Raw genomic sequence first — 115343 nt, forward strand, 5'->3', positions numbered from 1 at the left:
ATCAATCTCTTTTTGTAATAGTTGAACACGGCTTAATGCTCTAGCTAGGCGTTTGTTTGTTCGTACAATGCCAACATAATCCCACATAAATAAACGTAATTCATGCCAGTTATGTTGAATGACGACAACTTCATCAGAATCTTCTACTTGGCTGTCATCCCATTCGGGAATCTTCGTGAATTTTTGATCTTTGTAGAAGGGGAGTTGGTTAATGATATGTTTTGCACAAGAGTGAGCATAAACAATACATTCTAATAATGAATTTGATGCCATGCGATTCGCACCATGTAATCCGGTATAAGAGACTTCGCCTATCGCGTATAAACCATCGATATCGGTTTTACCATTGCTATCAATCATCACGCCACCACAACTATAATGAGCTGCTGGTACGATTGGAATTGGTTGCTTCGCCATATCAATGCCTAATGATAGGCAGCGTTTATAAATAGTCGGGAAATGTTTAGTAATAAATTCCTGCGGTTTATGACTGATATCGAGATACATGCAGTCCACCCCGAGTCGTTTCATCTCATAGTCAATGGCACGTGCGACAATGTCACGCGGGGCAAGCTCACCACGTTCATCAAAGTCGGGCATAAAACGTGTTCCATCAGGGCGTAATAAATAAGCACCTTCTCCGCGTAATGCTTCTGTTAGCAGAAATGCACGTGCGTCGGGGTGATATAAACAAGTTGGATGAAATTGATTGAATTCCATATTAGCAATACGGCAACCGCTACGCCATGCTAAAGCGACACCGTCTCCACTGGATATGTCTGGGTTGCTGGTGTATTGGTAAACTTTACTTGCTCCGCCAGTCGCAAGCGTTACAAAATGAGCCTTGATGGTTTCGACTCGTTCTGATTTTCGACTCCAGACATAGGCACCTAAGATGCGGTTGGAAGGTAAGTTTAATTTGCGCGTCGTGATTAAATCGACTGCGTTATATTCTTCCATCAATGTTATATTTTTATGTTTTTTGACCGCTTTAAGTAAACTTATTTCAATTTCTTTACCGGTGGCATCTGCCGCATGTAAAATTCGGCGATGAGAATGTCCACCTTCGCGCGTTAAATGATAATGTTCTTGGCCGTTTTCACAGGTTTCAGTATCAAAATCAACACCAGTATCGATTAACCACTCCATACTTTCTTTTGCATTACTGACCGTAAAACGAACGGCTTCTTCATCACATAAACCCGCGCCTGCAACTAGGGTGTCCTTTACATGTGACTCTATGCTGTCGGTATCAGAAAAAACAGCAGCAACACCACCTTGCGCATAAAACGTAGAACCTTCAGATAATTTACCCTTGCTTAAAACATTGACTTTTGCATGAGGAGCAAGTTTTAAAGCAAGTGAAAGCCCGGCTGCACCTGCACCAATGATAAGGACATCACAGGTATGGTGATCTTCAGTTAATGATTTACTTTTTGTCATGGCACTATATGCTCTGTTATTTAATGTATTTATTTTATTGGGGATTTATTATATACCCAACAGCGCAGAGAGGAAGTGTGAAATACATCCTAAAAATAATTTCTTTTGTCGTTTTTGGGAACTTTCTTTTTTATTCAAAGTCATAACTGTGAATGCCAATTAAGGCTCACCATAATTATAGGTAGACAAGCTCAATGAGTGAGCGTGATTTAGATTTTCAATTAGTGAAGCGTATTCAGAATGGGGAGCAACAAGCTTTTACATTATTGGTAAGAAAATACCAAAACAGAGTCGCAAATATATTGACACGGTATGTGCGTAATAGTGGTGATATCGCTGACATTACTCAGGAAGTGTTTATAAAGGTGTATAATTCATTATCTTCTTTTCGAGGAGATAGTGCATTTTATACTTGGTTATATCGCATTGCGGTTAATACGGCAAAGAACTATTTAACCAGCCAGAGTCGTCGGCCTCCGTCGTCGGATATCGATGCCTCGGAAGCTGATAGTTATGATGGTAGTGATGCGTTAAAAGAAACTGATAATCCCGAAGCTGTATTGCATTCTTATGATATTCAGAATGTTATCCACAAAGCTATCGAGCAGTTACCGGCTGAGTTAAAGTCAGCAATAACGTTAAGAGAACTCGAAGGCATGAGTTATGAAGAGATTGCAAGCATAGAAGGTTGTCCGATTGGTACAGTACGCTCACGTATTTTTAGAGCGCGAGATGCTATTGATAAACAATTGAAACCTTTGTTAGAAAATTAGTGGGAAAAGACAATGAAATCAAATGATGAGCAATTATCAGCCTTTATCGATAATGAAATGATTAATGATGCGTTATTAGATGAGTTAATCATAAATGAACAACAGCAAGAGCAATTTTCTCGCTATCATCTGATCGGTGATGCTATGCGTGGTGAGATTAATGAACCAGTTTTTGATATTAGCCAAAATGTAATGGATAAAATTGCAGCGCAATCGTCTACTCAAAATACGAATAACGTTGAAACATTCATTCCCAATAAAAGAGTAGAAAAGAAGAATAATGTTGTTTCGTTTGTCAGACGTTTTGGACAATATGCAATTGCGGCATCGGTTGCGGGTGTTGTTGTAGTAACAAGTTTAGTCACTTCGCCATCGGGTGTTGAAAATGGTAATCAAAGTATAGAAGTACTTAATACTGTGCCATTTGGTGGAGGGGCTGCACCAGTTAGTCTTCAAGCGACGCCAACGCTTTCAAAAGAAGCAATTCAAGCACGCAATGAACGTTTAGAAGCATTATTAAAAGATCATCAATTACAATTACAGACGCAACCATAGTCATAGCACCGAAATGATCAATGAGTATTATGGTAGTTATAGTGAGTGATTTGATCATTTTTCAATTTATTGGCTGTTGCAAGCGTTATGTGTTCTTAAGGTATATGAATGAAACCCAGACTGTTCTGTACAATACTAATAGCCACATTTTACTTTATTAGTAGTCAACTTGTATTTGCGGTTGAAACAGAAAATTCGAGTAAAATCGATGTTGAAAAAAAACAACCAACCCTATCGGCTGTTGAATATCTACAGCGAATGCAGAAATCTTATAAAGAGTTAAACTATGAACTTATCTATTTGAATAGTCTGCAAAACCAAGTCGATCCGAAACAACTTATTCATGGCGTGGTAAACAAACAAGAAATTGCTTACTTTCGCTATTTAAATGGGTCAATGAGGGAATCTTTACAATTTGATGGGAAAATAAGTTATTTTGAGCAAGGGATGCAATCTTATTCCCTCGAGTCGACGCATGATCGTAGTGTGTTCGCAAATATTGCAAATTTTGACTTTATTAATGGCAAAAACAGTTACGAATACATTATCTTAGGTAAAGGTCGGATTGCAGGTAAAAAGGCAATTGCTGTCCGTATGGTAAGTAAAGATGAATATCGTTACAGTTATATCGTGTGGCTGGATGTCGATTCTTATCTACCACTCAGATTAGATACGCTTAATAAATCAAATCTAATTTTAGATCAGGTGATGGTTGTTTCTCTACATATAACCGACTCCGTCAATCCTTGGTTAGTAAAATTGACTCAACAGGAATTACCTCAACTGGTTCATCTCCCCGAGCCTTCTCATCAGAATGCATCTAAATGGAAAGTTAATTGGTTACCAACGGGCTTTGATGTTGTTAAAGACGATCAGCATAAGTTGGTTATGTATGAGAATGAACCAGTTTCATATCTTATGTTAAATGATGGTATAGTGAGCGTATCCATTTATATATCAACCAAAAAAATCTCGTTAGAAAATAAGCAGAAAATAATTCAACGAGGATCGACTGTGCTTTATACCTATCAAAAAGGTGATGTTGAATTAAATGTCGTAGGTGATATTCCTGTCGCTACAGCGAAGAGGTTGATTGAGTCTGTTACTAAGGTCGATGAATGATTAAAGAAACCGGAAAGATAATTTCAATAAAAGAGTTACAGGGTGAAAAAATAGCGGTTATTGAGTGTATCTCTAAATCAGCTTGTTCGGGTTGTCATAATCAAAATAGCTGTGGTGTAGGAACAGTTTCAAAGTCCCATTCAGATAAAACGCATCATTTTGAAGTTCCATTTAAAGAATGGATGCATGTTGATGAGGCAATTGAACTACAAATAACAAATCGTGATTTAATCAGCAGTGCGATCATCGCATATCTTGTACCGCTAGTATTTTTTATTGGTGGTGCTGTGCTTACCAAAGAATTTACATCCTTAAGTGAAGGGCAAATGATAATTGTTGCAGTTATCTCTGCGATAGTTGGTTTTTTATTTGCCCGAGTGCTTAGTCATAAATACTTCCCTCAGAAAGAATCAAACAACATTATTAGTGCAAAAGCGCGAAATAACGCTCAATAATTCGCTTGTTTGGTTGTTAACTGACCATTCGGTTATTTATTTCAAATTATTGTAAATAAACGCTTGCCAATGTGATTCGGATCTCTATAATGCGCATCCACGGAAACGGGAACGACGCAAGTCAAAGCAGTTACTGAGAGCATCACAAACGCTTCAAATTTCGATTTGAAATTAAGTTTGCCGATAGGCTTTTTTCATGTTTTAAAAGATTTAGTATCTTTTATAAAACATTAAATATAAGACCTTGACATTGTTCGAAAGGCGCGTAATATACGCCGCCTAGCCGAAAGGCTAGCTCTTTAACAATTTAATCAAACAATCTGTGTGCGCATTGATAGTCGATTTCAAAATAGTCCTTCGGGACAAAAATCAATATCAGTGACACACGAATTAATTCATTAATTCAGAATAACAAGAAACGTAAGTTTCTAGTTTTAGTCAGTAATATTGAGTCGCAGCGAAAGCTGCAAATTAAACTTTAAATTGAAGAGTTTGATCATGGCTCAGATTGAACGCTGGCGGCAGGCTTAACACATGCAAGTCGAACGGTAACATAACTAGCTTGCTAGTTGATGACGAGTGGCGGACGGGTGAGTAATGCTTGGGTATATGCCAATAGGTGGGGGACAACAGTTGGAAACGACTGCTAATACCGCATAATCTCTTCGGAGCAAAGTAGGGGACCTTCGGGCCTTACGCCTATTGATTAGCCCAAGTGGGATTAGCTAGTTGGTAAGGTAATGGCTTACCAAGGCGACGATCCCTAGCTGGTCTTAGAGGATGACCAGCCACACTGGAACTGAGACACGGTCCAGACTCCTACGGGAGGCAGCAGTGGGGAATATTGCACAATGGGGGAAACCCTGATGCAGCCATGCCGCGTGTGTGAAGAAGGCTTTCGGGTTGTAAAGCACTTTCAGCGAGGAGGAAAGGGATGTAGTTAATAACTGCATTCTGTGACGTTACTCGCAGAAGAAGCACCGGCTAACTCCGTGCCAGCAGCCGCGGTAATACGGAGGGTGCGAGCGTTAATCGGAATTACTGGGCGTAAAGCGCGTGTAGGTGGTTAATTAAGTCAGATGTGAAAGCCCAGGGCTCAACCCTGGAACTGCATTTGAAACTGGTTAACTAGAGTTTTGTAGAGGGTGGTAGAATTTCAGGTGTAGCGGTGAAATGCGTAGAGATCTGAAGGAATACCAGTGGCGAAGGCGGCCACCTGGACAGTAACTGACACTGAGACGCGAAGGCGTGGGGAGCAAACGGGATTAGATACCCCGGTAGTCCACGCAGTAAACGATGTCTATTAGAAGTTTGTGGCTATATGCCGTGGGTTTCAAAGCTAACGCATTAAATAGACCGCCTGGGGAGTACGGCCGCAAGGTTAAAACTCAAATGAATTGACGGGGGCCCGCACAAGCGGTGGAGCATGTGGTTTAATTCGATGCAACGCGAAGAACCTTACCATCCCTTGACATCCAGAGAATCTGTTAGAGATAGTAGAGTGCCTTCGGGAACTCTGAGACAGGTGCTGCATGGCTGTCGTCAGCTCGTGTTGTGAAATGTTGGGTTAAGTCCCGCAACGAGCGCAACCCTTATCCTTAGTTGCCAGCACGTAATGGTGGGAACTCTAGGGAGACTGCCGGTGATAAACCGGAGGAAGGTGGGGACGACGTCAAGTCATCATGGCCCTTACGGGATGGGCTACACACGTGCTACAATGGCAAATACAAAGGGTTGCTAACCTGCGAGGGTATGCGAATCTCATAAAGTTTGTCGTAGTCCGGATCGGAGTCTGCAACTCGACTCCGTGAAGTTGGAATCGCTAGTAATCGTGGATCAGAATGCCACGGTGAATACGTTCCCGGGCCTTGTACACACCGCCCGTCACACCATGGGAGTGGGCTGCACCAGAAGTCATTAGCTTAACCTTTCGGGGATGGCGATGACCACGGTGTGGTTCATGACTGGGGTGAAGTCGTAACAAGGTAGCCCTAGGGGAACCTGGGGCTGGATCACCTCCTTACGTATCGAGACGACTATTAGTGCCCACACAGATTGTTTGATTAGAATGATAAAGTGCAAAAGTTCCGGGTCCCCATCGTCTAGAGGCCTAGGACACCGCCCTTTCACGGCGGTAACAGGGGTTCAAATCCCCTTGGGGATACCACTACCATACGAAAAGATACTTAATCTTTTCTTATATTCTTTGTAAACCCAATGAAAAGTACTCTATAAGCAGAAAAGCTTATAAAGTGTTTTTTAACACTGCTCTTTAACAATTAGGAAAGCTGATAAAGTTCTTATTTATCAACCACATTACAATTTATTGTGATGTATAGATAAATATAAACGAAATTGTTCTCAATTATTAAAACTTAGGTTTTAGTAATTGTAATCAAGCAAAAATAAATGTTATTCAAATTGATACTTTGAGTAACGTACGTATCTACGAGTTAATTTGATTAACTCTAGGTGCACGAAAAACGCATTTGCGTTTTTCATATGTAAAATATGAGAAATCGCAAGCGTCTTGGAAACAACATACAATGTCTTTAGATATTGTATGGTTAAGTGAATAAGCGTGCACGGTGGATGCCTAGGCAATTAGAGGCGATGAAGGACGTGGTAATCTGCGATAAGTCCAGGGGAGTTGATAACAAACGTTATATCCTGGAATCTCCGAATGGGGCAACCCGGCACTTCGGTGTCATCGCTTAGTGAATACATAGCTAAGCGAAGCGAACGAGGGGAACTGAAACATCTAAGTACCCTTAGGAAAAGAAATCAACCGAGATCCCGAAAGTAGCGGCGAGCGAAATTGGGTCAGCCCTTAAGCTTATTAAAAGTTAGTGGAATGCTCTGGAAAGTGCAACGGTACAAGGTGATAGTCCTGTACACCAAAACTTCTTCTAAGTGAAATCGAGTAGGTCGGAGCACGAGAAATTCTGACTGAATATGGGGGGACCATCCTCCAAGGCTAAATACTCCTAATTGACCGATAGTGAACCAGTACCGTGAGGGAAAGGCGAAAAGAACCCCTGTGAGGGGAGTGAAATAGAACCTGAAACCGTGTACGTACAAGCAGTAGGAGCGGATTTATTCCGTGACTGCGTACCTTTTGTATAATGGGTCAACGACTTAATTTCAGTAGCAAGGTTAACCATCTAGGGTAGCCGTAGGGAAACCGAGTCTTAACTGGGCGATTAGTTGCTGGGATTAGACCCGAAACTTGGTGATCTAGCCATGAGCAGGTTGAAGGTTGAGTAACATCAACTGGAGGACCGAACCCACTAATGTTGAAAAATTAGGGGATGACTTGTGGCTGGGGGTGAAAGGCCAATCAAACCAAGAGATAGCTGGTTCTCCTCGAAAGCTATTTAGGTAGCGCCTCGTGTATCACTGTTGGGGGTAGAGCACTGTTTGGGCTAGGGGGTCATCCCGACTTACCAACCCCATGCAAACTCCGAATACCAACAAGTGCAATCACGGGAGACACACGGCGGGTGCTAACGTCCGTCGTGGAAAGGGAAACAACCCAGACCGCCAGCTAAGGTCCCAAAGTATATGTTAAGTGGGAAACGATGTGGAAAGGCTCAGACAGCCAGGAGGTTGGCTTAGAAGCAGCCATCCTTTAAAGAAAGCGTAATAGCTCACTGGTCGAGTCGGTCTGCGCGGAAGATTTAACGGGGCTAAACATATCACCGAAGCTGCGGACGCATATTTATATGCGTGGTAGAGGAGCGTTCTGTAAGCCGTCGAAGGGAAAGGTGTAAACCATCCTGGAGGTATCAGAAGTGCGAATGTTGACATGAGTAACGATAAGGGGGGTGAAAAACCTCCCCGCCGGAAGACCAAGGGTTCCTGTCCAACGTTAATCGGGGCAGGGTGAGTCGACCCCTAAGGCGAGGCCGAAAGGCGTAGTCGATGGGAAACGGGTTAATATTCCCGTACCCTTATATTTTGCGATGGGAGGACGGAGAAGGCTAGGTGGGCCTGGCGATGGTTGTCCAGGTTCAAGTGCGTAGGCAGGTGTTTTAGGTAAATCCGGAACACTATATGCTGAGACACGATGTCGAGTCACTACGGTGATGAAGTCATTGATGCCATACTTCCAGGAAAAGTCTCTAAGCTTCAGGAATATAAGGATCGTACCCCAAACCGACACAGGTGGTCAGGTAGAGAATACCAAGGCGCTTGAGAGAACTCGGGTGAAGGAACTAGGCAAAATGGTACCGTAACTTCGGGAGAAGGTACGCCGATGGAGGTGATGAGATTTACTCTCTAAGCCCCTGTCGGCCGAAGATACCAGATGGCTGCAACTGTTTATTAAAAACACAGCACTGTGCAAAATCGCAAGATGACGTATACGGTGTGACGCCTGCCCGGTGCCGGAAGGTTAATTGATGGGGTTAGACTTAGGTCGAAGCTCTTGATCGAAGCCCCGGTAAACGGCGGCCGTAACTATAACGGTCCTAAGGTAGCGAAATTCCTTGTCGGGTAAGTTCCGACCTGCACGAATGGCGTAATGATGGCCATGCTGTCTCCACCCGAGACTCAGTGAAGTTGAAATCGCTGTGAAGATGCAGTGTACCCGCGGCTAGACGGAAAGACCCCGTGAACCTTTACTACAGCTTAGCAGTGAACTTAGAGCCTACATGTGTAGGATAGGTGGGAGGCTTTGAAACGTTGTCGCCAGATGACGTGGAGCCAACCTTGAAATACCACCCTTGTATGTTTTGAGTTCTAACCATGGCCCCTGAATCGGGGTTTGGGACACTGTTTGGTGGGTAGTTTGACTGGGGCGGTCTCCTCCCAAAGAGTAACGGAGGAGTACGAAGGTTGGCTAATCACGGTCGGACATCGTGAGGTTAGTACAATGGTATAAGCCAGCTTAACTGCGAGACAGACACGTCGAGCAGGTACGAAAGTAGGTCATAGTGATCCGGTGGTTCTGAATGGAAGGGCCATCGCTCAACGGATAAAAGGTACTCCGGGGATAACAGGCTGATACCGCCCAAGAGTTCATATCGACGGCGGTGTTTGGCACCTCGATGTCGGCTCATCACATCCTGGGGCTGAAGTCGGTCCCAAGGGTATGGCTGTTCGCCATTTAAAGTGGTACGCGAGCTGGGTTTAGAACGTCGTGAGACAGTTCGGTCCCTATCTGCCGTGGGCGTTTGAGAATTGAGAGGAGCTGCTCCTAGTACGAGAGGACCGGAGTGGACGAACCGCTGGTGTTTGGGTTGTCATGCCAATGGCATTGCCCAGTAGCTACGTTCGGAATCGATAACCGCTGAAAGCATCTAAGCGGGAAGCGAGCCTCAAGATGAGTTCTCACTGGAGATTTAATCTCCCTAAAGGGCCGTTGAAGACTACAACGTTGATAGGCAAGGTGTGTAAGTACGGTAACGTATTGAGCTAACTTGTACTAATTACCCGTGAGGCTTAACCATACAATGTCTAAGTACATTGGTTGGACCAAGTCAACTTAAGAAATAAGCTTGCGAAGCGTATTTTACGAATGCAAAGATTAGATAAATAAAGAACAAGAATCAAACAGCTTTTCTAATTACTTTTTATGCTTGGCGACACTAGCGCTGTGGTCCCACCTGATTCCATGCCGAACTCAGAAGTGAAACGCAGTTGCGCCGATGGTAGTGTGGGGTTTCCCCATGTGAGAGTAGGGCATCGCCAAGCGCCTAATTAAACAAACCCTGTTGACTGATGTTGACAGGGTTTTTTTATGTCTCATGATTGATGAATTTATATGGATTTGTTTTGCTACATTCTATAAACACCACCATTGATATCAATTGTTGCACCAGAAATAAATCCATCATATTCAGATGCTAGGAACTTAATAGTTCTTGCTACATCGTCAGAATTCCCGGCTCTTTTAAGTGGTATACCTTTTATTGTATCTTGAGCTGATTCTTTCGTTGTATGTTGGTTATGGAAACGTGTGCCTAAGATTAAACCAGGTGCAACTGCATTTACCCGGACACCAAATTCACCTAATTCTGCAGCTAGTGAGCGAGTCCATGTTAGTACTGCACCTTTTGTCATGGAATATACTAATGAACCAGAGTGCCCGCCTGAACGTCCTGCAAGTGACGCTAAATTTATAATACTTGAACCCTCTTCTGCCTGCTTAAGATATGGTAATGCCGCTTGTGTAACATTAAGCATGGTTGTCATATTGATATCTATAACGGTTTGCCAGTATTTGTTATCAATATCTCCTAACCATTTGCGAGCAACAATGCCACCAACATTATTTATTAATATATCAATACCATCTAAGAAATCTGCTGCCTCATTAACACAATGCTTCGTTGCTTCTTCATTTCTTAGGTCAGCAAAATTATACATGGCCTTTTGGCCGAGTGAGTTGGCCAATGCGACTAATTCCTCAGGTCCTTCAGTTCCATTGAAATAGTGTATATAGATATCACAACCTGCTTCAATTAATTGTTTTGCAGAGTGAAATCCAATCCCTTGCTCTGCACCTGTAATAAAGACTTTTTTATTTTTTAAGCATCCCATTTAAATATTCCCTTAGTAGTATTAACCGGAGTGATAAATAATGTTTTATTGCTATTATACCAATCGTAATAATTAGCTGATCTATTTTGCTGGTTAAAATAGTTTATTTCTTTGTTGAAAGTTTCGTTAAGGAAACAACCATTTATATCAATTTTCGTCTCAAACTAAACCATTTTTCCAGCGCAAAATTTAGATCATATATTTAATACAATTGGTATTATTTTTTATTTTCTTGGTTACTGGTAACATCACTGCATAATAAAATTTATTTATAGTGTTTACTAATTGTTTAATTAATTGATCAGGTATATCTCACTATATTATTAATTAATGGGATGTGTTTTGCCTGTTAATAGAAACGTTTACGTTATTCCTATACTATATGTTACCGTAACATTTAATTTTAAATTATGAGTAAATATCTATTATGGCTTCTAATAAGAAAAATATCCGACCATCTCTTAAGGATATTGCAGATCGTGTTGGTGTAACAAAAATGACGGTTAGTCGTTTTCTTCGCAATCCTGAGCTGGTTTCAGAGAAAACTCGAGTGAAAATTGCTGAAGCTGTAGAGGAAACTGGTTACATCCATAATAGAGCACCATCCATGCTTTCTAAGTCATCGAGTAAATCGATTGGTATTTTACTTCCTTCTTTATCAAATCAAGTCTTTGCCAATTTTACACAGGGAATTGAGTCTATTACTAATGAAAGAGGCTACGAAGTATTAATTTCGCATTTTGGTTACGATTCAAAGGTCGAAGAAAGAAAAATTGCGAGTTTACTTTCTTATAATGTTGATGGACTAATTTTAACAGATACAAACCATACACCACGCACATTAAAAATGTTGAAAACAGTTGGTATTCCTATCGTCGAAGCAATGGAGCTATGCGATGAACCAATTGATATGAATGTCGGGTTAGATCATGAATTTGCTTCTTATTCAGCCGTGATGGACATGATTCGAAGTGGCAAGCGTCATATTGGTTACTTTGGCGCGCGTTTAGATAATCGAACAAAATTAAGAATGCAGGGTTATGATCGAGCGATTATTGAAATGGGGTTACAAAAATACCATTTCCTGACTAATAAACATTCTAGCTTTACGCTTGGTCGAGAATTATTAGCATGTGCTCTCGAGGAGTGCCCTGAGTTAGATGGCATACTTTGTACAAATGATGATATTGCAGTTGGAACCATACTTGCCTGTAATGAACTAAAAATTAGTATTCCTGAAAAAATTTCGATCATTGGCTATAACGCTTTAGATATTGGTCAAGCTATTAGTCCTAAGCTGACGAGTATATACACGCCTCGTTATGAGATAGGTGAAATGAGTGCTAGCATCTTACTTGATACTATTGAGGGGATAAATAACGAAAAAATCAAATATGACTTTGGTTTCAATATGACCGAAGGAGAGTCTTTTTAATTTACAGGCTAAGTGTTATTTTATATATCTTTACTCTAAAAATAGTTACGGGTAACATATTGAGGGTAGCTAATCATCAGATATTATGTCGTTTCATCTACTCGTGCATAATCTTTACTCACCATAGGTTAAGCATATGAACTCAAATAGAATAAGTGTAGAAAAAAAAGGACATGTATTTATTATTATGGGAGTTTCTTCTACCGGAAAGTCTACGATTGGTGCTAGTTTAGCTAAGAGTATCAATGCGAAATTTATTGATGGAGATGATCTTCATCCCAAAGCAAACATTCTAAAGATGTCTTCTGGATTGCCACTTGTAGATGAAGATCGCATTCCATGGTTAGAGCGAATTCGTGATGCTGCTTTCAGTATTGAAAAAAAGAATGAAACTGCAGTTATTGTTTGCTCTGCATTAAAGAAGAAATATAGACAACAAATTTGTGATGGTAATGAACATATAACCTTCCTGTTTTTACATGGGGACTTTGAACTCGTAAAAAATAGAATGATTGATAGAAAAGATCATTTTATGCCCATTACCTTACTCCGTAATCAGTTTTTAACTTTAGAAGTCCCTCAAAGTGATGAAATGAATGTGATTCCTATTGATATTGATGGAAGTCGTGAACAAGTTATTGAGCGCTGTGTTATCGAAGCGAAAAATGTGATTAATGGATTATTTTGCTAGTTTTATAAATACACATTCAAGCGAAAACCCTAAGGCGAGCATTGAGTAGATTTAAGCGTAAAATTTATAAGTTAATTTATACTTTATAACCACGAAGATGTTCGTTTGAACTTTGCTTCAAAGTTAATTTTTTTAAATACCAATTTCGCATCTTAAAATCAGATAAGAGCAGAGCCAGATACCACACTACACCTTGATCTACTATTTATGAAAGTGACAGATAAATACAGGCAAAGGCAGATTATGAATAAAATCATTGAACAAGTTACTAAAAATATTGCGCAACGGAGTTGTAAATTACGAGGTGATTATTTATCTCGTATTCGGCAACAAGCTTCAACGGGCAAAGATCGCGCAATGCTTGCCTGTGGAAACCTAGCCCATACGGTGGCTTCTTGTGGTGCGGGACAAAAATCAACAATTTTGGATTTTACTCGATCAAATGTTGCGATTGTGACAGCCTACAATGATATGTTAAGTGCGCATCAACCCTATCAAGATTATCCAGATAAAATTAAAAATGCATTAAAAAATGTGGGTCATAGTGCACAGGTTGCCGGTGGTGTACCTGCAATGTGTGATGGTGTGACACAAGGGCAAACGGGAATGGATTTATCATTATTTTCTCGTGATTTAATTGCGCAAGCAACTGCAATTGCGTTGAGTCATAATACCTTTGATGCAACGTTATTACTTGGTGTATGTGACAAAATTGCACCAGGACAAATTATCGGTGCACTGTCATTTGGCCACCTTCCTAGCGCATTTGTGCCTTCTGGTCCTATGCCAACGGGGATAACCAACGAAGAGAAAGTAAAAATACGTCAGCAATATGCAGCTGGTGAAATAGATAAAACAGCATTACAAGATATGGAAAATAGTGCTTATCATTCACCTGGTACTTGTACTTTCTATGGAACAGCGAATACTAATCAACTTGTTTTTGAAGCGATGGGGTTAATGCTTCCTGGCTCTGCATTTTTACCACCCAATTCCAGTTTACGTCATGCATTGACGGATAAAGTTGCGAAGCATATGGCGACGATTACACACGGTTGCAGCGATTATCGCCCACTTGCTGAAGTGGTTGATGAAAGAACTATCGTTAATGGCTTAGTGGCATTACTCGCATCCGGTGGGAGCACTAACCATACTATTCACATGATCGCTATTGCAAGGGCTTCCGGATTGATTGTTACTTGGGATGATTTTGATCAACTATCTAAAGTTGTGCCATCTTTAACCTTGATGTATCCGAATGGCCCAGCAGATATCAACGCTTTTCAAGCAGCAGGAGGAGTGCCTACATTAATGAAAATGTTGGCAGATCGAGACTTACTTAATATGGATGCAATGCCTATTTTTGGTACTATGCAGGATTACTTAAAACAACCTGTATTAGTTGATGGTGAGGTTCAATTTATTACTGCGACGGATTCATTGAATACCGATGTGATAGCTGCACCATCGAAACAATTCAGCCAGCAAGGAGGATTGAGAGTACTGGATGGTAATATTGGTCGTGGTGTTATAAAAATAAGTGCAGTTGCTGAAGAAAACCGTTTTGTAGAAGCACCTGCCATGGTGTTTGAATCTCAGCATGATGTAGAGACTGCTTATAAAGCAGGTCAATTAAATAAAGATGTCATTATTGTTGTTCGTCATAATGGGCCCTCAGCAAACGGGATGCCTGAATTACATAAATTAATGCCTATACTCGGTAATGTAATGAAAGCTGGTTTTAAAACGGCTTTAGTGACAGATGGGCGTTTATCGGGGGCATCGGGTAAAGTGCCTGCTGCTATTCATATAACGCCTGAAGCATTGTGCGGAGGCGTATTAAGTAAATTGCAAGATGGAGATATTATTTGTTTAGATGCTAATAATGGAAATATTACCGTTAAAGCTGATTTAGCGATGCGACCAGAATATCATCCTGACTTAGCCTATGAACATATTGGTGCGGGGCGTGAATTATTCTCTATGTTTCGTAAAATAGTCTCTAGTGCAGAAACAGGCGCGAGTATTTTCAATATATAACCAATAAATGCGGTTTAAAAAACCTGTGAAACGTTGATCAACAGGTTTTTTAATTGTGTTTCAGTTTATGACGCAAATTGATAGTTTTCTGGTACGACAACAATGCCATTCTCTGAAAGGGTAAAATACTTTTTATCTTCCTGTGGATTAACGCCAATTTCAGTACCTGCCGGTATTTTAACATGCTTATCAATAATACAATTTTGTAAGTTGCAATTTTCTCCAACTTGGACATTATCAAAAAGAATACTGTGGGATATTGTTGAGTCTGCATGAATATGGACATTCGATGAAATGATGGAGTTAGTAACCGTTGAATCGATGATGACAGCCCCATTAGAAATCATGGAATTAATCGTTGTCACGTGTTTATTGACGGCTGTGGAAATTGTTTTTGCTGGCGGCAATTGCGGTGCTGATGTGCGAATTCCCCAATCACGCTGATATAAATTGATCGGTGGTTCGGGTTGTAGAAGATCCATGTTTGCTTGATAAAATGAATCAATACTGCCTACATCCCGCCAATATGCATCTTGAGTTACTCGACCTGTTTGATCACCAAAGCGATAAGCGTAAGCCGTCTGTTTATCAAGAAATGTTGGTATAATATTATAGCCAAAATCATGTTTTGAGCTTTCATTAAGGGCATCTTCTTCTAATGCTTTTATAAGTGCTTCTGTGGTAAAAATATAAATGCCCATTGAGGTGAGGCTTTTGTTAGGATTATTCGGAATAGTTGCAGGGGATTGCGGTTTTTCACTAAATTCGAGAATTTTTTTATCTTCATTTATACTCATCACTCCAAAGGAACTTGCCTCCTCAACGGGCACTTCCATACAAGCAACGGTTAAATCTGCTTTATTTAAACGATGCTGTTCAAGCATCGGGGAGTAATCCATTCTATATATATGATCACCTGATAACACCACCACATACTTCGCTTCACTACGAGAAAGTAGCCAAAGATTTTGGTGAATCGCATCGGCAGTTCCACTGTACCATTTTTCTCCTTTGCGCATTTGTGGAGGAACAACAGTAATGTATTCACCTAGTTCTGGATTGAATACAGACCATCCATCGCGTAAATGTTTTTGCAATGAATGTGATTTATATTGTGTTAAAACAAGTATTCGCCTTAAACCAGAATGCAAACAATTAGTGAGTGTGAAGTCGATAATTCGGTATTTTCCTCCAAAAGGAACTGCTGGTTTTGCTCTATCATTGGTTAACGGTGATAATCGAGAGCCAGTTCCGCCGGCTAGTACAATTGCTAATGTGTTGTGCATCCTTTACTCCATAGTTGTTATAACAAAAGATTTATTTTCATGGTTGAATGATGGTGTTAAAGAAAATATGCCCGTAGAAAACTGCATGTTTTTAATTAATCATGCAGTACTCGCTAACCATCTATTTCCTTTTTTGATGCAATATCACGTTATTTCACGATTGTTTTTCATATCAATTTAAGTATTGAAGGAAAAAGTTAATTTTGCCACTGATATTTTTGTTTTAATTGATTTTTATTTTGTTTTTATAAAATCAATTCCCTTTTGAATATCTGCATGTAGTATTTTTATCATATCTTGTTTTGTTTTCTCCTCGAATGGACTTAATTCTCCAAAAGGTAAAACCCGTTCAATACCATGCACGCCTAATAATAAAGGTTGAGTAAAAAAAGGAGAGCAGGGGTTACCACCATCAACATATGCATTTTCAATAATACCTTGTTTCCCTAATAGGGCTTTGACAAGGCTAACGCAGAAAATGGAGGCTGCATGTGCCATTGATAGGGTTGCGGAGCCACTACCTGCTTTGGCTTCTATGACTTCTGTGCCGGCATTTTGAATACGTTTGGTTAGTTCAATCACTTCTTCTTCCGTGAATTTAACCCCTTGTACTTGTGAAAGAACTGGTAATATTGTTTTACCACTGTGGCCTCCAATTACACTGATATGAACATATTCAGCGGGAATACCTTTTTCTTCGGCAATAAAATCTTCTGCACGAATAATATCAAGAGTCGTTATACCAAACAGTTTGCGTTTATCGTAAATATTGGCTTTTTTTAATACTTCCGCTGCAAGTGCAACGAGTGTGTTAATCGGATTCGTAATTATCCCAATACATGCGTTGGGTGAAATTTCAGCTATATTTTCAATAATGTATTTAACGGTATTTGCATTGTTATTGAATAAATCGGCTCTATCCATACCCGGTTTTCTAGCGATACCTGCACAAATAATAATAACGTTGGCATCTTTGATTGTATTCTTAAGTCCATCGTCTCCGCTATAGCCTTCAACTTGAATACTTGTTGGTATATGGCTTAAATCTTTAGCGACTCCCGGTGTCATTGGATTGGTATCGTATAGTGATAAAATAGAATTTTCTGGTAAATTAATTTTTAATAATAAAGATAATGCTTGACCAATTCCGCCTGCTGCCCCTATTACTGCTACTTTTATGCTACCCATAGAAACCTCCAAAAGTGATCATAACTTTAAATAGATTAGTCTTCTTTTTTTTAAAAAGTAGAGATTTCGTTGAGATGATTGTTTGAATGTGATCAATACAAGTAAATCGGGTGAATAATGCACAATTTAGAGAGGTGATAGTGGTCGAACCTTTTCATATTTGAATGCGCTTTATGGCATTTAAAATTTCTTATTGTATTGACGATTTATTTCTCATTGGTGATTGGCATAGCATGATGATGGAAATAAAGGTACAATTCACCAAAATAAATATGAATATTTATGCATATTTATTAACGATTTATTTATTGATAATTGTTTTTATCTTACAGTTATTTCCCTAGAAATTTGTTTTAGAGTTATTCAATATGAAGCACACGATCGAATTAATGGACTTTTTTAGAGATTTGTTAAAAAAAGAACGATTGAGTTCACAGGGTGAAATTGTAGACGCTTTATTACAAGCGGGTTTTCATAATATTAATCAATCTAAAGTTTCTCGCATGTTGAGTAAATCGGGTGCCGTGCGTACACGCAATGCTAAAGGTGAGATGGTATATTGTTTGCCTGCTGAGTTAGGCATTCCGATGACCACGAGTCCACTTAAGAACTTAGTGCTTGATATTGATCATAACGAAAGCCTTATTATTATTCATACAAGCCCCGGTGCAGCTCAACTTATTGCGCGTTTACTTGATTCTATTGGTAAAGCAGAAGGTATTCTTGGGACGATTGCCGGTGATGATACCGTCTTTATTACGCCCGTGAGTTGCAAAGATATGAAAGTCACACTTGAGGTTATTAAAAAACTATTTGCTTAGCCGTTAAACATGAATAATTAATAAATCCCATTTTTGCAATCCGGTCGATTACTTTCTACACTGATATTAGTTATCTCAATATCATCTGTTATTTTAAGAACTGAAGCTGAGGAGAGTGGTCGTTTCATTGATGGAAAGTAAATCTGGATTTACGTTAATTGAGTTATTAATTGTAATTGCCATTGTGGCCATTCTATCTTCGCTTGCCTACCCATCCTACCAATCTCATATCATACAAAGCCGACGAACTGATGCGCAAACTGAATTATTGAAGGCACAATTGAAGCAAACTAATTTATATATTTTAAGTAGTTATTCAAATTTAGCAGCCAGTGTTGGTTTACCAACAGATCACGATTATTATAACTTTAGTGTTGTTTCTGCGGGGGTAAAAACCTATTTGATGAAAGCTGAAGCTAAAATGGATGCGTCACAGTATCGAGATGTGGTCGATTGCCGGACTTTGTTTATTGATCAAAACAGCCATCATACAAGTGATGGCAGCACTGATAATAATCAGTGCTGGTAGATGTTATATATTTAAAAGTGTGTATTAATTTCTTGGTTGGTTAAAAACTCAAGCGGTTTATCTAAGATATGTTGATAAATAACATTATAAGCGAGTACATTTTTCACATAACGTCGGGTTTCATTATAGGGAATGCTTTCGACCCAACTATCCATTGATAAATTGTTCTTTTGTGCATTAGCAAGCCAGCGATCAACTCGGTTAGGTCCTGCATTATAGGCGGCTGTAGCGAGGACTCGGTTACCTTGATAACGCTCTAAAAGCATATTCAGATAAGCACCTCCAAGTTGTAAATTGATTTCACCTTCCGATAATTGCGCAGTGCTTTTATAATCAGTTAAACCAATTTTACGTGCAGTTTCCTTCGCAGTACCTGGCATTAATTGCATATAACCTTTTGCACCAGCGGGGGAATTAGCATATTCATCAAAAGAACTTTCCTGACGTGTAATGGCATAGATATAACTTGAAGCTATTTTGTATTTATCTGCCGTGTAATTAAATATATCAGGTTTTACTTCTGGGAAACGGATATTTAATGCATCCCAACTTTTAGATCGGATGCTTGCAACAACAGAAAGATGGGACCATCCGTTTTGTTTTGCATATAAACCCAATTGTCTTTGTTGATCAATATTTTTTCCTTGAAGTAATCCTTCCCATTCACGTTTTAATAATGTGATGTGTTTTTGAAAAAATAATTCACCTATATGCGCAAGTGCTGTCTCATAAGGACTTAAGCTTTTGAGATTGTTAGGTACAACAAGGGCATTAAATTGATAGGTTAGCCCTAATTTCTGAGCCGCTAAAAAACCGTAATAAGTACGGGTGTTAGCAAGCTTTTTATATAATAAATCTGCCTTTTGCGATGCATTATTATTTTCAAAAACACGGGCTTGCCAATATTGCCATTTACTGTTTAATTTTTGGGATGCGGATAATTGTTGTATCCAAAATTCAATATCAGCCCAGTTATTATGTTTGATGGCATAACGGATGCGTCGCTCGACCAGTGAATCGTCATGTAAACTGGGGAGTTCTTTATCTAGCCATGGAAATAAAGCGCTTCTTTCGTGGATCAGAATACGATTTACCAAGTATTTTTTTAGTGTGTTTTTTTCGGATGCATTAAACCCTATTCTTTTATTATAAAGTGCGTAAGCGTCCATCCCGAGATTAATATTTTTTCTCGCTAATCTTTGAATAGTGGGAATTAATAAGTCGTATTGGCTGTCTTTACGCTGTTTAAATAAATCATTGGTTAATATTTTTTCTGGCGCTTGATTTACATCGAGTAATTCTTGTGCGAGAGATTGATTCGACGTATTTATCAATTTACTGAGATAACGGAGTAAAGACGTTTGGTTACTTTGATATGCTAATTTAAATCGTTCCCAAATTAATGGTTGGGTGATTTTTTTATTGGCAAAGTAATAAGCTAAAACAGGATCACAAGCGTTTGGTAATGAATATCCAGTTAACCATGTTTTTTCGACATCAGGCCATATTTTTTGTGCTTTATTTAAGGCTATTTTTGCTTGGAATTGATAACACTTTAAATCTCTTGATTTTGGCAGCGCAGGGTAAAATGTAAGATATTCTGACCAATATCTATTTTTAGCTAAGTAATATAAATAACTACGTTGTAAATCATTACTGATTTTATGTTCTGAATTTTTTTTAATAAACGCTTGAATGGTTGGTAAATTTGCCGGACTAAAGTTTTCCTTAAGGTATGCATAATCAAGCAAGTAGCGTAAAGGGTAATCACCTAATACTTGAGATTGCTGTTGTGCTTCAAGCCATAATCCCTGTTCCTGGAGTTTAACCGTATTGGCATAGAGAGTCCGTTGCTCGTCTAATGTCAGTGCTTGGGTTAAGCTCGACTGAAGTAACAAACTAAAGAACAGACAAGATATTTTTTTAATCGGAGTTAATGTACTAATAATTTTATATCCCATTGGTTATACCATCGCAGATGACAATAATAATTGTGTATATTCATGTTTTGGCCGACTAAAAATCGCATCGGTTTCGCCTTGTTCTACTATCTTACCTGTTTGCATGACTAAAACGCGATGACTAATTGATTTAATAACAGATAAATCATGGCTAATGAAAAGATAGCTTAAACTAAACTCTTTTTGTAGATCTATTAACAATTTTAATATTTGTTTTTGTACACTACGGTCTAGGGCTGAAGTTGGTTCATCTAATACGATTAATTGTGGTTGTAAAATTAATGCACGTGCAATGGATATTCTTTGTCGTTGTCCGCCTGAAAATTGATGTGGATAACGTGATGCAGTGTCTTTATCAAGTCCGACTTTAATGAGTGTTGCTTCAACCTTATTATTAACATCTTGAGTACTTAATTGAGGTTGATGAACTTCCAAGCCTTCGGCAATAATATCGCGAACCGATAAACGTGGGCTTAAGCTTGCGAAGGGGTCTTGGAATACAATTTGAAGTTCAGCCCGTAATGCTTGTAGATCAGAATGGCCTATTGCATCAATTTGTTTACCCATGTAAACAATCTTTCCAGTACTTTTATTAAGTTGGAGTATCGCTTGCGCAAGGGTGCTCTTACCTGAACCACTCTCACCAACAATGGCGACGGTCTCACCTTGATGTATATCGAGACTGACATCATCGACGGCCTGTAAACTGTTTATTGTTTTACCCCAAAAATTCTTTTTGAGTGGGTACGCAACATTAATATTTTTTGCACTGAGTATAAGTTTAGGGTGTTGCAATGGAGGAAGTGAACCCGATGGCATCGCATCTAATAATACTTTGGTATAGGGGTGTTGCGGGTTGTTAAAAATAATATCTGTTTTACTATACTCAATTTTTTCTCCGTCGCGCATAACAAGTACTGAATCTGCTATTGAGCGAACAACTTGAAGATCATGACTGATGATCAATATTCCCATATTGAGTCGTTGTTGTAATGATTTGAGCAGATCTAAAATCTGTTTTTGAATCGTAACATCTAGTGCCGTAGTGGGTTCGTCAGCGATTAGTAAATCAGGTTCATTCGCTAGAGCCATTGCAATCATTACCCGTTGACGTTGGCCTCCTGATAACTCATGAGGATAGGAATTTAATCGTTCTTCTGGGGAATTAATGCCAACCAGATCTAACAATTCAAGCACGCGCTTTTTGGCCTGTTTTCCAGTAATTCCTTTATGAATTAATAGGGTTTCTGAGACTTGTTTGTAAATAGTATGAAGCGGATTAAGCGACGTCATTGGCTCTTGAAAAATCATGCCAACTTTGTTGCCACGAATTGCTTCTAGTACCGCTTTATCTTCGCCAACTAATTGTTGTCCAGATAGGTAAATCTGTCCAGATGGGTGGTGTGCTTGTGGGTAGGGGAGTAATTGCAAAATAGAAAGGCCAAGCAATGATTTCCCTGCGCCACTTTCGCCAACAATCGCTAAGGTTTCACCTTTATTGAGACAAAAGCTAACATGTTTCACAATGGCTTGATGGCCAAAATTAATTGATAGATTATCTACTTTCAATAATTCATTGTTCGATTTATTAATGGTCATAGTGATTTCCTCGGATCAAAAGCATCACGTGCAGCTTCGCCGATAAAGACCAATAGAACTAATATGGTCGACAAAGAAATAAAAGCAGTAATTGCTAGCCAAGGCGCTTGTAAGTTGTCTTTTCCTTGTGCCACCATTTCGCCTAGTGATGCAGAGCCTAGCGGTAAACCAAATCCGAGAAAATCAAGGGAGGTTAATGTGGTGAGTGCACCGGTAAATAAATACGGCATAAAAGTCAGTGTCGCGATCATTGCATTTGGAAGAATATGCTTAAACATAATTTTTCGATCGCTAACACCCAAAGCGGTGGCTGCTTTTACATATTCCAAATGACGTCCACGTAAAAACTCTGCGCGGACGACACTAACCAAGCTTGGCCAACTGAATAAAATCATTAACCCGAGTAACCAGAAGAAAGTGGGCTCGACAAAACTCGCTAAAATAATCAGCATAAATAACATCGGTAGACCTTCCCAAATTTCTAACAGTCGTTGTCCAAATAAGTCAATTCGGCCGCCGTAATACCCTTGGATGGCGCCAAGGGCAATGCCGATAACAGAGCTAAAAAAAGTAAGGGTGAGTGCGAATAATGTTGAAATCCTAAAACCATAAACAAGCCGAGCCAGTAAATCTCGTCCCTGATCATCGGTGCCTAAATAATTAATATTACTCGGTGGAGAAGGTGCAGGTTCGGTAAGCTCAAAGTTAATACTGTCATAATAAAAGGGCACTAATGGCCACAGGATCCAACCGTTTTTTTCAATCTGCTCAATCATATACGGGTCGCTATAATCCGTGGTGATATCAAAATCGCCGCCTAATTGCGTTTCTGGGACATCTTCAACAATTGGGAAGTACCATTTCTGTTGATAGGAAACCATAATAGGTTTGTCATTTATCCATAGTTCGGCTACTAAACTAAGCGAGAATAAGATTAAAAAAATCCATAGTGACCAATAGCCACGTTTATTATTTTTAAATTGAGCCCATCGATTGGTATTAACGGGATTATTTTTTATTTTTAGCCAAGTCGTTACTAATGACATATTAACGCCCCTCAAAGGTAATACGTGGATCGATTAAGGTATAAGTAACGTCGCTGATCAATTTAAGTATTAATCCTACTAGAGTAAAAATATAGAGGGATGCAAAAATCACCGGATAGTCGCGATTAATCACCGATTCAAAACCGAGCAAGCCTAACCCATCTAAGGAGAAGATAACTTCGATTAGCATCGAGCCGGTAAAAAATATACCAATAAGTGCGGCAGGCAAACCCGCCAGTACAAGTAGCATGGCATTGCGAAAGATATGGCCGTATAAAATTCTATTTTGTGAACAACCTTTGGCACGCGCAGTGATCACATACTGTTTATGGATCTCATCGAGAAAAGAGTTTTTTGTTAACATGGTGAGTGTTGCAAAGCTTGCTAATACAGATGCTAAAATGGGGAGCGTTAAATGCCAAAAATAATCTTTGATTTGTGCAAATAGGCTTAGCTGATCAAAATTATCCGAGGTTAAGCCTCGCAGCGGGAACCAGTCGTAGTATGAACCGCCAGCAAAGAGAACAATCAGCATAATGGCTAAGATAAAAGCGGGTATCGCATAGGCAATCGTGACAATGGTACTACTCCAAATATCGAAACGACTACCGTGTGCCACCGCTTTTTTTATACCTAATGGTATTGATATTAAGTAGGCAAGTAAGGTTGTCCACAATCCTAGTGAAATAGAAACAGGCATTTTATCTATAATTAAATCCGTTACTTTTCTATCGCGATAAAAACTTTCACCAAAATCAAATTTAGCATAACGCCACAACATGGAGATATAACGCTCGCCAAGCGGCTTATCAAATCCATACAGCTTCTCTAATTCTTTTATATATTCTGGAGCGACACCTTGCGCCCCACGATACTGACTCGTGTTAGTTTTTTTTATTTCACTCTGTGTACCTGATGCAATACGTTCTGAATTTGCATCTCCGATACCTTGGTATTTAGCTATCGCTTGCTCAACGGGACCCCCCGGAGCGATTTGTACAATAAAAAAATTAAGCGTCATAATACCAATCAAGGTTGGAATGATAAGCAAAAGCCGGCGAAATATATAATTACGCATTAATTAGCATCTCCATTATTTTCTGCGGCAGATTTACTCCACCAAGTTGAGACCCCAAGATCGTAAATAGGTGCAGTTTTTGGATGAGAAAATTTATTCCAGTAAGCAATTCGATAGGCGGGCAAGTACCATTGAGGGATAACAATATGCTCAGTCAGTAAAACACGATCCAGTGCTTTGACGGTATTGACTAATTCTTCTCGTGTACTTGCTATGTTGATTTGTTTAGCTAATTTATCAATAGCAGGATTACATAACCCAGTCCAGTTTGAAGTACCGATTTGCATGCTACTGTCACAACCCCAATAGGCGATTTGTTCATTTCCTGGTGAAATAGATTGCCCTTTAGGGAGTGAGACAATATCAAAATCAAAGTTATTTAATCGATTGATAAATTGTGAAATATCGACCAAGCGAATTGATGTATTAATCCCAATACGTTGTAAGTTGCGTCGAAATGGCTGCACGATTCGTTCAAAACTTTTACTGTATAACAAAAATTCAAAACTTAGCTGGTGGCCATCTTGATCCTGCATTTTGCTATCTTTTAATTGATAGCCTGCCTTGGCGAGTAACTTCACTGCTTCGCGCATTTGCGGGCGAACATTGCCATCTGCGTTCGTCTGACTTAATTTTATTGGAGAGAAGACATCATTCGGTAAAGATGATTTATAAGGTGATAATATTTTTTTTTCAGGTTCTGATATATTAATGCCAGTAGCTAATTCTGAACCTGCAAAAAAACTATTAGTACGAGTATAGGCGCCATAAAAGAGGGTTTTGTTGGACCATTCAAAATCAAATAGAAGTCCTATTGCTTTGCGGACGTTCACATCCTTAAACTTATCTTTTCGTATATTAAACCAAAATCCTTGCATTCCCTGAGGGGTTCTATCGGGAATCGTTTCCACTAGAATGTTGCCCGAGGCAAAATTTCCTCCTTGGTACCCCGTTGCCCAACGTTTAGAAGAACTTTCTAGGCGATAATCAAAGGCACCTGATTTAAAAGCTTCAAAGGCAACGCCATCATCTCTATAGTAATCAAAAATGAGTGAATCAAAATTATCTATGCCCTTATTGACGGGAAGATCCTTAGCCCAGTAATCTTTTACTCTTTGGTAGGTAATTCGTTTTCCTGCTTCAAAGCTGCCAACTTGATAAGCACCAGAACCAAGAGGAATATCTAAACTGCTCTTAGTAAAATCCTTATCGGTCCAATAATGCTCAGGAAGAATAGCGAGCTGCCCAATAATAAGGGGTAACTCACGATTACCTTTTTCATTAAAGAAAAAAGTCACCTGTTGCGGGTTATCAACGACCACCTTTTTTACACTGGAGTAGTATGACTTGTACAGCGGTGCGCCTTTTTCAATTAATAGATTAAAGGTAAATTTAACATCGTTTGCTGTTATAGGATGACCGTCATGAAATCGTGCTTTTTTATTAATTAAAAAAGAAACTGAGGAGTAATCGTCTGCAACGTTAATTTTTTCAGCGATTAATCCATAGTTGCTAAAGGGTTCGTCGTTTGATTGTTTTAATAACGTATCGTAAATCATACTAATCCCTGTTGCGGGCGTACCTTTTACAATATATGGATTTAATGAGTCAAAACTACCTATTGATGCACGTTTAAATATTCCCCCCTTTGGCGCATCAGGATTAACATAATCGAAATGGGTAAAATCAGAAGGGTATTTTAAATCACCATACATGCTAAGTGCATATTGCCAGGAACTTGCAACAGCAACATGGTTGCAAATAAACAAGTAGCAAAATAGTAAAACACGTATACACTTAATATTAATGAGTCGTGACATATATTAGTTCAACTGTAGCTGATAAAAGAATAACGATAGCAAAACAACAGATGAAAAAAAGGATTTTTAAGAAAAAAATGAATGGAGCAAGGAACTTATTCATTCAAGAGTGCACTAACTTAATGTATTCAACAAGTGTTTTTTGTTATTTGTTTTAATAAAACGAGCATGGCTCAAGAAAAAATTCATTCACCAAAATAAGGAAAATTAACGAGATAAATATCACATTTTAAAAGATTCAAAAAGCATAATCTATTTACAACACAATACGTGTACAACATAAAGGTGTCTTCTATGAGAATTGAAATTACTAGCAAACAAATTACTATCACTGACACAATGCGCACTAAAGTAGAGGAACGTTTTGAAAAATTAGAAAAATTACAGGTTCCCTTGATTAAACCACACTGCATTATTACGAAAGAACCTAAAGGTGTAAAAATTGAAGCAAATATCGGAGTCCCTAGCGATAAAATATTTGCCAGCGCTGAACACGAAGATCTGTATACCGCAATTGGACAATTATTCCAGAAAATCGAACGTCAATTAAATAAATATATCCACAAATCAGAAGCAGCCCGTGCTAAAAATCACGGTAAGGATATGTGCCGCAATGGTGAAATTTCAGGAGAGATAGTTGAAGAGGCAGAAGTTGAAGTAGAATCTGATGCTGAAATAAAGTTAAATAAAGAATTTGTTGCATAAATCGATAACGAGTTCTTAACAATACCTAGGATATTTCAAGGTAGATAAATAAAGGAGGTCATTAACCTCCTTTTTATTTGCCTAAAGAAAAGTACTTACAAACTATTTATTTCTCTTCGTATTGGCGGTTATCATGAGCTTGCTGAAGTAGAGAGCGACTTTCATTAAGAAATAACGAAGAATAGTCCCCCATCCAGTCTGTTACTGACTTGAAGCGGTCGATAAAGGCTTCTCGGTCACCATTCTCTAATAACTCAATCGCATCGGCAAACTGCTTATGGTAGCGCTTAATCATGGTCAAATTATTTTTCTGCGACATGATTATATCGGCGTAAAGCGTTGGCTCCTGAGCAAATAAGCGTCCAACCATGGCTAATTCTAAGCGGTAGATAGGAGAACTTAAATCTAATAATTGTTTTAAGTCCGCATCCACTTCTTTGAGATGAACACCATATACAAAACTTGTAAAGTGACGTAGTGCTTGAATCAACGTCATTGACTCATCGTGTGTTTTCGCTTCTACGTTATAAACATGTGCGCCCCAAATTTTCATTTGTTCGATTAACCACATGTAATTATCTTTACCACGTCCATCACAATAAACAATAACCTGTTTAGCAAAGCTGGATATATCCGGACCGAACATTGGGTGTAAACCGACAACAGGCCCTTTATGAACTTTCATCATTGCCTGTAAAGGTGCATCTTTTACACTGGTGATATCGGCAAGAATACAATCTTCTGGTAGATAAGAGAGTTGTTCAATCACTGATATTGTCACGTCAATCGGAGAACCAACAATGACCAAACCAGCTTGACTGCAGATTTGTTTTGCCTGATCCCAATTACCGCGTCCCAATACATCAACCTGATAACCCGATAGTGTAAACATTTCAACAAAGCGTTTACCAAGCAATCCATTGCCGCCGATAATAACGATACGTTTCATATTCGGATTAACCGTTTTAAAACCTGTCTCATTTTCACTAGCATAGGATTCACGCATCGTTCTACGTAAAATATCTTCAATTAAATTAGCAGGTACGCCTTTTTTTTCAGCTTCTGCGCGCCGTTTGCTTAGCATTTCTGCTTCGCGTTCAGGTACATAAATTGGTAATCCATGCTCAGTTTTTACTTCACCAACCTTCCCGACCAAGCGTAAGCGCTCAGCGAGTAAATCAATTAACTGCTGATCAACAGCATCAATTTGATCTCTTAATTTAGTTAAAGGCATACATTTCTTCTTATCTAGTTTTTAAAACGTCTTTTAATAGGCTAGCTGCTTCTGCAAGTAGCTGGCTAGTTGAAGGCCAATTAATACAAGCATCCGTAACAGAGACACCATATTGTAATTCATCTTTTGGTAAATCAGCGGATTGGTTACCTTCATTTATATTGCTTTCCAACATAATACCGATAATAGATTTATTACCTTTGATTATTTGATGGAAGACATCCTTCGCCACTAATGGCTGTAATGAGTAATCTTTATTTGAATTCGCATGGCTACAGTCAACAATTAAAATTTCAGCAACACCGGCTTTAGTTAACGCTTGTTCTGCAAGTGAAACATTTAGTGAATCGTAGTTTGGTTTACCGCCACCGCCTCGTAAAATAACGTGACCGTCTTTATTACCACTTGTATGTAGTAAAGCACTTTGACCTTTTTGATTGATACCCATAAAACGATGACCAGAAGAGGCTGCTTGCATTGCATTAACCGCAGTCGATAAGCTTCCGTCTGTGCCATTTTTAAAGCCAACAGGCATTGACAGGCCACTTGCCATTTCACGGTGAGTTTGAGATTCTGTTGTGCGTGCACCAATCGCCGCCCAACTGAATAAGTCGCCAATGTATTGTGGGCTAATTGGATCGAGTGCTTCAGTGGCAATCGGTAGACCTAATTCTGCAATCCATAACATGAGTTCACGCGCTTGTTTTAGACCAAACTCAATATCAAATGAGTCATCCATATGCGGGTCATTGATAAGTCCTTTCCAACCGACTGTCGTACGTGGCTTTTCAAAATAAACACGCATAACAATATAGAGCGTATCTTTAAACTGCTCATGTAACTCTTTTAATTTAATCGCATATTCTTTGGCTGCTTTAATATCGTGAATAGAACAAGGTCCACATACAACTAGTAAGCGTGGATCTTTTTTATGCACAATATTCGAGACAATTTGGCGTGACTCAGAAATAAAATGATTAACTTCTTGTGACGCGGGTATCTCGTTTTTTAATTCTTCAGGTGTAATTAATACGGTTTCAGATTGAATGTAAATATTTTCATTTTGAGGCATAGTTGCTTTCTTCTCGTTGGAATTGAATTATAAAAATCAAAGTATCATATCATAGCAAGGAAATAGATCATGTGAATAAGAGGAGTAAAAGTGGTGAAATGTTATACGTCACCTATTGAACTAAAGCATTGCGAATTCTTTAATTCAATAGGGCAATGATTAATTAAAAACTATAGCGCACACCGAGAGAGAACTGGGCATCGAATTTCGCTTCGCTATCACCGTCCACGCCCATACTTGGTGCTATTTGAGTATAAGCATTCCAATTTTGTTGGTTGTTTTGAAAGTTAATATTTAGGCCGAGTGGTAAACGCGCACCAAAACCATCATCCCATTTATGGTAACCGCCTCCTGCTATATACCAAGTAAAAGGAACGTCTGCATTAAATGTTCCTTTTTGCAGGTGATAATCAGCAGCAATGCCTTTTTTACCTATCATTAAATTGACTTGGTCGTTAACTAATGCTGTTAGACCAAATCCCATATCATAAGCAATACCGGCATCTATTTTGACGTCGTCAGAAGCGCTGACAGTTAATGGTAAAATGATGGCGCAAAAACTAGTAATAAGTATGTGTGATTTTTTCATTAATGCTCTACCTAGTGATTAATTGTTTATCATGGCTTATTTGATTCATTATTTTGAATTCGGCGCATAAATTCAAGTACTTTGTTTAATGCTGGTATGCGGTAGCGATCTTGTTCTATTAAAATCTCATGCTTTGCGGAGGCAATAACCATGAATTCATTATCAATATATTTTGTCAGATTAGCAAAGAAGCGTTCTTGTCCGATATTCGAGACAATGGTATCTGCACCTGCTTGTATTGCTAAGACTGGAATATCAATTTTATTAGCATGTTTGATTGCTTGGCGAGTTGCGTAAATGCTTTCATTGACCCAATGCATCGTTGGTGAGCCAAGCTGTACTTCTGGATGATCAATAAAAATGCGATTTGATAATTGAAAACGTAATTCACTTGAGGTTAATTGGTTATTTTCAAAATGCCTTGTGTGATACCCCTGACCATGAAAAATATAACTAGGATTTTTAACAAACCAACGGTCAATGAGTGAATAGCTACAGGTGATAAGTTTTGCTAATACGGTAGGCATCCCTAAGTTGAGAGAGAACATGGGGCTGAATAAAATACATGCATTAAAGGGATGTTTGTATTGTTCTAGATATAGCGCACTAATGGTTGCTCCCATTGAATGGGCCAAAAGGAAAGCGTGTTGATAATGAATGTTAAAGTTGAGTGATTCAACATAAGTATGGAGGTCGCTCATATAATCTTGGAAATGTTTGATGTGGGCGCGATGTTTATCGCCCCCTAAACGTTGAGATAATCCTTGCCCTCTATGATCAATTAAAAAGAGATCATAACCTTGTCGATTTAAATCAAAGGCGAGTTCTTTATACTTTAATGCGCTTTCATTGCGTCCCTGACAAATTAGGATTGCTTTATTGTTTCCTGTTCGAATATTTACGGTATGTACTTTTTTATCATCAACACCATTAAAACTATTTGACTGCGCATGTTGCTCCCAGAATGGAAGAATAGCAGTGTCATAATTGTTATTCAGTTGCTTTTCAGTATTGAAGTGAAAGTCGTTAGTAAACATGTATACCTATGTTTTATATTCGGAATGTTCAAATACAGATTACATTCAAACGGTGTTAATATCTAGATTCATCAACTTAGATATATTTGAAGGGAATTTAATTAATGAAGAAAAAGTTCACGCTGCATTTGGATGCTATTTTGGTAATAGCCTTACTATTTTTCGTTTCTATGGGATTAAATGCTTTTTTATATACCCAAGTGGATGTATTAACAGAAGAAAATAAGACATTACAGTGGCAAGGGGTTGAAGATAGCTTTAACCTTTCTTCTCAAGGAACCTATATTAAGAAACTTGAAGCAGACCTTGAGCAATTAAAACAAGATTAAGTGATTATACAAAACGATAAAACCAGTACACAGGCTGATTTTATCGTTAATTTCTTGATTTAAGCTAATTGCGCTTTAATAAAATCAATCATTTCATCGACTTTAATTTCTTGTTTTTCACCGGTTTTACGATCTTTATATTCAACAACACCGTTATCAAGGCTACGATCACCAATGATCAGTGTATGCGGAATACCAATCAATTCAGCATCGGCAAACATAATACCAGGGCGTTCTTTACGATCATCGAATAATACATCAATACCAGCCGCTTGAAGCTCAGCGTAATATTTTTCAGCAAGTTCAGCGACGCGTTTTGATTTTTTCATATTCATTGGTACGATAACAACATTGAATGGAGCCAGTGCATCATTCCAAATAATACCGTTTTTATCGCTATTTTGTTCAATGGCTGCCGCAACAATTCGAGAAATACCAATACCGTAACAACCCATTTTTAAAATTTGATTTTTACCGTTTTGGTTTAAAACGCCAGCATTCATTGCTTCAGTGTACGTTTCTCCTAGTTGGAAAATATGTCCAACCTCAATACCACGAACAATAGAAAGCGTACCCGTACCACAAGGACTTGGATCTCCTTCAACTACATTACGTAGATCTTCAACTTGTCCCAGCTCAAGATCGCGGTGCCAGTTAATATTGAAGTAGTGTTTACCGTCAATGTTAGCGCCTGCGCCAAAATCACTCATTACTGCAACGCTACGATCAACAATAATAGGCATAGGTAGTTTTACAGGACCTAAAGAACCGGGGCCTGCATTAACCAGTGCGCGGATTTCAGCTTCATGGGCAAATTCTAATGGAGAAGCAACTTCTTTTAAATGTTCTGCTTTAATTTCATTAAGTTCATGATCGCCACGTATTAGCAGGGCAACCAAATCAGCATCGATTTCATCGGACGCTTTAACAATTAATGTTTTGACTGTTTTTTCGATAGCAAGGCCATGTTGTGCAACTAGCTCATCAATGGTTTTAGCATTGGGTGTCTCTACTAGTTCCATTTCTGCCGTTGGCGTGGCAAGTTCAACTGTTGGTGCGAGTGCTTCTGCCTTTTCAACATTCGCAGCATAATCACCTTCGCTTGAAAATACGATTGCATCTTCACCACTTTGGGCAAGTACATGAAATTCATGGGATGCATTACCACCAATGCTGCCGGTATCTGCAATTACAGGACGATATTCAAGACCTAAACGTTCAAAGATTCGGCAATACGCGTTAAACATATCTTGATAGGTTTTTTCAAGGCTTTCTTGTTCCATATGGAAAGAGTAAGCGTCTTTCATGGTAAATTCACGAGAGCGCATAACACCAAAGCGAGGACGTGTTTCATCACGGAATTTGGTTTGGATTTGGAAAAGGTTAAGTGGTAGTTGTTTGTAACTATTTACTTCTTTACGAACAAGTTCAGTAATAACTTCTTCATGAGTTGGACCTAAGACGAAATCACGATCATGGCGATCTTTTACACGTAATAATTCGCCGCCGTATTTATCCCAACGACCTGTTTCCATCCAAAGATCGGCTGGCTGTACAACAGGCATTAATACTTCAACTGCGCCTGCTCGCTCCATTTCTTCACGGACGACTTTTTCAACTTTACGAAGCACACGTAAACCTGACGGCAACCAAGTATACAAACCTGATGCTAATTTGCGGATCATGCCTGCACGTAGCATTAGCTGGTGGCTAACAATAACCGCATCACTTGGTGCTTCTTTTTGGGTTGAAAGTAAATAGTTGGTGGTACGCATAAATATCCTTAATAGATAACATCAGTATAGAAAGTCCCGTGATTTTAACAGCGGAATTAATAGGACTAAAGGTTTGTTCTTGTATTTGTAAAATATAATTGAATATTCAAGTGAGTTTCAGGTATTTTGTATGTTTTTAGATAAATTTAGAGGGGTAAGAATGAAACGTTATATACGCGCAGGAAAATATAGCTTAATAATTATGCTGATATGCACGACCGTTTTAATCTTAAATACTGTCTTACCGCTGCATTTAAATCAATGGGGGATTCTTCCTCGTGCTACATCGCATCTTTCTGGCATTTTATTCTCGCCATTTCTACATGAAAATTGGGCTCATTTATTGAGTAATTTTATTCCCTTTGTCGTATTTGGCATGTTAGTGGGAGAACAGGGACCAAAACGGTTTTTGTCACTTTTTGTGTTTTTTACATTAGCTACTGGGACATTAGTCTGGCTGTTTGCACGCGGTAATAGCGTTCATATTGGAATGAGTGGTGTTATCTACGCTTTTTGGGGGTATTTAGTCGTATATGGTTTAGCTAAACGACAGATTATTCCCTTAATCATTTCTCTGCTAACGTTATTTTTTTATGGTGGATTAATCATTGGCGTGTTTCCAACATCGGTTCACATTTCTTTTGAAAGTCATCTATTAGGTGCGGTTGTTGGTGGTTTTACTGGCTATTACCTCACTAAACGATAGTATCAATGCTAATAACGGTTGTTATCATGCCGATATTTTTCCAGCAAACATTAAAATCAGATAAATGAACGGCATAAGTTTTTGGATCTGGTTTATCTTTTTTATAAGCAGGACGTGGGTCTTGCTGTAGTACTTCAATAATTAATTGTTGTAGATCGGGATAATATTGTTTTGTTTTCGATAACTGCTGTATGGCTTGTTTGGAAAATTCAACTTCCATGAGGGCTTCGGGACTATATTGAGCAAAGCCTGCTAATGCTTCTGGTTTTGAATCTGCATAGGGAATATAAGGTTTAATATCGATAATAGGTGTTTCATCTACAAGATCAATGTTTCCTAACTGGAGAAATATCTTGCCATTTTGTTGTTTAATACCATGAAATTCAACCAGTGATAGACCAATTGGATTCGGCCGGCTTGGTGAGCGGGTTGCAAAAACGCCTAGACGTTTATTACCACCGAGTCGTGGTGGACGAACAGTAGGGCTAAATTTCTCTTGTTGGCGATTTTTATGGAAAACAAAAACTAGCCATAAGTGACTAAAAGCATCTAACCCTGAAAATGCATTAATATCATTATAAGGTGATAAGATTTCGAGTTCAGCTTTCGCATTGGGAACTAATCCTGGTTGACGAGGAACCGCAAATTTTTCTTTATAAGGTGAATGAATAATGGCAATTGGATCAAACACGCGCTTAATCCTTACTTGTTGGCGTAATATCTAAAGCACGCCCGTAGCAAATTATATTACTTAAACAGACGCTATCGGGTTCGAAAGTAATACATGATTGAAAGGATATTCCATTCGCATGTAAAGCTGCTGCATTAATACGCGCTTGAGTGCGTGCTTCTCTGATATCAGCAGGAAGATCATTTTCTTTGATTTGACAACTACTGCCTTCAACTGCGCCAAGTACTTCATAATCTAGTTTTAGTAGTTCATTTTTTTCATAGATAGGCACTTGGGAGGGGATAAAGTATTCATCGAAATTTTGTTTATCCACATTAGAAGTAGATTGAAAGTTACTGCAGGCACTAAGAAATAAGCCACAACAGCTCAGTAACAATAAACGATGCATAGAATACTCTTTATAAATAGAAGCAGATAATGATGAATGGCATAATAGCATTAATTAAAACCCTATAAATAGAAAAGGAACCAATATGACAACAGGTAATGGAAAACGTGCAGTTTTTCTTGATAGAGATGGCGTTGTAAATGTTGACAACGGTTATGTATCTGAAGTTGACGATTTTGAATTTATTGAAGGCGTCATCGAAGCCTGTAAAACACTAAAAGCAAAAGGTTACTTATTAGTCCTGATCACCAACCAATCGGGTATTGCAAGAGGTTACTTTACTGAAGATCAATTCCATACATTAACAGAATGGATGGATTGGTCATTAGCAGACCGTGGCGTTGATTTAGATGGAATATATTATTGTCCGCATCATAGTGAAAAAGGAATTGGTGAATATAAAGTCGATTGTGATTGCAGAAAACCCAAACCCGGTATGCTAATAAGCGCAATTAAAGAGTTAAATATTGATGTGAGTCGTTCTATATTAGTGGGCGATAAGGTTTCTGATATAAAAGCAGGCCTAGCTGCAGGCGTAAAAACAAACTATTTAGTAAGAACAGGTAAAGCAATTACCGCAGAAGGAGAAAAACTAGCGACCGCTGTATTTAATGATTTAGAGAGTATTGCTACACAATTATAATAAAATAGTGGATAAGTTAGCTAATTGTGTGGATAACTTGTTAGTCATTTGGGTGTAAAAATTAATTTTAAAAATATCGCATTTTTATTGAAATAAACGCTTGCCAACCTGTAACGGATCTCTATAATGCGCATCCACGGAAACGGGAACGACGCAAGTCAAACCAGTTACTGAGAGCATCACAAACGGTTCAAATTTCGATTTGAAATTAAGTTTGCCGATAGGCTTTTTTCATGTTTTAAAAGATTTAGTATCTTTTATAAAACATTAAATATAAGACCTTGACATTGTTCGAAAGGCGCGTAATATACGCCGCCTAGCCGAAAGGCTCGCTCTTTAACAATTTAATCAAACAATCTGTGTGCGCATTGATAGTCGATTTCAAAATAGTCCTTCGGGACAAAAAATCAATATCAGTGACACACGAATTAATTCATTAATTCAGAATAACAAAAGAACGTAAGTTCTTTAGTTTTAGTCAGTAATATTGAGTCGCAACTTAGGTTGCAAATTAAACTTTAAATTGAAGAGTTTGATCATGGCTCAGATTGAACGCTGGCGGCAGGCTTAACACATGCAAGTCGAACGGTAACATAACTAGCTTGCTAGTTGATGACGAGTGGCGGACGGGTGAGTAATGCTTGGGTATATGCCAATAGGTGGGGGACAACAGTTGGAAACGACTGCTAATACCGCATAATCTCTTCGGAGCAAAGTAGGGGACCTTCGGGCCTTACGCCTATTGATTAGCCCAAGTGGGATTAGCTAGTTGGTAAGGTAATGGCTTACCAAGGCGACGATCCCTAGCTGGTCTTAGAGGATGACCAGCCACACTGGAACTGAGACACGGTCCAGACTCCTACGGGAGGCAGCAGTGGGGAATATTGCACAATGGGGGAAACCCTGATGCAGCCATGCCGCGTGTGTGAAGAAGGCTTTCGGGTTGTAAAGCACTTTCAGCGAGGAGGAAAGGGTAGTAGTTAATAACTGCTATCTGTGACGTTACTCGCAGAAGAAGCACCGGCTAACTCCGTGCCAGCAGCCGCGGTAATACGGAGGGTGCGAGCGTTAATCGGAATTACTGGGCGTAAAGCGCGTGTAGGTGGTTAATTAAGTCAGATGTGAAAGCCCAGGGCTCAACCCTGGAACTGCATTTGAAACTGGTTAACTAGAGTTTTGTAGAGGGTGGTAGAATTTCAGGTGTAGCGGTGAAATGCGTAGAGATCTGAAGGAATACCAGTGGCGAAGGCGGCCACCTGGACAGTAACTGACACTGAGACGCGAAGGCGTGGGGAGCAAACGGGATTAGATACCCCGGTAGTCCACGCAGTAAACGATGTCTATTAGAAGTTTGTGGCTATATGCCGTGGGTTTCAAAGCTAACGCATTAAATAGACCGCCTGGGGAGTACGGCCGCAAGGTTAAAACTCAAATGAATTGACGGGGGCCCGCACAAGCGGTGGAGCATGTGGTTTAATTCGATGCAACGCGAAGAACCTTACCATCCCTTGACATCCAGAGAATCTGTTAGAGATAGTAGAGTGCCTTCGGGAACTCTGAGACAGGTGCTGCATGGCTGTCGTCAGCTCGTGTTGTGAAATGTTGGGTTAAGTCCCGCAACGAGCGCAACCCTTATCCTTAGTTGCCAGCACGTAATGGTGGGAACTCTAGGGAGACTGCCGGTGATAAACCGGAGGAAGGTGGGGACGACGTCAAGTCATCATGGCCCTTACGGGATGGGCTACACACGTGCTACAATGGCAAATACAAAGGGTTGCTAACCTGCGAGGGTATGCGAATCTCATAAAGTTTGTCGTAGTCCGGATCGGAGTCTGCAACTCGACTCCGTGAAGTTGGAATCGCTAGTAATCGTGGATCAGAATGCCACGGTGAATACGTTCCCGGGCCTTGTACACACCGCCCGTCACACCATGGGAGTGGGCTGCACCAGAAGTCATTAGCTTAACCTTTCGGGGATGGCGATGACCACGGTGTGGTTCATGACTGGGGTGAAGTCGTAACAAGGTAGCCCTAGGGGAACCTGGGGCTGGATCACCTCCTTACGTAACGAAACGGCTATTAGTGCCCACACAGATTGTTTGATTGAAAGTAAAAGAGACTTAGATAGACCTAAATTGGGTCTGTAGCTCAGTTGGTTAGAGCGCACCCCTGATAAGGGTGAGGTCGGTAGTTCAAATCTACTCAGACCCACCAATCTTTTGGATTGGTAATAGATAATCTATCTAGACCATGTTGGGGCTATAGCTCAGCTGGGAGAGCGCCTGCCTTGCACGCAGGAGGTCTGCGGTTCGATCCCGCATAGCTCCACCACTTCATTTTAAATGAAATGAAACGGTGCCCAACTTGGATAGAAGCCTTAGATAAATAACACATTTATCTAAGGCTTTTTTTAACGAAAAAGTCTGCTCTTTAACAATTAGGAAAGCTGATAAAGTTCTTATTTATCAACTACATTACAATTTATTGTGATGTGTAGATAAGTATAAACGAAATTGTTCTCAATTATTAAAACTTAGGTTTTAGTAATTGTAATCAAGCAAAAATAAATGTTATTCAAATTGATACTTTGAGTAACGTACGTATCTACGAGTTAATTTAATTAACTCTAGGTGCACGAAAAGCGCAAATGCGTTTTTCATATGTAAAATATGAGAAATCGCAAGCGTCTTGGAAACAACATGCAATGTCTTTAGATATTGTATGGTTAAGTGAATAAGCGTGCACGGTGGATGCCTAGGCAATTAGAGGCGATGAAGGACGTGGTAATCTGCGATAAGTCCAGGGGAGTTGATAACAAACGTTATATCCTGGAATCTCCGAATGGGGCAACCCGGCACTTCGGTGTCATCGCTTAGTGAATACATAGCTAAGCGAAGCGAACGAGGGGAACTGAAACATCTAAGTACCCTTAGGAAAAGAAATCAACCGAGATCCCGAAAGTAGCGGCGAGCGAAATTGGGTCAGCCCTTAAGCTTAGTAAAAGTTAGTGGAATGCTCTGGAAAGTGCAACGGTACAAGGTGATAGTCCTGTACACCAAAACTTCTTCTAAGTGAAATCGAGTAGGTCGGAGCACGAGAAATTCTGACTGAATATGGGGGGACCATCCTCCAAGGCTAAATACTCCTAATTGACCGATAGTGAACCAGTACCGTGAGGGAAAGGCGAAAAGAACCCCTGTGAGGGGAGTGAAATAGAACCTGAAACCGTGTACGTACAAGCAGTAGGAGCGGATTTATTCCGTGACTGCGTACCTTTTGTATAATGGGTCAACGACTTAATTTCAGTAGCAAGGTTAACCATATAGGGTAGCCGTAGGGAAACCGAGTCTTAACTGGGCGATTAGTTGCTGGGATTAGACCCGAAACTTGGTGATCTAGCCATGAGCAGGTTGAAGGTTGAGTAACATCAACTGGAGGACCGAACCCACTAATGTTGAAAAATTAGGGGATGACTTGTGGCTGGGGGTGAAAGGCCAATCAAACCAAGAGATAGCTGGTTCTCCTCGAAAGCTATTTAGGTAGCGCCTCGTGTATCACTGTTGGGGGTAGAGCACTGTTTGGGCTAGGGGGTCATCCCGACTTACCAACCCCATGCAAACTCCGAATACCAACAAGTGCAATCACGGGAGACACACGGCGGGTGCTAACGTCCGTCGTGGAAAGGGAAACAACCCAGACCGCCAGCTAAGGTCCCAAAGTATATGTTAAGTGGGAAACGATGTGGAAAGGCTCAGACAGCCAGGAGGTTGGCTTAGAAGCAGCCATCCTTTAAAGAAAGCGTAATAGCTCACTGGTCGAGTCGGTCTGCGCGGAAGATTTAACGGGGCTAAACATATCACCGAAGCTGCGGACGCGTATTTATACGCGTGGTAGAGGAGCGTTCTGTAAGCCGTCGAAGGGAAAGGTGCAAACCATCCTGGAGGTATCAGAAGTGCGAATGTTGACATGAGTAACGATAGGGGGGTGAAAAACCTCCCCGCCGGAAGACCAAGGGTTCCTGTCCAACGTTAATCGGGGCAGGGTGAGTCGACCCCTAAGGCGAGGCCGAAAGGCGTAGTCGATGGGAAACGGGTTAATATTCCCGTACCCTTATATTTTGCGATGGGAGGACGGAGAAGGCTAGGTGGGCCTGGCGATGGTTGTCCAGGTTCAAGTGCGTAGGCAGGTGTTTTAGGTAAATCCGGAACACTATATGCTGAGACACGATGTCGAGTCACTATGGTGATGAAGTCATTGATGCCATACTTCCAGGAAAAGTCTCTAAGCTTCAGAAATATAAGGATCGTACCCCAAACCGACACAGGTGGTCAGGTAGAGAATACCAAGGCGCTTGAGAGAACTCGGGTGAAGGAACTAGGCAAAATGGTACCGTAACTTCGGGAGAAGGTACGCCGATGGAGGTGATGAGATTTGCTCTCTAAGCCCCTGTCGGCCGAAGATACCAGATGGCTGCAACTGTTTATTAAAAACACAGCACTGTGCAAAATCGCAAGATGACGTATACGGTGTGACGCCTGCCCGGTGCCGGAAGGTTAATTGATGGGGTTAGACTTAGGTCGAAGCTCTTGATCGAAGCCCCGGTAAACGGCGGCCGTAACTATAACGGTCCTAAGGTAGCGAAATTCCTTGTCGGGTAAGTTCCGACCTGCACGAATGGCGTAATGATGGCCATGCTGTCTCCACCCGAGACTCAGTGAAGTTGAAATCGCTGTGAAGATGCAGTGTACCCGCGGCTAGACGGAAAGACCCCGTGAACCTTTACTACAGCTTAGCAGTGAACTTAGAGCCTACATGTGTAGGATAGGTGGGAGGCTTTGAAACGTTGTCGCCAGATGACGTGGAGCCAACCTTGAAATACCACCCTTGTATGTTTTGAGTTCTAACCATGGCCCCTGAATCGGGGTTTGGGACACTGTTTGGTGGGTAGTTTGACTGGGGCGGTCTCCTCCCAAAGAGTAACGGAGGAGTACGAAGGTTGGCTAATCACGGTCGGACATCGTGAGGTTAGTACAATGGTATAAGCCAGCTTAACTGCGAGACAGACACGTCGAGCAGGTACGAAAGTAGGTCATAGTGATCCGGTGGTTCTGAATGGAAGGGCCATCGCTCAACGGATAAAAGGTACTCCGGGGATAACAGGCTGATACCGCCCAAGAGTTCATATCGACGGCGGTGTTTGGCACCTCGATGTCGGCTCATCACATCCTGGGGCTGAAGTCGGTCCCAAGGGTATGGCTGTTCGCCATTTAAAGTGGTACGCGAGCTGGGTTTAGAACGTCGTGAGACAGTTCGGTCCCTATCTGCCGTGGGCGTTTGAGAATTGAGAGGAGCTGCTCCTAGTACGAGAGGACCGGAGTGGACGAACCGCTGGTGTTTGGGTTGTCATGCCAATGGCATTGCCCAGTAGCTACGTTCGGAATCGATAACCGCTGAAAGCATCTAAGCGGGAAGCGAGCCTCAAGATGAGTTCTCACTGGAGATTTAATCTCCCTAAAGGGCCGTTGAAGACTACAACGTTGATAGGCAAGGTGTGTAAGTACGGTAACGTATTGAGCTAACTTGTACTAATTACCCGTGAGGCTTAACCATACAATGTCTAAGTACATTGGTTAGACCAAGACAACTTAAGAAATAAGCTTGCGAAGCGTATTTTACGAATGCAAAGATTAGATAAATAAAAGAACAAGAATCAAACAGCTTTTCTAATTACTTTTTATGCTTGGCGACACTAGCGCTGTGGTCCCACCTGACTCCATGCCGAACTCAGAAGTGAAACGCAGTTGCGCCGATGGTAGTGTGGGGTTTCCCCATGTGAGAGTAGGGCATCGCCAAGCGCCTAATTTAAAACCCCGATTCAAGTGAGTCGGGGTTTTCTATATTAATAATTATAATAATTTTTAACGATTTTTTCTGATAATAATAGCACTGTGGTACCACCTGACTCCATGCCGAACTCAGAAGTGAAACGCAGTTGCGCCGATGGTAGTGTGGGGTTTCCCCATGTGAGAGTAGGTCATTGTCAGATCCCCTTTTGCTGATATGGCTCAGTTGGTAGAGCGCACCCTTGGTAAGGGTGAGGTCGGCGGTTCGAATCCGCCTATCAGCACCACGACCTCTTCCTAGAATATCTTTTTAAGTCCAAAAACCTAATAAAACCTAGACTTTTTCAATAAGTTAGCCTCTTGATCAGTCTTTTAGCGTTTTTTAACGTCTTGCACAATCCTATCTTTTAAGTAACACTGTTAGTAACAATGCGAATGTTACTAAAGGTGATGTTACCAATATGGCAAAAACAACCCCCCTGACAGCTACACAGATCAAACAAGCAAAGCCCAAAGATAAAGAATACAACCTTAACGATGGCAATGGCTTAGCTCTTAGAATTAAACCAAATGGCTCTAAATTATGGCTTTTTAATTATACCAGTTCCGTTAATTAAGTTTCCAGATTAACCCAGTCTCTGTAACACAGTGATATGATACCAGTTCCGTTAATTAAGTTTCCAGATTAACCCAGTCTCTGTAACACAGTGATATGACTTCATTTGTATCCTCGCAGAAGCAATTCCAAGCCCTACAACACTGCTCAACAATATCGTTATAATACCAATTCCGTTAAATATATGATCTAATAACAACACTGTTAAAAGAGTTTATATGGAACACGATTTTTCTGTACTAATCAATGCTACGTCTAATGCTAGACAACGATTAAAAATACTTGCTGTTACACACTTTATCGAGGGGGATTTTTTTTTATAAATTTAATTTGATGTGAGGTAATATCTAATTATTTATTCATGCCTTTATCGATTCTACTGTCGTTAATTTTCCAGAAACTTCAATTATTTTTTACTATAAATAAATGAGGCTCTATAACTCAATTATTAGTAGTTGGTGCCGATAACTTCTATCTAAAGTTTACTAGGCTTATAAGTAAATCTTTTCCCTTTAATTTTTAAAATTTATCAGGTACTAAATATATGAATTCAATTTCCATTCGTAATAAATTAACAATGGCAATACTTGTTACTGTTATTACTTCTATTGGTATTGTTGCCTATGTGGCTCAATCTAAGACGCAAGAAATGTTGCTATCAAGGCTCCAAACTTCGGAGTTACCTAATCTCGTTAAACGCATAGAAGAATCGGTCAGCGCTGAAATATCTCAGATGAAAGCATTGGCTAACTCTATTGCTAATAACCCGTTTATTTTAGATTGGGTTGTTAATGGAGGGGATCAAGGTGAAGAGGATAAATTAACGGAATATTTAGCCAATATTGTTGAAGAAAATGATCTTAGTAATGCTTCTTTTATTGATCGACAAAATAATCGATATTGGAATCAGGGTGGTTTTTTAAAAGTACTGGATGCTGAAAGTTGGTTTAATGGATTTAAAGCAAGTGGTGTTAAAGAGTCTGCAAGTACTTATACTAATCCGAATGGTACCGTTGATGTATTTGTTAACTTTCAACAATTAAATGGCCGAGGTGCGTCCGGCGTATCAAAATCATTTGAGGATATCGCTAATTTTTTACGTTCTTTTAAGTTGGAGAAAACAGGCTTTGTTTTTTTAGCTGATTCCAAGGGGCTTATTAAAGTTCATCAAAATAGAAAATATACAGATAAGAAAAATATTAAAGAAATTTACCCTGATGTTGATTTTTCAGCGTTATTTTCTAAACAAGAATTCGATTTTCAGAGTCTTGAAGATAAAGTGATAGCATCAAGCTATATTGAGAGTCTCGGTTGGTATGTTGTCGCTGATATACCTAAAAAAGAACTGTATGCGAGTCTTGATGAGTCAAATAATTATATGCTTATGTTATTTGGTATTGTAACAGTAGTATTTACTGGTGTTAGTCTAGTATTGTCGAGTAAATTAGTCTTACCACTTAAAGAAATGGCGACTTCCTTTCAAGAACTTGGCAAAGGTGAAGGAGATTTAACATGTCGAGTTAGTGAGGATGAAGCAGCTGAAATCAGAAATCTTGCAATGGGGTTTAATGCTTTTGTGGCTAATATCCGTCATGTTGTACAAGATGTTGCCAGTACTTCAGAAAAGGTACGTAGGGCCGCTGAAAATGTTCACCAAGAAGCTTCGCTTTCTAAGTCTACATCAGAAAAACAACGAGATGAGACACATCAAGTCTCTGTTGCTATCAATGAAATGGGGAGTACTATTGCCGAGATCGCTAATAGTGCTAATGTTGCTGCACAAACGACTAACGATGCAACTGAAATGGCTAGTAAAGCAAAAAGCGTTGTTGGTGATTCAACGGTTGCAATTAATTTAATGGCTGCAGAGATGACAACTGTTTCTTCAAATATTGAGTCGCTTGCCGATAAAGCACGTAATATTACTTCAGTATTAGAGGTTATTAGTGGGATTTCAGATCAAACTAATTTGTTGGCTTTAAATGCGGCTATAGAAGCGGCGAGAGCAGGTGAGCATGGGCGAGGTTTTGCGGTCGTTGCTGATGAAGTTCGTAGTCTTGCACAGCGGACTAATGAGTCAGCAGATGAGATACGTAAAATGATTTCTGATTTGCAAGATGGGGCAACGGTTGCAGTTGAGTCAGTACATCAAAGTAGTGTACAAGCGGAGAAAAGTGTCGAAGCAGCAAAAACAACTAATGATGCTTTAGAAGAGATTGTTGCTAATGTTATGCATATTTCCGATCTAAATGCACAAATTGCTACAGCGACTGAAGAACAATCTGCGGTAATTAAAGAAATAAATATCCATGTTGTGAATATTAATGACAGTACTGAACAAAATGCGCAAACAATTACAAGTATTGAGTCTTCTAGTGAGGCTATGAGTACTGTGGCTGTTCACCTTGACAGCTTAGTCGGGCGTTTTAAAGTGTAAATGTAGTCATTATTATTGTTTATTCTTTTATGTGACATTTTTTCGACTGGTGAGATCTGGCTTAATAGTCTGTTAAAGCTAAAGCCAGATCTTTATCAGATCAAGTAACGTAATATTGATATTTGAATGAGTGTCTTATGGTTTATTTGAGAGGTTATTCTACTTTTGTATATTGAACAGTAATTAAAGGTATTTTCCAAATGTTCGCGTTGTGATAACAAAATTGAACTTTTAATCTTACTATGCCATTTCCTCATACCCCTAAAATTTATCTCCTTTGTAAAATTAATAAAAATCACTGAATATGCAGATTCATCTATTTCATATTGTAAGGTTTTTAAATGAGTCATGTATTTCATCGTCAATGCCACGTTCAATTGCCAATTATTGCATCAGGAGAAGGTATTTATTTGTTCGATACGAATGGTAAAAAATATCTTGATGGGTGTGGTGGCGCTGCTGTTTCTAATTTAGGACACAGTCATCCGGCCGTTAAAGCTGCAATTAAACAGCAATTAGATACAATTCCCTTTGCACATACTGCTTTTTTTACAAATAAAAATTGTGAACAACTTGCTGATTTATTGATAGATTTAGCGCCTGAACCGCTTAATCATGTCTATTTTGTGAGTGGTGGTTCAGAAGCTGTTGAATCTGCATTGAAAATGGCGCGACAGTATTTTGTTGAAATAGGTAAACCTCAGAAAACTAAATATATTGCAAGGCGACAAAGCTACCATGGAAATACATTAGGTGCACTGGCTGTTGGTGGTAATGAATGGCGTAAGGAAAAGTTTAAACCTTTATTGGCTACTATAGAACATATTGCCCCCTGTAATGCTTATCGCGATCAGAAGGAAGGAGAAACTGAATTAGATTATTCTTTTCGTGTTGCCAATGAACTGGAAACGAGGATCCTTGAGTTAGGGGCCGAAAATGTGATGGCATTTGTAGCAGAGCCTGTAGTTGGCGCAACGTCGGGGGCGGTTCCCGCAACTAAAGGTTATCTAAAACGCATTCGTGAAATTTGTGACCAATATGATGTCCTATTAATTCTTGATGAAGTGATGTGTGGTATTGGTCGAACTGGGACTTTTTATGCTTTTGAACAAGATGAAATTGTACCCGATTTAGTGACTATCGCGAAAGGACTTGGCGCAGGTTATATTCCTATTGGTGCTGTAGTAGCGAGCAGTAAAATATTTGATGGAATAGCTCATGGCAGTGGCTTTTTTCAACATGGACATACTTTTATGGCACATCCTATGGCAACCGCCGCTGCATTAGCAACGGTTAAAACGATTATTAATGATGGTCTATTGGATAAAGTTAAAGTTCGAGGTATTAAATTGCGTGACAAACTGATTGCAGACATTCTTCCATTACCTTATGTCGGAGATGTGCGTGGCCGAGGGCTTTTTTTAGGAATTGAATTAGTTGTAGACAAAGTGACAAAAACGCCATTATCTACATCAACAGAAGCACATAAGACAGTCAAAAAATTTGCTATGGAAAATGGGCTAATGTGTTATCCAATGGGGGGGACTATTAATGGTGTTGATGGGCACCATATTTTAATTGCGCCACCGTTTATTATTGATGATATACAAATACATGAGCTTGTAAGTAAACTTAAGGCTTCTTTAATACAAGCGTCTGAGAGATGGTCATAAATATGCAAGATGCTCAGGAGAAGGTCGCTATTATCGTTGCACCAAACGGTGCGAGAAAAACAAAACTTGATCACTCAGCTTTACCTATTTCTAAATCCGATATTGTATCTGAGGTGCTGGCATGTCGTGATGCAGGTGCAGCAATGGTGCATTTGCATGCGAGGGATAAGAATGGGCTTCATTCTTTAGACATTAAGGATAATTTGGCCGTACTTGAAGCCGTTAAGATTGCTGTTGGTGATAGTCTTATTATTCAGCTAACAACAGAAGCTGTTGGACAATATCAGCCTATTGAACAGATGGCTTTGATTCGAGAAACATTACCTGAAGCCGCGTCATTCGCGATTAAAGAGTTAGTACCTGATAATGCCTCGATTGCTGAAGTGGGGAAATTTTTCCATTGGGTTTGTGAAAGAGGGATTATCGCGCAATATATTATTTATTCTATCGAAGATTTTCACCGTTATATGTGGTTAGTGAAGGAGGGGGTTTTGCCTGATAAACACCACCATATTCTATTAGTGCTTGGACGGTATCATAATGAGTTACTGTCTACTCCAACTGATTTACTCCCATTTTTCGGGGATCTTGATTATAGTCAGTTTATACTAACTAACCGTGTTCGATGGGCAAGTTGTGCCTTTGGCGTCAGTGAACAAAAATGCTTATTGAGTGGTATGCTAATGGGGGGAGATGTTCGTGTCGGCTTTGAAAATAATCATTTCACTAATACCGGGGGGAAAGCGTTAAGTAATGCACATCAGGTGGCAGATATTAAAATAATTACCGATACATTGAATATACCATTGCATAATGCGGCGAGTTTCCGACAAATACTTCTCGAAGGGTAGCGTTAATTGCTTTACTGTTCCTTACCGAGCATTGCTGTTATCCACTGACTAAATTGATAAATTTTTCTTGAAGAGAGTCGATAGCTTGGTACAAAAAGATAGTAGCCGTAACTGGTATTCATGGATATATTAAGCGGGTTTATTAATCTGCCTTCTGCTAGGGTTTCTTCTAGCATAAAATCAGGTATTAATGCTAAACCTAGATTATCTTTGACGGCTTCAAGCGACATGTAGAAGTGTTCAAACCCTGTACTGCTATACAAACTATCATACCTCAGTTCATTTTGTCTTTTGAATTGTTCCCATAGATGCGGACGTGTGATATGAGGGATGAATGTTTGTTTTTCAATATCTTTTATTTTATTAATGGGGTTATGTTGCAGTAGTTCAGTCGATGCGATTAGCATTAAGTTTTCTTGGCGTAAGAGAGTCGCATTTTCATAGTGTTTAGAAATAGGTAAACAACGAATTGTAATATCGCTATCGCCATGGGTTCTTTTGATCATACCATCACCTGTTTTTATTCTGATGTGAATATTCTCATTTAAATGATGGAAAGTTTCAATGCGAGGAATTAGCCATAGACTTGCAAAAGAGGGAGTTACATTGACAGTAAGTACTTCCTCTTCATGATCAATTTGAGTGAGGTTTTCCGTAGCGTATTGAATAATTTCTAGGGCTTCAGATACTTTCGGGAGATATTGTTCACCGGCCGCAGATAATTCAATGCCGCTTAAATGACGATTAAATAATGGTTGCCCTAATTGTTGTTCGAGTAATGCGATGTTTTTACTGACCGCACTTTGAGTGACAAAAAGTTGTTTCGCAGCTTTGGAGAAACTAAGATTGTTTGCTACTGCGAGGAAGGTGCGTAATGCTTTAATCGAGGGTAAGTTAGTTTCATTTAGCATGGTTTGTTGTTATCTCAATTACTTTATTATTACGCTTCCAGTAATTATTGCAGATTGAACGAGTAATAAATGGAATTATATTTAAACGTTAATCTGCATTGTGATGATTAGAATAGTTCATCGTCATGGCCAAATTGTCCAGTACCGCTGCCATCATCATTATAATTATCATAAGGGCTATATTCTGTTGGTGTGGTACCTACTTTAAAATACTCAAAACGTGTTGTGTAGTCTTTTTTCCTAGTTAATAAACCCGTGCTGAGATCGATTCTTGCCGTTGCGATACCTGATGGTCTAGGAGTATTGTCTACCGGTTCTGTAAGTGCAATGGTTTTCATAAACGAAATCCATGCGGGTTGGGCTGTTTGAGCCCCAAATTCGCCGCCGGTTTGTTGTTTTTTACCTAGGTTGCTATTGAAAGATGTTCTACCGAGATCTCGACTAAAGTCATCAAAGCCGACCCACGATGTCGCCACAGTATTACCTAGAAAACCAGAGAACCAGGTATCTTTTGAATCGTTGGTTGTCCCTGTTTTTCCACCCATATCCTGACGCTTTATTGCACGAGCAGCACGCCAACCTGTGCCATTCCAATTTGTTTTATGCTGCCAACTACCTCCTCCAAAAATACCACTATGCAGTAACTGTCTTGTCAAAAATGCTGTTTCTTCGCTGACAGCGCTTTCGGCAATCTGTGCTTCGCTTATAGGTGCGATAGGGCAAATTTCATTGGATAATGGATCATCATTGCCTCCTACAATTAAAAGAGAGTCTGAGATGTCCTGATTGTCATATAAACGCTGGCAATCTTTACAAACCGTTTTCGGGCTAGCTTGATATAAAATATTGCCGTAGCCATCTTCGATGCGTTCGATAATGTAAGGTTCAACTTTATAACCGCCGTTTGCGATAATGGCATAACCCGTTGCTAATTCGAGTGGCGAAATGGACGCAGATCCAAGTGCAATCGATAAACTTTCAGGTAATTCTTTTTTATTGAAACCAAATTTTTCTAATTGCTCGATAACTTTAGGTATACCTAAGTCTTGTACTAGTCGAACAGAAACAACGTTCTTAGATTGGCCAAGTGCTCGGCGCAAACGGATTGGACCATTGTATACGGCTGGTGAGTTTTTAGGTCGCCAAGCTTGATTGCCATCCCACTCGTTAATTGGGGTGTCATAAACAAGCGTTGCAAGTGTATAACCGTTATCTAGTGCTGCGGAGTATATAAAAGGCTTAATATTTGAGCCCACTTGTCGTTTTGCCTGGGTGACACGATTAAATTTACTTTTAGCGAAACTAAAACCTCCAACCATTGAGGTAATAGCGCCATCATCGGGGTTTAAAGAGACAAATGCGGCACTTACGTCCGGATACTGTGATAGCTCCCAAGCCTCATCTTTTTTTCTAATCCATATTTGTTCGCCGGAGGCTAATATATCAGCGGCTTTTTTAGGAGGTGTACCTTGGTACCGATCACTTTTGAATCGACGAGCCCATTTTAATCCATCCCAGTCGATGACTTGAATATTATCGGCTGTATTTTTGCTTAATAATTTGACGGACTTGTCTTCAACTTCAATAACAACGGCAGGGATTAAATCTTCATAAATTGGCTGATTTTTTAAATATGCGGTAATTTTCTCTGCTGTCCAAGGTTGATCGGTTTTTTCCCATAATGTTTGTTCACTGCCACGATAACCATGACGCATGTCATAATCATGAACATTCTGCATGACGGCTTTATTTGCTGCTTGTTGATTCACTTTACTAATTGTCGTGAATACATTGAAACCTTCATTATAACTGCGGTCTGCTCCGTACAATTCAATTAATTTATTTCGTGCAATTTCTGCCACATAATGCGCAGATAACGTTATTTCAGCACCATGATATTTTGAAGTGACAGGGGTTTTAATTGCGTCATCGTATTCTGATTGGGTAATATATGATTCATCTAGCATTCTCAATAATACGATATTACGACGGTTTTTTGCATTTTCTGGTGAGTAAACTGGATTTAGGCGAGATGGTGCCTTGGGTAACCCAGCTAATACTGCCATTTCTGGTAATGTTAAGTCGGATACATTTTTGCCATAATACACTTGCGCAGCTGCGCCAATACCATAGGATCGTTGTCCTAATGAAATTTTATTTAAATAGAGCATTAAAATTTCATCTTTAGTTAACAATTGCTCTAGTCGAATAGCGATAAAAACTTCTTTTATTTTACGTATAAACGTTTTTTCTCGCGATAAGAAAAAGTTTCGTGCAACCTGTTGGGTGATTGTACTAGCGCCTTGCTTTGCCGAACCCGTGGATGCATATACAAGCGCCGCACGAACAATACCGATAGGATCGATACCGGGGTGTTGATAATAACGACTGTCTTCTGTTGCAATAAAGGCTTGAATCAGTTTTTTCGGGACTTCATCAATCGTCAATGGAATACGTCTTTTTTCACCGAATTGTGAAATCAATTCACCATCGATGCTAAATACTTTCATTGGGACTTGAAGTTGGATATCTTGAATGGAAGCAACATCGGGAAGATCCGCTTTAACCATGTAGTAGATAGAAACTATTCCAGCTATTCCTATTAAGCAGAAAATAATAGAAACGAAGAAAATACGTTTAATCCATTTGAGCATTTTATAGGTACCTTTGGCGTTACTTGTTATTAAATCAAGACTTTTTTTAGAGGCTGTGCACAGTATATAGTTATATAGCGTGAGTTAAAGAGAATAATTATTTATATTCTTGGAAACTAACACTTTTCATCATATGATAAACAGATTATGGAAAATTAGATTATCACTTTAAAAAATATGGCAGTATGGATATGTTTAAAAAGATAAATAAAGTAAAATCAACTGCTTTAATTGGAATTGACTTTGGTTCAAGTTCAATAAAAGCAATTGCGATGTCGAAAGGAAAGGGAACGTTCCAGATTGATGCAGTGGCTGAAGTACAAATTGCTAAAGGCTTGATCGTTGACAATCACTTTGAAGACATTATCAAATTAACCGAAATTATTAAGCAACTTCGTAAAAACTTCCCGGCAAGTTACAAAAATGCCGCAATCGCCGTAACGGGTACTGATGTCATTACTAAAGTGATATCAATGAGTGCAGAGTTAAGCGAACTAGATTTAGAAACGCAAGTCGAGATTGAAGCTGAAAATAGCATTCCTTTCCCACTAGATGAAATTTTCTTAGATTTTGAGGTACTTGGGCCTAACCCTAATAACCCTGAATTAAATAATGTTTTAATTAGTGCTGCGCGTAAAGAGACGGTATTATCTCAAGCGGATTGTGTTAATTCGGCAGGATTAAAAACAAAAGTTGTCGATATTGCTAGTCATGCATTAGCAAGAGCTTGCCAACTTGTATTATTGAGAGAAGATTACGATAAAGGGATTGCTGTTATTGATATTGGCGCCTCATCAATGACGCTTAATGTTATGTATCAAGGTGAGGTTATTTTCTCTCGTTCTAAAAATCATGGCGGCGATGTATGTACTCAGATGATGGTCGACCATTATGGTTTTAAATTTGCAGAGGCGGAAAAATTAAAAATTGAGAAAAGTTGGCCTGTTGATTGTGATATTGATGTAATGGCCCCCTTTATTAATATGACCATTAATCATTTGCGATTCGATTTACGCATGTTTACCAATGCGCCGGACAATATTAATATTGATAAGGTAATATTAACGGGTGGTTGTCAATTGTTACCCGATTTACCTATCCAATTAGCGGATGAGTTAGCCTTGAAAGTTGAAATAGCAGATCCTTTTATTGGCTTTGAGTATAAAAATAGTTCCGATAGGGTGCTACTGAAGGAAGTGGGTGCTAAATATATGAAAGCACTTGGGTTAGCACTGAGAGGAGTTCAATAATGTCGAATATTAATTTATTGCCCTGGAGAGAAGAATATAAAAAGCAAAAGAAAATCACCTTTTTTATTGTTTTGGCATTGAGTGCGCTGGTTGTATTGGGGTTATCTCATGTAGGTAAAATGTATGTTGATTCTTTAATTGCAGCACAGCAACAACGTAATGAGTTTCTACAACAGCAAACATTGCAGTTAGATCGTCGAATTGCAGAAATTAAAGACATAAAAAAAGAAAAAAAAGAGCTAGAGCGTCGCATAAACTTAATACAAAAACTCGAAGAAAAGCGTAATTATGCAACTCACTTATTTAATACCTTAGTGGACGTTGTACCAACAGGTATTTATTTAGATAATATTACTTTCGCGAATGAACGAGTTGATGCGAGGGGCATGAGTGAGTCAAATAATCGTTTAGCAAGAATGATGCGAAATGTTGATGGTTCAGGGTGGCTTGGAGGATCTGAAATTAGCTCAATTATTGCAGGGCCTTCAGAGCCGATTAATTTAAGTAAATTTGCAATGAAATTTACCGTTGTCCCTGAGCAAAAGGAGAGTAAATAAATGGATTTAGATGAATTAGATTTTAATGATGTTGGGGGGTGGCCTGCACATTATCGCGTTATTTTTATTGCGATCGTCTGTGCTATTTTAAGTGGCGCGTATTTTTATTATGTAACGTATCCACAATTTGACAAGAAAGAGCGTGCTGAGCAAGAAGAAGTCACACTTAAAAAACAATTTACTACCAAAGCCGCCTTATCCTCTAATTTAGAAACCTACCGTGCTCAAATGGTAGAAATAAATATTATTCTTGATGGGCTAATTAATAAATTACCGACTAATAAAGAAATTGCAAGTTTACTTGATGATATTAGTTTTATTGGTGCGAATAATGGGCTGGAGTTTAAAAGTATTAACTGGGGGGTTCAAAAGAATCAAGATCTCTCTATTGAAGTACCTATTAGTTTACAGGTAGTGGGGACGTATCAAGAACTTGGTAAATTTGCCGCTGATATTGCAGCATTACCGCGAATTGTGATTTTAGATAATTTAAGATTAACAAAAGCGAAAGGGAAAGACTTATTGACCTTGAATGTTGTCGCTAAAACCTACCGTTACAAAGAAAAGAGAGGTAAGAAATGAGAATTTTACCTCTTTTATTAATGACATTACCTTTATATTCATGTGTAGAAGTTAAAGTCGATGATCTCGAAGAGTTTGTAGTTAAAACAAAGTCTCAGGTTTACCCTATCAACGACAAAGTGCCGACATTAAAGAAAATAGAAGCTCTTTCTTTTGATAAAGCCGAAGGACGGAATCCATTTTCAGAACCTAAAGCTGAAGTCCCCGTTGCTGTTGCGAATACACCGAAGAGTTGTCCTCAGCCAAACTTTGATCGTAAAAAGCATCCATTAGAGACCTATTCTCTTGATAATCTAAGTATGCGTGGAACGTTAACGATTGATAATAAGTTATGGGCGTTGGTGAAAGTGTCTGGTGGGGAATTGTATAAAGTTAAGCCAGGGGATTATTTGGGCTTAAATTATGGCAAGGTATTAAAAATAACGACAAGTAAAGTTGAAATATTAGAGCTAGCAGCAGATAAAGATGGTTGTTGGCAAGAGCGTATTACGCAAATTATGTTAAAATCTCAATGATATTAGAGCAGGGATGATAAGAATCATGAAAATTATAAATATAACACAAGTGCGACATCTTTTTTTGTTGGTCAGTTTTTTGTTTTCCTCGGCAGTTTTTGCCGAATCTCAACTTACTGACTTAAATGTAAATCCTTTAACGGGTGAAAAAGTTGAATTGCTTTTTGAATTTAATGAAGACATTGCCAGTTACACGGATAAGTTACATTACCGTCCAAATAAACTTGTTATCGATGTAGATAATGCGAGTTCAGTTTTAAAACTAAATCCAGTTAAAATCGATCAAAGTGGTATTGATAGCGTTGAAACTGAAAGAACAAGTGATGGTCTACGTATGACTATTTCTCTTGATTCTTTAATGCCTTACCGAATTGAGAATCAAGGTAAACGCTTGTTGGTTCGTTTTGGTGATCTTGGTGAGAAAGAGCAACCAGAAGATGGTACTGTCGCGGCTTTAATTAGTGCGGTATCTCAAGATCCTGCTGATCAAGCGACTTCAGTTGCAGAAGGATTGATTGGTCAAACCGGCGCAGCTAAAACCTTAGCACCGACTCCTGAAGGCTATGTTAATAACATTGACTCAATTGATTTTAAACGTGGCTCTGAAGGGCAAGGTAAATTACTTGTATACCTTGGTAATTCAAGTGTTGCCGTCGATATTCGTCGTCGCGACCAGCAGTTGATTGTTGAATTCCAGAGTACATATATTCCTGATGATCTTTTATACATTATGGATGTTGTCGATTTTGCAACGGTTGTGGAAAAAATCGAAACATTTAAAGAAGATGGTAAAACACGTTTGGTGTTTAATATTAAAGGTGAATATAACTACCGTTATGATCAACTTGATACCTTATTTATGGTTGAAGTGACTGAAAAACCAAAAGATGAGAAAGAAAGTGCATACCAAGGTAAAGCTATCTCACTGAACTTCCAAGATATTCCTGTTCGTACCGTGTTACAGTTAATCGCTGATTTTAATGGTTTTAACTTAGTTATTACCGATTCAGTGAGCGGTAACATTACGTTGCGTTTAGATGATGTGCCATGGGAACAAGCACTGGATATTATCCTGAAAGTTAAAGGCTTAGGTAAGCGTCTTGATGGTAATGTTCTTATGATTGCCCCAGCAACAGAATTAGCAAATAGTGAACGAGAGCAGCTTGAGTCAGAACAAAAAGTAGCCGAACTATCAACGCTTTACTCTGAATATATCCAAATTAATTATGCTAAAGCAAAAAGTATTGTTGCATTACTATCGGGAGAGAAAACCAGTTTATTATCATCTCGTGGTTCAGTTAGTCTTGATGAAAGAACTAATACACTCTTAATCAAAGATACTGCAGCGGTTATTGATTCAGTTAAAGAGATGCTAGAAGTGCTTGATGTACCTGTTCGTCAGGTAGTTATCGAAGCTCGTATGGTGACAGTAAGTGAATCAGTAGGCGAAGAGCTTGGTGTTGAATGGTCTAGCTTGAGTTCATCGGACGATGATGATTTAAATATCGATCTTGGCTTTAACTCCGATGGTAATAGTATTGGTTTCCAAATTGCTAATATTGATGGTGATTTATTGGACCTTGAATTGTCTGCTATAGAGAGTGAAAGTAGAGGTGAGGTTATCGCAAGTCCACGTATTACGACGGCCGATCAACAAACCGCTTATATTGAGTCTGGTACTGAGATCCCTTATCAAGAATCATCTTCTTCAGGCGCAACAACAATTAGCTTTGAAAAAGCGGTATTGAGCCTAGAAGTTACGCCACAGATTACACCTGATAATAAAATCATTTTAGACCTTACTATTACTCAAGATTCAGTGGGTGAAATTGTGACAAATAGTGATGGAACTGAATCAGTTGCAATCGATACACAAGAAATTAGTACGCAAGTGTTAGCGGATAATGGTGAAACAATTGTGCTAGGTGGTATCTATCAACAGTCAGTGACAACCTCTGAAACGAAAGTTCCTTACTTAGGTGATATTCCTTTCCTAGGCGCGCTGTTTAGACAAACAAGTGATTCATCAAGTAAAGACGAAGTACTTATTTTTGTTACACCTCGTATCATAATGGAAAGTAAATATTAATTTATTTAAGCCATTTACATGATTTTGTTATAAGCCTGAAGTGATCTTCAGGCTTATTTTTTTTATATGCTTGCAATAAGTTATCAACAATTGCGATAATGTAATGCACTTCTTTTTTATAAAGGACTTCCCTGTAATTAATCATTGAGTAATAATCCAACATGGCAGAACAACGTAATATTTTCTTAATTGGTCCTATGGGGGCTGGTAAAAGCACAATCGGTCGTCATCTAGCACAGATGCTGCACCTTCATTTTTACGATTCAGATGCTGAAATCGAGAAAAAAACCGGAGCTGATATTGCTTGGGTCTTTGATGTCGAAGGTGAAGAAGGGTTCCGCAATCGAGAACGCGATATGATTGATGAATTAACAAAAGAGCATGGCATTGTTCTCGCAACAGGTGGTGGTGCAGTAGTTCGCTCTGAAAATCGTACTCACCTATCGGCTCGAGGTATTGTTGTTTATTTAAAAACGAGTGTTAATAAACAATTAGCACGTACTTTAAAAGATAAGCGTCGTCCTTTATTACAGACGGACGATCCGCGTGTTGTACTTGAATCATTGGCTGAAAAACGCAATGCTCTATACGATGAAGTAGCTGATTACACCATTGAAACTGATGACCAGAGTGCTAAGGTTGTCGCGAGTCAAATTATTTCATTGTTGGATTTTTAATGGATAAATTAATTGTAGATTTAGCGGATCGTAGTTACCCAATCACTATTGGTGAGGGTTTACTTCGTCAGAGTGATTTATTTACGAGTGCAATAAACGGTAAAAAAGTCATGATTGTTACGAATGATGTGGTCGCGCCACTTTATTTACAATCCTGCAAGGAAACATTAAAAGCATTCGAAATTGATGAAGTTATTTTACCTGATGGTGAACAACATAAAAACTTATCTACATTTGAAACAATATTAACGGCATTATTAGCGAATAAACATGCACGTGATACCACTATTATTGCATTAGGTGGCGGTGTAATTGGAGATATGGCTGGTTTTGCTGCCGCTTGTTATCAGCGTGGTATTGCATTTATTCAGGTACCAACAACGGTGTTATCTCAAGTAGATTCTTCCGTTGGTGGTAAAACTGCTGTAAATCATCCATTAGGTAAAAATATGATTGGGGCTTTTTATCAACCACAATCAGTGATTATCGATATTGATTGCCTTAAAACATTACCTCCCCGTGAATTTTCTGCTGGGATGGCAGAGGTGATTAAGTACGGTATTATTTATGATGCAGACTTTTTCATTTGGCTAGAAAATAATGTTGATGCAATAAATGCATTACAAGCGGATGCGATCACTTATATGATAAAACGCTGTTGTGCAATAAAAGCGGACGTTGTTGCCCAAGATGAAAAAGAACAAGGTATTCGTGCATTGTTAAATCTTGGCCATACATTTGGTCATGCGATTGAAGCTGAGCAAGGGTATGGGAATTGGCTTCATGGTGAAGCAGTTGCTGTCGGTATGATACAAGCCGCACAAACATCTCGTTATTTAGGGCTGATTAACGACGAGCAAGTTAACCGAATTATCTCGTTAATTAGACAATTTGATTTACCGTTAATGCCACCTGAAAATATGGATTATGCAAGTTATGCTGAACATATGCAGTTGGATAAAAAAGTACTTAATGGTAAGTTGCGATTAGTTTTGCCTACATCTATCGGTACAAGTGATTTATTCGATAATGTAAGTGAAACGATATTGCGTCGCGTTATTGAACAATAAGTTCGATGGTTGTTCGTCAATTAATCGCGCTCCCATCACAAATGCAGCTGATCGATCGGCTGCAACACCACATCTATTTATCATCCTCTCTTATTTTTCTATCTAGCCAAGCTGGGGCAGGAAAGAGCAGTTTAATTGAACAGCTGAGTAATAAGTTACAGGCAAACACCAAAGAAGCTTATATTAAGCTTAATAGTCAACTTTCTGATGCCCAAATTAGGCAGCAAGTATTAGTTCAACTATACGATAATCCACTTTTTGATGCACAGGACAGTTTGCTTTCTTCGTTATGGTTATTACAAGAAAAGCACAACATTTCAGCTCCTCGGTTAATTATTTTTGATAATGCTCATTTATTATCCGATGTTTTACTGAAGGAGTTAGCTGAATTAATTGCTCATAAAGGTGACTTTGGTGAGCATGAAATTAATATTTTATTGCTTGCTGAAGATGTGAAAAGCTTAGAAATGTTTTTGTCTACGAATCAACTATGTCATTGTTTAGAATTCAAACTAGAACCGCTCAGCCAAAAAGAATCGGAACAATTACTTAAGTACTTATTTAATCAGGTTGGTTACCAGCATCAAGTTCAGCATCAAGATGCAGTAGTTAAAAAATTAATGGCTTGTCAGGGAAATCCTCGAAAAATAATTACGTTAGCTGAGAAAATTATTGCCGGTAAATTGGTTTATAACGAATTATCATGGGTAAAAACACGCTTACCGGCTATTTTAGTGATGTTGCTTTTGCTCTTAATTGCAGGTGGTCTTGGCCGTTACCTTTATCCACTATTAGTTGCACCTAAAGAAGTATCGTTAGTTATTCAAGAACCCTCAGAAATAAAAAATGAGCCATTAGAGTCTGAACAACCGGAGATTCTTGTGAGCGATAGTTTATTACCTGAAAAGCCAGAGATACCGATGGCAGAGCAGCTTGCTGGCAATTGGAATAAAGTGTCGGATGCAGAGGTAGAACCTAATCACTTGATGGTTGGAATAAGTGATCCAGTGAGCACCGAAAATAACCCTAAAATTTTGGTGCCAATTGATGTTCAAATTAGCGAACAAATACCAGTGATTATAGAAGAGCAAAAATCAGAAGCAGTTGATACCGTTGAACAGGTTGTTGTCGAAGCAAAAGTAGACGAGCTAACTAATCAACCAGTTAAAAAAGAGCAGCCAGATTCTATTTTTACAGCCGAATCAGTGTTGCTATCAATTACTCCTTCACATTATACAATTCAGCTATCGGCCTTAACGACTAAAGCATCATTACAGCGTTTTATTGTTCAACATAAAGATGTGAGTGATAATATTCAGATTTATGAAACGGTATACAATAATAAACCTCGATACATTGTAATTTTTGGCGATTACGATACCCTGTCTGACGCTAATAAAGCTGCAAAAAGTTTACCTGGGTCGTTGCTCAATTTAGATACTTGGGTAAAAAAATATCAACTTGTTCATCAGGATTTACAATTAAATAAATGAAGAGTAAAAACAGAGCTTTTTTAAAGTGGGCAGGAGGAAAATACTCACTGACTGAACAAATTAATCAACGACTGCCGGAAGGTAAACGTCTTATTGAGCCTTTTGTTGGTGCAGGATCGGTATTTTTGAACAGTGACTTTGATGAATATCTTCTTAATGATATTAATCCAGATCTGATTGAAATGTACAAAATAATAAAGCGTAAGCCTAAACAATTTATTATTGATGCAAAGCATTATTTTCAAGATAAATTTAATGATGAAGCGACTTATTATCAACTACGTAAAGAATTTAACTTATCTCAGGATCCCTATCAGCGTTCATTATTGTTTTTGTACATGAATAGACATGGATATAATGGGTTGTGCCGATACAATAAAAGCGGTGGATTTAATGTGCCGTTTGGGCGTTATAAAAAACCTTATTTTCCTGAAAAAGAGTTATTATTTTTTTCTGAAAAAAGTAAATCAGCGACATTTACCTGCAAGCCATACCATAAACTATTTCATTATTTGCGTGATGACGACGTACTGTATTGTGATCCACCCTATGTACCACTGAGTAAAAGTGCTTCATTTACGAGCTATGCCAGTGCTGGTTTTAGCTTGGACGATCAGGCAAATCTGGCTCGTCTCGCAAGAGAATCTAAATGCAATGTATTGTTGAGTAATCACGATACAACATTAACTCAAGAGCTTTATCGTGATGCTCTTTGTGACAAAATTCAGGTGTCACGTACAATAAGCAGTCATTCAACGACAAGACAACCAGTCGGTGAACTATTTGCTTTGTTTTCTGCACAATCAAACAAGCTAAATAAATAATAGTTTGTTGGTATCTGCTTCGGTAGAATAAGTGCTCCATTTTGATACGGGAAAAAGACCATGACCGACTATTTAATTGCTCCTTCCATCCTTTCTGCTGATTTCGCTCGTTTGGGAGAAGACGTTGAAAAAGTAATAACCGACGGTGCCGATGTGGTGCATTTTGATGTAATGGACAATCATTACGTGCCAAATTTAACAATTGGGCCAATGGTTTGCAAAGCGTTGCGTGATTACGGTATTAAAGCGCCGATTGATGTGCATTTAATGGTTAAACCTGTTGATACAATGATTGTTGAATTTGCTAAAGCGGGCGCATCTATTATTACCTTCCATCCGGAAGCATCTGAACATGTTGATCGCAGTTTACAGCTAATTAAAGACCATGGTTGTAAAGCGGGGCTTGTCTTAAATCCTGCAACGTCATTAGAAGTATTAACTCACGTAATGGATAAATTAGACGTGGTGTTATTAATGTCGGTTAATCCAGGTTTTGGTGGGCAATCATTTATCCCACATACGTTAGAAAAGCTGCGTCAAGTTAAATCATTAATCCAAGCGAGTGGGCGAGATATTCGACTACAAGTGGATGGTGGAGTTAAGACCGATAACATTAAAGAAATAGCTGAAGCGGGTGCGGATATGTTTGTTGCGGGCTCTGCAATTTTTAATGAACCTGATTACAAAGCAGTAATTGATAAAATGCGCGATGAATTAGCAAGCGTATAAGCGTATATCCGTTGCCATTCAATTGCATGGTTGGCAACGTAAATATGGTGGTATGTCTAATTGAATCTTTTGATTAGATATCCCCGAAATTGAATGAATAATTAATACTGTGAATTAAACAGTGTAAGGAAAGTAAAATGACTAAACCAGTAGTATTAAGCGGTTGCCAACCATCGGGTGCATTAACCATTGGTAATTATATGGGCGCCTTGCGTCAGTGGGTTGAAATGCAGGAAACTCATGACTGTCTTTACTGTTTAGTTGATTTACATGCCATTACTGTTCGTCAAGATCCGCAAGCATTACGCCATGCTATATACGATGGTTTAGCGATGTATCAAGCCGTTGGTATTGACCCAAATAAGAGTACGATGTTTATTCAATCACAAGTGCCAGAGCATGCCGAGCTTTCATGGATCTTGAATTGTTATACGCAAATGGGTGAGTTAAATCGTATGACTCAGTTTAAAGACAAATCGCAAAAGAATGTCACTAATATCAATGTGGGGCTGTTTAGTTACCCGGTTTTAATGGCTGCTGATATTTTACTTTATAATCCGAAAGAAGTGCCTGTTGGTAGCGATCAAAAGCAACATCTTGAATTAGCACGTGATATTGCGAGCCGTTTTAACAATGCTTACGGTGATACCTTTGTTGTGCCAGAACCTTATATCCCTGAGCATGGCGCGCGGATTATGAGTTTGCAAGAGCCGACTAAGAAAATGTCTAAATCCGATGATAATGCGAAGAACTTTATTGGATTATTAGAAGATCCAAAGGTGATTATTAAGAAAATTAAAAGTGCAGAAACAGATTCCGATGAAAAAGCTCGTATTTATTTTGATGTAGAAAATAAGCCGGGTGTCTCGAATCTACTTAGCTTACTTTCATGTTCAACGGGTAAATCCATCGACAGTTTAATACCTGAATATGATGGTAAAATGTATGGTCATTTAAAAGTGGATACTGCCGATGCTGTTGTTAGCTTATTAGAGCCCATTCAAGCCCGTTTTAAAGCATTACGTCAAGATGAGCCTGCATTGCAAGCGATTGCGCGTGTTGGTGCTGAAAAAGCCCGTGAACGTGCGGCTGCGACTTTGGCCGATGTTTATGAGAAAGTAGGTTTCTTGCCAAAATAGCCTGTTGGTTTATAGCGCAGATGAATTAAATTATTCGCAATAAAAAACCTCTCCACGAGAGGTTTTTTATTATCAAAATAAGTGCGTTACATCCGGTGGAAGAGTTTATACCGATTGTTATAATGGCAAAACCAATAACGAAGCTAGTATTCATTTTTCTTAAGAAAAATTTAGAGCATATATTGAATACAATGGCTCTTAAACAGTCTCACCTAGTCCTTTACCTGCATCTTTTTTATTAATTAACTCAATCATATAACCATCGGGATCTTTAACAAATGCAATCACTGTGGTGCCGCCTTTAACTGGACCTGCTTCACGAGTAATCACTCCTCCCATTTTCTTTATTTTTTCACAGGTTGCATAGATATCATTCGTTTCAATCGCAATATGTCCGTAAGCATTGCCTAGATCATATTCAGTAGTTCCCCAATTGTAAGTTAGTTCAAGTACCGTTGTGTCCGTTTCATCACCATAGCCAATAAACGCTAAAGTATATTTATATTCTTCATTTTCAGATTGACGTAATAATTTCATTTCTAAAATTTGAGTATAAAAATCAATCGATTTTTGTAAATCAGTCACACGTAACATGGTATGTAAAATGCGCATATTAACTCCTCTTGATATGCTAATTAATATTCGAAAGAATTATTGTTTCCAGTTTAATATTTTTTTCTCTTTTCCTGCCAGTAGGCGACGTATATTGCTACCATGACGTAGGGTAATTAATATCGATAACATACTTACGGGAACAATATACTCAGGCTTGATATAAGCGACAAAGAAAGGGGCTGCGATTGCAGTAATAATTGCGGCAAGCGAAGCATAACCACTTACGGCAATTGTTAATAACCAAGTTAATACTAATAACCCCGTCATATCCATACCTAATGGTAGTAATGTTCCCAAGCCAGTTGCCACGCCTTTACCGCCTTTAAAATTAAAATAAGGAGGGTAAATATGACCTAAGCAAGCTGCTATTCCAATAAAACCAATTTCTACTGGAGCGAAATGTAAGAAATAAGCAAGGTAAACGGGTATGGTACCCTTAATAAGGTCAAAAATAAGTACCGCACTAGCCGCTTGAGCATGATGTAAGCGAAGCATGTTAGTTGCACCTGGGTTTTTAGAGCCCAATGAACGCGGATCAGCCCAGCCTTTTAGCTTCGATAATAGGATTGCGCCATTTAGGCCACCAACCAGGTAGGCACAAAAAATAAATATTAAGTTGCTTAGGATAATCATTTGTACTTATTTCTTCTCGTTCAGGTAAAATACATCATTTTTATAGTTCATTTATCTGTGTTTTGATATTACGTGGATTTTTGGTTAAGTGATAGTGTTAAAGGTTTTAGATGGATATTGTTTTTATTAATCAGTTAGAAGTCATTACGACAATTGGTGTTTATGATTGGGAAAAATCCTTACAGCAAAAGCTTTATTTCGATTTAGAAATGGCCTTTGATAATAAACCTGCAGCGGCAAGTGATGATATTAACTTAGCGTTGAATTATTTTAGTGTCTCGGAAAAAGTGAGTCAGTTTGCACAAAATCATCAATTTGAATTAATTGAAACGATGGCCGAATCGGTGGCTGCACTGATTATGAAAGAATTTTCAGTGCCGTGGATTAAAGTCACCTTACATAAACCCGGTGCGTTGCCGAAAGCACAAAGCTTGGGTGTACAAATTGAGCGTGGTCATCGCTAGTGACACAGGTATTTATTGGCATTGGCTCAAGCCTTAATAAATTTGAAAGTATTAAAGCGGGCATCGCTTCCTTACAATTGGAATTCGGCAAACTAAAGCAATCTTTAATTTATGAAAGTGAATCCGTGGGGTTTGTTGGTGGTAATTTTTATAATTTAGTCATTGAACTTAATACTAATTTACCCATCGATAGGCTGATTCGAAAGTTAAAAGAGATTGAAATAAAACATGGGCGAGTTAATAATGCTAAAAAATTTGCACCCAGAACGTTAGATCTTGATTTGTTGTTATATGGGCAGGTGGTCGATAAAAAAAATAATTTACCACGTGCTGAAATTACCAAAAATGCGTTTGTTTTAAAACCATTATCAGAATTAGCGCCGCAATTAAAACATCCCATATTAAATGAGACATACCAAAATTTATGGGAAAATTACCCAAAAGATAAACAGAAATTATGGAAAATTTAACGTTACTTTTAACTTTTACTTATTAGGGATAGAGAATCTACATGTCTTTACTACAAATTATTGTTTTAGCCTTAATTCAAGGTCTTACTGAGTTTTTACCCATTTCTAGCTCGGCGCATTTGATTTTACCATCGCAGTTATTAGATTGGCCGGATCAAGGATTAGCCTTTGATTTAATACTCAATATTGGTACTTTGGCAGCAGTATTAATCTATTTCCGAGCTGAAGTCATTAATATGTCAAAAGCTTGGGTAGGCTCTTTGCGTGGTCAAGAAAAGACGCAGGATAGTCGTCTTGCTTGGTGGATTGTATGGGCAACAATTCCAGCTGCTTTAATTGGTTTCTTTGGAAAACCGATTGTTGAAACTTATTTACGCAGTGGTTATGTTATTGCCGTGACAACCATTGTTTTTGGGTTATTACTCTGGTGGGCCGATGCAAAAGCGAAACAAATTAAAGGGGAATATCAAACAGGCCTTAAAGGTGCGATTATTATTGGTTTCGCACAGGCGCTTGCATTAATTCCGGGTACTTCTCGATCAGGTATCACGATAACCGCAGGTTTAATGCTTGGGTTGACGCGTAATGCCGCTGCTAGATTTTCTTTTCTAATGTCTATTCCTATTATTGGAATGGCTTCAGGCTATGATTTATTAAAATTTATTCTTTCCGACGGTTATGTTGATTGGAGTACATTATTTTTGGGCGCTGGTGTTTCGTTTATCAGTGCGATTTTATGTATTCATGTGTTTTTAATATTACTGAATAAAGTTGGCATGTTGCCATTTGTTATTTACAGATTAATACTTGGTGCTGCGTTGTTTTATATTTTAGCTGGCGCCTGAATTCAAGGCTATTATTGAGCTAAAAAAGCCAGTGTCTTGTCTTTATATGCTTGTACTTTTTCAGTACGAGCATTCTGCAGCGCTTCTTTAATTTCAGACCCCATAAAGCCTTGTTTGATAATATCCTGCACATTAACTGATTGCGCAACTTGAAAGGCTTGCCATACGTAATCAGCTGTTGGGTAGTCTTTATTTTCAAATCCCGCTCTGCCCTTTGAATCGGCGACGCAGCATTGCAGCATTTGTTGGAATCGTTGAGGTTTACGCCAAGCATCATTTTTATCCATTAATTTAATTAAAGTTGATGCGCGTAACTCAAAGGCACTGTGGATAACGGTATGGTGCTCACTAACGAGCAGAGCTAAATCTCGACACTCATTTGGCACGCGTAATCGGGCACAGAATTTTTTAATTACTTTTAAACCAAGAAAACCATGGCCTTTGTGGCTTGGCCATTTATCTTTTGGTGTTAATGCTTTCCCCAAATCGTGTACTAAACATGCAAACCGAAAAGCGAGTGCATCTGATAGTTTGACTGATTGTTCGACGACCATCAGTGTGTGGATACCAGTATCGATTTCAGGATGCCATTTTTTGGGGCCTGGTACACCAAAGAGGGCATCAATTTCAGGAAAAAGGGCGGCCAATGCACCGCAATCTCGCAATACTTGAAAGTAAATATGTGGGCTTTCTGTCATTAACGCTTTTGCAGTCTCTTGCCAAACGCGTTCAGCCGTTAAGTGGCTTAATTCACCTTGTTCTGTCAATTGAGTCATTAATGCCAAGGTTTCTGGCGCTATCGTAAAGCCGAGTTTATAAAACCTTGCGGCAAAGCGGGCGACACGTAATACGCGTAAAGGATCTTCGCTAAATGCGGGGGAGATATGCCTTAACAATTTATTGTTAATGTCATCGACGCCATTATAGGGATCAATGAGTTCATCCTGCGCCGATAAAGCAATGGCATTGATAGTTAAATCGCGGCGGATTAAATCATCTTTTAATGTGACGTCCTTGCCTGCATAACAGCTGAACCCTGTGTAACCTGAGCCTTGTTTACGTTCGGTACGAGCAAGCGCATATTCTTCGCCGGTTTTCGGATGCAAAAATACAGGGAAATCTTTCCCTACTTGTTGATAACCTAACTGCAATAGTTCTTCTGGAGAACTGTTGATTACAACATGATCGCGATCTTTCACCTCAAGTTGTAAAAGTTGATCTCGCACTGCACCGCCGACTAAAAATACCTGCATTACTTCCCCTTTCTCAAACGTCTTCGCTTATTATAAAATAAAAAAAGAAAAAGGTCTTACGAGGTAAGCAAATGTGCTGAAAATTTTATTAAATCGACGGATATACTTATTACCAATCAATATGCTTATCGTATGTCTTGAATGGTAATGGGTATAACGGTACTCTTTGTTGTTGTGTTATTACCTGTTTAATAAGGTAAACTATGGATTATTAGCAGGAGGCGATTAATGTACCAAGATTTTTTTTCTTTAAAGCATTTACCTTTTTCTATTTCCCCTGACCCTGATTTTTTATTTCTAAGTGATCGCCATCAAGAAGCATTAGCGCACCTTAAGTACGGTTTACAAAGTAATGGTGGTTTTGTCTTGCTGACCGGGGAAGTAGGCACAGGAAAGACAACCATTTGTCGTTTGTTATTGCAACAACTACCGGCAGGGTTAGATGTGGCTTTTATTCTTAATCCGGCACTTAATGAAGTTGAGTTATTAGCGACTATTTGTGATGAATTTAATATTGATTATCCAAAGGAGAATATTAGTTTAAAAGTGCTATTTGATAGCTTAACGACTTGGATGAGTGATAACCAACACCAAGGAAGAGGGGCGGTTGTACTGATTGATGAAGCGCAACATTTGAGTTTTGCTGTGCTTGAACAATTGCGCCTCCTGACCAACATAGAATCAAATAATAAAAAAGCATTACAGGTTATTTTAATTGGTCAGACAGAACTGCAGGAGAAGTTAAAGGAAAGAGAGCTACGCCAATTAGCACAACGAATTACGGCGCGTTATCACTTATTGACGTTGACAGAAAAAGAAACACACTATTATATCCAGCATCGATTAAATATTGCAGGTGCAAGTTACCCTATCTTTGATTCAAAGACGCAGCAACGTATCTTTAAATACAGCCATGGTGTCCCGCGAATTATTAATTTAATTTGCGATCGTTGTTTACTTGCTGCCTATAGTGAAAATAGCCATAAGGTGTCAGTCAAAATATTAGCCACGGTTATTAAAGAGCTTGATGTGGATCATCGGCTTTATAATGACCCCTCACAGTTAAAGCATTGGTCACGATTTATATTATTGGTTCTTTTAATTTTATTTACAGGAATGCAATTATCTAAAGTATCAATTCAACCTTTATTTTTATCATTGTTCGATAATATTTCAGCAGCACTACGTTCTTCTCCTGCATCTGTACAAACTCTTGTTCCTGTAGAATCAAACCTTGATACAGAATTATCTGATAATTTCGAGCCGATCCCTGAAACTGAAAGTATTCCATTAGAAACAAATATTGAAACGAATACTCCGGAGGTTATTAGCACTACTTCTCCTACGGTCAATTATGCCCCAACTCAATCCGTGCCTGATGAAGCAGAGGCTAATTGGTTTGATGATTATCCATTACTCGATCTTAACCAAGGGGAATTCGCCTATGCATTGAGAAGTTTATATGCAATTTGGGGCTATCAGGTCGATTTGCTTGATATAAGCTGTGAGCAAGGCGCTGTTGCGTCATTATTATGTTTTTCTGAGGCAAGTAATATTGAAAAGTTAGATCAATTAAATTATCCCGCCATTATTAAATTGAGCAATGGAGAACAGGATATATATGCCGTCGTTTATAAAGCATCAGAGACTTACCAATTATTAATTGGAGAACAAAGTATCGATGTTTCAGTTGAATGGTTAGTTCGTTATTGGCATGGCGGTTTGACTTTGTTATGGAAAACACCATTTATATCACAACGTAAGATAAAATTAGGTGATCAAGGTGAGCGTGCGCTTTGGTTATCGCAGCAATTAAATTTAATTTATTCGTTACCTGCTAGTAACAAAGCTATTTTTGATATCGACCTTCAGGAAGAAGTAAAACAATTTCAACGTGACCATGGTTTAATTGATGATGGTATTGTTGGACCTCGTACTATGTTGTTGATTATGCAGCAAATGCATCCTGAATTTCCGCGCTTAACTGAAGAGAAGTAATAATGTCCATTATTGCAAACGCATTACAGAAACAAAATCAACAACAGTCTGAAATATCCTCGGAGGGGAGCAATAATACTATTTGGAAAGCACTTCTATTATCGGCGTTAATGGTTATTATTTTATTATTATGCGTATTAATTTGGATGCTAAACAGGCCTGCTATTATGGTCGCACCAGTAATGGCTTCTGTACAAGAAAAAGTGGTTGTTACACCGTTAAAAAATATTCAACCACAACGTGATGCGACACCATCAGTGCCAGAAATTGTTGAGCCAAAAATAGTTAACACTCCTAATAAGCCTAAAGGCAAAATAATTGAAACAGTTTCTTTTGAGACTAAACCATTGCCGTTAATTAATCTTAATGAGATGAATGCCGCATTAAAAGAAGAGCAAAAAGAGGTGGCTTCAGAGCAAATTTTAGAACAGAAAAAGACAAATGAGTCGATAGAGGTTGTGGATACCTCTACAGAAAGCATAACAGATAACATACCTGAAGAATTAGCCTACAGTGATGTTTCAGATAATCTAAAGGAACATTTTCAAGAAGCACTTACTAACAGTCAGGATGATCGCAATGATGAGAGTGAGAGCAGCGCATTAAATATTTATAAAATGGGGATCCGTTTTCAGCAACAGGTACCCACAATTCGCTATGACTTTCATGTGTATTCATCCAATCAAAGTGATCGTTGGATCCGTATTAATGGGGAAGATTTAAAGGAAGGGGATGTTGATAGTTCAGGAAAAATACAAGTGGTAACTATTTTGCCAAATCAAACCGATTTTCGCGTTGACGGGCAAGTTTTTTACTTAAAATCATTAACTGATTGGTTATCTTTATAATATTGCGACCTCAATAGAGGCCGCGAGATATGAATCATTAGGTCTGATTATTTAATGATTACCAGTTATCACGGCGTTTTTTACGGCGTGGTAGGAAGGGAATAATTAAACCTATCAATAGACCAAAAACAAGCACACTACCGCCATACATCATCCATTCCATTTTTACCCGTTCATCTTTGGTATCTTGTAATAAATCGAGTTCTAAATTTTTTGCTTTAAGCTTTTCCATATTTTCTTCAAGGAATTTTTTTTCACTTTGTAGCTTTGCAATTAAATTTTCTTTATCAGTAATTGATTGAATATTTTCTTGTTGGGTTCGTGCATTTTCACTGTCGATATTTTTTAATCTTGTTTGTGCTTCTAATAGCTCTTTTTGCACTTGAGGCAATAAAGCTGCTGAAGGAAGCTCTTCCTGTAATTCAGAATTTTTTACCCAACCGGTTTTGCCTTTATCGGTGCGGACCTGCATAAACTTAGTGTTGCTATCATATTTTAAAGTGGTGAGTTTTGAACCTACTTTGACGGTGCCAATGATCCGATAATCTAAGCTAGGCCCAGAATGCAGGTAAGTGTATATATCTTCACTAACGTAGCGAGTGGCGGCAAAAGCATTAACACAAAATATGAGTGTTAATGTGCTGAGAATATAGTTAAATAATTTCAAAGGACATCCTGTTACGACGTTGATTAAAGTTGTATTTTATACCTAAGCCACCTTATTATGCAAAAATCGGTCAGTCGATAAATAATAAGGTTTTAAATATAAAGTTAACGGGTTAATTGTTATAAATTGAACATTCTAACAATGTATTCACAATAATGATGATTGCCAGATATAAAAAAAGAGAGCCTAGGCTCTCTTTTTATTCTGTTTCGATACTTAACTGCAAATTGCTTTTAAGATAAAGAAGAATAAAATCGAAAGCCCGGCACCAATCGGTAATGTAATTATCCATGAGATAACAATATTACGTACGATACTTAAATTAAGTGCGGCAATCCCTCGAGCCATACCCACTCCTAATACAGCACCCACCAATGTTTGTGTTGTAGAAATAGGTAAACCTGTTCCCGATGCAATTACGACAGTCGAAGCCGCTGCAAGTTCCGCTGCAAAACCACGACTTGGTGTTAAATGAGTAATACCATGGCCAATTGTTGCCATAACACGCTTACCGAAAATGGCTAGACCAAGAATAATACCCACACCACCTAGGGGTAAAATCCACCAAGCTAATTCTGATTTAGCTGCAATTTGACCATCATGTTCAACAATATTAACAACAGCAGCTAATGGACCAATTGCATTTGCCACGTCGTTTGAACCATGTGCAAATGCCATCGCACAAGCAGTCACAACCATTAATACGGCAAAGATTTTTTCAACGTTAGCAAAATGCATTTTTTTATCGGCTTTTGCTTCTATTTTGATGCGGTTAATAAAGATTTTACCGACAATCGCAATACAAACACCGATAGCCGCCGCAATTAATAGAGAGTCTACAGAACTAAAATGTACGCCAATGTGTTTTAACCCTTTTTTTATTGTCACTAAAGACAAAATAAAACCAGCTAAAAACATGTAGATAGGTACATACCGTTTTGCATTCTCAATAGGGTGCTTAGTATTGAAAATTAGCTTTTGGGAACTCATAAATATCAGATAAGCAATGACTCCGGCAATAAACGGTGTTACCACCCAGCTCCCGACAATACCAACAACTTTGCTCCAGGTTACACTGTCAACACCTACGCCAACCGCAGAGAAGCCAACAATGGCACCAACAATTGAATGGGTTGTTGAAACGGGCCATCCGAAATAAGAGGCAATAATGAGCCATAACCCAGCTGCTAATAAAGCTGCCGTCATACCAAAGACAAGTAATTCAGGTGAATCAATATAATAGGTAGCATCAATAATTCCTTTACGAATTGTTGATGTTACTTCTCCACCGGCCAAATATGCACCAGCGAATTCAAAAATCATCGCGATAATAATCGCTTGTTTGATAGTAAGAGCTTTAGACCCAACTGAAGTCCCCATTGCATTTGCAACATCATTTGCCCCAATACCCCAAGCCATTAGAAAACCGACTGTTCCGGCGAAAATAACAAGCGTTTCGCCATATGTAGCAAGAATATCCATAAGTAGTCCTATTTTTCGCTATGAACGCGCTAGAATTAATTCTAATTGCGTGCCGATATGTTCGGAATGATCGGCAAGTTGTCCGACCCACTCAAGAATCTGATAAAGAAACATAATATCTACGGGATTATGGTGTTCTTCAATTTTTAACAGATCACGACGAAGTTTAATTTGTAAGGAATCAGTGTCATCTTCAATGGACTCAAGCTCACTGATCATTTTAGTGACAATATCAACCTCTCGACCTCTAAAGCCTGTTTCTAGTAATTCATCAAGCTCATTGATTGCTTTTTTAGCCTGTTGGATAGCATCTAAGCAACGTTGCAAATAGGTAATAAAGTCCTTTGTTATTGAATCTGGCATTTCTAATTTTCGGCCGTATACACGACCTGCAATATCCTTCGCGGTATTTGCAATTTTATCTTGGCGATTTACAAGTTCGATTAAATCACTGCGAGAAATTGGCATAAATAACCCTTTAGGTAGGGTTAAGCGAAGTTCACGTTTTAATTCATCTGCTTGTTTTTCCATTTTCGATATTTTTTTTCTAATATCGTTAGCCTTAACCCATTCTCGGTCATGGCTTGCTTTAAAAAACGGTATCAATAGTTCACAGCAAGCTGCTACTTTATCAATGTGCAATTGAATTGGTCTAATGGGAGATTTTGCAAACATCCCAAATATTGAATTAACTGGCATGGTTTATCCTATTATGTTGGTTATTTAACCGTATAAGGGGGCCGTCGAATAACAAATATGCGGCGCATGTTATCTTTCTTTTCCACACAATTGAACCTGAATTTAGTATAATTGATAAATTAGTGCGATTTTATTGGGCTGATTTGTTCTATATCAAAGGGTTATTTGGTAAATATTATGGAAACAGAAATAGAAATTAAGTTCCTTTTCAATTCACAATTTGAGTCTGAACTGTATCACACGGTCAATACTCAAGGTTTTATCTCTAACAAAACGCAAACACTACAGAATGTTTACTTTGATACAGACAATCGTTTATTGCGCGAAATGGATATGGGATTAAGGGTTCGAAGTTGTGATGGACGTTCGGTGCAAACTATCAAAACAGCAGGGCGAGTGATTGGTGGCTTACATCAACGCCCTGAATATAATGAACCAATAGAAAGCGCTATTCCAGAGTTAGCCCGATTTAATCAAAAAATTTGGCCAGATGGATGTGATATTAAACAATTAGAAGAAGCGCTTTTACCCATTTTCAGCACGGATTTTGTACGTCAAACTTGGCTCGTGGAAATGAGTGATGATACGTTAATTGAAGTGGCCTATGATCGTGGTTTTATTGAGACGACCCAAGGAAAAGTTGATATTAGTGAAGTTGAGCTTGAGCTGATTAAAGGTGATGAAAAAAAACTGTTTATTTTCGGCAATAAAATCGCCGAATTACCTGAGGTTCGCTTAGGAAATGTAAGTAAAGCTCAGCGTGGGTATATGCTACTGAATAATGCTTCTTTTGCTGTTAAGCCGCTTGAACCCTCGCCAATCACAGCAAGCATGTCTATTCAGCAGGCATTATTGACGAATATTCAGCACGGTTTAAAACATATTCAATACCATGAGAATTGTTATACCGAATCAGGTAAAAATGCGGCACTTAGAGAATTGTTTGTGGGTATTAAATTTATCCATCAAAATTTAATGTTATTTAAGCAACAATTTCCTGATTTGCATGACCAAGAGTGGGTCGATGATTTACATTGGCTTGCACGCTCTTTTTCCTGGGTTGATATGCGCCAAATTTATAGTAAGTTATTAAAAAATAAGGGCTATTACTTAAGGAAGTTACCTAATCTTAAAAACTTGCTAGACAATTTAAAAGCCCGTGATAATGCGTTGCCTGATCAGGAAAAAGTATTGGAATTACTTCATTCCACTCGTTATTGTCAGTTTGTTTTAAAGCTAACCGAGTGGTTGATATTTTTTGAAAAAAGTACTTTTTCTAGTGAGAAAAACAATGCGATTGAGTCCTTTTCTGAGCAATGTTTAAATGCATCGTGGGATGAGTTAATTAACGCTCTGAAGCCTAAATCCGTTGAGCATTTACTTTCCCATCAAGGCGCACTTGAGAATAACTTACTAATGGGCATGAGTTTAGGTCATTTGTTCTCACCACAACGACAAGAGGTCTTCAATTCTCCTTGGTTAGATATTAAAAGTGGTATGAAAAAACTAGCGATGTTAGATGCTGTGTTTGATCTTGCTGAGCACGAAGATGATTCGGTACTTAAAAAAGAATATTCTAAATGGCTAACTCGTAAAAAAGAGTCGTTATTAGAGGCTTTAGCATTATCAAAAGAGCAGGCATTATTAAAGTTACCCTACTGGGAGAAGCAAATAGATTAGTCAGTTTTGATATAAAAATAACAATAAAAAATCAACCAGTTAGTATATCTTCACAATTTCTGACCTATTTAATATATTGTATTGAATAATTATTGTAATAAGCTAATTTTGGGCTATAAATATGGATGATATTATTCATATTATCCGTTGGCTTATTACCCTTTATTTATTGCAGGTACAGATATGGCTCAATTCCAAATACCTTTTATTCAAAAATTTTTATTTAACCTTTCTTTCATTCAAAAGTGGATGCTTGTATCAGTGATTGGCGCTGCTATGCTTATCATTAAAATAGCAGCAACATCTGGCAGCAATTCCTTTGGTGCAGATATTATTTTTTATATCTTGTTTATTGCCGTTTTATACCTTGTATTTTGGGCGATGAAAGTACAAATAAAAACAGTTGAGCATCAACTATCTAATGCAATAAATAATGGAGCATTAGAAAATACCCCATTTTCTAATCAAGATGAGATCGGTAGCCTTGCAAATAGGGTTTGTCGCGAAACAAGTCATCTAGCGCAAAACCTGAAATTTCAGAATAATGGTGTAGCTGAGCTTGAAGGGCATATAGAGCCGCTAATGACTTGCATGGAAATCGTTAATGATTCTATTCAAGAGGAATTTGGACAGGTTGAAATGCTTGCCACAGCTATGAATGAAATGACGGCAACGGTGAGAGAAATTGCGAATAATGCAAGTAGTGCATCGACTTCAACAACGGAAGCTTCTGATGTTGCGCAGGAGGGAAGCCAGTTTATAGAAGCGACAATAACAACGATTAATGCCTTATCAAGTAATATTGGTGTTTCAGCCGAAGCGGTAAGCAGTGTTGAAACAAAAGTGGAAGGTATCGGCAGTGTGGTTGATACAATTCGTAGTATTTCAGATCAAACCAATCTACTTGCTTTAAATGCTGCAATTGAAGCGGCGCGCGCTGGTGAAGCTGGACGCGGGTTTGCTGTTGTTGCAGATGAAGTACGTAACCTAGCAAAACGTACTCAAGAGTCGACTGTTGAAATTCAAGGAATGATTGAACAGTTACAGGCAAGTGCTGAAGATGTTGTATCTTTAATGGGTAAAAGCGTTAATCAAGCAGATATTGGTGTTGAACAAGTGACGAAAGCGGGCGCTCAGTTAGCTGGTATTGTCGAAAAAGTAGATCATATCTCTGATATGAATTATCAAATTGCTTCTTCTGCAGATGAACAAACTACCGTTGCAGGTGAAATCAATAGCAATTTGGATCAAGTTAAAGAGTTAGTTGAAGGTTCCGTCGTGGTGATTAAAGAAATATCCGAAATGGCTGAATTAATGAACACACAAATTTTAGCGATGAAAAAAGAATAAACGGTTAAGTTAGATTCAAAGAAATGAAAAAACGCTTCAATATTGAAGCGTTTTTTATTATTTCAGTAGGTCACTTGATGAAGCAAATTGTGTTAACTCTTCAATAACTGCCTTTTTTATTTCTAGTTGTTCTTCTGCAGGAATCTGATAGCGTTCACCAAGTTGTTGGTAATCTTCTGGGCTTAAACTAACCGTCAAACGAGGGCGTTTAGGCTTTTTGTTCGTAGTTAAACCGAGCAGATGACGAATCTGCTCAGATGGGCTGATGCCTTTATCAAGCGCGCTACGTCGAATGCTATATTGAAGTTTAGTGTCCATATCAAATGCAATTTGTACTGCTTTTACGACTTTTACGGATTGTTGCCACTTTTCAGGTAATTCTCTCTGACTCATTGGTTATTCTCCTTTCATCCATAATTCAGTAATTTCATTCGCAGGCCTTAAAAAAGACAAGTAGACATCGGTATCACCATTCTCAAAAATAAATATATCAACGGAACGTTCACCTGCACCACCTTCTAAGCAATGATATTCAAATTCGCGGCCATGTTGGTCTTCGGTATATTGGGGAGGTTGCGTACCGCGATAATCTTGCTGGTGGCTATAACCGCTGATCATAAATTCTTCTTGAATATATTCATCGGCAATCATATCTGCATAAATATGTTGTTTGGTTAGTGGCCTTAAGCGTGCATTACCTGGCTCTTCGAAAATCTCAGAAAATGCATCTAAATCAAATAATGCTTCTACTTCATTGCGTGATAATAATAGACTGAGCTTAATAAGCTTTTTCGGGTTATTTGGAAAACTTACATATACAAGTTGTTGGCCACTTCCCTGACCAACTATTTGTGCGTAATGTTGGTGTTGAAATTCTAGCGTATTGATATCAACGACTTGAAGTTGTTGTTTTCGCATTGCTTCAGGGAGTGCAAAACTATCACCAAAGGTAAAAATATCATTAAGTTGTAGTTCACTAGGATGATTTAATTTAGGCCTAGCGGTAGGCTGTTTTTTACTAAATAGTGATTTAAAAAAACTCATGATATTTCCTTTTCTTTAACGCAAATAACCCAGTACTTATATGCGCCGACGATTAATATTCTTTTCGTGGTGGCGTTATATAAAATGTACCGGGCTACAAAGTAAAATGTAGTTTAACTATTATTACTTATTTTTAAGGCGATCTAAAACTGATTGCGCACTTGATTGTTGAGCGCCGATACCAGCTTGTTTCAGTTTATTCTGAAGTGAATCACCACTTGTTTCCGAATCTAGCTGTTCAGCTGCTTTCATTTTATCATCAAACATCGCTTGTTTTTGTTTAATGCGTTCTAATGAATCCTTTGCATTTAACAATTTAGAATTACTCGCAACAAAGTTATCGGTAATTGCTGAGGTTGCTTTTTGTACGCTCTCAGTTGTTTTTACCATGCTAAGTTGACGTTTGTAATCAGTTAGTTGACGTTCGCTTTTCTTGATTAGATCTTTTAATCGTTCAGCACTTTTTAGGTAACTTTCGTTTGCCTGTTGTTGATCTAATGCACTACTTTCAAGTTCTGCGATTTTTTCTGCAACTTCAATAGCAAGTGCTTCATTATTTTGCTCAAGTGCTTGAACGGCATAACCTTCATGTTCTTTAATGCTCGCTTGCAATTGATTTAACTCGCGTGCTGATTGCATCTGTTTGGCCATGACTTCGGTTAAGTCTCGTTTAGCAATCGTAATATGTTGTTCTGAGTCACGAATTTCTTGTTCAAAAATGCGTGTCGAGTTAGCATCTACAATCGCTTCGCCTGCTTCACGTGCGCCGCCACGAACTGCGGTAATAATTTTTTTAAATATACTCATATTTAACTCCTGATTAACTTAAGTAGCTGTCCATTTCGGCAATAACTTCAAGGCTGTTATCACTTAATGTGACGATCTCTAGCTCAATGTCATCCAGATTTGAATTCACCGAGAGGGCACCAAAGACCACGTATTTATCTTCTATTTTTGCAAATGAAGAAAGCGGCATCGGAATATTCATTTCCAGCATTGCTTCCATCATATTGGCTTTTAAGTCTGCTTTAATCTCATCTTCACCCCAGAGATAAGCGATACATAAAATTTGATTATCACTAATAGATAAGAAAATTGGGATTTCTTCTCTTCCTATCACTTCAACTTGTAATACATCGATGTCGCCTTTAATCGGCGTACAATCAAAACTAAACCCGGTTTCTGCACTGTCATGATGTTGGTTTAAATGAGTGGCAATTTTATGAATATTCATAATACTCCTTAGTGATGAGGACATTTAATGTCTCAATAGTAGTTAATTTAGAGTGCTTGGCATTATATGTCAAGAATTTTGATCTGTTTATTCGTTAATTTTTCGATTGAAAATATAATTCTATACAATAATCTTTAAATCTTGGTGATAATATAGAGCGTCGTTAGGATTGTTGTAAATTGTGACTTTGTCCCTGCAATTTAATGATAAGTAACGTTTATTTACATTAAATTACAGGGTTACTTATGGATATTAATAGAAAGACTTTTCCCCTTTCGGGCGTGTTTTAAATCGTCGATGCATCCACATATATTGATCATCGCATTCGGCGATCATTTTTTCTATTTCTTGATTAGTTGTACGTGCATCGGCTTGGATATCTTGAGTTGGGAAATTTTGTAATGCGGGATAAAACACTAATTCATAGCCTTCACAACGTGGTAAGCGTTTTAAAAATACTGGGATTACACAGCTATTCTTTACTCGTGCTAATGTACTTGTACCAGCCACTGTATTTGCATTTTCTACCGTTAAAAAGCGTGCAAAGACACTGCTTTTGTGACGGCCATAGTCATGATCCGGTGCATACCAAAGTGCGTGCCCATTTTTTAAGGTACGAAGCATAGATTTTAGATCTTTGCGGTCTAACATGGCATTGTGCTCACGCATACGACCCCAATAAAACCAATAATCTAAGACCGGATTTTTTTGTTTACGATAAACCGCAGAGCAAGGTTGTACAATGCCTAGTGCGCGTGCACCCATTTCTAAAGTGAGGAAATGTGCGCCAAGAAAAATGATGCCTTGATTGGCTTCTTTTGCTGTCTCAATATGTTCGATACCGGTTACTTTTAGTAATTTGTTAACACGCCAACGAGGCCAAAACCAAGCCATTGCCATTTCAAGCATTGCGATACCAACATTTTCAAAATTTTTATGGACCTTTTTATTCACTTGTTTAGGCGATAGTGCTGGAAAGCATATTTCGATATTACGTTGGGCGATTTTACGGCGTGATTTAGCAAGGTAAAAAGCAAGTTTGCCCAAGGCTTTGCCAATAAGAAGTAACACATTATAGGGTAAGAATGAGGTGATAAATAATAGCAGAATACCTGACCAAGCCAGCCAGTATCTAGGGTGGCAGAAACCTATTTTTAATTCATATTGCGCCATAAAAAAGTGCTCTAATTAATAATAATGGAATATTCTACCTAATTCTTTAATAAAAACCTATTCTGTAAAGATAGCCTTTAATTTACAAGTATTTTGGCCTGTTTTGCTAATGCTGATAATGAGACTTTTAGGCTTGACTGGCTAGGCAGAGGGAAGTAGTGAGAAGGGCACTTTAGGGGCGAGAGTTTAAGACGCATATGTTTATTGATTTGTTCATCGCTCAATGGGGTGTTTTTCCAGTCAATAAATGCAATGGGACGATGTCCAAGTAAAGGATCTGCTATCGGTACAATGTAAGCTTGTTTTATATTATCTAATGTGATTAACCTCGCTTCTATCTCTTCGGGTTGAATATTTTCACCTGCACAAACAAATTGACGGTCTTTTCTGCCCATAATTTTTAGTTGGTTACCCACTTTAATACCAATATCCTTACTGGCAAGCCATTGTTCAGCGGGAATAAAGTGATTAGGTTGTTGATGATTAAAATAGCCAACGAAACGAGTTTTACCGCGCAATAATATTTCACCATCAACTATTTTAACGTCTCTATCCGGCAAAATTAATAGGGTTTGGCTGTCGCAGGATGTTGCAACTTGAGAGCTCATTTCAGTGAGTCCATAACTGAGATGGTAGTGCAATCCTCGTTGTGAGGTTTGATTGAGTAACGATTCAGCAAAAGCACTCCCGCCAAGCAATAAATGCTTAATGTCTAAGTTACGTTGATTGAACTGTGGATCTTCTAGTAAACGGTAAAGTTGTGTTACGACTAGAGAAAGATGTGTAATGCTGTAAGTTTGCAATAAATTTGTTGTGAGTGATTGTTCGGTAAAAACTAAACTTGCGCCAGCAAGCATGGTGCGGAAGACCGCGGCATACCCACTAATATGGTAAAGAGGGAGTGATAATAAATTACGATCACCTTCAATTAAAGGGATAAGTTTTTGTGATCCAATTGCACTGTAAAAGTGATTACGCATATTATGCATCACCGCTTTTGGTTTTCCACTACTGCCAGAGGTAAATATAATATTAATAACCCGTTGTGAGTCGATAGGTAATAGTGCTTTTGATAGTTGCTCTGTTTCAGTTGCAATGAAATCGAGTGCCAATGATTTTGTTGGTAAAATACAGTGACATTGTTCATGCCAAATAAATTGGCTGTTTAATACTGTTAATCGTATCTCTATTTCATGTTGGCTAAAACGGGCATTGATCGGGCAAAAAATAATGCCTGTACGCATACAGCTTAATTGTAATAGAACTAGTTTAATTGAATTGGGCGCAATACAGACGAGTCGATCGCCTTTTTGCAAGCCTTTATCGAATAACTGTTTTGTTAAATGATTGAGCGCTAAATCAAGCTGTTGATAGGTGAAAGCTTGTTGTTCTGATTGTATCGCAATATTTGTGGGCGTGTGCATGGCATGGTATCGGATAGGGCATTGATTTAATAGGACTTCCATATGCACTCCAACTTTTTAATATCCTGTGTAATATGTAAGGGATTGGTTAACAGATTTGTTTGGAAGTATTTTAATGTATCGATACCGAGTGATAGCGAGCATCTCCTTTGATAAATATTAGTGAGTGCGATAAGTTGTTGTAACCCGACAACTGACTCAAAGGATGAACTAATATGCACCTGAAGTTTATGTTGAATCGCTAATTCTATAAACCTTTCGACTCGGTTCAATGAGCCAATTAAAGTAGGTTTTAACACAAGCGCTTTGATACAACCGTGTGCTTGATAATTAAAATCTAAATCTTGCAGGGTTTCATCTAGCCCTAAATATATTTTATTTTTCTCTGCTAATTGTATATTTATTTTATGATTTTCGGTTGGTTCTTCAACATATTCAAGGTGTTCGCGATTGATACTATTGAAAAAAAATTCCGCTTGTTGATATGACCATTGTTGATTCGCATCACAGCGGATCATAATTTTGGGATTTAGGCTCACTAGTTGATTAAATAAATAAATATCGTTTTCAATAAGTTGTCTGGCAACTTTAAGTTTGACTTGTGCTGGGTGATTGAGCTTTTTATATTGCTCGATTAATGCAATGTTATCACCTTGAAGTAATGGTATAGGATCCATATTTTGGGACGATTCATGGGTTGAAAGTCGCTGTAAAGCGCTATCTAAGCCAAAATTGACGCTGGCATATAAATTTTCTCTAGCAGATAAATCAGAGACTCCTTTATTAAGACAGGAAATAATCTGTTGTTTTGCTTGGGAAAACGTTTCACGACTAAAGCCTGGTAAAGGTGCTATTTCACCATAATGACAATCACCGTGATTGTTTTGTAGTTGCAGTATTAAGCCGTGGCGATGCTTTAAGAGATGACCGTTAAAGTTGATCGCCTTTACAAAGGGGATTTGATAATTAAAAAGGGCCGCTTTGGTTATTACTTTCATGCCTAATTATTCAACATGGTTTACTCATCGCCGTCATAGGCGGCACCAGTATAGTCATCAAATCGAGAGTAACGTCCTTGGAAGGTTAAGCGTACTTTACCGATTGGACCATTACGTTGTTTACCGATAATGATTTCGGCAATGCCTTTGTCATTACTGTCCTCGTGATAGACCTCATCACGGTATATAAACATAATTAAATCAGCATCCTGCTCAATCGCACCCGATTCACGTAAATCTGAGTTGATGGGGCGTTTGTCGGCACGTTGCTCTAGACCACGGTTTAGCTGAGAAAGTGCAATAACAGGGCAACGAAGCTCTTTAGCTAATGCTTTTAATGAGCGTGAAATTTCAGAGATCTCTAGGGTACGGTTTTCGCTTAAAGAGGGGACACGCATTAATTGCAGATAATCGACCATGATCATGCTGATACCGCCGTGATCACGTGCAATACGTCGTGCTCGAGAACGTAATTCAGTTGGTGTCAGGCCTGAACTGTCATCGATAAACATTTTACTTTGATTTAATAAAATCGACATTGTAGATGACAGTGATGCCCAATCATTTTCGTCGAGTTGACCGGTACGAATTTTACCCTGATCAATACGCCCAAGTGAGGCTAGCATACGATTCATAATTTGGTCTGCAGGCATTTCTAAGGAGAAAATAAGCGTTGGTTTGTCAGAGTTTAATGCGGCGTGTTCAGCCAAGTTCATCGCAAATGTTGTTTTCCCCATGGATGGACGAGCCGCGACAATAATTAAATCGCCGGGTTGGAATCCCGTGGTCATTTGATCTAAGTCGTTATAGCCTGAGGACAATCCGGTAATACCATCGCGCGGGTTTTTACATAGATCATCAATTTTTGCGACGGTCTCTTTTAAAATATCTTTTATCGCCTGTGGGCCTTCGTTTTTATTGCTTCTTGCTTCGGCTATTTGGAATACTTTTGTTTCTGCAAAATCAAGTAGTTCGGAACTATCTCGGCCCTCTGTCTCATAGCCGGCTTCAGCAATTTCATTCGCAACGCCAATTAATTCGCGAACAATGGCGCGTTCGCGTACTATATCGGAATAATTGTTAATATTTGCCGCACTGGGCGTATTTTGTAATAACTCGGCGAGATAGGCGATGCCACCAACGCCTTCGAGTTCTTGCTTATTATCGAGGTGCTCTGAAAGTGTGACTAAATCAACCGGGACATCTTCACTACTAAGTTGCTCAATGGTGGAAAATATTTGACGGTGAGCTCGATGATAAAAGTCACGGTCAACGACGCGTTCAGCCACGTCATTCCATGCATCATTGTTTAATAGTAGCCCACCGATAATTGCTTGTTCTGCTTCAAAAGAATGCGGAACGGTTTTAATCGGAGAGAGTGTTTTATTTTGTTTTGCTGAATAGGGTGGTTTGTCAGCCATTTAAAATCCTAGTGTGTTAAAGCGTTTAGAAAAAAAGGATTTCAATCCAAATATATGCGGTCAAAATCAAAGCAATAAAAACAGCGGCTGAACCCATGTCTTTAGCCCGTCCGGCTAGTTTATGTTGTTCATAACTGATTCGGTCAACGACAGCTTCAATCGCTGAGTTAATTATTTCTAGTATCATTACTAATACAAAAGGAATAATTAATAAAATTCGTTCTACCTGACTGACATCTAAAAAAAAGGCCAGTGGAATAAAAATCGCAGCGAGTATGCTTTCTTGGCGGAACGCAGCTTCATGCTTGAAGGCGCTTTTGATGCCTTTTATGGAATAACCGGTAGCAAGGAGTACGCGCTTAAATCCAGTATTTTTGTTCATGGGTAAATCGCCTGTTAATATTTAGTGAGAGTTTACTTTAGCAAAAGGTGAAAGCAACCTTAACGCATTAATGAATAGCTTACTTTGATCGCGTTTATTATAAACCGCTATGATACTTTAAGCTGAACAGTCAGCAAGGAAAAAAATGTTGATTTGCTAGACGTGAATTAATCGTCTATTTTTTGGAGTTTAATATTGACCACGGAACCTTATTTAATTTTACAGGGAGAGCTTTCTTTTCAAGAGGTGATCAAGAAAAGTCGATTTATTACTTATCTTGCTCATATCGAAGGAAAGCAGCAGGCTTTTGATTATATAGAGTCTATTAAGAATTTGCATAAAGAAGCTCGACACCATTGTTGGGCATATATTGCTGCAAGTCCCAAGGATAGTGTACAAATGGGTTGTAGTGATGATGGGGAGCCTAAGGGAACAGCGGGCAAGCCAATGATGAGTTTGTTGCAGGGCACTGATGTTGGTGAAATGGTGGCCGTAGTGGTACGTTATTCTGGCGGTATCAAATTAGGAACAGGCGGATTAGTGCGTGCGTATTCTAATGGCATTCAACAATTAATACCGGAAATGAATACAATTGAAAAACGCTTTTACCAAGGTTATAAAATTGAGTGTGATTATGCACAATTATCATTATTGGAAACTATACTAGAATCAGTATCTGGGCGACTTGTTTCAGTTGAATATTTAGCATCTATTACCGCTTTGATTGAAGTTGATCAAGCATTTACCGATCAATTTATTGAACGTCTTACGGCTATAACACAGGGAAAAGTTGTTGCGAAAAAACTATCTAATCAGGTTACAAAGAATGAAGTATCCTCGTGATTTTTAGATCTATTATTCGAATTGTGGGCATTTTAATCGGCTTATTTAGTCTGACAATGTTACCACCGATATTAATTGCTTCTATTTATAAAGACGGCGGTGGCGGTGATTTTTTTGCCGCATTTACGGTGACCTTGCTGATCGGTATTAGTTTATGGATGCCAAACCGACGAGTTAAAAGAGAGCTCAAAGTCCGTGAAGGGTTTTTAATTGTGGTGTTGTTTTGGGTCACACTTGGCAGTGTTGGTGCTATTCCGTTTATGATGAGTAGTAGTATTGATATGAGTGTCGCCTCGGCATTTTTCGAGTCTTTTTCTGGATTAACCACAACGGGAGCAACGGTGATTGAGCAAATTAGCTCGTTGCCTAAATCAATTGTTTTTTATCGTCAAATGTTACAATGGTTCGGTGGGATGGGAATCATTGTACTTGCCGTTGCTGTTTTACCGATGCTTGGTATTGGTGGCATGCAGTTGTATCGCGCGGAAATGCCGGGCCCGGTTAAAGATTCTAAAGTGACCCCGCGTATTGCTGAAACAGCTAAAGCACTTTGGTATGTGTATCTATGCTTAACCCTTGCTTGTATGTTGGCATTTTGGCTTGCTGGCATGAGTCTTTTTGACGCCCTTTGCCATAGCTTCTCAACGGTATCTATTGGTGGGTTTTCAACACATGATGCGAGCATTGGCTATTTTAATAGTGATTTGATTAATTTTATCACCGTGGCTTTTTTGTTAATTTCAGGGGTTAATTATACGCTGCATTTTAGTGTTTTCTCAGCGAAAAAGTTATCGTTAAAAACCTATGTATACGATCCTGAAGTACGTGCATTTATCTTTATTCAGGCGTTATTAACCGCTATTTGTTTTACAACGTTAATGAACCATGGGATCTATGACTCAATCGAGACGAGTTTTTCACAATCATTATTTCAAGCCGTTTCCATTTCAACCACGGCGGGTTTTACGACAACTACTTTTTCCGATTGGCCTTTATTTTTACCCGTCTTATTAGTTATTTCTAGTTTTATTGGTGGGTGTTCTGGCTCGACAGGCGGTGGTTTAAAAGTTATTCGTGTATTATTACTCAATATACAAGGGCTAAGGGAATTAAAGCGACTGATTCACCCTAAGGCAATCTATCGGATTAAGCTTGGTAATAAAGCCTTGCCCGATCGGGTAATTGATGCTATTTGGGGATTCTTTTCTACCTATGCGCTGGTGTTTATCGTTTGTATGCTTGCGTTATTAATGGCTGGGTTAGATGAACTTAGTGCATTTTCTGCGACGGCGGCGATGTTGAACAATTTAGGGCCCGGATTAGGTTCCGTTGCACTTCATTTTAACGATGTTAACGATGCATCAAAATGGATTATGATTTTAGCTATGTTATTCGGGCGATTAGAAATATTTACTTTATTGGTGCTCTTTACACCTGCATTTTGGAAAAACTAGTATGACCTCAAAAACACTCGTTATATATTCATCGGTAGATGGACAAACCTTAAAAATCATCAACAAAATAACCTCGTTAATTGACGGGGAGTTCACTGTGATGAATATCGATAAGCAGCAGGAATGCGATTTTAGTCAATACAATAAAGTCTTAATTGGGGCTTCTGTTCGGTATGGAAATTTCCGTAAGAATATTCTTACATTCGTTCAGAAACATAAAGCACAACTTGACACGATGCCGAATGCTTTGTTTGTGGTTTGTTTAACCGCGCGTAAGCCTGAAAAAGCAATTCCAGAGAATAATGTTTATATGACCAAGTTCCTTCGTTTATCACAATGGCAGCCGAGGTTTAAAGGCGTCTTTGCTGGTTCCTTGATGTATTCTCGTTATAATTGGTGGCAGACCTTAATTATTCAATTAATAATGAAAATAACCGGCGGTAGCACGGATAAAAGTATTGATATGGAATTAACAGATTGGGATGAAGTTGAGCGGTTTAGTAAAGATTTTTCGCTTTTATAATATAACGAGAAGATTAATGAGTTTTAAACAACGCATGTTAATGGCGATAAGCTCTCTGATTATTTTAGGCTTTTTAATCAGTGCGATATTTAGTTTTAAAATATCCCAACAACAGGCATTAAATTCTTTAATTAATCATGAAATGCCCCTTACATTAGATAATGTTTATTCTGATATACAACGCGATTTGTTAATGCCGCAACTAGTTTCTTCGCTAATGGCGAATGATACTTTCTTACACAGTTGGGTTGAAAGTGAAAGCAATGACGTTGATGAAATCACCCAATATTTGAACCATATAAAAGAAGAATATGGTTTATTCACTGCATTTTTTGTTTCTGAAACGAGCAAACAATATTTTTATGCTGGTGGTTTATTAAAAAAAATTTCAGGGAATAATCCCGTCGATGATTGGTATTTTAATTTTCGAGATACCGATGCTGAATCTGAATTAAATATTGACCCTGATATGTCAAACGCCAATCAATTAGCTATTTTTATTAATGTGAAAGTTCGCGATAAAAATAATAATATTATGGGGGTGACTGGGGTTGGTTTAAATATTAATAATGTTAAGAACCAGTTTGACCTATATTATGAAAAATATGGGAAAAGTGTTTTCCTTATTAATAAATATGGCGATATTTTATTGTTTGGTAATGAGCATGCTGAGACTAATAATATACATAGAAAAGTCGGTATAGAGGACTTCGCTGATAATATATTAACCCATAAAGAAGGTACTTTTGCTTATCAAAATGACGGTAAGAGTTATTTACTGATTACACGTTATGTTGAAGAATTAGATCTTGTTTTATGTGTTGAAGCTGAAACGGGTAACATTAATCCGGCTGTTTTTAAGCCACTTATCATTAATATTGTGATTAGCCTGATTTTGTTATCTGTTGTGTTGTTGTTGATTTTTAAAACAATTTCTAGATATCAGGAGCGATTAGAAAAAGTCGCTTGGAATGATCACCTAACGGGCTTATCTAATCGTGCTTCTTTTACCATTCAATATCAAAAAGAAGCATCGCGTTGTACTCGTCTTGGACGTGAAATGGCTGTGTTAATGCTCGATATCGATTTTTTTAAAGAGGTCAATGACACTATTGGCCATGTTCAAGGGGATAAAGTGTTAGCCCGTTGTGCGGAAATATTACAAAATAGCTTACGTTTACCTGATATCATCGCGCGCTGGGGAGGTGAAGAGTTTGTTATATTGTTACCTGATATCACCCTGCAAGAAGCCTATAAATTGGCAGAGCGACTACGTATTAAAATAGCAAATGATGACGTTTTACATCAAATAACTAATCGTGGTATCACGATAAGCGCTGGATTATCCCGCTTTGATGTAAAACAGGATATGGATTGGCATATCAGTGAGGCCGATAAGCAACTTTATCGCGCAAAACATAATGGTCGAAATTGTGTTGTTTATTAAGCTGATTTTTGTTGCTGTCTGAATTACAATGACCCTTTTACTTTAAGCTCAGGTTACGCATGAACGATCAACAACCTTCCTCTAATGCACAGCAAATTTTGTTTGATGTATTTGGGTATACCGACTTTAGGGAAGGCCAAGAGCAGATTATTAATCAGTTATATAACGGTAACGATGCGCTGGTTGTTATGCCAACAGGGGGTGGTAAAAGTTTATGTTTTCAAATACCTGCACTTATGCGCCCTGGTATTTGTTTTGTTATCTCACCATTAATTTCTTTGATGAAAGACCAAGTTGATACACTACGAGCATGTGGTGTCGCAGCAGCGTACCTTAACTCCAGTTTATCCTATCAAGAACAAAATCAAATTCTTAATGAGATGTACCAGGGTAAGTTGAAATTGGTGTATATTGCGCCTGAGCGTCTGTTAAGAGCCGATTTTACTGAGCGTTTATCTCATCTACCCGTAAATTTGTTTGCCATTGATGAAGCACATTGTATTTCTCAGTGGGGACATGACTTTCGTCCTGAATATGCATTATTGGGTCAACTAAAGGAACGTTTTCCAGAGGTTCCTTTGGTCGCGTTAACCGCAACGGCAGACCATGCCACACAACAGGATATTTTAGCTCGCTTAAAGCTCGATAATCCCTTTGTTGCTATTCATAGTTTTGATCGTCCCAATATTGAATATCTGTTGATTGAAAAATACCGGCCTTTAATTCAATTATTTAATTATATGGCAGAACATAAGCAAGAAAGCGGTATTATTTATTGTACTAGTCGGCGACGCACCGAAGAGTTAAGCCAAAAGCTGATTGCAAAGGGGCTGAATGCGCGTTGTTACCATGCTGGGTTACCGCTAGAAGAGCGTCAAAAAGTACAAGATCTGTTTATTAAAGATGAAGTCGATATTGTTGTCGCTACGGTGGCTTTTGGTATGGGTATCGATAAACCTAATGTTCGTTTTGTCGTGCACTATGAAATCCCTAAAAATATCGAATCCTATTATCAAGAAACCGGCCGAGCTGGGCGTGATGGCTTACCCGCGCAGGCAATGTTATTTTATGATCCAGCAGATTCTGCACGCGTGCGAGGTTTGCTTGAGAAAAATGAAAATGAAGAGCAATTACGTATAGAGCTTCATAAACTCAATACGATGGTGGCTTTTGCTGAAGCACAAACTTGCCGCCGCCAAGTTTTACTGAATTATTTCGGTGAATATAGTAATAAGGCCTGTGGTAACTGTGATGTCTGCTTAGATCCACCTAAAAGTTACGATGCGACACAGGATGCTCAAAAAATTCTGTCTTGCGTTTATCGTACAGGACAACACTATGGCATGGGATATGTGGTTGAAGTGTTGCGTGGCGCACAGACTGCACGTGTTAAAAGTTTGGGTCATGATAAGTTATCAACCTTTGGCATCGGTAATGATTTACCCGTGGAGCATTGGTTAGGTATTTTAAGACAGTTAATTCATCGTGGTTTATTGATGCAGAATTTAACTCGAGGCTCTGCTCTACAGTTAACGCAAGCTGCGCGTCCCGTATTGAAAGGGGAGGTTGCATTACAACTTGCTGTACCAAGATTACAGATGGTGAAAACGAAGAAAAAACGAGGTATGGGTGTAAATGGAGCGGGCAATAAGCTCTTTGCTCGCTTGCGGATGCTACGTAAGCAGATTGCTGATCGGGAAGATTTACCGCCGTATATTATTTTTAGTGACGTTTCATTATCTGAAATGAGTGAACTGATGCCACTGACGGGAAGTGAGTTCCTTAATGTTAGTGGCGTTGGACATATCAAATTAGATAAGTACGGCAGTGAGTTTTTAGCGGTGATTAATGAATATGCCCAGTCTCAATAATTTATTCGTTTAATTGATAGGTTAATTGATGTGAGGCACCGACTAAGGTGAGTGTTTTATCTAAGATAGCAACCTCAGACCAATCGGTTAATACACTCGTGATACTTGATTCGATTTGCATTGCCTGAGTTTGGCACATTTTTCGTGTGCTCCCCATTTTGGCTATTTTCAGTTTATTATCCTGTACTGAGACCTCACCAAAAAAAAGATTACAAGCTAGGTTTCCCGATGCTTTATTTTCAGTCGATATGTTGAAAGTACTGTTGATTGCAGGATCTATTACCTGGTCATCCACCTTAGTTAATACCCATTGATGCTGGATTTTATCTAACGTGATCGGTTGTGTACCTGCAGTTGAAGTGGTCTCACAAGCAAATAAAAAGAGTGATGAAAGTAATATTATTATAAGTTTATTCGATTTCACTGATGATATCTCGCTTATCTATTTTTTTATTATTGCTACGTCGAATGCTTCTTACACTCGGCAATTTCTTCAGTTGACGCATAACACGTGATAAATGAATACGGTTAATGACGGTTAAAGTAATATTAATCGCATAAAGGTCATCTGCGAGTTCTGTTGTTTTAAGGTCTGTAATATTGGCGTTACTCTTACCTATTATGGTAAATAGTTTAGCTAATCGTGCCTTATGGTTAACCATCGTAATATCAAGGTCTGCCGAATACTCATATTGATCCATAAAGTTCATATCCCACTCAACAGAGATATATTTATCAGGCTCTTTTTTAAAGTTATTCACATTGTGGCAATTTTGAAGGTGCACGACTAACCCTCGGCCCGGGCTGGTATACGCTACAATCGGATCACCGGGTAATGGTTTACAGCAATTAGCATAGGAAACCATCATATCTTCCGTGCCTTTAATTGCACTTTGTCGCGAAGCTTGTTTAGTCGGTGACTCTGTTAGTTCATCGGCATTACCACGTAAGCGACGCGCAATCACTTTGCTTAATAATTTGCCACTGCCTATTTCCTCTAAAAGCGCATTAAAGTCTTTCAGATGATGGTCGGCGATCACCTTGTTAATATTATCTTGGTGAATATCAGTTAAGTTAGTTTTATTTAACGCTTGTTTTAGTAATTTACGTCCCTTAGGAATCGTTACTTCACTGGGTTGCTGTCTTAGGTATTGGCGAATATTGTTACGCGCTTTATGGGTCGCTACAAAATTTAACCATTCCGCTTGTGGATTCGGTTCTGCAGATGTGATGATACGAATTGTTTGACCACTTTCAAGTTTTTCACTTAGTAGTGCATATTCATTATCAACCATTGCACCTTTGCAGCGATGGCCTAGTTTTGTATGTAGGGCATAGGCAAAATCAACGGGTGTTGCAAGTGCGGGTAAAACGAGTACTTTTCCCTGAGGGGTTAATACATGAATTTCATTATTACCCAGCTCTTTTTTGATGTTTTCTAATAAAGTAAGAGAGTTTGTTGTATTGTCTTCAGATTCAGAGAGTCCTTGGAACCAATTGCGCGTTTGTAGTTGCGCGGTGAGGTTAGAATTACCTTTTCCTTCTTTATAACTCCAATGCGCAGCAATCCCTTGGTTTGCAACAACATCCATATCTTCGGTGCGGATTTGCACTTCAATATTCACGCCATGATGGGTGACAAGTGTAGTATGCAAAGACTGGTAACTATTAGACTTTGGAATAGCGATATAATCTTTAAAGTGTTCTAGCTTAGGTTGATAAAGGTGATGCATTTGGCCAAGTACGCGATAACAGGTATCGAGATCCTTAACAATAATACGGAATGCATAAACATCCATCACATCGTGGAATTGGCAGCCTTTTTTACGCATTTTTTGATATAAACTGTAAAGGTGTTTTTCACGTCCAAAGACATTCGCATCGATGCCTTTTTTGTTCAATTTATTCGATATTTCATCACAAATACCTTGAATAAAGTTTTTGCGATTGCCGCGTGCTTTTTTAATGGCTTCATCTAATACCATATAGCGTGCGGGGCTTTGTGCTTTAAAGGCTAATTTTTCTAATTCATTTTTAATATTATGTAAACCTAAGCGCTCTGCAATAGGTGTGAAAATTTCAAAGGTTTCTCGGGCAATTCGACGGCGTTTATCAAGGCGTAAAGAGCCTAATGTACGCATATTATGAACACGATCGGCAAGTTTAATGAGCATTACGCGGAAGTCTTTCGACATAGCAATAAGCATTTTTCGAATATTCTCTGCTTGTGCTTGTTCCCTATTTTCAAAGTTAAATTTGTCTAATTTTGTGACGCCTTCAACTAATTCTGCCACACCTGGGTTGAAGTCTTTAGCCATTTGTTCATGCGTGATATCAGTATCTTCAAGGACATCGTGCATTAACGCAGCAGCAATTGCTTCGTGGTCTAATTTCATATCAGCAAGAATTTCGGCAACAGCAACAGGATGCGTGATGTAAGGTTCACCACTAGCACGCGTTACTCCACTATGAGCCGCATTCGCATATTTGTAGGCCCGTTCAATGAACAAGCACTGCTCTGGTGTGAGGTAGGTTTGTATCGCATCATTAAGTGCTTGAAATATAGACATCGTTGCCTCTGTTTTTAAATGGGTATTCATACTATCATGTTTTATCTCAGAATGACTTGAAGATAATAGTATTGTAAAACGCGAATAATTCTTATTCTAACGTTAATTATTGGGACATTAAAAATTAAATTTTTTTGATAGCGACCTTGGTACTAATATTGACCAAGGAAAATCGTGTATTTGTGATATTCGCTTACCTTTGCTTTTATGTTGCCCAACTGTTTAATTGTTGTATCTCAAAAGGCCATCGGGATTGGTCTGTTGTTTCAAGTACCATGGGAATTTCGTCAAACCGATTATCTTCCATAATATATTGAAAACAATCCCAGCCTATTTCTCCTAAGCCTAATGGTGCGTGTCGATCAACACGGCTTCCGAGTGGTACTTTACTATCGTTTAAATGCATCGCACTCAAGTATTCAAATCCAACAATGTCTGAAAAAGCGTTGAATGTCTGTTCACAATCTTCAGTTGTGCGCAAATCATAGCCGGAAACAAAGGTGTGGCAGGTATCGATACACACTCCTACACGTTTTTTATTGTCTATATTTTCGATAATCGTTGCTAATTGTTCAAATCGGTAACCTAAATTTGAACCTTGCCCTGCGGTATTTTCAATGACCGCTTTTACTGTTTCGGTTTGTGCTAATGCTTGATTGATCGAGTCCGCAACACGCAGCAAACTATCCTTTTCGCTTATTTTATTAAGATGACTACCAGGATGAAAATTGAGTAACGTTAATCCTAATTGTTGGCAGCGATGCATTTCATCTAAAAATGCATGTTTAGATTTATCTAACGCCTGTTTTTCTGGATGACCAAGATTGATGAGATAAGAGTCATGTGGCAAAATTTGTGCTGCATTAAAACGGTAATGCTGGCAGGCAGTTTTAAACCTGTTGATCGTTTGTTCATCTAACGGTTTAGCTTCCCAGCGCCGTTGGTTTTTGGTGAAAAGTGCAAAAGCGGTAGCACCGATGTCATGTGCATTTTTAGGTGCATTAAAAACACCACCACTAGCACTTACATGTGCACCAATAAATTTCATCTTTTTTCCAATCAATTAACGTTATAAATTAAGAAAATAAATGATTTTGCGATCAGTATCAAATGAAATAATGGTGTTGGATAAAATAATGGTATTGAATGGTAATGGAGAGCGTGATCGAGATGGTTTGTAAATCATGTAGAGATAATATTTTTAGAGAGAAATTAGGGCGTTGTCGGCGGTGTATGTGGATAAATGTGCTATTGCTAATGGGGAGCGCTTTGGGATTGGTTTTTAGCTTTCAATCTGCTCCTGAGCATGTTGCAACTATTGCTTTATTATTAACGTTTGTTGCAAGTGGCGTATTAATGGCTTTTCATGCAATGTTTTACCTTTACTACCGGAGTAAAGGTATTAGGTATCCTACGGAAGATAAACAGCACCTAAAATAGCATCTTGATGAGCCCCTGTTACTGCTTTAAGAGGAATTGGATTTTCTAATATCCGTTGCTCTGCTAACCAAGCGAAGGCAATCGCTTCGACATACATCGGGTCAATATTCAGTATACTTGTATCTCTGACGGTATGCTCAGGCATTAAACGTTGTAAACGAGTCATTAAAAATGCGTTCAGTGCACCACCGCCACAAACAAATACATCGCAATGCGTACTAAAGTGATTGATTTGTTCACTGATTGTTATAGCGGTAAATTCGAGTAGTGTTCGTTGGATATCTGCTGCAGTGAAATTGCTATCTACTAATTGTTGTTCTAGCCAATTAATATTAAATTTTTCTCGACCTGTACTTTTGGGGGGAAGCTGAGCAAAATAGGGTTCTGCTAATAGTTTTTCAAGTAATGTTATTTGTAAGTTGCCTTGTTTCGCAAATTGTCCGTCTTGATCGAAGAATTTCCCCTGAATTTTGTTTATCCACGCATCCATCAACATATTTCCTGGGCCTGTGTCATATCCAAGCACCTTGTTGGTGGACGTTAGTAGGCTGACGTTAGCAATGCCTCCAATATTAAGAATAACGCGTTTTTCATTGGCTTTTGCGAATAATGCTTGATGAAATGCTGGCACGAGTGGAGCACCTTGCCCGCCGTAGGCCATATCCATTCTTCGAAAGTCGGCTACGCAAGAAATTCCTGTTTTAGCTGCAATAAGATTGGCATCACCAATTTGCTGAGTAAAAGGATATTGACCAAGGGGGCTATGAAAAATGGTTTGACCGTGGCTACCGATTGCTGATATTTGCTGAGCTGAAAAGTTAGCAGAACGAAGGAGTTGATTGATGCCTTTTGTACAGATCAAAGCGAAAAGATGATCGACTTCACCTAGGGTTAGTAGGTCGACATGCTTATCAATGCATATTGTTAATAACTGATGACGTAATTTATCTGGAAGAGGGTAAGCAATTCCTGCTACTTGTTGGAAACCTTGACTTGTACGTTGTGCGATGACCAAGTCGATGGCATCTAAACTCGTACCCGACATGATACCAATATAATAGCGTCCTATTTTTGGTGTTGTTGTAATCATTTATATTACTCGAGAAAATTGTTGCTGACGTACTTTTTGACGTAAATAGACATCAAAGCACATGCAAATATTTCGAATTAATAGGCGTCCTTTTGGTTGTACATTAATATCAGTCTTAGTTTTTTCAACTAATTGGTCGTCGATAAAGCACTGTAGTAGTGTTATGTCTTCAGCAAAATATTCATTAAAGATTAAATCAAACTTATCTTCAATTTGTTTTATATTTAAAGTGAAATTACAAATTAATTTTTTGATCACTTCTCGGCGAATTAAATCATCTTGATTCAATGAAACACCACGCCATTGCGCATGGCCAAATTCGTCTATTTGGGTGTAATAATTATTCAGTTTTTTCTGGTTTTGCGAATAGGTTTTGCCAATTTGACTGATTGCTGAAACACCAAGTCCAAGCAGATCGGCTTCCCCTTGAGTTGTGTAGCCTTGGAAGTTGCGATGCAAGACGCCTTGCTGTTGTGCAATGGCTAACTCATCATCAGGTTTGGCAAAATGATCCATACCAATGAACTGATAACCCGCTTCGGTTAAATATTCAATAGTATGCTGTAACATCGCCAGTTTTTCCGCAGGTTTAGGCATATCATCTTCATTGATTTTACGTTGTGCAGCAAATAGAGTCGGCATATGGGCGTAATTAAAAATTGATAAACGTGCGGGAGCTAATGCGGTCACTTTCTTGAGTGTATCTGTAAATGTTTGTTTTGTTTGTAAGGGTAAACCATAAATCATATCTAGATTTGTAGATTGAAAACCTTGTTGTTTCGCGCGCGCTAATATTTGGCCAATAAAATCTTCATCCTGCTCGCGATTAATGGCTTTTTGTACCTCTTTATTAAAATCTTGTACCCCTAAGCTAAGGCGATTAAAACCTTCCTTTGCAAGGTGATCAATCGTGCTTAACTCAAATTCCCTTGGATCAACTTCAATACTTAATTCTGCATTGTCTTGGAAGTTGAAATTGTTTCGTAATAGCGTCATTAAACGAGTGATTTGTGCAGGCAGTAAAAAAGTAGGTGTGCCACCGCCCCAATGTAATTGTGTGACTTGGCGATTGGTAAAATGTGGCGCTTGAGCATTGATTTCTAGTTCAAGATAGTCGAGGTATTTATCGGCTTTATTTTGGTGACGAGTGATGACTTTATTACAACCACAGAAATAACAAAGTTTATGACAAAACGGAATATGTACATACAGAGAAAGAGGGCGCTTAGGGTAATCATTTTCGGCAGCGATAAGCTGTGAATACTTAAAGCTTTCATCAAATTCTAATGCAGTCGGGTAAGATGTATATCTTGGCCCACTGTAGTTATATTTTTCAATGAGCGCTTGATCCCAAATGAATTTTTGCATTTACTTTCTCTTTTTAAACTGAAAAATCAACGAGCAGGGTGGCTTCTGCAATAATTTTTTCTTCAAGTTCGCTTTCAAACGCCAAACGTTTTAAGTCTAATTTTTTGAGTTCTTTTGCAGGAACATCCTTACGTTTATCGTGCGTCGGCATGTCTTTTACTTTTTGAAATAAAGCTGAAATTGCCGGATAATCTTTATCGACATCGATAGGTTGTTCAATAACCAATGTTTCTAGCAATATCGTTAAGCGAATAGCCGCTTCTGAAACATTGCATTGTTTCTGGGTAGTGGCGAGTGCAATGACACGAATACTGTCACAAATATTATCATTGCGTTGCTGTTTCTTTTCTTGTTGCGCTGCTTTTTGTTGTTCATTTCGCTTAGTCTGTATTTTAATCTTACTGATTAATATTCCTGCATAAAATGCCAAACCAAGGATAACAATAACTGCTAACGCAGCGAGTAAATAATCTAATTGCATGCAATTTCTCGTTAATGCTTAAATTCATCGAGTGCTGAACTCGCATCTTCAAATTGTTGAAGTAAATCTTCTTCACCATCATCATCTAACCAGCCTAACTGTTGCATTAATGCTTGATGACGATCCATTTGGCTATCAACCCATTTTTGGTCTTCTGCCGAAATAGTTTCTTCATTATCAAGTTGTTCCAGTAAGTCGTTTAAACGTTCATCGTTTTCAATTAACGCCACTTCTTTTTCAGGAGAAAGTTTCGGTTTCGTTTCAACTGGACTTTTAATGACCTTAACCTTTGGCTGTAAAACGACCTTGGGTTTTGCTACTTGTTGTGGTTTATCTTGAGGTGTTAATGCAATCGGTTTTTTACTACCAATTAATTTATCATTTTCGGCCTTTTTTACATTTTTATTTTGTGTTTGTTTGGATTCAATAACATTACGTGCGCCTGCTTTGTTGCCTTTTAGTTTTGCTTTACGCTTACGCTCGCGAGCTTCTTGCGATTGTGTTGATGTTTCTTTACGCTGCCCACTGAATTTTTCTTCTGAATTACCTGCAGTGCGGCTTTTTTTGATACGTGACATTATTATTTACCTTGAATTTTTTCTCTGTACTGAGTGAACGCAGAATAGCAGATTTCAACGGGTTTAAAAAGTTAATCAAAGCGCGATAAAGTAAGTGTTAAAAGGAGGGCGATAATTTTCGCCATTTGTTTTTTAAAGCCTGTACAATAAGCGCAAATTTTAACATTACTATTTAGCTGCATCAGCTACGCGAGGCATATCTTGGAATCTCAAAAAATACATTTTCAAAAAGCGCGTTTTTTAATTAGCGCACCAGATATTCGTCATTTAGACAAGCATTTGCCACCGGAAAGTGGGATTGAAATTGCTTTTGCAGGCCGTTCTAATGCAGGTAAATCAAGTGCTTTAAATCGACTTACACGTCAAAAAAGTCTCGCTAGAACGAGTAAAACACCAGGTCGTACCCAATTGATTAATGTTTTTGAAATTGAAGAGGGTAAGCGCTTAATCGATTTACCTGGATACGGTTTTGCAAAAGTACCGCTTGAGATGAAGCTGAAGTGGCAAAAATCATTAGGTGAATATTTACAACAGCGTGAGTCGCTAAAAGGATTGGTTGTCTTAATGGATATTCGTCATCCCTTTAAAGATTTAGATCAGCAGCTTATTTACTGGGCCATTGATGCCGATATTCCCGTTTTAGCGCTATTAACAAAAGCAGATAAATTAAAGCAGGGGGCACGTAAAAATACGCTATTAAAAATGCGTGAAGAAGCTAAAAACTTTGAAGGAGATGTACAAGTTGAATTGTTTTCTTCATTGAAGGGGTTTGGCGTGGATATTTTAGAGAAAAAAATTGCATCTTGGTACGCTTTAGATGAACAACACACTGATGTTATTGATGAAATAGAAGAAGACTAAAATGGTTGCCGCCGACTTCCTTGAAAGAAACGGAGTCGGCATAGAATCGGTTAACTATTTTCTGTTTCTGTCTTTTTTTCAGTAGTATAGGGTAATGATATTTTAAAGTGTGCCCCTCCTTTTTCATGAATATACTGAATATCTCCTTTCAATAATTGATTCACAATGTTGTAAATAATGTGAGTACCTAATCCACTTCCACCTGTTCCACGTTTTGAAGTGACAAAGGGATCAAAAATGCGATCGATAATTGCTTCTGTAATCCCTTTTCCGGTATCGCGATAATCAATATACAAGTGATCATGTTTTAGTGTGATATCAATGTAAATTTCACATTTACCAGACCAATTTTCGAACCCATGAATTAATGAATTAAGAATCAGGTTTGAATAAATTTGAGAAAAGCTTCCTGGAAAACTATATATATCAAGATCTTTTGGACAGCTTACATTCACTTGGCAATGGTTTTGTTTTAATTTGTGTTTAAAGGATGTAATAACCTGATTGATATTATCCGATAGTTTGAATGTGTAACAAGCTTCACTAGATTGGTCTACCGCGACTTGTTTAAAGCTACTGATTAAATTAGCAGCTCGGTTGAGATTATTATTTAATAAGTTGCCAGATTCAGTAATTCGATCGAGTAGTTTTTCCAAATATCTGCGACTAAGCGTGTTTTCTTCAAGTTTTTTTCTTAATGTTTTTATTTCATCCTGTAGGAAGGAGGCAGCGGTAACACTGATGCCGATAGGGGTATTAATTTCATGTGCAACACCCGCCACTAACCCACCTAATGAAGCCATTTTTTCAGATTCGACTAAATTTTGCTGTGTACGTTGTAGCTGATCGAGCGTTTGTGTTATTTGTTTATTGCTTTCAGTCAGTGCTGAAGTACGTTGATTCACTTTTTCTTCTAATTGATCGTTGAGTCGTTTAATTTCAACTTCAACTTGTTTTTGTGGCGTAATATCGTGCCCAAAACCAATCATATACTTAATTTCTTCTCCCTCGTAAAAAGGGGAGAAAGTCCAGAGTAATGTGTTCACGCCACCTGCATTATCCGGCATATTAATTTCGAGACCATCGATTGGCTTATTCGTATTAAGTTGGTTTAAAATATCTGCTCTTCGCTCTTCAACTACAAAGATATTTCCCCATTGGCAATTTAATAATTCACTTTGGATATAGCCTGTTAGCAGGACTGCTGCAGGATTAATGGTTAGTATTTCTAGATTTTTGCCGAGACAACAAATAACAGTGCTGGAGGAGTTAATGATGGTGGTTGAGAAATCTCTCTCCTGCTGCAATTCTCCAATAATTTGTTTTTTATTATTGAGTTCGGTAATAATGGTTTTCTGCATTTGATTGAGTAGGAAAACTAATTCGTCAAGTTCATCGGGAGACTCGATATCGCGGAGGCCGTCTAGTCGTAGTTCTTCATTGTCTGCATTGAGTTCTAGATTTCGCGTATGTATGGCTATTTTATTGATATGGCGAATCACCATATAATAGATAATCATCAGGATACACAAGGAAACGATCAGTGTTTTAATCGACTGAGTGATTAAGATAAGTAACGATTTCTCTTTTAAACGGTCATAAACCTTGGTTAATGATGCGGCCACAAATAAGTTGCCAACAACTTCATCTTGATAAACGAGCTTGAATTCACGACTAATGTCGTATCTTTCTCTTTCATCACCCATTTTAATCATTGGGACTTCTGTATTACCAATGACTTCATTGATTCTAACAAATTGCATATCTGAGAGCTTCATAATCCCAGCTATTTGAATTTCAATTTGCTCTTCGTCTAGGTTCCATAAACTGGCAGCCATCGGTTGTAAAAAACTAGACTCAATTTGGCCGATACTTTCTTCTATTTTCCCTACATCTTGTTTGTAGTCCCATAATAGTTGAAGGACTGTAATGATAATTGCAAGGGCGCCGCTGCATAATAAAATATAAGCTAATAAACGATTGGAAAGACGATGATTGATTATTAATGGCTTAAATACTGAAAAAATTCTTTTTAATTCCATGTTAAGGTCCGAGTTATTTTACAATTTAAAGGTCAGTTTACAGTCGTCATTTAAGTTTATTTAACAGCGCGTTATCTATGTATTTAACGCTACAGTATAGCTTAGTATATATTAGCTCAAGAGAGTTGCCCGTGAAGAGTAAAGAAAATTACATCAATCGTTATTGTTTATGGTTCTGATAGGAATAAATGGGGTTGATTTTTAAACTAAAAGTCCCAATTATATTAATAACCATTCCTTTTATTGAGAAAACTTCTATGGAAAATACTCAAAAGCTAAGCACTGCCCCTGCTAATGATTTACCATTATTTAGTCAGGTTAAATCTGAAAATATTGTTTCTGATATAGAACAAGCAATCGCTAAAAATAAAGCATTAATTGAAGAAAAACTTGCCAGTTTGACAGAATTTACTTGGGATAACTTTGTTAATGTTCTCGATGAATCGGATGATCAACTCTCTAAAATGTGGTCACCTATTTCGCATATGAATGCCGTTGTGAGTAATGATGAGTTACGCGCAGCACATGATGCATGTTTACCGTTATTTGCAGAGTACGGTACTTATATTGGTCAACATCAAGGTTTGTATGAAGCCTACCTGAGCATTGCAAATAGTGAAGCCTTTGACAGCTTGAAGGTCGAGCAAAAAAAAGTGATTAATGATGCTCTACGTGATTTTAAATTATCAGGTATTGCCTTACCGAATGAGAAAAAGCAACGTTATGGTGAAATCTCTCAGGAAATTGCTTCGTTACAATCGACGTTTAGTAATCATGTGATGGATGCAACACTCGCTTGGAGTAAGTTAATTACCGATGTGAATGAGTTGGAGGGATTACCTGAAAGCGCATTAGCAGCATCAAAGCAAGCTGCAGAACAAAAGGATCTAGATGGTTATTTATTGACTCTTGAATTTCCAAGCTATTTACCTGTTATTACCTATGCAAAAAATCGTGAATTACGTGAAGAAGTTTATCAAGCCTTTGCAACAAGAGCATCGGATCAAGGCCCGAATGCCGGTGAGTTTGATAACTCAAAAATTATTGAACAATTGTTAGCTCTACGTCATGAAAAGGCACAGCTACTTGATTTTAATGATTTCGGTGAATATAGCCTCGCGACTAAAATGGCTGAATCTCCACAACAGGTAATTACATTTTTAACTGAATTAGCTGAAAAATCCTACCCACAAGCGATTGCTGAACGCGATGAAATATTAGCTTTTGCGAACCAATTAGATGGACTCGATAAATTGGAGTCTTGGGATTTAAGTTACTATTCTGAACTATTAAAACAACATCGATATTCTATTTCAGATGAACTGTTACGTCCTTATTTCCCAGAAAATAAAGTCGTTAATGGTTTATTCTCAGTGGTTAATAAGCTTTTTGGCTTAACTATTAAAGAAGTGTTTGATTTTGATACTTGGCATAAAGATGTTCGTTTCTTTGAAATTTATGACCAAGAGTCAACTCATATTGCCAGTTTCTACCTTGATTTGTATGCCCGTGAGTTCAAACGTGGTGGGGCTTGGATGAATGATTGCCGTGTACGCCGTCGTTTAGTAAACGGAGATTTACAATTACCGGTTGCTTATTTGACCTGTAACTTTAGTAAGCCTGTTGGTGATAAACCTGCGTTATTTACCCACGATGAAGTGATTACATTATTCCATGAATTTGGTCATGGGATACATCATATGCTAACTAAAATTGAATCTGCGGGTGTTTCTGGAATCAATGGTGTCGCGTGGGATGCGGTTGAATTACCAAGTCAATTCTTAGAAAACTGGTGTTGGGAACCAGAAGCATTAGCGTTAATTTCGGGGCATGTTGAAACAGGAGAAACATTACCTACTGAATTACTCGATAAAATGTTGGCTGCGAAACATTACAACAGCGCATTAATGATGGTGCGTCAGCTAGAGTTTTCATTATTTGACTTTATGTTACATCATCAATATAACCCAGAGCAGGGCGCGCAAGTACAGCAAGTATTGGATAGTATTCGTGAGAAGTTTGCGGTTATTGTGCCTCCTAAGTTTAATCGCTTCCAACATAGTTTTAGTCATATATTTGCAGGTGGTTACGCAGCTGGTTATTACAGCTATAAATGGGCTGAAGTCTTGTCTGCTGATGCATTTTCTCGATTTGAAGAATTAGGTATCTTTAATGAAAAAACAGGTGAGGCATTTAAAAAAGCAATTCTAGAGAAAGGGGGAAGCGAAGAGCCTATGGCGTTATTTAAAGGCTTTATGGGACGTGAACCCAATATCGATGCATTATTGCGTCATTCGGGTATTAAATAACGTTAATAAATTGTCGCCTTTAAGTTTTCAGTGATTAGTTTGTTTCTTCTAAAACCACGATACTCAATACTGAGCATCGTGGTTTTTACTGATAGGTGACAGCTAAAAACTGATCGTTTGTAAAATTACCATTCAATGCCAGCCTGTGCTTTTACACCGGCTTTAAATGCATGCTTTTCTTCTAGGATTAAACTGTAGGTATCAACGGCTTCGATTAATGCTTTTTTAGGGCCTCGACCGGTTAACACCACGCTCATCATTTCTGGACGCTTTTTTAATGCCGTTAACGTTGGCTCAATATCTAAGTACTGATACTTAAACATATAGGTAATTTCATCTAGAATAACGAGATTATAACGACTGTCAGCGAGTAGCTGTTCAGCCTTTGCCCAAGCTTTTTCGGCACTAGCAATATCATTTTCTCTATTTTGTGTTTCCCAGGTAAAACCATCACCCATCGCGAACCAATCTACATTTTCATGCGTCGTGAAAAATTTCTCTTCCCCCGTCGACATCGCACCTTTTAAAAATTGCACCACAGCCACTTTATGACCATGGCCAAGAGAGCGGGCTAACATACCAAAAGCGGAACTACTTTTTCCTTTGCCTGGTCCTGCAAGTAAAATAGATACACCACGTTCTTGATTAGCTGCGGCTATTTTTTGATCTTGCTTCTCTTTTACCGCTTTCATTTTTTTTAAATATTGTTGGTCATCCATTCTTTTATGCCTTAGCTGCAATAGGTTTACTACGTATTAAAATTATATAACCAATGATACCGGAAATAATCGATGCGGCGAGTACTGATACCTTAGCAATAATTTGCATTTCTGGATCTTTGAAAGCGAGGTCAGTAATAAATAGTGACATGGTAAAGCCCATCCCAGCTAAGAAACCGGCACCAATAACATGCGTCCACGTTACACCTGCAGGTAAACGCCCCCAATTTAAAATAGTGAGCAGTTTAGTAAATATTAAAATGCCTACTGGCTTACCAATTATTAAGCCGAAAGAAATACCTAATACGACAGGGTTAGTAAGTTGGTCTAGCATACCTTTATCAATGATCACGCCGGCATTACCCAGTGCAAAAAACGGTACAATAAATAACGTTGAGATTGGATGCAGTGCTTCTTCTTTAAGTTGTAGAGGGTTAGCAGCTTGAAAGCTAAGTTTTTTAATTTTTTGCAGCGCAGTAATGGCTTTATGCGTTAATACATCTTGCTGACAATGACGCTGATCTTCTAAGTCATCAAGCAATAGTTTTGTTTGATTAATATAGCTATCCATCGATATTTCACGACGTGATGGGATTGTAAATGCAACGGCAACACCTGCAATTGTTGCATGCACGCCAGAGGCTAAGAAGCTTATCCATACAATCGAAAGGCCAATGGTATAGTAAAATATTGGGCTACGAACGCCTGATTTGTTGGCCAGAGCTAAAATAATTAAACCAACTAATCCGACTAATAATTCATTAACAAATATTTGCTCGGTATAGAATATGGCAATAACAATAACGGCCATTAAATCATCGCCGATGGCTAAGGCGGATAGGAATAGTTTAAGCGTCACCGGAACACGACTACCAACAATGGCTAATACACCAAGTGCAAAGGCGATATCGGTTGCCATTGGAATGCCCCAGCCATTGGCAGAGGGGAGGCCGGAGTTAAAGAAGTAATAAATACTCGCAGGAAGAATAACGCCACCTAATGCAGCAAATAGCGGTAACATCGCTTTTTGCACACTCGAAAGCTCTCCGTCTAATAATTCCCGTTTAATTTCTAATCCAATAAAGAAGAAGAAGATTGCCATTAGGAATTCATTAGCAATTTTGTGTAAGTTAATCGCATGTGATTTATCATCTAAGCCAGTAGAGAACTCCCACAGTGTGTCATGCCAAAAGTGATGGTAGAGTTCAGGGGCTAGATTTGCCCAAATAAGTGCAATGGATGCGGCGAGAACCAATAATACACCGCCTGTAATTGGGCTATGTAACCAGTGCCATTTGTGTGAAGACATTCTTACTCCTAGAGATTAAGTGCATAACTAATAATAGATTATATGTGTTCTTAGACGATATTTAATATCATTTATAATCTATATCACAAAATATTGAAACCATTATTGACATTTTAAGTCAAAATATCCAGTAATATACGACAATTTATGTCATGCAAATAGTTTATCGCGAAAATTAACGCCTTTACAACTATATAAAGTAAAATAGGTAAAGTAATTATCAATCTATATATTAGGGTATTATTCTATTTTTAGTGCTAATTTTTTGTGCGATTAAGCTAAGAATCAAAATAGACGAATAACGGTATTATTCAGAAGTGACCAAGGACGTTACTAATACGTGTCAATAGGGGAAGTTGATTGTGAATTGGTTAAAAATGGTTTTATTTCTACTTATGACAAGTGGCGCTTGGGCAGAAAATAGAGATAAAACTAATGAAATAATGAATGCGATCTACACAGAGGACTATCAGGCTTTTGCTAATGCGTATAATCAGATTGAAAATAAACAACGACTTTATTTCACAAAGGGGCATTTTAGAGGAATGGAACTCGGCTATCTGTCGCTATCGATGTATTTTTCTGATCCACGATTTTTTAATTTAATCGTCAATTATGCGGATCCGAATGAAGCGAATTATTTTGGATTAACGCCTCTTTTTTTAGCGCCGGATTTATGTGATGTCAATAAAGCTAAAAAACTGATTGGGAAGGGGGCGGATGTCAACTATGCAATTAAAGCCTCGGGCGCGACGCCTTTGCATTTAGTTGTCGGTACTCATTGTTATGGACTAGCTTCGCTATTGCTAGAACATGGTGCTAATAAACGTGCAAAAACAAAAAAAGGTAAAACGGCTTACGATTTCGCATTACGGTCGGGTAACAAAAAAATGATTGCATTGCTTAAATTCTGATTTAGGTATGTGGGATGATTTTTATGGGGTTGTTGTTAATATCATGAAAAAGGGCATATCGCCCTTTATGTTTATGCTTGGAGGGAGTTGGTAAGTTGTTTTAAAGATCCCACATACTTTGCCCACCTAAAAAAGGGTTACTTGCTTTTTCTTTCCCAATTGTTGTTGTCGGTCCATGGCCTGGAAAGACAACGGTTTCTGGTGGCAGTGTAAGCAGTTTTTCTTTGATGCCAGTAATTAATTGCTGTTGATTACCGCGAGGAAAATCAAAACGACCAATACCACCATTAAACAAAATATCGCCAACAATAATCTGGTGGCTTTGTTCATCAAGTAATGCAACATGTCCTGGTGTATGACCAGGAATATGGATGACTTTCAATTTAATATTACCAACTTCAACAATATCGTTTTCTTCTAACCATTCGTTGGGTAGAAAGCTAATGGTCATCGGAAAGCCAAAACTCTGACTTTGTGCTTCTAATTGATCAAGCCAAAATTTATCTTCTTTTTCAGGGCCAATAATGGGGACATTATTAAGCGCTCTAACAAGTGCTTGTGTTCCGCCTACATGGTCTAAGTGCCCATGAGTTAGAATAATTTTATCGACATTCACATCGTGTTTTTTAATAACATTGAGGATATGTTTGATATCACCTCCGGGATCAACAACCGCTGCCGTTTTAGTTTCTTCACAAATGACTAAGCTACAGTTTTGTTCAAAAGGTGTAACGGGGATAACAATAATTTTCATAAATGACTCTCAAATAAACGAATAACCTTCAGTTAAAGATTATTCGTTAAGGTTACGCTAATTAATTATTTTTAAGGCTCTGAATGGTGACGTTGTTTTTTCTGGTCTGCAACGGCTTTTGCAAGATGGATATGATTCATAACGTGGACCATTGCACGTGCTGATGATTCGATAATATCAGTCGATAATCCTAATCCATGGAAGCGTTGATCTTTATAGGTTGCGACGATATCAACTTGGCCTAATGCATCTTTACCTTCACCTTTTGCGCTGATTTTATAGGTATCCATATTGATATCTAATCCCGAGATACGCAATAGACATTGGTAGGCTGCATCGATTGGCCCATTTCCCGTTGCGGCTTCGGTGATTTTATTATTATCGCCGATAGTCATGGTAACGGTTGCCGTCGCAATTTTACCTGAACCAGATAACACGTCGATATTTTCTAACTTATAGTATTCTGGTTCACCAGCAACCTGGTTGAAGAACATTAACGCTTCTAGGTCATAATCAAATACTTGGCCTTTACGGTCAGCCAGTTCTAAAAAGCTCTCGTATAAAGCATCTAAATCGTAATCACTATCAAGATAACCCAGTTCTTGCATACGATGTTGAATTACATGGCGGCCAGAGCGAGAAGTTAGATTAAGTTTATTCGTAGAGATACCAACACTTTCAGGTGTAATGATTTCATAGGTATTTTGTGATTTTAATACGCCATCTTGATGGATACCCGATGAATGCGAAAATGCATTCGCCCCAACAATTGCTTTATTTGATTGAATTGGCATATTACAAATTTGGCTAACTAATTGGCTTGTACGAGAAATTTCAACGGGGTTAATGTTCGTGGTAAATCCCATTTTCTTTTGGCGTGTTGCTAAAATCATTGCAACTTCTTCTAACGAACAGTTACCTGCGCGTTCGCCAATCCCATTCATTGTACATTCAATTTGACGCGCGCCATTTTCAACGGCGGTAATCGAGTTTGCAACGGACATTCCGAGATCATCGTGGCAATGAACAGCGATAACGGCTTTATCGATATTGGGGACGCGATTAAATAGTGTTTGGATTATGCCACCAAATTCACTCGGAATAGTATAACCAACGGTATCGGGAATATTGACTGTAGTCGCGCCGGCTTTAATGGCTTCTTCGACCATACGACATAAGTTATCAATGGGAGTACGACCGGCATCTTCGCAGGAAAATTCAACATCATCGGTAAATTGACGCGCATATTTTACGGCATTCACACCCATTTCTAAGACATCTTCAAAGCCACGTTTTAATTTATTTTCAACATGGATTGTCGATGTGGATATAAACGTGTGAATACGGAAAGCATCAGCAACTTTCAACGCTTGTGCTGCAGCGTCAATATCTTTTGGTAGTGCACGAGACAACGCACATACGCGGCTATTTTTGATTTCTTTAGCGATGGTTTGAACGGATTCAAAATCACCTGGAGAAGAGATTGGAAAACCAACTTCCATAATATCAACGCCTAAACGTTCTAGTGCAAAGGCAATTTTTAGTTTTTCTTTTACGGTTAAACTTGCGCTTAATGCTTGTTCACCATCGCGTAAGGTTGTATCAAAAATAATGACTTGATTAGACATGAAAGGTTCCTCATTCTGTAATTGCTTACATTATATCGTCTAGATATTCATTTGTTTGTTTTTTATAGCGTCGGAGGCACAAAATATTATCTAAATTCAGGTGTATTTAAATTATTATTCGTTAATAGTCGATAATACTGATTAAAAGGGATAAAGCAGAGCGTTAGAATAGCGTTGATTTAACCATCAATTAATAGTTACTGCTTTTAAGAAATGCGTCAAGTGGTTCTTGTTCGGATTGCGTTAGCCATGATAAACCATTAGCAATAGTGCTCTATTTTTACTATATGCAGTGAATCTTTGATGAATAACTTCTGGTAGCGTGTCTGGAGAGGCTTGGGTAAATCCAAGTTTGCTATAGAAATTGTGTAAGTGAATGTAAGGAAAGCAATAAAGTGGCTGTTGGTGCAAAGATTGAATGCTTTTAATTAGTTGAGATGCATGCCCTTGCTTGCGATAAGCGGGATCGCAGGCAATACCAGTTAAAAGTAAATGCCCATCGAGTTGTTTTAATTTCCCTGCGCAGATAATGTCATTTTCTTTTACAACGAAAACGCGTTCCTTTTTATGTGCGATTCCTTTTTTGTAAATACGTTTATAAAAACGATTAACGAGCGGAAATTGAATCGGTTGTAATTCGATAAATGAATTGTTCTGCGATGACAAAACATCTCCTTTTGTTTGAGTATTTCTATCTGAATCAGGTAAACTAATTATTCAAATTTTACAGGATCCTACGATGATTGAAACCAATTGCTCACTCAAGCCATTTAACACTTTTTCAATTGAAGCAAAAGCTCAAACGTTATTTCACTTTAATGATATGGCACAATTGCCTGAGCTATTGGATTTGGTCACAAAGTACCATTCAGAAAATAAACCGGTACTTATTTTAGGGGCAGGGAGCAATACATTATTTTGTGAAGACTTTTCCGGGCTAGTGATTAAAGTCGAGTTGTTAGGGGTGGATATATCAACTTCTGATGAGCATTATATATTACAGGTTGCAGCGGGTGAAGATTGGCATCAATTGGTAACAGATTGTATTGCCAAGGGGATTGATGGGCTAGAAAACCTCGCATTGATTCCTGGTGTTGTTGGGTCTGCTCCGGTACAAAATATTGGTGCTTATGGCACAGAGTTTAAAGATTTCTGTGAGTCCGTTGAATATGTTGATTTATTAACCGGTGAATTAGTTGTTTTGAGCGCCGCTGAATGTTTATTTGCTTACCGTGATAGTATTTTTAAACACACGGGAATGAGCAACGCATTGATTACTAAGGTTACCCTTACGTTATCGAAACAATGGCAGCCCCATAGTCGTTATGGCTCATTGCAAAATATTGAGAATCAAGAACAAGTAAGTGCAAAGCAAATTTATGACTCAGTCTGTCAAATTCGTAATGAAAAGTTACCTGATCCTGAAAAATTAGGTAATGTTGGTAGTTTTTTTAAAAATCCAGTTGTTAGTCAACAGCAAGCAGATGCATTGCTCCGTTTATATCCTAATATGCCAAACTATCCTCAAAATGATAAAAGTATCAAGTTAGCTGCAGGATGGTTAATTGATCAAGCAGGTCTAAAAGGAAAAACAGTTGGAGGAGCTGCAGTACATAAGAATCAAGCCTTAGTATTGATTAATCAGAATAATGCAACATCTACAGATGTGATTTTACTCGCGGATTTAGTACGAACAAAAGTTAAAGCAATGTTTAATGTTAGTTTAGAGCACGAAGTACGTTTTATTGGTCGTGAGGGTGAAACGAATTTACAACAGGTGATTAAATATGTCAGAGCTAAATGAAAAAGGTAATCAACTTTTACAGTTGCTCTCAGATGGAGAGTTTCATTCCGGCGAAAAAGTGGGGGAGTTATTAGGGGTTTCTCGCACTTCTGTAAATAACTATATTAAAGGATTACAGGGGATTGGGTTAGATATTTACAAGGTAACTGGAAAAGGATACTGCAGCGCTATTCCACTTGATTTACTTGATGCAGAGAAAATTAAGCAATTAAGTGGTAAAGATAACGTTCATGTGGAACAAATTGTTGACTCGACTAATCAATGGTTATTAGAGCGTATTGATAAGATTGAAAATGGTCAAAGCTGTATTAGTGAATGTCAATTATCGGGAAGAGGGCGTCGTGGACGTACTTGGATTTCCCCCTTTGCTTCTCATCTTTATTTTTCACTCTATTGGCGGTTTGATTCTGGTATTGATAAGGTGTCGGGTCTAAGTTTGCTGGTGGGTATTGCGGTTGTGAATTCATTAGAGAAAATAGGTATTCAGGGCGCAGAGTTAAAATGGCCAAATGATATTTATTACCAAGGTAAAAAATTAGCCGGTATCTTGATTGAATTGAATGCGGAAGCCACTGAGGCTTGCCATTGTATTATTGGCATTGGGCTTAATGTGCGAATGCCTCCAGAACAGGCGAAGTTGATTGATCAGCCTTGGATAGATCTAAACCAAATAAGCAGTGATCCTGTTAACCGTAATTTATTAAGTGCAACGTTAATGAAGGAGTTATACAGTCTATTAGCGCAATATGAAAAAACAGGATTAAAACCCTATCTATCACGTTGGTTTGAATTAGATTGCTTTATTAATAAACAGGTTAATTTATTAATTGCAGATAATGTGAAATCAGGTATTTGTCGTGGAATCGACGAGAAAGGGGCATTGTTATTAGACGTCGATGGGGAAATTGAAGATTATATTGGTGGAGAAATTTCACTTCGGTTGGCTAATTAATCGACACCGGTTAAATATTCATCTTTATGTTTAGAATCTGTTTTTATTTTGGATTGCCGAGCCACACATTTCTTCTATATTCGATTTGGTGTGGCTTGTTATTAAGAAAACAGATTTTAAATATAACCATCAACTAACGAAGGAGGAATTTAAAACGGACGGTTTTAAAATCCATTACTTTATTTTCTTGGATTATTACCCCTTCATTATGTAAAAGTTCAATTTTTTTATCGAGACCTAACGCATAATTGCCCACTTCTCCGTTACCTTTTACAACGCGGTGGCAGGGAACGATAATGGGGTTTGGATTTGCCCCCATTGCATTGCCAACTGCTTGATAAGCTTTTGTACCGAGTGCATGAGCAATATCGCCATAGGTGACAACTTTACCCTTGGGGATCTGCATTAACAATTCATAACACTGTTCATTAAATGTTCTAGGCAATGCTTTGTACCTCGATATCAGTTAAGTAGCGCCATTCTCCCAATTGAAGCGTTGGATCTAATTCAATTTCACCAATTTTTTCTCGATGAAGCGCTGTTACATGATTTCCAAGTGCTGCAAACATACGTTTTACTTGATGGTATTTACCCTCACTAATCGTTAATAAGACTTCAGTGTTTGATATGTTTATAAGCGAAGCGGGCAGGCAGGGCTGATTTTCACTTTTAAGTTGAATGCCCTGTTGGAATTGTATCGATGCATCTTCTGTTAATTCATCAGCCAAAATAACGCGATAACGTTTAGCACATTTTTTTCGTGGGCTTGTGATTTGATGCGACCATTGTCCATCATCGGTAATCAAAGTTAATCCGGTTGTGTCTGCATCAAGACGTCCGGCAATAAAAAGTTGTTTGCGTTTTTCAACGTCAAGCAGATTTAACACACTCGGTAATTGTTCATCGACGGTTGAGCAAATATAGCCCTGTGGTTTATTAAGCATAATATAGCGAGGACCACGAATCGATAGCGCTTTATCATTAAGAAAGATAGTTTCATTTGTTGTTACTTTATAAGTCGTATTTCGAATGGTGTTTGTTCCATTAGTCACTCTACCTTGGCTAATAACCTTTTTAGCTTGGCTACGAGTTAAGCTTGTTGCCTGGCAGATATATTTATCTAGACGCATGATTATCTTCTTTTATTAATTGTTTAATGGCGCTCTTTAATAATGCTTTAGCTTGTTTTTTGCCGGTAAGCTGGTTTTTCTTACATACTTCAGCCCAGCTATTATTCTGTAAAACTTTTTGTATTGTAAGGCTTTGTTCTATTTTTCTTAAGATTTTTAATTCACTGTTCATTAATAATTTTATTAAATAAGATTCGGCGAATTCATAGGGGAGATTACCATCAATATAACTAACAAATGTATCGGGGTTGATGGGGAGTCTGTTTAATTCAGATAACAATTTCAAAACGAGTTCAGAATCAATATCGTACAAATGACGGCATAATTGCATTTCTAATTGGTGGTGAAACTGTTGTTGAATTTTACTGTGCAGATTCTTTGCTGATTCAGAAATTGGAAAGTTCATGATGACAGAGTGTGTACCACTGCTTTTATCTTTTGATAGGCCAATGCGTAATGTTGTAAATCCTAAATCTTGCCAGAAAGTATAAAGTGTTGGTGTTGCGCCAAAGCTCACACATAAATGATCATACTGTTTAGTACTTGCCCATTTATTTATTTGCTTAATAAATTTTTTACCTAACCCTTGGTGTTGTAATGTCGGATGGATTGCAATTCGTTGGATTCGCGCATAAAGAAACGTTGCCGCTTCCTTTTGGGCGCAGTGAAAAGCGAGTGATTGAGCGACTAAATTTCCTTGGAGGCGACGATTCCCTTTCCATACTTGTTCACTGATATCGGAGGTAAATCCACCTTCTTTAGTAATAAGCGCTACACCTAATACACGCTTATTTTGTGTAAGTGCGAAGATAGTTAGAGACTTGTCATTCAAAAGTGAAGTGAGATCTGATGGTTTGGTTTGGTAATGAGCAAGTACTAATAATGAAAATATCTCCTTAAGCAGGGTGGGTGATGTCAGTAATTGTTGTACGTTTATCTGTTCAAATTGAATGTCTAAATCAGCCTGGTAATCTGGTGAATCGAAGGGAGATTCGGTTAAACATAAAGTATTTAAAGTGAAAGCCTCAACAGGATCATTATCAGCCCACCGTATCGGTTGATGTAAATGATATTGTCGATACTGTGGGCAGATCATTTTTAAATGTTGTTGAAAACGGAGTGCAAAACCACGACCAGATCCTTCATAACCATGTGTTGTAGTGGCGAACACTAATCGAGAATAATGATGAGCCAATGTTTCCAGCATTGGCACGGGCAAAGCAGCAGCTTCATCAATAATGAGTAAATCGCATTTTGGTAAGTCAGCTAACAACACATCGGGGGCAATAAATTGAATACAACTATTGTTGTAGGTAATTGAAAACTGATCCGTAGTATTGCCTGTTAATAATAGACTAGCGTGTTTGAACAAGGTTTGAGTTGCCGTTTTATTTGGGGCGCAGGCTAAAATTGTAGTGACGCCTGATTTAATTAACTCTGCACTAGCAATTCCTAAGGCTGCGGATTTTCCTCGTCCTCTTTTGGCTGTTAAAACTAAAGGCCGACGTCGATGTCCTTTGATAGTTTTGATGATTGCCTTGATAGCTGTTTGTTGTTCGTTGATGTTGAGTTCAGTAGAAGATGGAGTTGATGATGAACTGATTATCGTTGATAACGGTAGAGGGTGATCCTGTTGGATTACTGCAACTTTCATTAAATCTAATTGATTAACTATATATTGGTAATAAACATCATCTAATGGAATGGATACCGGCGACATTAATATTAATAAACCGCCACCACGCAGTGTACCTTCACTCGCTGCGAATAAGTTAGCATCAAAATTAGAGAGGGCATTAATGAATAACAGGGAGGTTTCTTGTCCGAGGATTTGTTTGTAGCTAACTGCATTGATTTCGACAGGACTTGAGCCACACCAGAAATAGGGAAGGTCAAGTGCCTTAATAATTATCGTTGCTTGCTGATAGCACCAATCAATATCGCCACATAAACGAATGATGCGACGATGATTTTGATATATTGCTTGTTGTTGGATTTGCTCAACAAAAGGAAGAATAGTGGGCACGAAAATCCTATCTTAAATAATGATTTATTAAATCAGTATACAGTGAATTTGAAAAGGAAATAGCCGATCCTGATCGTTAGGTGATCCTTATGATTATTTTTCCAACAATACACTAATAAATACTTGCAGTAATATACGATTACTGTATTATGTGCGTCTCTTACCGATATGGTAAGCGGCGTAAAGCCCATAACCATGTTATTAGGTTATTAAAATGACTCCCGATTGGGGAGCTACTAGTTTGAATAAGCACTTGAGATCTATCTTTGATGGGTTGTCAGGTGTTTATTTGTATGTTGTATTTTTAACTATTGGAGTTTTGGTCCATGCAGAACCAAAGAATCCGTATCCGCCTTAAAGCTTTTGATCATAAACTGATCGATCAATCAACGGCGGAGATCGTTGAAACTGCAAAGCGCACAGGTGCTCAGGTACGTGGTCCTATCCCACTACCAACTCGTAAAGAGCGTTTCACCATTTTGGTATCACCGCATGTAAACAAAGATGCACGTGACCAATATGAGATTCGCACTCACAAGCGCTTGATTGATATCGTAGAACCAACTGAAAAGACTGTTGACGCACTAATGAAGCTAGATTTAGCTGCTGGCGTTGATGTTCAAATCAGCTTGGGTTAGAAAGGAGTTAAAACAATGACAATCGGTCTAGTAGGTCGTAAAGTTGGCATGACTCGCATCTTCACTGAAGATGGTGTTTCTATCCCAGTAACAGTTCTAGAATGTACACCGAACCGTGTTACTCAAGTTAAATCTCTTGATACTGATGGCTACAATGCTATTCAAGTAACAGCTGGCACTAAAAAAGCTAGCCGTGTAAACAAACCGGAAGCAGGACACTTTGCGAAAGCGGGTGTTGAAGCTGGTCGTGGTCTATGGGAGTTTACTCTTGCAGAAAACGAAGGTACAGATATCAAAGTCGGTGCTGAGCTAAGCGTTGAGCTATTCAACGAAAAGAATAAAGTAGATGTAACAGGTCAGTCTAAAGGTAAAGGTTTCCAAGGTGGTATTAAACGTTGGAACTTTTCTATGCAAGACGCAACTCACGGTAACTCACTATCACATCGTTCTAATGGTTCGATTGGTATGTGTCAAACTCCGGGACGTGTCTTCAAAGGCAAAAAAATGTCTGGTCACATGGGTGCTGAGCGTGTAACGACTCAAAACCTTGAAGTTGTTCGCATAGACGTTGAACGCAACTTACTGCTCATTAAAGGTGCAGTACCTGGTGCGAAAAACGGTGATGTGTTCATTAAACCTGCTGTTAAAGCATAACCAAGGATCTAGTATGGAATTGGTATTGAAAGATGCACAAAGTGCTCTTGAAGTTTCTGACGCTACCTTTGGACGTGAATTCAATGAAGCCCTAGTACATCAGGTAGTCGTTGCATATGCAGCTGGTGCTCGTCAAGGTACTCGTGCTCAGAAGACTCGTAGCGATGTACGTGGTGGTGGTAAAAAACCATGGCGTCAAAAAGGTACTGGTCGCGCTCGTTCAGGTACAATCCGTAGCCCTATTTGGGTTGGCGGTGGTGTAACTTTTGCTGCACGTCCTCAGGACCACAGCCAAAAAGTTAACAAAAAAATGTATCGTGGCGCAGTGAAAAGCATCCTGTCTGAACTTGTTCGTCAGGATCGTCTAATCGTTGTAGAAAACTTCAGTGTTGAAGCTCCTAAAACTAAAGAGCTTAAAGCGAAGTTAAAAGACATGGATCTTAAAGATGTATTAATCATCACCGAAGAATTAGATGAAAATCTATTCTTAGCAGCACGTAATCTATATAAAGTAGATGTTCGTGATGTTCAAGGTATTGATCCTGTAAGCCTAATCGCATTTGATAAAGTTTTAGTAACTGCTAACGCAGTGAAAAAGATTGAGGAGAGTTTAGCATGATCAGTGAAGCACGTTTACTGCAAGTTATCCTAGCTCCGCATATCTCTGAGAAAGGAACTTTAACTGCTGAAAACCACAACACAGTGGTATTCAAAGTTGCAGGTACTGCGACTAAGGCAGAAATCAAAGCGGCAGTTGAAAAACTGTTTGAAGTTGAAGTTACTGGTGTTCGCACACTAAACGTTAAGGGTAAAACCAAACGTACAGGTCAACGTATGGGTCGCCGTAGCGACTGGAAAAAAGCATACGTTACTCTGGTTGAAGGTGCAGACATCGATTTCGCTGGCGCTGAGTAGAGGAATTATAGATGGCTATTGTAAAATGTAAGCCTACGTCTCCAGGTCGTCGCCACGTAGTCAAAGTGGTAAATAACGATCTGTACAAAGGCAAGCCATACGCACCACTTTTAGAGTCAAAATCTAAATCAGGTGGTCGTAATAATGGTGGTCGTATTACGGTACGTCACGTAGGTGGTGGTCATAAACAACACTACCGTATCGTTGACTTTAAACGTAATAAAGACGGTATCCCAGCAAAAGTAGAGCGTTTGGAATATGATCCAAACCGTAGTGCAAACCTTGCACTTGTACTTTATGCTGATGGTGAACGTCGCTACATCCTAGCTCCTAAAGGCTTGGTTGCTGGTGATTCTATCCAGTCTGGTGAAGATGCGCCAATTAAAGTAGGTAATACATTACCTATGCGTAATATCCCAGTGGGTACAACTGTACACGCGGTTGAAATGAAACCTGCTAAAGGAGCTCAAATTGCTCGTTCAGCTGGTGCATACAGCCAAATTGTAGCTCGTGATGGTGCTTACGTTACTCTACGTTTACGTAGTGGTGAAATGCGTAAAATCCCTGCTGAGTGTCGTGCAACAATCGGTGAAGTTGGTAATGCAGAACATATGCTACGCCAATTAGGTAAAGCTGGTGCTACGCGTTGGCGTGGTGTTCGTCCTACCGTTCGTGGTGTTGTAATGAACCCAGTAGATCACCCACATGGTGGTGGTGAAGGTAAAACAAGTGGTGGTCGTCATCCTGTTTCTCCTTGGGGTGTGCCAACTAAAGGCTACAAGACTCGTAAGAACAAGAGTACTGACCAGTACATTGTTCGTCGTCGTAATAAGAAATAAGCAGAGGTATCGCCATGCCACGTTCTCTCAAGAAGGG

At 38.5% G+C, this 115343-nt stretch carries 100 protein-coding genes, 4 tRNA genes, 7 rRNA genes and 1 pseudogene (2 of these 112 running past the window's edge); 63 read left to right on the plus strand and 49 right to left on the minus strand.

What is annotated here, in order from left to right:
• Window positions 1-1443 carry the 5' portion of an L-aspartate oxidase gene (gene nadB, locus ACR30L_RS00540; protein WP_435236112.1) on the minus strand. Its footprint begins 183 nt before the window's first position, so only the first 1443 of its 1626 coding nucleotides appear in the window; it begins with the start codon at window positions 1441-1443; its stop codon lies beyond the left edge, outside the window.
• A 194-nt stretch (window positions 1444-1637) separates the two neighbouring features.
• Between nadB and rpoE the strand changes: the two genes are divergently transcribed.
• The 8 genes from rpoE to rrf (ACR30L_RS00580) all read left to right on the plus strand — a co-directional run bounded on the left by rpoE (window position 1638) and on the right by rrf (ACR30L_RS00580) (window position 10045).
• Window positions 1638-2216 (plus strand): RNA polymerase sigma factor RpoE, encoded by a 579-nt coding sequence (rpoE, locus tag ACR30L_RS00545; protein ID WP_435236113.1) that lies wholly within the window; start codon window positions 1638-1640, stop codon window positions 2214-2216.
• Between the two features lie 12 nt (window positions 2217-2228).
• The gene (locus tag ACR30L_RS00550; RefSeq protein WP_435236114.1) at window positions 2229-2771 is read left to right on the plus strand and encodes a sigma-E factor negative regulatory protein; all 543 of its coding nucleotides are present in this window, start codon (window positions 2229-2231) and stop codon (window positions 2769-2771) included.
• Between the two features lie 108 nt (window positions 2772-2879).
• Entirely contained in the window at window positions 2880-3893 is a 1014-nt protein-coding gene (locus ACR30L_RS00555; RefSeq protein ID WP_435236115.1) for a MucB/RseB C-terminal domain-containing protein, read from the plus strand.
• Entirely contained in the window at window positions 3890-4348 is a 459-nt protein-coding gene (locus ACR30L_RS00560) for a SoxR reducing system RseC family protein (RefSeq protein ID WP_435236116.1), read from the plus strand. Before ACR30L_RS00555 ends, ACR30L_RS00560 begins: the two co-directional genes overlap by 4 nt.
• Window positions 4349-4828: 480 nt before the next feature.
• Window positions 4829-6371: ribosomal RNA gene (locus ACR30L_RS00565) — 16S ribosomal RNA — on the plus strand.
• Between the two features lie 68 nt (window positions 6372-6439).
• Window positions 6440-6515 (plus strand) — tRNA-Glu (locus ACR30L_RS00570).
• Between the two features lie 398 nt (window positions 6516-6913).
• Window positions 6914-9801 (plus strand): 23S ribosomal RNA (locus ACR30L_RS00575).
• Window positions 9802-9929: 128 nt separating this feature from the next.
• Window positions 9930-10045, plus strand: a 5S ribosomal RNA gene (gene rrf, locus ACR30L_RS00580).
• The 16S, 23S and 5S rRNA genes sit together here with 1 tRNA gene alongside, the layout of an rRNA operon.
• A gap of 84 nt (window positions 10046-10129) precedes the next feature.
• On the opposite strand, the gene ACR30L_RS00585 is transcribed toward rrf (ACR30L_RS00580), so the two are convergent.
• Entirely contained in the window at window positions 10130-10894 is a 765-nt protein-coding gene (locus ACR30L_RS00585; RefSeq protein ID WP_435236117.1) for an SDR family NAD(P)-dependent oxidoreductase, read from the minus strand.
• A gap of 427 nt (window positions 10895-11321) precedes the next feature.
• On the opposite strand from ACR30L_RS00585, the gene ACR30L_RS00590 reads away from it, so the two are divergent.
• From ACR30L_RS00590 to edd, 3 genes are all read left to right on the plus strand, one after another.
• Window positions 11322-12329, plus strand: a complete 1008-nt coding sequence (locus ACR30L_RS00590) for a substrate-binding domain-containing protein (protein WP_435236118.1) — start codon at window positions 11322-11324, stop codon at window positions 12327-12329.
• A 136-nt stretch (window positions 12330-12465) separates the two neighbouring features.
• Window positions 12466-13020: a gluconokinase gene (locus tag ACR30L_RS00595; RefSeq protein WP_435236119.1), complete on the plus strand. Its 555-nt coding sequence runs from the start codon at window positions 12466-12468 to the stop codon at window positions 13018-13020.
• A gap of 243 nt (window positions 13021-13263) precedes the next feature.
• Window positions 13264-15060 (plus strand): phosphogluconate dehydratase, encoded by a 1797-nt coding sequence (gene edd, locus ACR30L_RS00600; protein ID WP_435236120.1) that lies wholly within the window; start codon window positions 13264-13266, stop codon window positions 15058-15060.
• A 65-nt stretch (window positions 15061-15125) separates the two neighbouring features.
• Here the strand turns inward: edd and glgC are convergent, their stop codons facing one another.
• Both glgC and mdh read right to left on the minus strand, forming a co-directional pair.
• Window positions 15126-16346 (minus strand): glucose-1-phosphate adenylyltransferase, encoded by a 1221-nt coding sequence (gene glgC, locus ACR30L_RS00605; RefSeq protein WP_435236121.1) that lies wholly within the window; start codon window positions 16344-16346, stop codon window positions 15126-15128.
• A gap of 234 nt (window positions 16347-16580) precedes the next feature.
• On the minus strand, window positions 16581-17525 hold the full coding sequence (gene mdh / locus ACR30L_RS00610) for a malate dehydrogenase (RefSeq protein ID WP_435237855.1): 945 nt from the start codon (window positions 17523-17525) through the stop codon (window positions 16581-16583).
• 377 nt (window positions 17526-17902) lie between these two features.
• Here mdh and argR point away from each other — a divergent pair, with 377 nt between their 5' ends.
• Window positions 17903-18355: a transcriptional regulator ArgR gene (gene argR / locus ACR30L_RS00615; RefSeq protein WP_435236122.1), complete on the plus strand. Its 453-nt coding sequence runs from the start codon at window positions 17903-17905 to the stop codon at window positions 18353-18355.
• Window positions 18356-18485: 130 nt separating this feature from the next.
• Window positions 18486-18884, plus strand: a complete 399-nt coding sequence (locus ACR30L_RS00620) for a type IV pilin protein (RefSeq protein WP_435237856.1) — start codon at window positions 18486-18488, stop codon at window positions 18882-18884.
• An 11-nt stretch (window positions 18885-18895) separates the two neighbouring features.
• Here ACR30L_RS00620 and ACR30L_RS00625 read toward each other — a convergent pair whose 3' ends face one another.
• Genes ACR30L_RS00625 through ACR30L_RS00645 form a run of 5 tightly spaced genes read right to left on the minus strand, consistent with a single transcriptional unit; the run spans window position 18896 to window position 26283 of the window.
• On the minus strand, window positions 18896-20845 hold the full coding sequence (locus ACR30L_RS00625; RefSeq protein WP_435236123.1) for a transglycosylase SLT domain-containing protein: 1950 nt from the start codon (window positions 20843-20845) through the stop codon (window positions 18896-18898).
• 3 nt (window positions 20846-20848) lie between these two features.
• Window positions 20849-22444 carry an ABC transporter ATP-binding protein gene (locus tag ACR30L_RS00630; protein WP_435236124.1) on the minus strand — a complete coding sequence of 532 codons (1596 nt, stop codon included), beginning with the start codon at window positions 22442-22444 and terminating at the stop codon, window positions 20849-20851.
• On the minus strand, window positions 22441-23490 hold the full coding sequence (locus ACR30L_RS00635) for an ABC transporter permease (RefSeq protein ID WP_435236125.1): 1050 nt from the start codon (window positions 23488-23490) through the stop codon (window positions 22441-22443). Before ACR30L_RS00635 ends, ACR30L_RS00630 begins: the two co-directional genes overlap by 4 nt.
• A 1-nt stretch (window position 23491) precedes the next feature.
• Window positions 23492-24568 (minus strand): microcin C ABC transporter permease YejB, encoded by a 1077-nt coding sequence (locus ACR30L_RS00640; RefSeq protein WP_435236126.1) that lies wholly within the window; start codon window positions 24566-24568, stop codon window positions 23492-23494.
• Window positions 24568-26283 carry an extracellular solute-binding protein gene (locus ACR30L_RS00645; protein WP_435236127.1) on the minus strand — a complete coding sequence of 572 codons (1716 nt, stop codon included), beginning with the start codon at window positions 26281-26283 and terminating at the stop codon, window positions 24568-24570. The genes ACR30L_RS00640 and ACR30L_RS00645 overlap by 1 nt, the downstream gene beginning before the upstream one ends.
• Window positions 26284-26682: 399 nt before the next feature.
• On the opposite strand from ACR30L_RS00645, the gene hpf reads away from it, so the two are divergent.
• Complete coding sequence (gene hpf / locus ACR30L_RS00650; RefSeq protein WP_435236128.1) at window positions 26683-27093, plus strand: ribosome hibernation-promoting factor, HPF/YfiA family; 411 nt, start codon at window positions 26683-26685, stop codon at window positions 27091-27093.
• A 106-nt stretch (window positions 27094-27199) separates the two neighbouring features.
• On the opposite strand, the gene tyrA is transcribed toward hpf, so the two are convergent.
• The 4 genes from tyrA to ACR30L_RS00670 all read right to left on the minus strand — a co-directional run bounded on the left by tyrA (window position 27200) and on the right by ACR30L_RS00670 (window position 31025).
• Window positions 27200-28327: a bifunctional chorismate mutase/prephenate dehydrogenase gene (gene tyrA, locus ACR30L_RS00655; protein ID WP_435236129.1), complete on the minus strand. Its 1128-nt coding sequence runs from the start codon at window positions 28325-28327 to the stop codon at window positions 27200-27202.
• A gap of 10 nt (window positions 28328-28337) precedes the next feature.
• The gene (locus ACR30L_RS00660) at window positions 28338-29399 is read right to left on the minus strand and encodes a 3-deoxy-7-phosphoheptulonate synthase (protein ID WP_435236130.1); all 1062 of its coding nucleotides are present in this window, start codon (window positions 29397-29399) and stop codon (window positions 28338-28340) included.
• Window positions 29400-29562: 163 nt separating this feature from the next.
• A complete protein-coding gene (locus tag ACR30L_RS00665; protein WP_435236131.1) occupies window positions 29563-29988 on the minus strand; it encodes a hypothetical protein in 426 nt (141 codons plus the stop codon).
• Between the two features lie 29 nt (window positions 29989-30017).
• Entirely contained in the window at window positions 30018-31025 is a 1008-nt protein-coding gene (locus tag ACR30L_RS00670; protein ID WP_435236132.1) for an alpha/beta fold hydrolase, read from the minus strand.
• 104 nt (window positions 31026-31129) lie between these two features.
• On the opposite strand from ACR30L_RS00670, the gene ACR30L_RS00675 reads away from it, so the two are divergent.
• Entirely contained in the window at window positions 31130-31354 is a 225-nt protein-coding gene (locus tag ACR30L_RS00675; protein ID WP_435236133.1) for a hypothetical protein, read from the plus strand.
• A gap of 59 nt (window positions 31355-31413) precedes the next feature.
• On the opposite strand, the gene ACR30L_RS00680 is transcribed toward ACR30L_RS00675, so the two are convergent.
• The gene (locus ACR30L_RS00680; protein WP_435236134.1) at window positions 31414-33129 is read right to left on the minus strand and encodes a proline--tRNA ligase; all 1716 of its coding nucleotides are present in this window, start codon (window positions 33127-33129) and stop codon (window positions 31414-31416) included.
• Window positions 33130-33289: 160 nt separating this feature from the next.
• Between ACR30L_RS00680 and ACR30L_RS00685 the strand changes: the two genes are divergently transcribed.
• Window positions 33290-33835: a rhomboid family intramembrane serine protease gene (locus tag ACR30L_RS00685; RefSeq protein WP_435236135.1), complete on the plus strand. Its 546-nt coding sequence runs from the start codon at window positions 33290-33292 to the stop codon at window positions 33833-33835.
• Here the strand turns inward: ACR30L_RS00685 and tsaA are convergent.
• Both tsaA and rcsF read right to left on the minus strand, forming a co-directional pair.
• Window positions 33825-34535 (minus strand): tRNA (N6-threonylcarbamoyladenosine(37)-N6)-methyltransferase TrmO, encoded by a 711-nt coding sequence (gene tsaA / locus ACR30L_RS00690; RefSeq protein WP_435237857.1) that lies wholly within the window; start codon window positions 34533-34535, stop codon window positions 33825-33827. The two genes, ACR30L_RS00685 and tsaA, sit on opposite strands and share 11 nt — an antisense overlap.
• Complete coding sequence (gene rcsF, locus ACR30L_RS00695; RefSeq protein WP_435236136.1) at window positions 34531-34914, minus strand: Rcs stress response system protein RcsF; 384 nt, start codon at window positions 34912-34914, stop codon at window positions 34531-34533. The genes tsaA and rcsF overlap by 5 nt, the downstream gene beginning before the upstream one ends.
• A gap of 85 nt (window positions 34915-34999) precedes the next feature.
• Here rcsF and gmhB point away from each other — a divergent pair, with 85 nt between their 5' ends.
• From gmhB to ACR30L_RS00755, 12 genes and pseudogenes are all read left to right on the plus strand, one after another.
• A complete protein-coding gene (gene gmhB / locus ACR30L_RS00700) occupies window positions 35000-35557 on the plus strand; it encodes a D-glycero-beta-D-manno-heptose 1,7-bisphosphate 7-phosphatase (protein WP_435236137.1) in 558 nt (185 codons plus the stop codon).
• Window positions 35558-36077: 520 nt separating this feature from the next.
• A 16S ribosomal RNA gene (locus ACR30L_RS00705) occupies window positions 36078-37620 on the plus strand.
• A gap of 74 nt (window positions 37621-37694) precedes the next feature.
• Window positions 37695-37771 (plus strand) — tRNA-Ile (locus tag ACR30L_RS00710).
• A 41-nt stretch (window positions 37772-37812) separates the two neighbouring features.
• Window positions 37813-37888, plus strand: a tRNA-Ala gene (locus ACR30L_RS00715).
• Between the two features lie 392 nt (window positions 37889-38280).
• Window positions 38281-41167: ribosomal RNA gene (locus ACR30L_RS00720) — 23S ribosomal RNA — on the plus strand.
• A 129-nt stretch (window positions 41168-41296) separates the two neighbouring features.
• Window positions 41297-41412: ribosomal RNA gene (gene rrf / locus ACR30L_RS00725) — 5S ribosomal RNA — on the plus strand.
• Between the two features lie 75 nt (window positions 41413-41487).
• Window positions 41488-41603, plus strand: a 5S ribosomal RNA gene (gene rrf, locus ACR30L_RS00730).
• Between the two features lie 8 nt (window positions 41604-41611).
• Window positions 41612-41687, plus strand: a tRNA-Thr gene (locus ACR30L_RS00735).
• A 174-nt stretch (window positions 41688-41861) separates the two neighbouring features.
• Window positions 41862-41999, plus strand: a pseudogene (locus tag ACR30L_RS00740) (integrase arm-type DNA-binding domain-containing protein); the annotation flags it as partial.
• 561 nt (window positions 42000-42560) lie between these two features.
• Window positions 42561-44453, plus strand: a complete 1893-nt coding sequence (locus ACR30L_RS00745) for a methyl-accepting chemotaxis protein (RefSeq protein WP_435236138.1) — start codon at window positions 42561-42563, stop codon at window positions 44451-44453.
• A 341-nt stretch (window positions 44454-44794) separates the two neighbouring features.
• A complete protein-coding gene (locus ACR30L_RS00750) occupies window positions 44795-46126 on the plus strand; it encodes an aspartate aminotransferase family protein (RefSeq protein ID WP_435236139.1) in 1332 nt (443 codons plus the stop codon).
• Window positions 46127-46128: 2 nt separating this feature from the next.
• Window positions 46129-46977, plus strand: coding sequence for a 3-keto-5-aminohexanoate cleavage protein (locus tag ACR30L_RS00755; protein WP_435236140.1), 849 nt, complete (start codon window positions 46129-46131; stop codon window positions 46975-46977).
• An 11-nt stretch (window positions 46978-46988) separates the two neighbouring features.
• Here ACR30L_RS00755 and ACR30L_RS00760 read toward each other — a convergent pair whose 3' ends face one another.
• Window positions 46989-47888 carry a LysR substrate-binding domain-containing protein gene (locus ACR30L_RS00760; protein ID WP_435236141.1) on the minus strand — a complete coding sequence of 300 codons (900 nt, stop codon included), beginning with the start codon at window positions 47886-47888 and terminating at the stop codon, window positions 46989-46991.
• A gap of 107 nt (window positions 47889-47995) precedes the next feature.
• Window positions 47996-50542 (minus strand): penicillin-binding protein 1A, encoded by a 2547-nt coding sequence (locus tag ACR30L_RS00765; RefSeq protein WP_435236142.1) that lies wholly within the window; start codon window positions 50540-50542, stop codon window positions 47996-47998.
• Between the two features lie 191 nt (window positions 50543-50733).
• Between ACR30L_RS00765 and pilM the strand changes: the two genes are divergently transcribed.
• The 11 genes from pilM to trpS all read left to right on the plus strand — a co-directional run bounded on the left by pilM (window position 50734) and on the right by trpS (window position 61467).
• A complete protein-coding gene (gene pilM, locus ACR30L_RS00770; protein ID WP_435236143.1) occupies window positions 50734-51792 on the plus strand; it encodes a type IV pilus assembly protein PilM in 1059 nt (352 codons plus the stop codon).
• Window positions 51792-52349 carry a PilN domain-containing protein gene (locus ACR30L_RS00775; RefSeq protein ID WP_435236144.1) on the plus strand — a complete coding sequence of 186 codons (558 nt, stop codon included), beginning with the start codon at window positions 51792-51794 and terminating at the stop codon, window positions 52347-52349. Before pilM ends, ACR30L_RS00775 begins: the two co-directional genes overlap by 1 nt.
• On the plus strand, window positions 52350-52931 hold the full coding sequence (locus tag ACR30L_RS00780) for a type 4a pilus biogenesis protein PilO (RefSeq protein ID WP_435236145.1): 582 nt from the start codon (window positions 52350-52352) through the stop codon (window positions 52929-52931). It begins immediately after the preceding gene.
• Window positions 52928-53446 carry a pilus assembly protein PilP gene (locus tag ACR30L_RS00785; RefSeq protein ID WP_435236146.1) on the plus strand — a complete coding sequence of 173 codons (519 nt, stop codon included), beginning with the start codon at window positions 52928-52930 and terminating at the stop codon, window positions 53444-53446. The genes ACR30L_RS00780 and ACR30L_RS00785 overlap by 4 nt, the downstream gene beginning before the upstream one ends.
• Window positions 53447-53471: 25 nt before the next feature.
• Window positions 53472-55535: an AMIN domain-containing protein gene (locus tag ACR30L_RS00790; RefSeq protein WP_435236147.1), complete on the plus strand. Its 2064-nt coding sequence runs from the start codon at window positions 53472-53474 to the stop codon at window positions 55533-55535.
• Window positions 55536-55696: 161 nt separating this feature from the next.
• A complete protein-coding gene (gene aroK, locus ACR30L_RS00795) occupies window positions 55697-56212 on the plus strand; it encodes a shikimate kinase AroK (protein WP_435236148.1) in 516 nt (171 codons plus the stop codon).
• The gene (aroB, locus tag ACR30L_RS00800; protein WP_435236149.1) at window positions 56212-57282 is read left to right on the plus strand and encodes a 3-dehydroquinate synthase; all 1071 of its coding nucleotides are present in this window, start codon (window positions 56212-56214) and stop codon (window positions 57280-57282) included. The genes aroK and aroB overlap by 1 nt, the downstream gene beginning before the upstream one ends.
• 5 nt (window positions 57283-57287) lie before the next feature.
• The gene (locus ACR30L_RS00805; protein ID WP_435236150.1) at window positions 57288-58775 is read left to right on the plus strand and encodes an SPOR domain-containing protein; all 1488 of its coding nucleotides are present in this window, start codon (window positions 57288-57290) and stop codon (window positions 58773-58775) included.
• The gene (locus ACR30L_RS00810) at window positions 58772-59599 is read left to right on the plus strand and encodes a Dam family site-specific DNA-(adenine-N6)-methyltransferase (RefSeq protein WP_435236151.1); all 828 of its coding nucleotides are present in this window, start codon (window positions 58772-58774) and stop codon (window positions 59597-59599) included. Before ACR30L_RS00805 ends, ACR30L_RS00810 begins: the two co-directional genes overlap by 4 nt.
• Window positions 59600-59659: 60 nt before the next feature.
• Window positions 59660-60328 carry a ribulose-phosphate 3-epimerase gene (rpe, locus tag ACR30L_RS00815; RefSeq protein WP_435236152.1) on the plus strand — a complete coding sequence of 223 codons (669 nt, stop codon included), beginning with the start codon at window positions 59660-59662 and terminating at the stop codon, window positions 60326-60328.
• Between the two features lie 137 nt (window positions 60329-60465).
• A complete protein-coding gene (trpS, locus tag ACR30L_RS00820; RefSeq protein ID WP_435236153.1) occupies window positions 60466-61467 on the plus strand; it encodes a tryptophan--tRNA ligase in 1002 nt (333 codons plus the stop codon).
• 198 nt (window positions 61468-61665) lie between these two features.
• Here the strand turns inward: trpS and gloA are convergent, their stop codons facing one another.
• Together gloA and plsY are read right to left on the minus strand one after the other, a co-directional pair.
• On the minus strand, window positions 61666-62079 hold the full coding sequence (gene gloA / locus ACR30L_RS00825) for a lactoylglutathione lyase (protein ID WP_435236154.1): 414 nt from the start codon (window positions 62077-62079) through the stop codon (window positions 61666-61668).
• 39 nt (window positions 62080-62118) lie between these two features.
• Window positions 62119-62715, minus strand: a complete 597-nt coding sequence (plsY, locus tag ACR30L_RS00830) for a glycerol-3-phosphate 1-O-acyltransferase PlsY (protein ID WP_435236155.1) — start codon at window positions 62713-62715, stop codon at window positions 62119-62121.
• A 110-nt stretch (window positions 62716-62825) separates the two neighbouring features.
• Here plsY and folB point away from each other — a divergent pair, with 110 nt between their 5' ends.
• Genes folB through ACR30L_RS00845 form a run of 3 tightly spaced genes read left to right on the plus strand, consistent with a single transcriptional unit; the run spans window position 62826 to window position 64494 of the window.
• Window positions 62826-63179: a dihydroneopterin aldolase gene (gene folB / locus ACR30L_RS00835; RefSeq protein ID WP_435236156.1), complete on the plus strand. Its 354-nt coding sequence runs from the start codon at window positions 62826-62828 to the stop codon at window positions 63177-63179.
• Window positions 63179-63649, plus strand: coding sequence for a 2-amino-4-hydroxy-6-hydroxymethyldihydropteridine diphosphokinase (gene folK / locus ACR30L_RS00840; RefSeq protein WP_435236157.1), 471 nt, complete (start codon window positions 63179-63181; stop codon window positions 63647-63649). Before folB ends, folK begins: the two co-directional genes overlap by 1 nt.
• A 41-nt stretch (window positions 63650-63690) precedes the next feature.
• Window positions 63691-64494 (plus strand): undecaprenyl-diphosphate phosphatase, encoded by an 804-nt coding sequence (locus ACR30L_RS00845; RefSeq protein ID WP_435236158.1) that lies wholly within the window; start codon window positions 63691-63693, stop codon window positions 64492-64494.
• Window positions 64495-64505: 11 nt separating this feature from the next.
• Here ACR30L_RS00845 and ACR30L_RS00850 read toward each other — a convergent pair whose 3' ends face one another.
• Entirely contained in the window at window positions 64506-65747 is a 1242-nt protein-coding gene (locus ACR30L_RS00850; protein ID WP_435236159.1) for a multifunctional CCA addition/repair protein, read from the minus strand.
• Between the two features lie 228 nt (window positions 65748-65975).
• Between ACR30L_RS00850 and ACR30L_RS00855 the strand changes: the two genes are divergently transcribed.
• Window positions 65976-67745: an AAA family ATPase gene (locus ACR30L_RS00855; RefSeq protein WP_435236160.1), complete on the plus strand. Its 1770-nt coding sequence runs from the start codon at window positions 65976-65978 to the stop codon at window positions 67743-67745.
• A gap of 2 nt (window positions 67746-67747) precedes the next feature.
• Window positions 67748-68593, plus strand: a complete 846-nt coding sequence (locus ACR30L_RS00860) for a general secretion pathway protein GspB (protein ID WP_435236161.1) — start codon at window positions 67748-67750, stop codon at window positions 68591-68593.
• A gap of 58 nt (window positions 68594-68651) precedes the next feature.
• Here the strand turns inward: ACR30L_RS00860 and ACR30L_RS00865 are convergent, their stop codons facing one another.
• From ACR30L_RS00865 to ACR30L_RS00875, 3 genes are all read right to left on the minus strand, one after another.
• Window positions 68652-69260: a TIGR04211 family SH3 domain-containing protein gene (locus ACR30L_RS00865; protein ID WP_435236162.1), complete on the minus strand. Its 609-nt coding sequence runs from the start codon at window positions 69258-69260 to the stop codon at window positions 68652-68654.
• Between the two features lie 216 nt (window positions 69261-69476).
• On the minus strand, window positions 69477-70742 hold the full coding sequence (locus ACR30L_RS00870) for an inorganic phosphate transporter (protein WP_435236163.1): 1266 nt from the start codon (window positions 70740-70742) through the stop codon (window positions 69477-69479).
• Between the two features lie 18 nt (window positions 70743-70760).
• A complete protein-coding gene (locus ACR30L_RS00875) occupies window positions 70761-71441 on the minus strand; it encodes a TIGR00153 family protein (RefSeq protein ID WP_435236164.1) in 681 nt (226 codons plus the stop codon).
• A gap of 177 nt (window positions 71442-71618) precedes the next feature.
• On the opposite strand from ACR30L_RS00875, the gene ACR30L_RS00880 reads away from it, so the two are divergent.
• Together ACR30L_RS00880 and ACR30L_RS00885 are read left to right on the plus strand one after the other, a co-directional pair.
• The gene (locus ACR30L_RS00880; protein ID WP_435236165.1) at window positions 71619-73121 is read left to right on the plus strand and encodes a CYTH domain-containing protein; all 1503 of its coding nucleotides are present in this window, start codon (window positions 71619-71621) and stop codon (window positions 73119-73121) included.
• Window positions 73122-73304: 183 nt separating this feature from the next.
• On the plus strand, window positions 73305-74471 hold the full coding sequence (locus ACR30L_RS00885) for a methyl-accepting chemotaxis protein (protein WP_435236166.1): 1167 nt from the start codon (window positions 73305-73307) through the stop codon (window positions 74469-74471).
• 57 nt (window positions 74472-74528) lie between these two features.
• On the opposite strand, the gene ACR30L_RS00890 is transcribed toward ACR30L_RS00885, so the two are convergent.
• The 9 genes from ACR30L_RS00890 to ACR30L_RS00930 form a co-directional block, all read right to left on the minus strand.
• Window positions 74529-74864: a hypothetical protein gene (locus ACR30L_RS00890; protein WP_435236167.1), complete on the minus strand. Its 336-nt coding sequence runs from the start codon at window positions 74862-74864 to the stop codon at window positions 74529-74531.
• Between the two features lie 3 nt (window positions 74865-74867).
• Window positions 74868-75515 (minus strand): hypothetical protein, encoded by a 648-nt coding sequence (locus ACR30L_RS00895; RefSeq protein ID WP_435236168.1) that lies wholly within the window; start codon window positions 75513-75515, stop codon window positions 74868-74870.
• Between the two features lie 123 nt (window positions 75516-75638).
• Complete coding sequence (locus ACR30L_RS00900; RefSeq protein ID WP_435236169.1) at window positions 75639-76322, minus strand: PspA/IM30 family protein; 684 nt, start codon at window positions 76320-76322, stop codon at window positions 75639-75641.
• Between the two features lie 13 nt (window positions 76323-76335).
• Window positions 76336-76749: a YjfI family protein gene (locus ACR30L_RS00905; RefSeq protein ID WP_435236170.1), complete on the minus strand. Its 414-nt coding sequence runs from the start codon at window positions 76747-76749 to the stop codon at window positions 76336-76338.
• Between the two features lie 252 nt (window positions 76750-77001).
• Window positions 77002-77922: an LpxL/LpxP family Kdo(2)-lipid IV(A) lauroyl/palmitoleoyl acyltransferase gene (gene lpxL / locus ACR30L_RS00910; RefSeq protein ID WP_435236171.1), complete on the minus strand. Its 921-nt coding sequence runs from the start codon at window positions 77920-77922 to the stop codon at window positions 77002-77004.
• Window positions 77923-77999: 77 nt separating this feature from the next.
• On the minus strand, window positions 78000-79388 hold the full coding sequence (locus ACR30L_RS00915) for an AMP-binding protein (RefSeq protein ID WP_435236172.1): 1389 nt from the start codon (window positions 79386-79388) through the stop codon (window positions 78000-78002).
• Window positions 79373-80344: an o-succinylbenzoate synthase gene (menC, locus tag ACR30L_RS00920; RefSeq protein ID WP_435236173.1), complete on the minus strand. Its 972-nt coding sequence runs from the start codon at window positions 80342-80344 to the stop codon at window positions 79373-79375. The genes ACR30L_RS00915 and menC overlap by 16 nt, the downstream gene beginning before the upstream one ends.
• A gap of 20 nt (window positions 80345-80364) precedes the next feature.
• Window positions 80365-81765 carry a replicative DNA helicase gene (gene dnaB, locus ACR30L_RS00925; protein WP_435236174.1) on the minus strand — a complete coding sequence of 467 codons (1401 nt, stop codon included), beginning with the start codon at window positions 81763-81765 and terminating at the stop codon, window positions 80365-80367.
• Window positions 81766-81790: 25 nt separating this feature from the next.
• Window positions 81791-82147, minus strand: a complete 357-nt coding sequence (locus tag ACR30L_RS00930) for a diacylglycerol kinase (RefSeq protein WP_435236175.1) — start codon at window positions 82145-82147, stop codon at window positions 81791-81793.
• 195 nt (window positions 82148-82342) lie between these two features.
• On the opposite strand from ACR30L_RS00930, the gene ACR30L_RS00935 reads away from it, so the two are divergent.
• From ACR30L_RS00935 to recQ, 5 genes are read left to right on the plus strand one after another with little or no spacing between them, the layout of a single operon-like run.
• The gene (locus tag ACR30L_RS00935) at window positions 82343-82990 is read left to right on the plus strand and encodes a YigZ family protein (RefSeq protein WP_435236176.1); all 648 of its coding nucleotides are present in this window, start codon (window positions 82343-82345) and stop codon (window positions 82988-82990) included.
• Window positions 82987-84444, plus strand: coding sequence for a TrkH family potassium uptake protein (locus tag ACR30L_RS00940; protein WP_435236177.1), 1458 nt, complete (start codon window positions 82987-82989; stop codon window positions 84442-84444). The genes ACR30L_RS00935 and ACR30L_RS00940 overlap by 4 nt, the downstream gene beginning before the upstream one ends.
• 1 nt (window position 84445) lies before the next feature.
• Window positions 84446-84967: a menaquinone-dependent protoporphyrinogen IX dehydrogenase gene (gene hemG / locus ACR30L_RS00945; RefSeq protein WP_435236178.1), complete on the plus strand. Its 522-nt coding sequence runs from the start codon at window positions 84446-84448 to the stop codon at window positions 84965-84967.
• A gap of 16 nt (window positions 84968-84983) precedes the next feature.
• Window positions 84984-86414, plus strand: coding sequence for a sensor domain-containing diguanylate cyclase (locus ACR30L_RS00950; protein WP_435236179.1), 1431 nt, complete (start codon window positions 84984-84986; stop codon window positions 86412-86414).
• Between the two features lie 59 nt (window positions 86415-86473).
• Window positions 86474-88285, plus strand: coding sequence for a DNA helicase RecQ (gene recQ, locus ACR30L_RS00955; RefSeq protein ID WP_435236180.1), 1812 nt, complete (start codon window positions 86474-86476; stop codon window positions 88283-88285).
• Window position 88286: 1 nt separating this feature from the next.
• Here recQ and ACR30L_RS00960 read toward each other — a convergent pair whose 3' ends face one another.
• The 3 genes from ACR30L_RS00960 to nfo all read right to left on the minus strand — a co-directional run bounded on the left by ACR30L_RS00960 (window position 88287) and on the right by nfo (window position 91903).
• A complete protein-coding gene (locus ACR30L_RS00960; RefSeq protein WP_435236181.1) occupies window positions 88287-88709 on the minus strand; it encodes an META domain-containing protein in 423 nt (140 codons plus the stop codon).
• A complete protein-coding gene (locus ACR30L_RS00965; RefSeq protein WP_435236182.1) occupies window positions 88696-90855 on the minus strand; it encodes a RelA/SpoT family protein in 2160 nt (719 codons plus the stop codon). Before ACR30L_RS00965 ends, ACR30L_RS00960 begins: the two co-directional genes overlap by 14 nt.
• A gap of 205 nt (window positions 90856-91060) precedes the next feature.
• A complete protein-coding gene (nfo, locus tag ACR30L_RS00970) occupies window positions 91061-91903 on the minus strand; it encodes a deoxyribonuclease IV (RefSeq protein ID WP_435236183.1) in 843 nt (280 codons plus the stop codon).
• Between the two features lie 122 nt (window positions 91904-92025).
• On the opposite strand from nfo, the gene ACR30L_RS00975 reads away from it, so the two are divergent.
• The gene (locus ACR30L_RS00975; protein WP_435236184.1) at window positions 92026-92295 is read left to right on the plus strand and encodes a DUF3624 domain-containing protein; all 270 of its coding nucleotides are present in this window, start codon (window positions 92026-92028) and stop codon (window positions 92293-92295) included.
• Here the strand turns inward: ACR30L_RS00975 and ACR30L_RS00980 are convergent.
• The 4 genes from ACR30L_RS00980 to yihI are packed head-to-tail and all read right to left on the minus strand — an operon-like array spanning window position 92267 to window position 95812.
• Window positions 92267-93385 (minus strand): anhydro-N-acetylmuramic acid kinase, encoded by a 1119-nt coding sequence (locus ACR30L_RS00980; protein ID WP_435236185.1) that lies wholly within the window; start codon window positions 93383-93385, stop codon window positions 92267-92269. The genes ACR30L_RS00975 and ACR30L_RS00980 overlap by 29 nt on opposite strands.
• Entirely contained in the window at window positions 93386-94753 is a 1368-nt protein-coding gene (hemN, locus tag ACR30L_RS00985; RefSeq protein WP_435236186.1) for an oxygen-independent coproporphyrinogen III oxidase, read from the minus strand.
• Window positions 94754-94766: 13 nt separating this feature from the next.
• Window positions 94767-95234, minus strand: a complete 468-nt coding sequence (locus ACR30L_RS00990; RefSeq protein ID WP_435236187.1) for a DUF2489 domain-containing protein — start codon at window positions 95232-95234, stop codon at window positions 94767-94769.
• Window positions 95235-95245: 11 nt separating this feature from the next.
• Window positions 95246-95812: a Der GTPase-activating protein YihI gene (gene yihI, locus ACR30L_RS00995; RefSeq protein WP_435236188.1), complete on the minus strand. Its 567-nt coding sequence runs from the start codon at window positions 95810-95812 to the stop codon at window positions 95246-95248.
• A 201-nt stretch (window positions 95813-96013) separates the two neighbouring features.
• On the opposite strand from yihI, the gene yihA reads away from it, so the two are divergent.
• Entirely contained in the window at window positions 96014-96673 is a 660-nt protein-coding gene (yihA, locus tag ACR30L_RS01000) for a ribosome biogenesis GTP-binding protein YihA/YsxC (protein WP_435236189.1), read from the plus strand.
• A gap of 50 nt (window positions 96674-96723) precedes the next feature.
• On the opposite strand, the gene ACR30L_RS01005 is transcribed toward yihA, so the two are convergent.
• Window positions 96724-98715: an ATP-binding protein gene (locus tag ACR30L_RS01005; protein WP_435236190.1), complete on the minus strand. Its 1992-nt coding sequence runs from the start codon at window positions 98713-98715 to the stop codon at window positions 96724-96726.
• Window positions 98716-98972: 257 nt separating this feature from the next.
• Here ACR30L_RS01005 and prlC point away from each other — a divergent pair, with 257 nt between their 5' ends.
• Window positions 98973-101024: an oligopeptidase A gene (prlC, locus tag ACR30L_RS01010; protein ID WP_435236191.1), complete on the plus strand. Its 2052-nt coding sequence runs from the start codon at window positions 98973-98975 to the stop codon at window positions 101022-101024.
• A gap of 125 nt (window positions 101025-101149) precedes the next feature.
• Here prlC and cobO read toward each other — a convergent pair whose 3' ends face one another.
• On the minus strand, window positions 101150-101743 hold the full coding sequence (gene cobO / locus ACR30L_RS01015) for a cob(I)yrinic acid a,c-diamide adenosyltransferase (protein WP_435236192.1): 594 nt from the start codon (window positions 101741-101743) through the stop codon (window positions 101150-101152).
• A gap of 4 nt (window positions 101744-101747) precedes the next feature.
• Window positions 101748-103052 (minus strand): Na+/H+ antiporter NhaA, encoded by a 1305-nt coding sequence (gene nhaA, locus ACR30L_RS01020; protein WP_435236193.1) that lies wholly within the window; start codon window positions 103050-103052, stop codon window positions 101748-101750.
• A 362-nt stretch (window positions 103053-103414) separates the two neighbouring features.
• Between nhaA and ACR30L_RS01025 the strand changes: the two genes are divergently transcribed.
• Entirely contained in the window at window positions 103415-103966 is a 552-nt protein-coding gene (locus ACR30L_RS01025) for an ankyrin repeat domain-containing protein (protein ID WP_435236194.1), read from the plus strand.
• Between the two features lie 100 nt (window positions 103967-104066).
• Here the strand turns inward: ACR30L_RS01025 and ACR30L_RS01030 are convergent, their stop codons facing one another.
• The 3 genes from ACR30L_RS01030 to ACR30L_RS01040 all read right to left on the minus strand — a co-directional run bounded on the left by ACR30L_RS01030 (window position 104067) and on the right by ACR30L_RS01040 (window position 107014).
• Window positions 104067-104720, minus strand: a complete 654-nt coding sequence (locus ACR30L_RS01030; RefSeq protein ID WP_435236195.1) for an MBL fold metallo-hydrolase — start codon at window positions 104718-104720, stop codon at window positions 104067-104069.
• 71 nt (window positions 104721-104791) lie between these two features.
• On the minus strand, window positions 104792-106348 hold the full coding sequence (leuA, locus tag ACR30L_RS01035) for a 2-isopropylmalate synthase (RefSeq protein WP_435236196.1): 1557 nt from the start codon (window positions 106346-106348) through the stop codon (window positions 104792-104794).
• Window positions 106349-106591: 243 nt separating this feature from the next.
• A complete protein-coding gene (locus ACR30L_RS01040) occupies window positions 106592-107014 on the minus strand; it encodes a GNAT family N-acetyltransferase (protein ID WP_435236197.1) in 423 nt (140 codons plus the stop codon).
• 73 nt (window positions 107015-107087) lie between these two features.
• Here ACR30L_RS01040 and murB point away from each other — a divergent pair, with 73 nt between their 5' ends.
• A complete protein-coding gene (murB, locus tag ACR30L_RS01045; RefSeq protein ID WP_435236198.1) occupies window positions 107088-108152 on the plus strand; it encodes a UDP-N-acetylmuramate dehydrogenase in 1065 nt (354 codons plus the stop codon).
• Window positions 108136-109104 (plus strand): bifunctional biotin--[acetyl-CoA-carboxylase] ligase/biotin operon repressor BirA, encoded by a 969-nt coding sequence (birA, locus tag ACR30L_RS01050; RefSeq protein WP_435236199.1) that lies wholly within the window; start codon window positions 108136-108138, stop codon window positions 109102-109104. The genes murB and birA overlap by 17 nt, the downstream gene beginning before the upstream one ends.
• Window positions 109105-109237: 133 nt before the next feature.
• Here birA and ACR30L_RS01055 read toward each other — a convergent pair whose 3' ends face one another.
• The 3 genes from ACR30L_RS01055 to ACR30L_RS01065 are packed head-to-tail and all read right to left on the minus strand — an operon-like array spanning window position 109238 to window position 112260.
• The gene (locus ACR30L_RS01055) at window positions 109238-109549 is read right to left on the minus strand and encodes an MGMT family protein (RefSeq protein ID WP_435236200.1); all 312 of its coding nucleotides are present in this window, start codon (window positions 109547-109549) and stop codon (window positions 109238-109240) included.
• A complete protein-coding gene (gene rsuA, locus ACR30L_RS01060) occupies window positions 109542-110234 on the minus strand; it encodes a 16S rRNA pseudouridine(516) synthase RsuA (RefSeq protein ID WP_435236201.1) in 693 nt (230 codons plus the stop codon). The genes ACR30L_RS01055 and rsuA overlap by 8 nt, the downstream gene beginning before the upstream one ends.
• A complete protein-coding gene (locus tag ACR30L_RS01065; RefSeq protein WP_435236202.1) occupies window positions 110221-112260 on the minus strand; it encodes a tRNA(Met) cytidine acetyltransferase TmcA in 2040 nt (679 codons plus the stop codon). Before ACR30L_RS01065 ends, rsuA begins: the two co-directional genes overlap by 14 nt.
• A gap of 326 nt (window positions 112261-112586) precedes the next feature.
• Here ACR30L_RS01065 and rpsJ point away from each other — a divergent pair, with 326 nt between their 5' ends.
• The 6 genes in view from rpsJ to rpsS are tightly spaced (at most 15 nt apart) and all read left to right on the plus strand, a layout consistent with a single transcriptional unit that may run on beyond the window.
• The gene (gene rpsJ / locus ACR30L_RS01070; RefSeq protein ID WP_011771756.1) at window positions 112587-112898 is read left to right on the plus strand and encodes a 30S ribosomal protein S10; all 312 of its coding nucleotides are present in this window, start codon (window positions 112587-112589) and stop codon (window positions 112896-112898) included.
• Window positions 112899-112913: 15 nt separating this feature from the next.
• Window positions 112914-113552 carry a 50S ribosomal protein L3 gene (gene rplC, locus ACR30L_RS01075; protein WP_435236203.1) on the plus strand — a complete coding sequence of 213 codons (639 nt, stop codon included), beginning with the start codon at window positions 112914-112916 and terminating at the stop codon, window positions 113550-113552.
• 13 nt (window positions 113553-113565) lie between these two features.
• On the plus strand, window positions 113566-114171 hold the full coding sequence (rplD, locus tag ACR30L_RS01080; RefSeq protein ID WP_435236204.1) for a 50S ribosomal protein L4: 606 nt from the start codon (window positions 113566-113568) through the stop codon (window positions 114169-114171).
• The gene (gene rplW, locus ACR30L_RS01085; RefSeq protein WP_435236205.1) at window positions 114168-114467 is read left to right on the plus strand and encodes a 50S ribosomal protein L23; all 300 of its coding nucleotides are present in this window, start codon (window positions 114168-114170) and stop codon (window positions 114465-114467) included. The genes rplD and rplW overlap by 4 nt, the downstream gene beginning before the upstream one ends.
• An 11-nt stretch (window positions 114468-114478) precedes the next feature.
• Window positions 114479-115306 carry a 50S ribosomal protein L2 gene (gene rplB / locus ACR30L_RS01090; protein ID WP_435236206.1) on the plus strand — a complete coding sequence of 276 codons (828 nt, stop codon included), beginning with the start codon at window positions 114479-114481 and terminating at the stop codon, window positions 115304-115306.
• A 14-nt stretch (window positions 115307-115320) separates the two neighbouring features.
• Window positions 115321-115343 carry the 5' end (the start) of a 30S ribosomal protein S19 gene (rpsS, locus tag ACR30L_RS01095; RefSeq protein WP_435236207.1) on the plus strand. 250 nt of this gene lie beyond the right edge of the window, so 23 of the gene's 273 nt are visible here — the first part of the coding sequence; its start codon is at window positions 115321-115323; the stop codon falls past the right edge of the window.

Origin of the sequence: Psychromonas saccharinae, assembly GCF_051201515.1 — a bacterium.
In the GTDB taxonomy this organism is placed as follows: domain Bacteria; phylum Pseudomonadota; class Gammaproteobacteria; order Enterobacterales; family Psychromonadaceae; genus Psychromonas.

Coding starts and splice junctions, on each gene's coding strand:
- ACR30L_RS00990 (WP_435236187.1), bottom strand. CDS start 95,234: ATGCAATTAGATTATTTACTCGCTGCGTTAGCAGTTATTGTTATCCTT.
- ACR30L_RS00755 (WP_435236140.1), top strand. CDS start 46,129: ATGCAAGATGCTCAGGAGAAGGTCGCTATTATCGTTGCACCAAACGGT.
- ACR30L_RS00845 (WP_435236158.1), top strand. CDS start 63,691: ATGTCTTTACTACAAATTATTGTTTTAGCCTTAATTCAAGGTCTTACT.
- ACR30L_RS00750 (WP_435236139.1), top strand. CDS start 44,795: ATGAGTCATGTATTTCATCGTCAATGCCACGTTCAATTGCCAATTATT.
- rplW (WP_435236205.1), top strand. CDS start 114,168: ATGATCAGTGAAGCACGTTTACTGCAAGTTATCCTAGCTCCGCATATC.
- ACR30L_RS00685 (WP_435236135.1), top strand. CDS start 33,290: ATGAAACGTTATATACGCGCAGGAAAATATAGCTTAATAATTATGCTG.
- ACR30L_RS00930 (WP_435236175.1), bottom strand. CDS start 82,147: ATGAACAAAAATACTGGATTTAAGCGCGTACTCCTTGCTACCGGTTAT.
- ACR30L_RS01030 (WP_435236195.1), bottom strand. CDS start 104,720: ATGAAAATTATTGTTATCCCCGTTACACCTTTTGAACAAAACTGTAGC.
- ACR30L_RS00965 (WP_435236182.1), bottom strand. CDS start 90,855: ATGTCTATATTTCAAGCACTTAATGATGCGATACAAACCTACCTCACA.
- ACR30L_RS00775 (WP_435236144.1), top strand. CDS start 51,792: ATGTCGAATATTAATTTATTGCCCTGGAGAGAAGAATATAAAAAGCAA.
- ACR30L_RS00660 (WP_435236130.1), bottom strand. CDS start 29,399: ATGCCTCAAAATGAAAATATTTACATTCAATCTGAAACCGTATTAATT.
- rpe (WP_435236152.1), top strand. CDS start 59,660: ATGACCGACTATTTAATTGCTCCTTCCATCCTTTCTGCTGATTTCGCT.
- hemG (WP_435236178.1), top strand. CDS start 84,446: ATGACCTCAAAAACACTCGTTATATATTCATCGGTAGATGGACAAACC.
- pilM (WP_435236143.1), top strand. CDS start 50,734: ATGTTTAAAAAGATAAATAAAGTAAAATCAACTGCTTTAATTGGAATT.
- folB (WP_435236156.1), top strand. CDS start 62,826: ATGGATATTGTTTTTATTAATCAGTTAGAAGTCATTACGACAATTGGT.
- ACR30L_RS00670 (WP_435236132.1), bottom strand. CDS start 31,025: ATGTTTACTAACGACTTTCACTTCAATACTGAAAAGCAACTGAATAAC.
- ACR30L_RS00620 (WP_435237856.1), top strand. CDS start 18,486: ATGGAAAGTAAATCTGGATTTACGTTAATTGAGTTATTAATTGTAATT.
- hpf (WP_435236128.1), top strand. CDS start 26,683: ATGAGAATTGAAATTACTAGCAAACAAATTACTATCACTGACACAATG.
- cobO (WP_435236192.1), bottom strand. CDS start 101,743: ATGGATGACCAACAATATTTAAAAAAAATGAAAGCGGTAAAAGAGAAG.
- ACR30L_RS00645 (WP_435236127.1), bottom strand. CDS start 26,283: ATGTATGGTGATTTAAAATACCCTTCTGATTTTACCCATTTCGATTAT.
- recQ (WP_435236180.1), top strand. CDS start 86,474: ATGAACGATCAACAACCTTCCTCTAATGCACAGCAAATTTTGTTTGAT.
- rcsF (WP_435236136.1), bottom strand. CDS start 34,914: ATGCATCGTTTATTGTTACTGAGCTGTTGTGGCTTATTTCTTAGTGCC.
- rpoE (WP_435236113.1), top strand. CDS start 1,638: ATGAGTGAGCGTGATTTAGATTTTCAATTAGTGAAGCGTATTCAGAAT.
- ACR30L_RS00675 (WP_435236133.1), top strand. CDS start 31,130: ATGAAGAAAAAGTTCACGCTGCATTTGGATGCTATTTTGGTAATAGCC.
- ACR30L_RS00760 (WP_435236141.1), bottom strand. CDS start 47,888: ATGCTAAATGAAACTAACTTACCCTCGATTAAAGCATTACGCACCTTC.
- rplC (WP_435236203.1), top strand. CDS start 112,914: ATGACAATCGGTCTAGTAGGTCGTAAAGTTGGCATGACTCGCATCTTC.
- ACR30L_RS00870 (WP_435236163.1), bottom strand. CDS start 70,742: ATGGATATTCTTGCTACATATGGCGAAACGCTTGTTATTTTCGCCGGA.
- rplD (WP_435236204.1), top strand. CDS start 113,566: ATGGAATTGGTATTGAAAGATGCACAAAGTGCTCTTGAAGTTTCTGAC.
- ACR30L_RS00855 (WP_435236160.1), top strand. CDS start 65,976: ATGTACCAAGATTTTTTTTCTTTAAAGCATTTACCTTTTTCTATTTCC.
- ACR30L_RS00810 (WP_435236151.1), top strand. CDS start 58,772: ATGAAGAGTAAAAACAGAGCTTTTTTAAAGTGGGCAGGAGGAAAATAC.
- ACR30L_RS00900 (WP_435236169.1), bottom strand. CDS start 76,322: ATGAGTATATTTAAAAAAATTATTACCGCAGTTCGTGGCGGCGCACGT.
- ACR30L_RS00850 (WP_435236159.1), bottom strand. CDS start 65,747: ATGCAGGTATTTTTAGTCGGCGGTGCAGTGCGAGATCAACTTTTACAA.
- rsuA (WP_435236201.1), bottom strand. CDS start 110,234: ATGCGTCTAGATAAATATATCTGCCAGGCAACAAGCTTAACTCGTAGC.
- plsY (WP_435236155.1), bottom strand. CDS start 62,715: ATGATTATCCTAAGCAACTTAATATTTATTTTTTGTGCCTACCTGGTT.
- ACR30L_RS00595 (WP_435236119.1), top strand. CDS start 12,466: ATGAACTCAAATAGAATAAGTGTAGAAAAAAAAGGACATGTATTTATT.
- ACR30L_RS00640 (WP_435236126.1), bottom strand. CDS start 24,568: ATGCGTAATTATATATTTCGCCGGCTTTTGCTTATCATTCCAACCTTG.
- trpS (WP_435236153.1), top strand. CDS start 60,466: ATGACTAAACCAGTAGTATTAAGCGGTTGCCAACCATCGGGTGCATTA.
- ACR30L_RS00745 (WP_435236138.1), top strand. CDS start 42,561: ATGAATTCAATTTCCATTCGTAATAAATTAACAATGGCAATACTTGTT.
- leuA (WP_435236196.1), bottom strand. CDS start 106,348: ATGTCTAATCAAGTCATTATTTTTGATACAACCTTACGCGATGGTGAA.
- lpxL (WP_435236171.1), bottom strand. CDS start 77,922: ATGGCGCAATATGAATTAAAAATAGGTTTCTGCCACCCTAGATACTGG.
- murB (WP_435236198.1), top strand. CDS start 107,088: ATGATTGAAACCAATTGCTCACTCAAGCCATTTAACACTTTTTCAATT.
- nfo (WP_435236183.1), bottom strand. CDS start 91,903: ATGAAATTTATTGGTGCACATGTAAGTGCTAGTGGTGGTGTTTTTAAT.
- ACR30L_RS00630 (WP_435236124.1), bottom strand. CDS start 22,444: ATGACCATTAATAAATCGAACAATGAATTATTGAAAGTAGATAATCTA.
- prlC (WP_435236191.1), top strand. CDS start 98,973: ATGGAAAATACTCAAAAGCTAAGCACTGCCCCTGCTAATGATTTACCA.
- ACR30L_RS00860 (WP_435236161.1), top strand. CDS start 67,748: ATGTCCATTATTGCAAACGCATTACAGAAACAAAATCAACAACAGTCT.
- rplB (WP_435236206.1), top strand. CDS start 114,479: ATGGCTATTGTAAAATGTAAGCCTACGTCTCCAGGTCGTCGCCACGTA.
- aroK (WP_435236148.1), top strand. CDS start 55,697: ATGGCAGAACAACGTAATATTTTCTTAATTGGTCCTATGGGGGCTGGT.
- rpsJ (WP_011771756.1), top strand. CDS start 112,587: ATGCAGAACCAAAGAATCCGTATCCGCCTTAAAGCTTTTGATCATAAA.
- ACR30L_RS00765 (WP_435236142.1), bottom strand. CDS start 50,542: ATGCTCAAATGGATTAAACGTATTTTCTTCGTTTCTATTATTTTCTGC.
- ACR30L_RS00905 (WP_435236170.1), bottom strand. CDS start 76,749: ATGAATATTCATAAAATTGCCACTCATTTAAACCAACATCATGACAGT.
- menC (WP_435236173.1), bottom strand. CDS start 80,344: ATGAAAGTAATAACCAAAGCGGCCCTTTTTAATTATCAAATCCCCTTT.
- ACR30L_RS00950 (WP_435236179.1), top strand. CDS start 84,984: ATGAGTTTTAAACAACGCATGTTAATGGCGATAAGCTCTCTGATTATT.
- ACR30L_RS00625 (WP_435236123.1), bottom strand. CDS start 20,845: ATGGGATATAAAATTATTAGTACATTAACTCCGATTAAAAAAATATCT.
- ACR30L_RS00585 (WP_435236117.1), bottom strand. CDS start 10,894: ATGGGATGCTTAAAAAATAAAAAAGTCTTTATTACAGGTGCAGAGCAA.
- argR (WP_435236122.1), top strand. CDS start 17,903: ATGAAGCACACGATCGAATTAATGGACTTTTTTAGAGATTTGTTAAAA.
- ACR30L_RS00560 (WP_435236116.1), top strand. CDS start 3,890: ATGATTAAAGAAACCGGAAAGATAATTTCAATAAAAGAGTTACAGGGT.
- ACR30L_RS00555 (WP_435236115.1), top strand. CDS start 2,880: ATGAAACCCAGACTGTTCTGTACAATACTAATAGCCACATTTTACTTT.
- tyrA (WP_435236129.1), bottom strand. CDS start 28,327: ATGCCTTTAACTAAATTAAGAGATCAAATTGATGCTGTTGATCAGCAG.
- ACR30L_RS00635 (WP_435236125.1), bottom strand. CDS start 23,490: ATGTCATTAGTAACGACTTGGCTAAAAATAAAAAATAATCCCGTTAAT.
- dnaB (WP_435236174.1), bottom strand. CDS start 81,765: ATGGCTGACAAACCACCCTATTCAGCAAAACAAAATAAAACACTCTCT.
- ACR30L_RS00785 (WP_435236146.1), top strand. CDS start 52,928: ATGAGAATTTTACCTCTTTTATTAATGACATTACCTTTATATTCATGT.
- ACR30L_RS00890 (WP_435236167.1), bottom strand. CDS start 74,864: ATGAGTCAGAGAGAATTACCTGAAAAGTGGCAACAATCCGTAAAAGTC.
- ACR30L_RS00680 (WP_435236134.1), bottom strand. CDS start 33,129: ATGCGTACCACCAACTATTTACTTTCAACCCAAAAAGAAGCACCAAGT.
- ACR30L_RS00875 (WP_435236164.1), bottom strand. CDS start 71,441: ATGCCAGTTAATTCAATATTTGGGATGTTTGCAAAATCTCCCATTAGA.
- edd (WP_435236120.1), top strand. CDS start 13,264: ATGAATAAAATCATTGAACAAGTTACTAAAAATATTGCGCAACGGAGT.
- ACR30L_RS00975 (WP_435236184.1), top strand. CDS start 92,026: ATGGTTTGTAAATCATGTAGAGATAATATTTTTAGAGAGAAATTAGGG.
- ACR30L_RS00915 (WP_435236172.1), bottom strand. CDS start 79,388: ATGGAAGTCCTATTAAATCAATGCCCTATCCGATACCATGCCATGCAC.
- ACR30L_RS00780 (WP_435236145.1), top strand. CDS start 52,350: ATGGATTTAGATGAATTAGATTTTAATGATGTTGGGGGGTGGCCTGCA.
- ACR30L_RS00665 (WP_435236131.1), bottom strand. CDS start 29,988: ATGAAAAAATCACACATACTTATTACTAGTTTTTGCGCCATCATTTTA.
- ACR30L_RS00590 (WP_435236118.1), top strand. CDS start 11,322: ATGGCTTCTAATAAGAAAAATATCCGACCATCTCTTAAGGATATTGCA.
- hemN (WP_435236186.1), bottom strand. CDS start 94,753: ATGCAAAAATTCATTTGGGATCAAGCGCTCATTGAAAAATATAACTAC.
- gmhB (WP_435236137.1), top strand. CDS start 35,000: ATGACAACAGGTAATGGAAAACGTGCAGTTTTTCTTGATAGAGATGGC.
- birA (WP_435236199.1), top strand. CDS start 108,136: ATGTCAGAGCTAAATGAAAAAGGTAATCAACTTTTACAGTTGCTCTCA.
- ACR30L_RS00805 (WP_435236150.1), top strand. CDS start 57,288: ATGGTTGTTCGTCAATTAATCGCGCTCCCATCACAAATGCAGCTGATC.
- ACR30L_RS01005 (WP_435236190.1), bottom strand. CDS start 98,715: ATGGAATTAAAAAGAATTTTTTCAGTATTTAAGCCATTAATAATCAAT.
- yihI (WP_435236188.1), bottom strand. CDS start 95,812: ATGTCACGTATCAAAAAAAGCCGCACTGCAGGTAATTCAGAAGAAAAA.
- ACR30L_RS00880 (WP_435236165.1), top strand. CDS start 71,619: ATGGAAACAGAAATAGAAATTAAGTTCCTTTTCAATTCACAATTTGAG.
- ACR30L_RS00885 (WP_435236166.1), top strand. CDS start 73,305: ATGGCTCAATTCCAAATACCTTTTATTCAAAAATTTTTATTTAACCTT.
- ACR30L_RS00980 (WP_435236185.1), bottom strand. CDS start 93,385: ATGATTACAACAACACCAAAAATAGGACGCTATTATATTGGTATCATG.
- gloA (WP_435236154.1), bottom strand. CDS start 62,079: ATGCGCATTTTACATACCATGTTACGTGTGACTGATTTACAAAAATCG.
- ACR30L_RS00550 (WP_435236114.1), top strand. CDS start 2,229: ATGAAATCAAATGATGAGCAATTATCAGCCTTTATCGATAATGAAATG.
- aroB (WP_435236149.1), top strand. CDS start 56,212: ATGGATAAATTAATTGTAGATTTAGCGGATCGTAGTTACCCAATCACT.
- glgC (WP_435236121.1), bottom strand. CDS start 16,346: ATGCACAACACATTAGCAATTGTACTAGCCGGCGGAACTGGCTCTCGA.
- ACR30L_RS00895 (WP_435236168.1), bottom strand. CDS start 75,515: ATGAGTTTTTTTAAATCACTATTTAGTAAAAAACAGCCTACCGCTAGG.
- nhaA (WP_435236193.1), bottom strand. CDS start 103,052: ATGTCTTCACACAAATGGCACTGGTTACATAGCCCAATTACAGGCGGT.
- ACR30L_RS00790 (WP_435236147.1), top strand. CDS start 53,472: ATGAAAATTATAAATATAACACAAGTGCGACATCTTTTTTTGTTGGTC.